The 110,890-nt window shown below is 68.3% G+C and carries 112 protein-coding genes and 1 riboswitch (1 of these 113 running past the window's edge); of the genes, 77 read left to right on the top strand and 35 right to left on the bottom strand.

The genetic code is table 11. The features are described from left to right. On the bottom strand, positions 1–73 hold the 5' end (the start) of the coding sequence (locus ACSVDD_RS17845; protein ID WP_448190724.1) for a hypothetical protein. The gene continues 158 nt to the left of window position 1, outside the view; only the first 73 of its 231 coding nucleotides appear in the window; it begins with the start codon at positions 71–73; the stop codon falls past the left edge of the window. A 259-nt stretch (positions 74–332) separates the two neighbouring features. On the opposite strand from ACSVDD_RS17845, the gene ACSVDD_RS17840 reads away from it, so the two are divergent. Beyond that, the gene (locus ACSVDD_RS17840) at positions 333–599 is read left to right on the top strand and encodes a hypothetical protein (protein ID WP_448190723.1); all 267 of its coding nucleotides are present in this window, start codon (positions 333–335) and stop codon (positions 597–599) included. On the opposite strand, the gene ACSVDD_RS17835 is transcribed toward ACSVDD_RS17840, so the two are convergent. Further along, positions 596–1,621: an alpha/beta hydrolase gene (locus ACSVDD_RS17835; protein ID WP_448190722.1), complete on the bottom strand. Its 1,026-nt coding sequence runs from the start codon at positions 1,619–1,621 to the stop codon at positions 596–598. The genes ACSVDD_RS17840 and ACSVDD_RS17835 overlap by 4 nt on opposite strands. Next, complete coding sequence (locus ACSVDD_RS17830; RefSeq protein WP_448190874.1) at positions 1,608–2,606, bottom strand: ABC transporter ATP-binding protein; 999 nt, start codon at positions 2,604–2,606, stop codon at positions 1,608–1,610. The genes ACSVDD_RS17835 and ACSVDD_RS17830 overlap by 14 nt, the downstream gene beginning before the upstream one ends. A gap of 130 nt (positions 2,607–2,736) precedes the next feature. Here ACSVDD_RS17830 and ACSVDD_RS17825 point away from each other — a divergent pair, with 130 nt between their 5' ends. Further along, the gene (locus ACSVDD_RS17825; RefSeq protein ID WP_448190721.1) at positions 2,737–2,916 is read left to right on the top strand and encodes a zinc-finger domain-containing protein; all 180 of its coding nucleotides are present in this window, start codon (positions 2,737–2,739) and stop codon (positions 2,914–2,916) included. Between the two features lie 289 nt (positions 2,917–3,205). Here ACSVDD_RS17825 and ACSVDD_RS17820 read toward each other — a convergent pair whose 3' ends face one another. Then, positions 3,206–3,703 carry a copper chaperone PCu(A)C gene (locus tag ACSVDD_RS17820; protein WP_448190720.1) on the bottom strand — a complete coding sequence of 166 codons (498 nt, stop codon included), beginning with the start codon at positions 3,701–3,703 and terminating at the stop codon, positions 3,206–3,208. A gap of 189 nt (positions 3,704–3,892) precedes the next feature. Beyond that, positions 3,893–4,306 (bottom strand): DUF2946 family protein, encoded by a 414-nt coding sequence (locus tag ACSVDD_RS17815; protein ID WP_448190719.1) that lies wholly within the window; start codon positions 4,304–4,306, stop codon positions 3,893–3,895. Between the two features lie 195 nt (positions 4,307–4,501). Here ACSVDD_RS17815 and flgB point away from each other — a divergent pair, with 195 nt between their 5' ends. The 8 genes from flgB (at position 4,502) to recA (ending at position 11,675) form a co-directional block, all read left to right on the top strand. Next, on the top strand, positions 4,502–4,906 hold the full coding sequence (gene flgB / locus ACSVDD_RS17810; RefSeq protein ID WP_448190718.1) for a flagellar basal body rod protein FlgB: 405 nt from the start codon (positions 4,502–4,504) through the stop codon (positions 4,904–4,906). A gap of 43 nt (positions 4,907–4,949) precedes the next feature. Then, a complete protein-coding gene (flgC, locus tag ACSVDD_RS17805; protein WP_448190717.1) occupies positions 4,950–5,360 on the top strand; it encodes a flagellar basal body rod protein FlgC in 411 nt (136 codons plus the stop codon). A 25-nt stretch (positions 5,361–5,385) separates the two neighbouring features. Continuing rightward, a complete protein-coding gene (gene fliE, locus ACSVDD_RS17800) occupies positions 5,386–5,691 on the top strand; it encodes a flagellar hook-basal body complex protein FliE (protein WP_448190716.1) in 306 nt (101 codons plus the stop codon). A 30-nt stretch (positions 5,692–5,721) separates the two neighbouring features. Further along, positions 5,722–5,997: a flagellar biosynthetic protein FliQ gene (locus ACSVDD_RS17795; RefSeq protein ID WP_448190715.1), complete on the top strand. Its 276-nt coding sequence runs from the start codon at positions 5,722–5,724 to the stop codon at positions 5,995–5,997. Next, on the top strand, positions 5,997–6,767 hold the full coding sequence (fliR, locus tag ACSVDD_RS17790) for a flagellar biosynthetic protein FliR (protein WP_448190714.1): 771 nt from the start codon (positions 5,997–5,999) through the stop codon (positions 6,765–6,767). Before ACSVDD_RS17795 ends, fliR begins: the two co-directional genes overlap by 1 nt. Before the next feature lie 16 nt (positions 6,768–6,783). Next, complete coding sequence (flhB, locus tag ACSVDD_RS17785; protein WP_448190713.1) at positions 6,784–7,863, top strand: flagellar biosynthesis protein FlhB; 1,080 nt, start codon at positions 6,784–6,786, stop codon at positions 7,861–7,863. Positions 7,864–7,897: 34 nt separating this feature from the next. Further along, positions 7,898–10,408, top strand: coding sequence for a hybrid sensor histidine kinase/response regulator (locus tag ACSVDD_RS17780; protein ID WP_448190712.1), 2,511 nt, complete (start codon positions 7,898–7,900; stop codon positions 10,406–10,408). Between the two features lie 184 nt (positions 10,409–10,592). Beyond that, a complete protein-coding gene (recA, locus tag ACSVDD_RS17775) occupies positions 10,593–11,675 on the top strand; it encodes a recombinase RecA (protein ID WP_448190711.1) in 1,083 nt (360 codons plus the stop codon). Between the two features lie 84 nt (positions 11,676–11,759). Here the strand turns inward: recA and ACSVDD_RS17770 are convergent, their stop codons facing one another. After that, on the bottom strand, positions 11,760–12,551 hold the full coding sequence (locus ACSVDD_RS17770) for a transporter (RefSeq protein ID WP_448190710.1): 792 nt from the start codon (positions 12,549–12,551) through the stop codon (positions 11,760–11,762). Positions 12,552–13,251: 700 nt separating this feature from the next. Between ACSVDD_RS17770 and alaS the strand changes: the two genes are divergently transcribed. After that, the gene (gene alaS / locus ACSVDD_RS17765; RefSeq protein WP_448190709.1) at positions 13,252–15,921 is read left to right on the top strand and encodes an alanine--tRNA ligase; all 2,670 of its coding nucleotides are present in this window, start codon (positions 13,252–13,254) and stop codon (positions 15,919–15,921) included. Positions 15,922–15,926: 5 nt separating this feature from the next. On the opposite strand, the gene ACSVDD_RS17760 is transcribed toward alaS, so the two are convergent. After that, on the bottom strand, positions 15,927–16,280 hold the full coding sequence (locus ACSVDD_RS17760; protein WP_448190708.1) for an Mpo1-like protein: 354 nt from the start codon (positions 16,278–16,280) through the stop codon (positions 15,927–15,929). 87 nt (positions 16,281–16,367) lie between these two features. Here ACSVDD_RS17760 and ACSVDD_RS17755 point away from each other — a divergent pair, with 87 nt between their 5' ends. Next, entirely contained in the window at positions 16,368–17,213 is an 846-nt protein-coding gene (locus ACSVDD_RS17755; protein WP_448190873.1) for an AAA family ATPase, read from the top strand. A 34-nt stretch (positions 17,214–17,247) separates the two neighbouring features. On the opposite strand, the gene ccoG is transcribed toward ACSVDD_RS17755, so the two are convergent. Together ccoG and ACSVDD_RS17745 are read right to left on the bottom strand one after the other, a co-directional pair. Then, a complete protein-coding gene (ccoG, locus tag ACSVDD_RS17750; RefSeq protein WP_448190707.1) occupies positions 17,248–18,708 on the bottom strand; it encodes a cytochrome c oxidase accessory protein CcoG in 1,461 nt (486 codons plus the stop codon). Positions 18,709–18,807: 99 nt separating this feature from the next. After that, positions 18,808–19,359: an HD domain-containing protein gene (locus tag ACSVDD_RS17745; RefSeq protein WP_448190706.1), complete on the bottom strand. Its 552-nt coding sequence runs from the start codon at positions 19,357–19,359 to the stop codon at positions 18,808–18,810. 67 nt (positions 19,360–19,426) lie between these two features. On the opposite strand from ACSVDD_RS17745, the gene ACSVDD_RS17740 reads away from it, so the two are divergent. Next, a complete protein-coding gene (locus tag ACSVDD_RS17740) occupies positions 19,427–20,617 on the top strand; it encodes a vWA domain-containing protein (RefSeq protein ID WP_448190705.1) in 1,191 nt (396 codons plus the stop codon). 307 nt (positions 20,618–20,924) lie between these two features. On the opposite strand, the gene ACSVDD_RS17735 is transcribed toward ACSVDD_RS17740, so the two are convergent. Continuing rightward, complete coding sequence (locus ACSVDD_RS17735; RefSeq protein ID WP_448190704.1) at positions 20,925–21,422, bottom strand: demethoxyubiquinone hydroxylase family protein; 498 nt, start codon at positions 21,420–21,422, stop codon at positions 20,925–20,927. 214 nt (positions 21,423–21,636) lie between these two features. On the opposite strand from ACSVDD_RS17735, the gene ACSVDD_RS17730 reads away from it, so the two are divergent. From ACSVDD_RS17730 to ACSVDD_RS17710, 5 genes are all read left to right on the top strand, one after another. After that, on the top strand, positions 21,637–23,076 hold the full coding sequence (locus tag ACSVDD_RS17730; RefSeq protein ID WP_448190703.1) for an NADP-dependent isocitrate dehydrogenase: 1,440 nt from the start codon (positions 21,637–21,639) through the stop codon (positions 23,074–23,076). Further along, positions 23,073–23,951 carry a hypothetical protein gene (locus tag ACSVDD_RS17725; RefSeq protein ID WP_448190702.1) on the top strand — a complete coding sequence of 293 codons (879 nt, stop codon included), beginning with the start codon at positions 23,073–23,075 and terminating at the stop codon, positions 23,949–23,951. Before ACSVDD_RS17730 ends, ACSVDD_RS17725 begins: the two co-directional genes overlap by 4 nt. Positions 23,952–24,035: 84 nt before the next feature. Continuing rightward, positions 24,036–24,557 carry a sigma-70 family RNA polymerase sigma factor gene (locus ACSVDD_RS17720; RefSeq protein WP_448190701.1) on the top strand — a complete coding sequence of 174 codons (522 nt, stop codon included), beginning with the start codon at positions 24,036–24,038 and terminating at the stop codon, positions 24,555–24,557. After that, positions 24,554–25,327 (top strand): anti-sigma factor family protein, encoded by a 774-nt coding sequence (locus ACSVDD_RS17715; RefSeq protein ID WP_448190700.1) that lies wholly within the window; start codon positions 24,554–24,556, stop codon positions 25,325–25,327. The genes ACSVDD_RS17720 and ACSVDD_RS17715 overlap by 4 nt, the downstream gene beginning before the upstream one ends. Before the next feature lie 177 nt (positions 25,328–25,504). Continuing rightward, a complete protein-coding gene (locus tag ACSVDD_RS17710; protein WP_448190872.1) occupies positions 25,505–25,870 on the top strand; it encodes a GcrA family cell cycle regulator in 366 nt (121 codons plus the stop codon). A gap of 71 nt (positions 25,871–25,941) precedes the next feature. Here ACSVDD_RS17710 and ACSVDD_RS17705 read toward each other — a convergent pair whose 3' ends face one another. From ACSVDD_RS17705 to ACSVDD_RS17695, 3 genes are all read right to left on the bottom strand, one after another. Beyond that, the gene (locus tag ACSVDD_RS17705; RefSeq protein WP_448190699.1) at positions 25,942–26,322 is read right to left on the bottom strand and encodes an oxidoreductase; all 381 of its coding nucleotides are present in this window, start codon (positions 26,320–26,322) and stop codon (positions 25,942–25,944) included. Between the two features lie 154 nt (positions 26,323–26,476). Beyond that, the gene (locus tag ACSVDD_RS17700; protein ID WP_448190698.1) at positions 26,477–27,700 is read right to left on the bottom strand and encodes an NADP-dependent isocitrate dehydrogenase; all 1,224 of its coding nucleotides are present in this window, start codon (positions 27,698–27,700) and stop codon (positions 26,477–26,479) included. A 195-nt stretch (positions 27,701–27,895) separates the two neighbouring features. Then, positions 27,896–28,510, bottom strand: a complete 615-nt coding sequence (locus tag ACSVDD_RS17695) for an LOG family protein (RefSeq protein ID WP_448190697.1) — start codon at positions 28,508–28,510, stop codon at positions 27,896–27,898. Positions 28,511–28,635: 125 nt separating this feature from the next. On the opposite strand from ACSVDD_RS17695, the gene ACSVDD_RS17690 reads away from it, so the two are divergent. The 5 genes from ACSVDD_RS17690 to pssA all read left to right on the top strand — a co-directional run bounded on the left by ACSVDD_RS17690 (position 28,636) and on the right by pssA (position 32,945). Continuing rightward, positions 28,636–29,115: a c-type cytochrome gene (locus ACSVDD_RS17690; protein ID WP_448190696.1), complete on the top strand. Its 480-nt coding sequence runs from the start codon at positions 28,636–28,638 to the stop codon at positions 29,113–29,115. Between the two features lie 4 nt (positions 29,116–29,119). Beyond that, a complete protein-coding gene (locus ACSVDD_RS17685) occupies positions 29,120–29,986 on the top strand; it encodes a c-type cytochrome (protein ID WP_448190695.1) in 867 nt (288 codons plus the stop codon). A 123-nt stretch (positions 29,987–30,109) separates the two neighbouring features. Beyond that, entirely contained in the window at positions 30,110–31,219 is a 1,110-nt protein-coding gene (locus tag ACSVDD_RS17680) for a LysM peptidoglycan-binding domain-containing protein (RefSeq protein ID WP_448190694.1), read from the top strand. Positions 31,220–31,365: 146 nt separating this feature from the next. Next, positions 31,366–32,061, top strand: a complete 696-nt coding sequence (locus tag ACSVDD_RS17675) for a phosphatidylserine decarboxylase (RefSeq protein ID WP_448190693.1) — start codon at positions 31,366–31,368, stop codon at positions 32,059–32,061. Further along, positions 32,061–32,945 carry a CDP-diacylglycerol--serine O-phosphatidyltransferase gene (gene pssA / locus ACSVDD_RS17670; protein ID WP_448190692.1) on the top strand — a complete coding sequence of 295 codons (885 nt, stop codon included), beginning with the start codon at positions 32,061–32,063 and terminating at the stop codon, positions 32,943–32,945. The genes ACSVDD_RS17675 and pssA overlap by 1 nt, the downstream gene beginning before the upstream one ends. A 189-nt stretch (positions 32,946–33,134) precedes the next feature. Here pssA and ACSVDD_RS17665 read toward each other — a convergent pair whose 3' ends face one another. Further along, entirely contained in the window at positions 33,135–33,449 is a 315-nt protein-coding gene (locus ACSVDD_RS17665) for an ACT-like domain-containing protein (protein WP_448190691.1), read from the bottom strand. Between the two features lie 228 nt (positions 33,450–33,677). Between ACSVDD_RS17665 and ACSVDD_RS17660 the strand changes: the two genes are divergently transcribed. The 3 genes from ACSVDD_RS17660 to ACSVDD_RS17650 all read left to right on the top strand — a co-directional run bounded on the left by ACSVDD_RS17660 (position 33,678) and on the right by ACSVDD_RS17650 (position 36,786). Further along, entirely contained in the window at positions 33,678–34,265 is a 588-nt protein-coding gene (locus ACSVDD_RS17660; RefSeq protein WP_448190690.1) for a GNAT family N-acetyltransferase, read from the top strand. 134 nt (positions 34,266–34,399) lie between these two features. After that, positions 34,400–36,544, top strand: a complete 2,145-nt coding sequence (locus tag ACSVDD_RS17655; protein WP_448190689.1) for a hybrid sensor histidine kinase/response regulator family protein — start codon at positions 34,400–34,402, stop codon at positions 36,542–36,544. 53 nt (positions 36,545–36,597) lie between these two features. After that, positions 36,598–36,786 carry a hypothetical protein gene (locus ACSVDD_RS17650; protein ID WP_448190688.1) on the top strand — a complete coding sequence of 63 codons (189 nt, stop codon included), beginning with the start codon at positions 36,598–36,600 and terminating at the stop codon, positions 36,784–36,786. A 214-nt stretch (positions 36,787–37,000) separates the two neighbouring features. Here ACSVDD_RS17650 and ACSVDD_RS17645 read toward each other — a convergent pair whose 3' ends face one another. After that, positions 37,001–37,915 (bottom strand): LysR substrate-binding domain-containing protein, encoded by a 915-nt coding sequence (locus tag ACSVDD_RS17645; protein WP_448190687.1) that lies wholly within the window; start codon positions 37,913–37,915, stop codon positions 37,001–37,003. A gap of 109 nt (positions 37,916–38,024) precedes the next feature. Between ACSVDD_RS17645 and ACSVDD_RS17640 the strand changes: the two genes are divergently transcribed. The 5 genes from ACSVDD_RS17640 (at position 38,025) to ACSVDD_RS17620 (ending at position 40,708) form a co-directional block, all read left to right on the top strand. Beyond that, positions 38,025–38,564, top strand: coding sequence for a peroxiredoxin (locus ACSVDD_RS17640; protein ID WP_448190686.1), 540 nt, complete (start codon positions 38,025–38,027; stop codon positions 38,562–38,564). Positions 38,565–38,660: 96 nt separating this feature from the next. After that, entirely contained in the window at positions 38,661–39,194 is a 534-nt protein-coding gene (gene ahpD / locus ACSVDD_RS17635; RefSeq protein ID WP_448190685.1) for an alkylhydroperoxidase, AhpD family, read from the top strand. A gap of 52 nt (positions 39,195–39,246) precedes the next feature. Then, a complete protein-coding gene (locus tag ACSVDD_RS17630) occupies positions 39,247–39,606 on the top strand; it encodes a helix-turn-helix domain-containing protein (protein ID WP_448190684.1) in 360 nt (119 codons plus the stop codon). After that, the gene (locus ACSVDD_RS17625; RefSeq protein WP_448190683.1) at positions 39,603–39,998 is read left to right on the top strand and encodes a type II toxin-antitoxin system VapC family toxin; all 396 of its coding nucleotides are present in this window, start codon (positions 39,603–39,605) and stop codon (positions 39,996–39,998) included. Before ACSVDD_RS17630 ends, ACSVDD_RS17625 begins: the two co-directional genes overlap by 4 nt. A gap of 59 nt (positions 39,999–40,057) precedes the next feature. Continuing rightward, positions 40,058–40,708 (top strand): DedA family protein, encoded by a 651-nt coding sequence (locus ACSVDD_RS17620; protein WP_448190682.1) that lies wholly within the window; start codon positions 40,058–40,060, stop codon positions 40,706–40,708. On the opposite strand, the gene ACSVDD_RS17615 is transcribed toward ACSVDD_RS17620, so the two are convergent. Then, positions 40,680–41,336 carry a LysE family translocator gene (locus ACSVDD_RS17615; protein WP_448190681.1) on the bottom strand — a complete coding sequence of 219 codons (657 nt, stop codon included), beginning with the start codon at positions 41,334–41,336 and terminating at the stop codon, positions 40,680–40,682. The two genes, ACSVDD_RS17620 and ACSVDD_RS17615, sit on opposite strands and share 29 nt — an antisense overlap. 174 nt (positions 41,337–41,510) lie before the next feature. Between ACSVDD_RS17615 and ACSVDD_RS17610 the strand changes: the two genes are divergently transcribed. The 3 genes from ACSVDD_RS17610 to trhA are packed head-to-tail and all read left to right on the top strand — an operon-like array spanning position 41,511 to position 44,652. Beyond that, complete coding sequence (locus ACSVDD_RS17610; protein ID WP_448190680.1) at positions 41,511–42,485, top strand: BMP family lipoprotein; 975 nt, start codon at positions 41,511–41,513, stop codon at positions 42,483–42,485. Then, complete coding sequence (locus tag ACSVDD_RS17605) at positions 42,482–43,972, top strand: ABC transporter ATP-binding protein (protein ID WP_448190679.1); 1,491 nt, start codon at positions 42,482–42,484, stop codon at positions 43,970–43,972. Before ACSVDD_RS17610 ends, ACSVDD_RS17605 begins: the two co-directional genes overlap by 4 nt. A 50-nt stretch (positions 43,973–44,022) precedes the next feature. Continuing rightward, positions 44,023–44,652 (top strand): PAQR family membrane homeostasis protein TrhA, encoded by a 630-nt coding sequence (gene trhA, locus ACSVDD_RS17600; RefSeq protein ID WP_448190678.1) that lies wholly within the window; start codon positions 44,023–44,025, stop codon positions 44,650–44,652. Here the strand turns inward: trhA and ACSVDD_RS17595 are convergent. Both ACSVDD_RS17595 and ACSVDD_RS17590 read right to left on the bottom strand, forming a co-directional pair. Continuing rightward, positions 44,638–45,621, bottom strand: coding sequence for an FAD:protein FMN transferase (locus tag ACSVDD_RS17595; protein ID WP_448190677.1), 984 nt, complete (start codon positions 45,619–45,621; stop codon positions 44,638–44,640). The genes trhA and ACSVDD_RS17595 overlap by 15 nt on opposite strands. Beyond that, positions 45,611–47,665, bottom strand: a complete 2,055-nt coding sequence (locus ACSVDD_RS17590; RefSeq protein WP_448190676.1) for a 4Fe-4S binding protein — start codon at positions 47,663–47,665, stop codon at positions 45,611–45,613. The genes ACSVDD_RS17595 and ACSVDD_RS17590 overlap by 11 nt, the downstream gene beginning before the upstream one ends. A 97-nt stretch (positions 47,666–47,762) precedes the next feature. Between ACSVDD_RS17590 and ACSVDD_RS17585 the strand changes: the two genes are divergently transcribed. The 12 genes from ACSVDD_RS17585 to ACSVDD_RS17530 all read left to right on the top strand — a co-directional run bounded on the left by ACSVDD_RS17585 (position 47,763) and on the right by ACSVDD_RS17530 (position 59,955). Continuing rightward, positions 47,763–48,866 carry an ABC transporter permease gene (locus ACSVDD_RS17585; protein WP_448190675.1) on the top strand — a complete coding sequence of 368 codons (1,104 nt, stop codon included), beginning with the start codon at positions 47,763–47,765 and terminating at the stop codon, positions 48,864–48,866. After that, positions 48,863–49,837, top strand: a complete 975-nt coding sequence (locus ACSVDD_RS17580; RefSeq protein ID WP_448190674.1) for an ABC transporter permease — start codon at positions 48,863–48,865, stop codon at positions 49,835–49,837. The genes ACSVDD_RS17585 and ACSVDD_RS17580 overlap by 4 nt, the downstream gene beginning before the upstream one ends. Positions 49,838–49,907: 70 nt before the next feature. Then, entirely contained in the window at positions 49,908–50,741 is an 834-nt protein-coding gene (locus ACSVDD_RS17575) for a purine-nucleoside phosphorylase (protein WP_448190673.1), read from the top strand. Further along, positions 50,738–51,553 (top strand): deoxyribose-phosphate aldolase, encoded by an 816-nt coding sequence (gene deoC, locus ACSVDD_RS17570; RefSeq protein WP_448190672.1) that lies wholly within the window; start codon positions 50,738–50,740, stop codon positions 51,551–51,553. Before ACSVDD_RS17575 ends, deoC begins: the two co-directional genes overlap by 4 nt. 6 nt (positions 51,554–51,559) lie before the next feature. Then, a complete protein-coding gene (gene deoA / locus ACSVDD_RS17565; protein ID WP_448190671.1) occupies positions 51,560–52,873 on the top strand; it encodes a thymidine phosphorylase in 1,314 nt (437 codons plus the stop codon). Positions 52,874–52,880: 7 nt separating this feature from the next. Continuing rightward, a complete protein-coding gene (locus ACSVDD_RS17560; protein ID WP_448190670.1) occupies positions 52,881–53,747 on the top strand; it encodes a DMT family transporter in 867 nt (288 codons plus the stop codon). 29 nt (positions 53,748–53,776) lie between these two features. Then, positions 53,777–53,876: riboswitch (TPP riboswitch) on the top strand. 41 nt (positions 53,877–53,917) lie between these two features. Next, entirely contained in the window at positions 53,918–55,033 is a 1,116-nt protein-coding gene (locus ACSVDD_RS17555; protein WP_448190669.1) for an ABC transporter substrate-binding protein, read from the top strand. Then, positions 55,030–55,914, top strand: coding sequence for a branched-chain amino acid ABC transporter permease (locus tag ACSVDD_RS17550; protein WP_448190668.1), 885 nt, complete (start codon positions 55,030–55,032; stop codon positions 55,912–55,914). The genes ACSVDD_RS17555 and ACSVDD_RS17550 overlap by 4 nt, the downstream gene beginning before the upstream one ends. Further along, on the top strand, positions 55,907–57,592 hold the full coding sequence (locus tag ACSVDD_RS17545; protein ID WP_448190667.1) for a branched-chain amino acid ABC transporter ATP-binding protein/permease: 1,686 nt from the start codon (positions 55,907–55,909) through the stop codon (positions 57,590–57,592). Before ACSVDD_RS17550 ends, ACSVDD_RS17545 begins: the two co-directional genes overlap by 8 nt. Continuing rightward, positions 57,589–58,317 (top strand): ABC transporter ATP-binding protein, encoded by a 729-nt coding sequence (locus ACSVDD_RS17540; protein ID WP_448190666.1) that lies wholly within the window; start codon positions 57,589–57,591, stop codon positions 58,315–58,317. The genes ACSVDD_RS17545 and ACSVDD_RS17540 overlap by 4 nt, the downstream gene beginning before the upstream one ends. Before the next feature lie 32 nt (positions 58,318–58,349). Then, a complete protein-coding gene (locus tag ACSVDD_RS17535; protein ID WP_448190665.1) occupies positions 58,350–59,534 on the top strand; it encodes a hypothetical protein in 1,185 nt (394 codons plus the stop codon). A 70-nt stretch (positions 59,535–59,604) separates the two neighbouring features. Further along, positions 59,605–59,955 (top strand): zinc ribbon domain-containing protein YjdM, encoded by a 351-nt coding sequence (locus tag ACSVDD_RS17530; protein WP_448190664.1) that lies wholly within the window; start codon positions 59,605–59,607, stop codon positions 59,953–59,955. Between the two features lie 96 nt (positions 59,956–60,051). On the opposite strand, the gene ACSVDD_RS17525 is transcribed toward ACSVDD_RS17530, so the two are convergent. From ACSVDD_RS17525 to ACSVDD_RS17515, 3 genes are all read right to left on the bottom strand, one after another. Further along, complete coding sequence (locus ACSVDD_RS17525; protein WP_448190663.1) at positions 60,052–60,456, bottom strand: four-helix bundle copper-binding protein; 405 nt, start codon at positions 60,454–60,456, stop codon at positions 60,052–60,054. A gap of 89 nt (positions 60,457–60,545) precedes the next feature. Continuing rightward, complete coding sequence (locus ACSVDD_RS17520) at positions 60,546–61,010, bottom strand: hypothetical protein (RefSeq protein ID WP_448190662.1); 465 nt, start codon at positions 61,008–61,010, stop codon at positions 60,546–60,548. An 86-nt stretch (positions 61,011–61,096) separates the two neighbouring features. Then, positions 61,097–61,939 (bottom strand): polyphosphate kinase 2 family protein, encoded by an 843-nt coding sequence (locus tag ACSVDD_RS17515; protein ID WP_448190661.1) that lies wholly within the window; start codon positions 61,937–61,939, stop codon positions 61,097–61,099. Positions 61,940–62,018: 79 nt separating this feature from the next. On the opposite strand from ACSVDD_RS17515, the gene ACSVDD_RS17510 reads away from it, so the two are divergent. Together ACSVDD_RS17510 and ACSVDD_RS17505 are read left to right on the top strand one after the other, a co-directional pair. Beyond that, on the top strand, positions 62,019–65,339 hold the full coding sequence (locus tag ACSVDD_RS17510; RefSeq protein WP_448190660.1) for a maltotransferase domain-containing protein: 3,321 nt from the start codon (positions 62,019–62,021) through the stop codon (positions 65,337–65,339). Positions 65,340–65,389: 50 nt separating this feature from the next. Then, positions 65,390–65,953 (top strand): DUF421 domain-containing protein, encoded by a 564-nt coding sequence (locus ACSVDD_RS17505; RefSeq protein WP_448190659.1) that lies wholly within the window; start codon positions 65,390–65,392, stop codon positions 65,951–65,953. Positions 65,954–65,966: 13 nt separating this feature from the next. Here the strand turns inward: ACSVDD_RS17505 and ACSVDD_RS17500 are convergent, their stop codons facing one another. The 4 genes from ACSVDD_RS17500 to ACSVDD_RS17485 all read right to left on the bottom strand — a co-directional run bounded on the left by ACSVDD_RS17500 (position 65,967) and on the right by ACSVDD_RS17485 (position 68,605). Next, on the bottom strand, positions 65,967–66,269 hold the full coding sequence (locus tag ACSVDD_RS17500) for a type II toxin-antitoxin system RelE/ParE family toxin (protein WP_448190658.1): 303 nt from the start codon (positions 66,267–66,269) through the stop codon (positions 65,967–65,969). Continuing rightward, entirely contained in the window at positions 66,269–66,469 is a 201-nt protein-coding gene (locus ACSVDD_RS17495; protein WP_510167010.1) for a hypothetical protein, read from the bottom strand. Before ACSVDD_RS17495 ends, ACSVDD_RS17500 begins: the two co-directional genes overlap by 1 nt. Positions 66,470–66,532: 63 nt before the next feature. After that, positions 66,533–67,663, bottom strand: coding sequence for a prolyl oligopeptidase family serine peptidase (locus tag ACSVDD_RS17490; RefSeq protein WP_448190656.1), 1,131 nt, complete (start codon positions 67,661–67,663; stop codon positions 66,533–66,535). A 9-nt stretch (positions 67,664–67,672) separates the two neighbouring features. Then, entirely contained in the window at positions 67,673–68,605 is a 933-nt protein-coding gene (locus ACSVDD_RS17485; RefSeq protein WP_448190655.1) for a glycosyltransferase family protein, read from the bottom strand. A 189-nt stretch (positions 68,606–68,794) separates the two neighbouring features. Here ACSVDD_RS17485 and treS point away from each other — a divergent pair, with 189 nt between their 5' ends. The 3 genes from treS to ACSVDD_RS17470 all read left to right on the top strand — a co-directional run bounded on the left by treS (position 68,795) and on the right by ACSVDD_RS17470 (position 75,883). Further along, positions 68,795–72,124, top strand: a complete 3,330-nt coding sequence (treS, locus tag ACSVDD_RS17480; protein WP_448190654.1) for a maltose alpha-D-glucosyltransferase — start codon at positions 68,795–68,797, stop codon at positions 72,122–72,124. 53 nt (positions 72,125–72,177) lie between these two features. Continuing rightward, entirely contained in the window at positions 72,178–74,433 is a 2,256-nt protein-coding gene (glgB, locus tag ACSVDD_RS17475) for a 1,4-alpha-glucan branching protein GlgB (protein WP_448190653.1), read from the top strand. Between the two features lie 157 nt (positions 74,434–74,590). Continuing rightward, the gene (locus ACSVDD_RS17470) at positions 74,591–75,883 is read left to right on the top strand and encodes a hypothetical protein (protein WP_448190652.1); all 1,293 of its coding nucleotides are present in this window, start codon (positions 74,591–74,593) and stop codon (positions 75,881–75,883) included. A gap of 35 nt (positions 75,884–75,918) precedes the next feature. Here ACSVDD_RS17470 and ACSVDD_RS17465 read toward each other — a convergent pair whose 3' ends face one another. Continuing rightward, positions 75,919–76,320 carry a hypothetical protein gene (locus tag ACSVDD_RS17465; protein WP_448190651.1) on the bottom strand — a complete coding sequence of 134 codons (402 nt, stop codon included), beginning with the start codon at positions 76,318–76,320 and terminating at the stop codon, positions 75,919–75,921. Between the two features lie 139 nt (positions 76,321–76,459). Here ACSVDD_RS17465 and ACSVDD_RS17460 point away from each other — a divergent pair, with 139 nt between their 5' ends. The 6 genes from ACSVDD_RS17460 to ACSVDD_RS17435 all read left to right on the top strand — a co-directional run bounded on the left by ACSVDD_RS17460 (position 76,460) and on the right by ACSVDD_RS17435 (position 79,640). Beyond that, the gene (locus ACSVDD_RS17460; RefSeq protein ID WP_448190650.1) at positions 76,460–76,714 is read left to right on the top strand and encodes a helix-turn-helix transcriptional regulator; all 255 of its coding nucleotides are present in this window, start codon (positions 76,460–76,462) and stop codon (positions 76,712–76,714) included. Between the two features lie 43 nt (positions 76,715–76,757). Then, positions 76,758–77,153, top strand: coding sequence for a type II toxin-antitoxin system RelE/ParE family toxin (locus ACSVDD_RS17455; protein WP_448190649.1), 396 nt, complete (start codon positions 76,758–76,760; stop codon positions 77,151–77,153). Positions 77,154–77,155: 2 nt separating this feature from the next. Further along, positions 77,156–77,473, top strand: a complete 318-nt coding sequence (locus ACSVDD_RS17450; protein WP_448190648.1) for a helix-turn-helix domain-containing transcriptional regulator — start codon at positions 77,156–77,158, stop codon at positions 77,471–77,473. A 156-nt stretch (positions 77,474–77,629) separates the two neighbouring features. Beyond that, the gene (locus ACSVDD_RS17445; protein WP_448190647.1) at positions 77,630–78,301 is read left to right on the top strand and encodes a hypothetical protein; all 672 of its coding nucleotides are present in this window, start codon (positions 77,630–77,632) and stop codon (positions 78,299–78,301) included. Between the two features lie 189 nt (positions 78,302–78,490). Beyond that, positions 78,491–78,751: a hypothetical protein gene (locus tag ACSVDD_RS17440; protein WP_448190646.1), complete on the top strand. Its 261-nt coding sequence runs from the start codon at positions 78,491–78,493 to the stop codon at positions 78,749–78,751. A 163-nt stretch (positions 78,752–78,914) separates the two neighbouring features. Beyond that, entirely contained in the window at positions 78,915–79,640 is a 726-nt protein-coding gene (locus ACSVDD_RS17435; RefSeq protein ID WP_448190645.1) for a proteasome-type protease, read from the top strand. Positions 79,641–79,655: 15 nt separating this feature from the next. On the opposite strand, the gene ACSVDD_RS17430 is transcribed toward ACSVDD_RS17435, so the two are convergent. Continuing rightward, a complete protein-coding gene (locus ACSVDD_RS17430; RefSeq protein ID WP_448190644.1) occupies positions 79,656–79,880 on the bottom strand; it encodes a hypothetical protein in 225 nt (74 codons plus the stop codon). Positions 79,881–79,993: 113 nt separating this feature from the next. Continuing rightward, positions 79,994–81,328 carry a pentapeptide repeat-containing protein gene (locus ACSVDD_RS17425; protein WP_448190643.1) on the bottom strand — a complete coding sequence of 445 codons (1,335 nt, stop codon included), beginning with the start codon at positions 81,326–81,328 and terminating at the stop codon, positions 79,994–79,996. 239 nt (positions 81,329–81,567) lie between these two features. Here ACSVDD_RS17425 and glgX point away from each other — a divergent pair, with 239 nt between their 5' ends. The 5 genes from glgX to bfr all read left to right on the top strand — a co-directional run bounded on the left by glgX (position 81,568) and on the right by bfr (position 90,743). Further along, on the top strand, positions 81,568–83,748 hold the full coding sequence (gene glgX / locus ACSVDD_RS17420; protein ID WP_448190642.1) for a glycogen debranching protein GlgX: 2,181 nt from the start codon (positions 81,568–81,570) through the stop codon (positions 83,746–83,748). Between the two features lie 56 nt (positions 83,749–83,804). Further along, positions 83,805–84,839, top strand: coding sequence for a response regulator (locus tag ACSVDD_RS17415; RefSeq protein WP_448190641.1), 1,035 nt, complete (start codon positions 83,805–83,807; stop codon positions 84,837–84,839). A 246-nt stretch (positions 84,840–85,085) separates the two neighbouring features. Next, complete coding sequence (malQ, locus tag ACSVDD_RS17410) at positions 85,086–87,287, top strand: 4-alpha-glucanotransferase (protein WP_448190640.1); 2,202 nt, start codon at positions 85,086–85,088, stop codon at positions 87,285–87,287. After that, the gene (treY, locus tag ACSVDD_RS17405; protein ID WP_448190639.1) at positions 87,284–90,187 is read left to right on the top strand and encodes a malto-oligosyltrehalose synthase; all 2,904 of its coding nucleotides are present in this window, start codon (positions 87,284–87,286) and stop codon (positions 90,185–90,187) included. The genes malQ and treY overlap by 4 nt, the downstream gene beginning before the upstream one ends. 82 nt (positions 90,188–90,269) lie before the next feature. Then, a complete protein-coding gene (gene bfr, locus ACSVDD_RS17400; protein ID WP_448190638.1) occupies positions 90,270–90,743 on the top strand; it encodes a bacterioferritin in 474 nt (157 codons plus the stop codon). A 16-nt stretch (positions 90,744–90,759) separates the two neighbouring features. Here the strand turns inward: bfr and ACSVDD_RS17395 are convergent, their stop codons facing one another. The 3 genes from ACSVDD_RS17395 to ACSVDD_RS17385 all read right to left on the bottom strand — a co-directional run bounded on the left by ACSVDD_RS17395 (position 90,760) and on the right by ACSVDD_RS17385 (position 91,955). After that, positions 90,760–90,954: a hypothetical protein gene (locus ACSVDD_RS17395; RefSeq protein ID WP_448190637.1), complete on the bottom strand. Its 195-nt coding sequence runs from the start codon at positions 90,952–90,954 to the stop codon at positions 90,760–90,762. Positions 90,955–91,086: 132 nt separating this feature from the next. After that, positions 91,087–91,365 (bottom strand): hypothetical protein, encoded by a 279-nt coding sequence (locus tag ACSVDD_RS17390; protein WP_448190636.1) that lies wholly within the window; start codon positions 91,363–91,365, stop codon positions 91,087–91,089. A gap of 68 nt (positions 91,366–91,433) precedes the next feature. Continuing rightward, the gene (locus ACSVDD_RS17385) at positions 91,434–91,955 is read right to left on the bottom strand and encodes a hypothetical protein (RefSeq protein WP_448190635.1); all 522 of its coding nucleotides are present in this window, start codon (positions 91,953–91,955) and stop codon (positions 91,434–91,436) included. A gap of 218 nt (positions 91,956–92,173) precedes the next feature. Here ACSVDD_RS17385 and ACSVDD_RS17380 point away from each other — a divergent pair, with 218 nt between their 5' ends. After that, positions 92,174–93,844, top strand: coding sequence for a putative bifunctional diguanylate cyclase/phosphodiesterase (locus ACSVDD_RS17380; protein ID WP_448190634.1), 1,671 nt, complete (start codon positions 92,174–92,176; stop codon positions 93,842–93,844). A gap of 478 nt (positions 93,845–94,322) precedes the next feature. Then, on the top strand, positions 94,323–94,592 hold the full coding sequence (locus ACSVDD_RS17375) for a hypothetical protein (protein WP_448190633.1): 270 nt from the start codon (positions 94,323–94,325) through the stop codon (positions 94,590–94,592). 30 nt (positions 94,593–94,622) lie between these two features. On the opposite strand, the gene ACSVDD_RS17370 is transcribed toward ACSVDD_RS17375, so the two are convergent. Next, on the bottom strand, positions 94,623–95,084 hold the full coding sequence (locus ACSVDD_RS17370; protein ID WP_448190632.1) for a pilus assembly protein TadG-related protein: 462 nt from the start codon (positions 95,082–95,084) through the stop codon (positions 94,623–94,625). A gap of 489 nt (positions 95,085–95,573) precedes the next feature. Between ACSVDD_RS17370 and ACSVDD_RS17365 the strand changes: the two genes are divergently transcribed. The 10 genes from ACSVDD_RS17365 to ACSVDD_RS17320 all read left to right on the top strand — a co-directional run bounded on the left by ACSVDD_RS17365 (position 95,574) and on the right by ACSVDD_RS17320 (position 105,315). Beyond that, entirely contained in the window at positions 95,574–95,753 is a 180-nt protein-coding gene (locus ACSVDD_RS17365) for a Flp family type IVb pilin (protein ID WP_448190631.1), read from the top strand. 208 nt (positions 95,754–95,961) lie between these two features. Next, positions 95,962–96,903, top strand: a complete 942-nt coding sequence (gene cpaB / locus ACSVDD_RS17360) for a Flp pilus assembly protein CpaB (RefSeq protein WP_448190630.1) — start codon at positions 95,962–95,964, stop codon at positions 96,901–96,903. A gap of 17 nt (positions 96,904–96,920) precedes the next feature. After that, complete coding sequence (locus tag ACSVDD_RS17355; protein ID WP_448190629.1) at positions 96,921–98,291, top strand: type II and III secretion system protein family protein; 1,371 nt, start codon at positions 96,921–96,923, stop codon at positions 98,289–98,291. 9 nt (positions 98,292–98,300) lie between these two features. Continuing rightward, on the top strand, positions 98,301–98,705 hold the full coding sequence (locus tag ACSVDD_RS17350; protein WP_448190628.1) for a CpaD family pilus assembly lipoprotein: 405 nt from the start codon (positions 98,301–98,303) through the stop codon (positions 98,703–98,705). Position 98,706: 1 nt separating this feature from the next. Beyond that, positions 98,707–99,933 carry a CpaE/TadZ family protein gene (locus ACSVDD_RS17345; RefSeq protein ID WP_448190627.1) on the top strand — a complete coding sequence of 409 codons (1,227 nt, stop codon included), beginning with the start codon at positions 98,707–98,709 and terminating at the stop codon, positions 99,931–99,933. Continuing rightward, complete coding sequence (locus ACSVDD_RS17340) at positions 99,933–101,825, top strand: TadA family conjugal transfer-associated ATPase (RefSeq protein WP_448190626.1); 1,893 nt, start codon at positions 99,933–99,935, stop codon at positions 101,823–101,825. Before ACSVDD_RS17345 ends, ACSVDD_RS17340 begins: the two co-directional genes overlap by 1 nt. Before the next feature lie 8 nt (positions 101,826–101,833). Continuing rightward, entirely contained in the window at positions 101,834–102,817 is a 984-nt protein-coding gene (locus tag ACSVDD_RS17335) for a type II secretion system F family protein (RefSeq protein ID WP_448190625.1), read from the top strand. Continuing rightward, positions 102,814–103,788, top strand: coding sequence for a type II secretion system F family protein (locus ACSVDD_RS17330; RefSeq protein WP_448190624.1), 975 nt, complete (start codon positions 102,814–102,816; stop codon positions 103,786–103,788). The genes ACSVDD_RS17335 and ACSVDD_RS17330 overlap by 4 nt, the downstream gene beginning before the upstream one ends. Before the next feature lie 61 nt (positions 103,789–103,849). Then, complete coding sequence (locus tag ACSVDD_RS17325) at positions 103,850–105,142, top strand: DNA polymerase III subunit epsilon (protein WP_448190623.1); 1,293 nt, start codon at positions 103,850–103,852, stop codon at positions 105,140–105,142. Between the two features lie 29 nt (positions 105,143–105,171). Further along, complete coding sequence (locus tag ACSVDD_RS17320; protein ID WP_448190622.1) at positions 105,172–105,315, top strand: hypothetical protein; 144 nt, start codon at positions 105,172–105,174, stop codon at positions 105,313–105,315. A 12-nt stretch (positions 105,316–105,327) separates the two neighbouring features. Here ACSVDD_RS17320 and ACSVDD_RS17315 read toward each other — a convergent pair whose 3' ends face one another. Further along, on the bottom strand, positions 105,328–105,792 hold the full coding sequence (locus ACSVDD_RS17315; protein ID WP_448190871.1) for a YaiI/YqxD family protein: 465 nt from the start codon (positions 105,790–105,792) through the stop codon (positions 105,328–105,330). Between the two features lie 135 nt (positions 105,793–105,927). Between ACSVDD_RS17315 and ettA the strand changes: the two genes are divergently transcribed. Then, on the top strand, positions 105,928–107,604 hold the full coding sequence (gene ettA, locus ACSVDD_RS17310) for an energy-dependent translational throttle protein EttA (protein WP_448190621.1): 1,677 nt from the start codon (positions 105,928–105,930) through the stop codon (positions 107,602–107,604). A 56-nt stretch (positions 107,605–107,660) separates the two neighbouring features. After that, the gene (gene arfB, locus ACSVDD_RS17305; protein ID WP_448190620.1) at positions 107,661–108,077 is read left to right on the top strand and encodes an alternative ribosome rescue aminoacyl-tRNA hydrolase ArfB; all 417 of its coding nucleotides are present in this window, start codon (positions 107,661–107,663) and stop codon (positions 108,075–108,077) included. A 6-nt stretch (positions 108,078–108,083) separates the two neighbouring features. On the opposite strand, the gene ACSVDD_RS17300 is transcribed toward arfB, so the two are convergent. After that, complete coding sequence (locus ACSVDD_RS17300) at positions 108,084–108,377, bottom strand: hypothetical protein (RefSeq protein ID WP_448190619.1); 294 nt, start codon at positions 108,375–108,377, stop codon at positions 108,084–108,086. 438 nt (positions 108,378–108,815) lie between these two features. On the opposite strand from ACSVDD_RS17300, the gene ACSVDD_RS17295 reads away from it, so the two are divergent. Then, the gene (locus tag ACSVDD_RS17295) at positions 108,816–109,427 is read left to right on the top strand and encodes a helix-turn-helix domain-containing protein (protein ID WP_448190618.1); all 612 of its coding nucleotides are present in this window, start codon (positions 108,816–108,818) and stop codon (positions 109,425–109,427) included. Positions 109,428–109,512: 85 nt separating this feature from the next. Here the strand turns inward: ACSVDD_RS17295 and mepK are convergent, their stop codons facing one another. Then, entirely contained in the window at positions 109,513–110,103 is a 591-nt protein-coding gene (gene mepK / locus ACSVDD_RS17290) for a peptidoglycan L,D-endopeptidase MepK (protein WP_448190617.1), read from the bottom strand. Positions 110,104–110,890: the final 787 nt, after the last annotated feature.

The following is a 110,890-nucleotide window of genomic DNA, read 5'->3' as shown; positions in this document are numbered from 1 at the left end:
GCGCGGACTGACGTTCCAGTGCGGTGAGAACCAGATCCAGCTTGCTCAGAATCTCCGACTCGCGCTCAGGCATGGGCGGCTCCTACAAAGGCATGCAAGCATAACGCGATTTGGGCCTCTGGTCCACCCGCCTGCGAAGCCAACGAATCCCTTGCGCCCACCCCGAGCATGGTTTGAGATAACCCCACAGTGTTCGCCACAGTGTTCGACCGGGGGCCGCCTCCATGCGCAAGGCACTCATACTGGCGGTTATGCTGGCCCTCGCCCTGGTGGGCGCCGGACCGGCCGCCGCCCAGACCTCACCGGCTCAAAGCGGCCGGCAAGGCGGGGTGGTGGCCTGGGGATGCGCCGTCGTGGGCACCGCCGCCCTCACCGCGGCCGTGGTGATCAACTCCCAGAGCCTCGTCAACGTCGTGTCCGGCGCCGTGGTCTCGCCGATCAATCCGGCGGTGCTGTACGGCGGCCTGACCGCCATCGTGCTCTCCAGCGTCTGCGCGCTGGGCTACCACGTCGTGCCGGTTTTCACCTCGTTCGGCGGCGCGCCGGCACCGACTGTCCCCGCGGCCACCAGCGAGCGCTACGCCGAGGCCGCCCGCTAGCCTCCCGCCGCCACCCTCTTGCCCGCGGCCATCATCTCGCGCGGCCCGCGGTCGGCGCCGCTGGCCAGCGGGATGCCGGGGGTGCGGATCCACGCGGCCACGTCGTTCGTCACCACGTCGCCCTTCAGGTCGCGCAGCAGCATGTGGTAGCCGTCCGGGTAGATCGCCACGGTATGCCGGCCGCTGTTCTCGAAGGACGCGATGGCGCGCTTCACCGGCTTGGGCGGCAGCACCTGTTCGTGGGCGCCGTACAGCACCAGCGTCGGCACCTCCAGCCGGTCGCAGGCCGCCAGCGCCTCGTCCATCAGGTCGGTCAAACCCTCCAGCGCATCGACGCGGGTGTCCTTGATGACCAGCGGGTCGCGGCCCAGCGCGCGCAGCATCTCGATGTTGTCGGAGGGCTGGATCTTCATGCCCTTGGGCGCCACCACCTTCATGCCGGGCACGAGGTTGTAGCTGACCCAGAGCGCGGCGCGCGGGAAGAAGCCCATGGTCTCGCGCCCCCAGACCGCCGGGGCGACCAGGATGGCGCCGTCCACCTTGGGCGCGCCACGGCGGGTCAGCGCGGTCAGCGCCACCGCGCCGCCCATGCTCTCGCCCATCAGGTAGACCGGCACGCCGGGGTGCTTGGCGTGCACCAGTTCGACCGCCGCGCGGGCGTCGGCGACCATGGTGTCCTTGCCGGCCCAGATGCCCGGCGCGCGGCCGGCGCCGAAGCCGCGCTGGTCGTAGGCGTAGGTGGCGATGCCCACATCGGCGAAGCGCCGGCCGGCGCTGTCGAACGCGGCGGAATAGTCGTTGAAGCCGTGCAGCGCCACCACGGCGGCGCGCACCGGCTGCTGGTCGGGCACCCACGAGCGCATGGGCAGCTCGACCCCGTCGGCGGCCACCATCGCCGTGTCGGTCAGCCGCGGCGGCATCACGGTGGTTCCCATCGGTTGATAGTTGGTGGAGCATCCCGCCACCAGTGTCACGGCAACAGCCAAACCCGCCAGACGGCTCATCCGGTCACGCAGCGCCACGGGAAACCTCCTGGCTATGGGCGCCGGCGGTGAGTTGGAGGAAGATGTCCTCCAGGTCCGACTCCTCGGTGGAAAGATCGACGATGGACAGCCCGGCCGCCTTCACCGCGGCCAGGATGGCGTCCGCCTTCAGGCGGCTCGGCTGGTAGCGCACGACCAGACGGCGCGGCTCCGGCAGTTCGGCGTGGAAGGCGGCCAGCCCCTCGGGCACCGCATCCAGGTCGCGGTCCAGCTCGAAGCTCATCGCCTTGGCGTCCACCCGGCGCAGCAACTGCGCCTTGGGCTCGCAGGCGACCACGGCGCCGTGGTTGATGATGGCGATGGTGTCGCACAGCTCCTCCGCCTCCTGGAGGTAGTGCGTGGTCAGCAGCACCGTGGTGCCGGCCTTGTTCAGGCGGCGGACGTGCTCCCACAACTGCTGGCGCAGTTCGATGTCGACTCCGGCGGTCGGCTCGTCCAGCACCAGCACCGGCGGGGTGTGCACCATGGCCTTGGCGACCATCAGGCGCCGCTTCATGCCACCCGACAGCGTGCGGGCGTAGGCGTTGGCCTTGTCGGACAGGCCCACGGCGGCCAGCAGCTCGTCGGTGCGGCGCTCGTGCTTCGGCACGCCGTAGAGGCCGGCTTGCAGTTCCAGCATCTCGCGCGGCGTGAAGAACGGGTCCATGTTGAGTTCCTGCGGAACCACGCCGATGGACGCGCGCGCCTGCCGTGGGTTGGCGTCGACGTCCGTTCCCCAGATGCTCACCGTGCCGCCGGTCTTGTTGACCAGCCCGGCCATGATGTTGATCAGCGTCGATTTGCCGGCCCCATTCGGCCCCAGCAGGCCGAACAGCGAGCCGCGCGGGATCGTCAGGTCGATGGCCTTCAGCGCCTCCTTCGGGCCGGAGCGGCCGGAGCCCTTGTAGACCTTGGTGAGTCCCCGCACCTCGACCGCGTTTGCGGGCAGAGGGATGGGGGAGACGGGGACGGCGTTCGAGACCATGGCGTCGCGTTGCACCCGCAGAAGTTCAAGACCGTTGATCGGGACGGCGCGATGGGTATGATCCCGCCGCACCCCACCGCATCTTAGCGTCGGGTTGGTCGGAAGTGTGTGTCAATAAGGGGGACGTCCCATGCAGCCCATCGAAACGATCTATGTCGAGACCGAGAAGGTCGGCTGCGACGGTGGCGGCGGCGCCCTCGGCCACCCGTTGGTCTATATCACGCTCGGCAAGGAAGGCCGTGCCGATTGCCCGTACTGTTCGCGCCGCTTCGTCCTGAAGGAAGGCGCCAAGATCTCCCACGGCCATTGACCGCTGGCCCCTGACCCTGGGGACAGTGATCCTCAGGACAGGGGCGACAGGACGGCCGGCGACCGGTTGAAGCTACGGAACCGCCCGCATGTGGCGGCGTTCCGCGATATTTCAACGGCCGTATTTCGAGAGGTCATGTTTCGGGGGCCGTGTTCGGCGCGGCCACACCTGATTCTTGCGTGCCGCATTGACGTGCCGCCGCCGGGCGACGACTGCCCCACGACTCGGCCGGCGGCGGGCCGGAGCCCTCCCCGGACGGCCACGCGCCGTCCGGGGCGTCGGTGTGCTCTCAGTGCGTCTTGTGCTGCTGCTGGTGCATGCCACCGTGCGCGCCGGGGGCGGCCCCGGGGGCGGCCATGGCGCCGGCCTCCTGCACCGGAACCTCCACGGTGACCGCGCCGGCCTTGGCGAAGGTCAGCGTCACCGGGAAGCTGGTGCCGGGCTTCAGCTGTCCGGTCAGGCCCATCAGCATGATATGGTTGCCGCCCGGACGCAGCACCTGCGGCTCGCCGGGGGCGATCTCGAAGCCCTCGACCGGGCGCATCTTCATGACGCCGTTGTCCATCAGGTGGGTGTGCAGCTCGACCTTGGCGGCGGCCGGGCTGGCGGCGGAGACGAGCCGGTCCGGCTCGTGGCCGGTGTTGACGATTTCCAGATAGCAGGCGCCGTTCGGCGCGTTCGGCGCGCTGGCGCGAGCCCACGGCGCCGAGACGGCGATGTCGCCGGCGAAAGCCGGGGCGGAGAGGGCGAGCGCGCACAGCGCCGCAAGAGTGGGCAGGACCTTCATGGCGAATTCCTAAAGCGGCTTTCCGGATGGCGTGAAGCCCCCCTCCCCAAGGGGAGAAGGGCTTGAAGCAGACTGAAGTGCCGATCGGCGCCGGTGCGGTAAGCGGCGCGCCGATCCCCATCCCGCGGAGGAAGCCACGGACGGACAAAGGCGCAGCCAGCAGCGCACCGGCGCCGCGGTGGGCAATGGTCAGGTGCGGAGTGGCGGCGCGTGGCCCGGCGGGCCGTTCCGATAGAACGGCTGCACCACATCGAAGGACACCACCGGCCGTTCGGCCGTCAGGAACGGCGGCGGCGCGATCAGCGCCACGGTGGGCGGTGGCGGCGCGACCGCGCCGGGAGCGGCGGTGCAGACCGGGCAGTGGACGTGCTTGGCGGCCGGTTGCCCCGCGGCGTTGCCAAGTCCGTCCCCAGCCGGAACCGCTTCCGGTGCGACCGAGCACATGTCCCCCGCGTCGCCCGTGCCGGTCGACGCCGCGAAGGCGTGGACCGACAGCGCGAGTTGGGCGAACAGCGCCACAATCGCCAGACACGCGGCCGACCGGCGCCAAGCCCCCTTGGGGGCGGCGTCGTGCGGGCGGGTGTGGTGAGCGGCGAGGCGCATGGGCTCTGGTCGAGCGATCGTTGGTCCACCCACAGTACCACAGCACAGCTCTAGGACAAGCCCGGCGCAGCCTGTTCGAAATTAGCGCAAATGCGGTATATTTAATCTTTATTAAGGAAGACGGCGGAGGATCGAATTGACCCGGCATACGGGCGTCCCGCGCCGGTGCGGGGCGGGAAATCTGGGCAGGACGCCATGGATCTCGGCAATCTCGGGCTGTTCAAGCTGATGTCGCGCAAGATGGGCTGGCTGACGCAGCGCCAGGAGGTGCTCGCGCAGAACATCGCCAACGCCGACACGCCGCAGTTCAAGGGCAGCGACCTCAAGCCGTTCTCCTTCCGCGACGCGCTGTCCGACAGCCGCCGCCTGACCCCGGTCTCGACCAGCGCCAGCCATCTCCAGGGCACGGTGCCGGCCGGCGGCATGGACAAGGAACAGCGGGTGCGCAACCCGTACGAAACGGCGCCGGACGGCAACAACGTCGTGCTCGAAGAGCAGATGATGAAGATGTCTACGACCGGCCTGGACTACCAGACGATGACCAACCTCTACAAGAAGCAGGTCGGCCTGCTGAAGATGGCGATCGGCCGCGGCCAGTAGGGCCTGCGGGAACGGACGCCAACAGGAAAGATGGAGGCGGCGGATGGATCTCTACAAGGCCATGTCGGTGTCGGCGGCGGGCATGAAGGCGCAGGGCACGCGCCTGAAGGTCATTTCCGAGAATCTGGCGAACGCCAACACCACGGCCGAGACGCCGGGCGACATGCCGTACCGGCGCAAGGTCGTCACCTTCCAGAACATGATGGACCATCAGGCCGGCGTGAACACGGTGCGGGTCGCCAAGGTCGATGTGGACAAGGGCGATTTCCAGCGCCGCTACGACCCCTCGCACCCCAGCGCCGACTCCGAGGGCTATGTGCTGCTGCCCAACGTCAACCCGCTGATCGAGGCCATGGACATGCGCGAGGCGCAGCGCTCCTACGAAGCCAACCTGTCGGTCATCGAGGCGTCGCGCACCATGCTGAACCGCACCGTCGAACTGCTGCGCACCTGATTAGAGAAGCTTGAGGAACACCTCCATGGTCGCCAACGTCGCCAACGCCGCCGCCGCCTACGCCACCACCGCGCTGAAGACCGCCGGCACCGGCATGGCGCCGCGCGGGGAGGGGCCGAGCTTCGGCTCGCTGCTGGAGGAGGCGGCCAAGAGCACCGTCAACACCCTGAAGCAGAGCGAAACCCTGTCGGCCAAGGCCGCGGTCGGTCAGGCGGACATCGCCGACGTGGTGCAGGCGGTGACCAACGCCGAAATGACGTTGCAGGCCGCCACGACGATCCGCGACAAGGTGATTGGCGCCTACCAGGAAATCCTGCGCATGCCGATCTGACCGCCCGACCCGACGCATCGCCGAGCCCCCATGACCGAGACGGACGTCATCGAAATCTGCCGGACCTCCATCATCACCCTGGTCATGGTGTCCGGGCCGATCCTGCTCGTCATGATGGTGATCGGCACAGTCATCTCGGTCTTCCAGGCGGTCACCCAGATCAACGAGCAGACGCTGTCCATCGTGCCCAAGGTGCTGCTGGTCTTCGGCATGCTGATCCTGCTGATGCCCTTCATGCTGGGCGAGATGTCGCGCTATTTCCAGGCCGAGATCATCGACCGGATCGTCGCCATCGGCGTCCCCTGATGGACGTTCTCCAGACTCTTCTCGGCGATCAGCTTTACGTCTGGATCATCGTCTTCATGCGGGTCGGCGCGGCGTTCATGACCATGCCGGCCTTCGGCGACTCCTTCATCTCGACGCGCACGCGCCTGATTCTGGCGGCGGCGGTGACCTTCGTCGTCTCCCCCGTGCTGCGCCAATACCTGCCGCCCGAGCCGCAGAACGTCCTGCGGCTGACCCTGCTGATCGTCGGCGAGGTCACCGTGGGCGTCTTCCTCGGCACGGTGGCGCGCCTGCTGTTCAGCGCGCTGGAGGTGGCGGGCACGGTGATCGCGTCGCAGGCCGGCCTGTCGAACGCGCAGATGTTCAACCCGGCCATGGGATCGCAGGGAACGCTGCCGGCGGCGCTGATGGGCTGGCTGGGGATGCTGCTGATCTTCCTGACCGACCTGCATCACCTGATGATCATGGCGGTGGTGGACAGCTACACGCTGTTCGTGCCGGGGGCGGCGCTGCCGGTCAACGACATGGCCGACATGATCGGCCGCTTGGTCGCCAAGAGCTTCGTCATCGGCTTGCAGATGTGCGCGCCGTTCATCGTCACCGGCATCCTGTTCGCGCTGGCGCTGGGCCTTTTGAACAAGCTGGCGCCGCAGATCCAGGTGTTCTTCATGTTCATGTCGACCCAGGTGGCGCTGGGGCTGTTCCTGTTTTCCATCACGCTGTCGGCGATGATGTTGTTCTGGTTGAGCTATTTCGAATCGACCTTCATCGAATTCCTGAACCCGGCCTGAGGACGGAGCGCAGACGATGTCCGAAGATGCCGATGACGCCTCCAAAACAGAAGAACCAACACAAAAGAAGCTCGACGACGCGCACAAGAAGGGCGACTTCGCCGTCAGCCGCGAGATCAACACGTGGCTGGCCGTGGCGGCGTCGCTGGTGATCCTGGTGGCGGTGCTGCCGGGGACGGCGATCGGCCTGCAACGGCGGCTCGCCTTCTACGTCGAGCACATCCACGAACTGCCCATGGACCGCGCCAACGTCGGCCTGATCCTGGTGCGCGTGCTGATGGACATCATGTGGGCGCTGTGGCTGCCGGTGCTGCTGCTGGGCATGGCCGGCGTGCTGGGGTCCATCGCGCAGACCGGCTGGATCGTCACGTGGGACAAGATCGTCCCCAAGTTCGACAAGATAAATCCCCTTACCGGCCTCAAGCGCGTGTTCGCCAGCGGCCAGCAGCTCGTCGAGCTGCTGAAGGGCCTTGCCAAGATGGTGGTGGTGGGCGGCGTCGCCTATCTGGCGCTCAGCCCGATGGTCACCTCGGTCGAGCACTTCACGGGCATCGACGTGATGGCGCTGCTGGCCGAGATGAAGGAGCTGACCTACCGCCTGTTCGTCGGCGTGCTGGCGGTGCTGACGCTGATCGCCGGCGGCGACGTGTTATGGCAGCGGCACAGCTACAACAAAAAGATGAAGATGACCAAGCAGGAGGTGAAGGACGAGTACAAGCAGCAGGAAGGCGACCCGATGATCAAGGCGCGGGTCCGCCAACTGCGCATGGAGCGCGTCCGCAAGCGCATGATGGCCAACGTGCCGCACGCCGACGTGGTGGTGACCAACCCGACCCACTACGCGGTGGCTCTGAAGTACGACCCCGGAAGTATGGGCGCGCCAACGCTGCTCGCCAAGGGCGTGGACCAGATCGCCCTCAAGATCCGCGAGATCGCCACGGACAAGGACATTCCCATCGTCGAAAATCCGCCCCTGGCGCGGGCGCTGTACGCCTCCGTGGAGATCGACGAGGAGATTCCGTCCGAACATTATCGTGCGGTGGCGGAACTCATAACCTATGTATTCAAGTTGAAGGGGCGTTCGATGGGGGGTTGACGGGCGCCGGGGCGAACGTTTTCGGGTGTTGCGGTTGGACGACGTATCTTCCATGGCGGATGGCTCGCTGCGCCCGCCGCACGGCCGGGCCGTCGCGGGACCGGGCTCCGCGTTGCCTGCCGTGGCCGCGCAGGTGGTCGGCGCGGCCGGGCTGGCCGCGACGGCGGTCGGGCTCGCCATCACGCACGCCCCCCTGGCCTGGGCCGGCACCGTGGCGGCGGCGGTGGCCATCGTCGTGCTGGTGGTCCGCCTGGCCCGTCTGCGCCGCCGGCTGATCCACGACGGCGCGCTGCTGACCGGGGCGCTGGAGGGGCTGTCGGCCGGCCAACTCATCACCGACGCGCCGGGCCACACGGTGTTCGTCAACGCCGCCTTCCGCGCGCTGGTCGACGCCGCCCCCGACGAAGCCCCGCTGCAAGCGCTGGAGCGCCAGCTCGGCGCCGACCCCGACAGCCTCGCCGAGTTCCTCCGCGTGCGCGAGCGCGCCCGCGCCGACGTGCCGGCGACGGCCGAGCTGACCGTGCTGCGCGCCGGCCGCGGCCGCGAATGGCGGCGCGTGCAGGCGCAGCCGATCGTCGATTTTCCCGGCGCCGTGCACTGGCGCGTCGAGGACATCACCGCCCGGCGCGAGCTGGAGCAGGTCATGCTGCGCGAGCAGGCCAAGCTCGTAGATTTCATGGACCACGCGCCGGTCGGCTTCTTCTCGGTGGACCGGGACGGCTTCTTCCTGTTCGTCAACGCCACGCTGGCGAAGTGGCTGGGCTGCACGCCGCGCGACCTCGTGGAGGCCGGGCGGACGCTGCACGAGGTGCTCGCCAACCCGCCCCGCGCCGCCAAGCCCTACGACCTGTTCGAGGGCGGCGGCGCCGAGCAGCGCGGCGAGCTGGCGATGCGCGGCCTCCAGGGCCGGCGCTTCCAGGCTTCGGCGGCGCAGACCGTGGTGGTGTCCGAGGATGGCGCCAGCGTGCACACCCGCTCGGTGGTGCGCGACCTGACGCCCGAGCGCGAGTGGCAGGAGGCGTTGCGCCTCTCCGAGCAGCGCTTCCAGCGCTTCTTCGAGGACGCCCCCATCGGCATCGCGCTGGTGGACGAGGCCGGCAAGCTGGCCGAGTGCAACCACGCCTTCCTGGCGCTGATCGGCGCCTTGAGCGGGCAGGTGATCGGCCGTCCCTTCGCCGACGTGATCGAGCCCAAGGAGCGCGGCGCGGTGGCCGAGCGCCTGACCTCGGTGCTCGGCGGCCACGACCCCGAGGCCCCGCTGGAGGTGCGGATGGCGGCCGGCCGCGACCTCGTGGTGCAGCTCTACGCGCGCCGCCTGGGCGGGGTGGGCGCCGAGGGCGGGGCGGGCCTGATCCTGCACTTCATCGACATGACGGAGCGCAAGAACCTCGAAGCGCAGTTCGCCCAGTCGCAGAAGATGCAGGCGGTCGGCCAGCTGGCCGGCGGCGTCGCGCACGACTTCAACAACCTGCTGACGGCGATGATCGGCTTCTGCGACCTGCTGCTGCTGCGCCACAAGCCCGGCGACCAGTCGTTCAGCGACATCATGCAGATCAAGCAGAACGCCAACCGCGCCGCCAACCTCGTGCGCCAATTGCTGGCCTTCTCGCGCCAGCAGACCTTGCAGCCGCGAGTGCTGAACGTCACCGACGTGCTGGCCGAGCTGTCGAACCTGCTGCGCCGCCTGATCGGCGAGAACATCGAGCTGCGCATGATGCACGGCCGTGAGCTTGGCCTGATCAAGGTCGACCAGAACCAACTGGAGCAGGTGATCATCAACCTCGTGGTCAACGCCCGCGACGCCATGTCCGGCGGTGGCCGGCTGACCGTGGTCACCTCCAACTACACCGTCAGCACGCCCGAGCGCCGCGAGCACGAGATCATCCCGCCTGGCGAGTACGTCTCCATCGAGGTGATCGACACCGGCGTCGGCATCCCGCAGGAGAACCTGCAACGCATCTTCGAGCCGTTCTTCTCGACCAAGGAGGTCGGCTCCGGCACCGGCCTCGGCCTGTCCACGGTGTACGGCATCGTGCGCCAGACCGGCGGCTTCATCTTCGTCGATTCGGCGCCGGGGGAGGGGGCGAAGTTCTCCATCCTCCTGCCGCGCCACCAGGGCGAATCGAAGCCCCCGGAGGCCGAACCGCGCGAGCGCCGCGGCAGCGACCTCACGGGGTCCGGCATCATCCTGCTGGTCGAGGACGAGGACGCCGTGCGCGTGTTCTCGGCCCGCGCCTTGCGCAACAAGGGCTATCAGGTGCTGGAGGCCAAGAACGGCGAGGCCGCCATGCAGCTCCTGACCACCGAGGCGGCCAAGGTGGACCTTTTGATCACCGACGTGGTGATGCCGCAGATGGACGGCCCGACTCTGGCGCGCCACGTGCGCAAGATGCGCCCGGACATGAAGGTCGTGTTCATTTCCGGCTACGCCGAGGACCGCTTCAAGGACGAGCTGGACGGCGGCGACAACGCTGCGCACTTCCTGCCCAAGCCCTTCTCCCTGAAGCAGCTCGCCTCCAAGGTGAAAGAAGTCATCAAGGGATAACCCTCTCCCGGGGCGGGAGAGGGGAACGCGACCCCAAGCCGCATTGACTTTACCCCCGCTTGCGACTCGGCCCGCGAAAACCAGAACATTCCATGAAAACGCGCTTGCCAACGGGAACAAAGCGCGTACAGTAAGCCCAACCCCGGCCAGATGACCGTGTTGAACTGAGAGAGGGAAACGGGCAATGTCGTCGTCCGCACAGCTCCGATTGGTGGAAAAAGACTCCATGGACAAACAGAAGGCCCTGGACGCCGCGCTGAGCCAGATCGAGCGCGCCTTCGGCAAGGGCTCGATCATGAAGCTCGGGGCGCGCGAGGCGACGGTCGAGACGGAGGTGATCTCCACCGGCTCTCTCGGCCTGGACATCGCGCTGGGCATCGGCGGCCTGCCGCGTGGCCGCATCATCGAGATCTACGGGCCGGAAAGCTCGGGCAAGACGACGCTGGCGCTGCACGCCATCGCCCAGGCCCAGAAGACCGGCGGCACCTGCGCCTTCGTGGATGCCGAGCACGCGCTGGACCCGAGCTACGCCCGCAAGCTGGGCGTCAACGTGGACGACCTGCTGATCTCGCAGCCCGACGCCGGCGAGCAGGCTTTGGAGATCGCCGACACGCTGGTGCGCTCCGGCGCCATCGACGTGCTGGTGGTCGACTCGGTGGCGGCCCTGGTGCCGCGCGCCGAGCTTGAGGGCGAGATGGGCGACAGCCACGTCGGCCTGCACGCCCGCCTGATGAGCCAGGCGTTGCGCAAGCTGACCGGCTCGATCGCCAAGTCGAAGTGCCTGGTGATCTTCATCAACCAGATCCGCCTGAAGATCGGCGTGATGTTCGGCAACCCGGAGACGACGACGGGCGGCAACGCGCTGAAGTTCTACGCCTCGGTGCGCCTCGACATCCGTCGCATTGGCGCCATCAAGGACCGCGAGTCGGTGGTCGGCAACCAGACCCGCGTCAAGGTGGTGAAGAACAAGATGGCCCCGCCGTTCCGCGTGGTCGAGTTCGACATCATGTACGGCGAGGGCGTGTCCAAGGTCGGCGAATTGATCGACCTCGGCGTTCAGGCCAACGTGGTGGAGAAGTCGGGCGCGTGGTTCAGCTACGACGGCACCCGCATCGGCCAGGGCCGCGAAAACGCCAAGACGTTCCTGCGGAACAACCCCGAGATGGCGAAATCCATCGAGGACAAGATCCGCGCCAACGCCGGTCTCGTCGCCACCGCCATGATGGGCACCCCGGAAGCCGACGCGGACGCCGCTTCGCCGGAGTGACGGCAGGCTGAAAAAAAGCTGAAAAAAGGCGCGCCTCGCAAGAGGCGCGCCTGATTTTCTCCGGATGGACGCTCGACGGAACGCTTAAAACGGCAGGATCAGGCGGCCCCAGGCGCGGGTGTCGTTGCCGCCGTAGTTGTTCTCATGCACGGTCGTGGTGAGATAGGCCTGCAGGATCAGCTTGTCGAAGTTGTAGCCGACCAGGGCACCGAGCGCGATCTGCTCCTGCTTCTTGTAGGTCGGTGTCGGCTTGCTGGTGTCGTACGACGCGAACCCCACCGGGCCGAGGTGCCATTTGCCGAAGCTCTTGGTCGCGGTCACGTCGATGTTCAGGAAGTCGGGGTTGATGGTCTTCGTCGCCTTCTTCGTGTTCATGCCGTAGATGAAGTTGGCGGTCGCGTTCCAGCCATCGGCGGTGTAGCTGAGGCCGACGCGCTGGTTGATGTCCGTCGTGTCGAAGCCCAGCCCGTTCTTCACCGGCAGATAGACGCCCAGCAGGTAGCTGGCGCCGAAGCCATTGCCCAGGTCCCACGCCAACTGGCTGGCGAAGAATGGGTTGTACATGCCGCTCTTATAGTAATTGTGGTCGATGCCGACCTCGAGTTCCGGCACCGCCGCCAGCAGTTGCAGCCGGCCGCCGAGGATCTTGGCCGGCGTGGACCAGGCCAGCACCGGAATGTTGACGCCCAGCGTGACATCGGCGTCGTTTGGCTGGGAGCGAACGCCCCAGTCGAAGGTGTCGACGAAATAGAAGCCCTCGGGCAGCGGCGCGCCGGCCGCGAGGCCGATGGTTTCGCCGGGCTGGGTCACCGACCCGGCCAGTGCCGGCGAGGCCGTGCAGATTGCGGCGGCGCACACCAAAATGGATTTACGCACCTTCGAACCAAAGAATTTCAACATTATGCGCGCCCTTTCTCTTGCCGCGGCTTCCCCTCGAATCCCGGTGGCGCGCCATCCACGATCCGAACATTCGTGCCGAGACGCAGGCGAGCAAACCGCCGGTTTGGCGCTTGGATGCGCCTGGGATTAATACGAAAGAAAAGGGTGGTGGCGGCTATAGTACTTTGTGCTGCACGCCAAACGGGCAGTTGCCATCGGGCGGATTGCTGTTGTCGCGCGCTGCGCTTTGTTTTTTCATGCTAAAGGGGTGTCTTCGGGCGTCATGCGACGAAAGTGCAATGCTGTGATTGTTGAAATATAAAGGCGCAGCCATCGTTCGTGGTTTCCATGCGAGTGTGGATTATACTGAAGAACCATAGGCTCGATTCGTCGCGCTAAATCATTGAATCATGGTGGTGTGCGGTGCGGCAAGGGGCGTATGGGCGCTATAGTGCTTTCGTGCAATTTGTACTTAAGATGCAAGCGCGTTCAATTGTGGATACCGCCACTGCGTGGTGTTCCTTCCCCCTCTCCCCCATGCAACGCATCGGCGAACAGCGTTGCACAGCGTTGCATTCCGTTTCATCCGGCGCGGCCGGCATGGCTGGCGGTGTGTGGACAGGCGCCCTAAGTCACGTTAAAAGCACCCGTTCGGCCTTTTTACGGCCCGATCCGCGCACCGGAGCCTGAAGACCCCATGCAGACCGCCAACGACATCCGCACCACGTTCCTGGACTACTTCGCCAAGCACGGCCACCAGACGGTGGAATCGTCGCCGCTGGTGCCGCGCAACGATCCGACGTTGATGTTCACCAACGCCGGCATGGTGCAGTTCAAGAACGTCTTCACGGGTGCCGAGTCCCGTCCGTACAAGCGCGCCGCCACCTCGCAGAAATGCGTGCGGGCCGGCGGCAAGCACAACGACCTGGACAACGTCGGCTACACGGCGCGCCACCACACCTTCTTCGAGATGCTCGGCAACTTCTCGTTCGGCGACTACTTCAAGCCGGACGCCATCGAGCTGGCCTGGACCCTGATCACCAAGGAGTTCGGCCTGTCCGCCGACAAGCTGATGGTCACCGTCCACACCAGCGACGAGGAGGCCGCGGCGCTGTGGCGCAAGATCGCCGGGCTGCCGGACGACAAGATCATCCGCATCCCGACCGACGACAATTTCTGGCGGATGGGCGACACCGGCCCGTGCGGCCCGTGCTCGGAGATCTTCTACGACCACGGCCCTCAGGTGCAGGGCGGCCCGCCGGGTTCGCCGGATCAGGACGGCGACCGCTTCATCGAGATCTGGAATCTCGTGTTCATGCAGTTCGAGCAGCTCGGGCCGGACAACCTCGTCCCGCTGCCGAAGCCGTCCATCGACACCGGCATGGGCCTCGAGCGCCTCGCCGCCGTCATGCAGGGCAAGCACGACAACTACGACATCGACCTGATGCGGGCGCTGATCGTCGCCTCGGCCGACGCCACCAGGACCGCGCCGGACGGCTCGCACGCCGTGTCGCACCGGGTGATCGCCGACCATCTGCGTTCCACCTCGTTCCTGATCGCCGACGGCGTGCTGCCGTCCAACGAGGGTCGCGGCTACGTGCTGCGCCGCATCATGCGCCGCGCCATGCGCCACGCGCACATGATCGGCGCCCGCGAGCCGCTGATGCACCGCCTCGTCCCGGCGCTGGTCCAGCAGATGGGCGACGCCTACCCCGAGCTGACCCGCGCCCGCGCGCTGATCGTCGAGACGCTGAAGCTGGAGGAGACCCGCTTCAAGCAGACGCTGGAGCGCGGCCTGAAGCTGCTGGAGGAGGCGGAGGAGCCGCTGCCCGCCGGCACCCCGCTGCCCGGCGACGTGGCGTTCAAGCTGTACGACACCTATGGTTTCCCGCTCGACCTGACGCAGGACGTGCTGCGCGCCAAGGGCCGCCCGGTGGACGAGGCCGGCTTCAAGGCCGCCATGGACGAGCAGCGCCGCAAGGCGCGCGAGTCCTGGGCGGGTTCGGGCGAGGCGGCGACCGAGAAGCTGTGGTTCGAGCTGCGGGACGAGTTGGGCGCAACGGAGTTCTTCGGCTACGACACCGAGGTCGCCGAGGGCAAGGTGACCGCGCTGGTCAAGGGCGACGCCCGCGTCGAGCAGGCCAATGTGGGCGACGAGGTGATGGTGATCGTCAACCAGACGCCGTTCTACGCCGAGTCGGGCGGTCAGGTCGGCGACACCGGCGTCATCTTCACCGCAGACGGGACCGAGGTGACGGTCAAGGACACGCTGAAGAAGCTGGGCGCCATCTGGGCGCACGCCGGCACGGTCACCAAGGGCGCGCTGAAGGTCGGCGACGTGGTCGAGCTGCGGGTCGATGGCGAGCGCCGCGCGGCGATCCGCGCCAACCACTCGGCCACGCACCTGCTGCACAAGGCGTTGCAGAACCGTCTGGGCGAGCATGTGACGCAGAAGGGCTCGCTGGTGGCGCCGGAGCGGCTGCGCTTCGACATCTCGCAGCCCACCGGCCTGACGGCCGAGGACATCGCCCAGGTCGAGGCCGAGGTCAACGCCCGCATCCTCGGCAACAGCGCGGTGGTCACCCGCCTGATGTCGCCGGACGAGGCGCGGGCGACCGGCGCCATGGCGCTGTTCGGCGAGAAGTACGGCGACGAGGTGCGCGTCGTCTCCATGGGCGGCCCGCACGGCGAGCTGGAGCGCGACTATTCGGTGGAGCTGTGCGGCGGCACGCACGTGCGGCGCACCGGCGACATCGGCATCTTCAAGATCGTCGCCGAGGGCGCCGTCGCCGCCGGCGTGCGCCGCATCGAGGCGCTGACCGCGCAGAACGCCGCCAACTATCTGAACGAGCGCGAGCATCTGCTGGGCGAGGCCGCTTCGGCCCTGAAGGTCCGTCCGGAGGAGGTGCCGACCCGCGTCGCCGCCCTGGTGGACGAGCGCCGCAAGATGGAGCGCGAGCTGGCCGATCTGCGCCGTCAGGTCGCCATGGGTGGCGGCGTGAAGGCGGACGGCGAGTCGGCGGCCAAGGATTTGGGCGGCGTGAAGTTCAGCGCCCGTGTTGTGGATGGTCTGCCGGCCAAGGACCTCAAGCCGATGGCCGACGAGCTGAAGAAGCAGCTTGGCTCCGGCGTGGTGGCTCTGGTGGCGACCAACGACGGCAAGGCGTCCATCGTCGTGGGCGTCACCGACGACCTGACCGGCCGCATCAGCGCGGTCGATCTGGTGCGTGTGGCGGCCGAGGCCTGCGGCGGCAAGGGCGGCGGCGGACGCCCCGACATGGCCCAGGCCGGCGGCCCCGACGCCACGCTGGCCAACGCCGCGGTGGAAGCCATCGAGAAGGCGATCACGGCGACGGTGGCGGCGTAAGAAACTCAGTTCCCTCCCCCGCCCAGCGGGGGAGGGCTAGGGTGGGGGTGCGACGCCACGCCTTGCCGCTTCATCTCGCGCCCCAGCCGCCCGCACAGCGCCAGCCCCGCCATTCGAAAATCCCCGGCGAGGGACTTCAGCGGCGCCTCGAACGTCTTCGGCCGGTTCTTCTCGACAACGAAGTGCCCGAACCACGCGAAGCCGTAGCCGGCCAGTGGTGCGGCCACCAGCAACCGCCAATCCCCGCGCACTGCCCCGGCCACCAGCAACCCAGTCGCCAATACGGTGCCGGTCACGTGCAGCGCCCGGTTCACCGGGTTGCGGTGCTCGGCGAGGTATTCCGGCCAGAACGCGCCCATGGCTGCCCTCTCCCTGCGGTTCCTCTCTTGAAAGGATAGGCGCAATCCTGGAAGGTTGCAGGCCTCATGCCAAAAGGGACGGACTCGATGCGCTTCACCGGCACCGACACCTACGTCGCCACCGAAGATCTGATGGTGGCGGTCAACGCGGCGATCACGCTGGAACGCCCGCTTCTGGTCAAGGGCGAGCCGGGCACCGGCAAGACCGTGCTGGCCCAGGAGATCGCCCGCGCGCTGAACAAGCCGCTGATCCCCTGGCACATCAAGTCCACCACCAAGGCGCAGCAGGGCCTGTACGAGTACGACGCGGTGAGCCGGCTGCGCGACAGCCAACTCGGCGAGGAGCGCGTGCACGAGATTTCCAACTACATCGTGCGCGGCAAGCTTTGGGAGGCGTTCGAGGCGCCGGCCGCCCCGGTGCTGCTGATTGACGAGATCGACAAGGCCGACATCGAGTTCCCCAACGACCTGCTGCTCGAACTCGACCGCATGGAGTTCCATGTCTACGAGACCCGGCAGACCATCAAGGCCCGGCAGCGCCCGATCATCCTCATCACGTCGAACAACGAGAAGGAACTGCCGGACGCCTTCCTGCGCCGCTGCTTCTTCCACTACATCCGCTTCCCCGACCGCGACACCATGGAGCGGATCGTCGATGTGCACTACCCGGGGCTGAAGCCGGATCTGCTGCGCGAGGCGATGACGCTGTTCTACGAGCTGCGCGAGGTGCCGGGCCTGAAGAAGAAGCCCTCCACGTCGGAGCTGCTGGACTGGATCAAGCTCCTGATGGTCGAGGACATCGATCCCGAGACCCTGCGCGCCAAGGACGCCCGCAAGATCATCCCGCCACTGTGCGGGGCGCTGCTCAAGAACGAGCAGGACGTCCACCTGCTGGAGCGGCTGGCCTTCATCGCCCGGCGCGACGGGCGGTAAGCGCGAGGGAGGTCGAGCCTCCCTCGCTTTCCCCTTACGGCGCGATGAAGACGCTCTTGTGCGTCCCGCCTTCGCCGGTCTTCTGCTCAGTGACCGAAAAGACCACGTCGGTGGAGCCGCTCTTCGCCGCGCCTTGCGGCAGCTTCACGAACACCCGGTAGGTCGCCACCGAGTCCCGCCCTGCGGTCAGCGTCAGCGCCGGACCGTGGCCGTCCAGGCTCGCCGCCGACAGCTCCGGCTTGTCGAGCCCCTGGAGCGTCAGGGTGTAGGTGCGCGGCTCGTGCGACTTGTTGAGCACCTTGATGGTGTAGGCGTTCTGCACCGACCCGTCCGACAGCGCGACGAACAGCGGCGCACGGTCGCGCAGCACGGTCAGGTCCAGCGTCGGCCGCATGGTCAGACTGACCAGCATGGCGCTGGTGACGATCAGCAGGATCAGGCCGTAGACGATGGTGCGCGGCCGGATGACGCGCGGCTTCACCACCTTCCCCTCGGCCTTCGCCACCTGATCGTTGTGGGTGTCGAACAGGACCAGATTGCCGGGGCGGCCGATCTGGGTCATCACCTCGTTGCAGGCGTCCACGCACAGGCCGCAGCCGATGCAGGAGATCTGCTGGCCTTTGCGGATGTCGGTGCCGGTCGGGCAGACGTGGACGCACAGCTTGCAGTCGATGCAGTCGCCGTAACCCTCGGCCTGCCGCTCCTCCCAGCTCTGCGACTTGCGCAGCGGGCGGCGGCCCTCGCCGCGCTGATCCTGGTAGGTGACGATGTAGGTGTCCTCGTCCACCATGGCGGACTGGAAGCTGCGCCACGGGCAGACGTAGATGCAGACCTGCTCGCGCGCCCAGCCGGCGAAGAAATAGCAGGTGAAGCTGAACAGCGCGGCGAAGCCCAGCACGGTGAACGACGCCTGCCCGGTCAGCAACTCGTGCATCAACGTCGGCGCGTCGTTGAAGTAGAACACCCAGGCACCGCCGGTGGCAATGCCGATGAGGATCCACGCGACGTGCTTGGCGGTCTTGCGCAACGCCTTGTTCAGGCTCATGGGCGCCTTGTCGAGGCGGATGCGCTCGGTGCGGCTGCCTTCGATCTTGGCCTCGACCCAGATGAACAGGTCGCTCCACACCGTCTGCCAGCAGGCGTAGCCGCACCAGATGCGGCCGAACAGCGTGGTGGCGGCGAACAGGGTGATGGCCGCCAGGATCAGCAGGCCGGTGAGGTAATAAACCTCCTGCGGCCAGATCTCGATGAAGAAGAAGTACAGCCGCCGGCCGGGCATGTCGACCAGCACCGCCTGATCGGGGATGCCCGGACCGCGGTTCCAGCGGATCCACGGCGTGATGTAGTAGATGCCCAGCAACAGCACCAGCACCGCCCATTTCAGGCGGCGGAAGGTGCCTTTGACGGCGGCCGGGTAGACCTTCGGGCGGTTGATGAACCAGTGGCGGCCGGGTTCTTCGGCGGCTGCGGTGGCGGCGGGTGTGTTCAGGGACATGGCTTCCTCGTGCCGGGGCGGCTCGACGGTGACCAGCTTTAAAGTCCTCTAATGTACGCCGTCTGTGACCAAGTCACATTGAGCTATCTCAATGGGACTTCAGGACTTTTTGCCGCGGAGCTGGTCCAGCCCTTCCCGGTGGGCGGCGTCGAACAGCGCCTCCAGCTCGGGATTGGTGCCGCGCAGGCCGGCCACCACGCGGGCCGCCCACTCGAAATACTCGACCTTGCGTTCCAGCTTCCAGTCGGCCGGGGGGCTGGTCTGCATGGAGCGCAGGTTGCTGGTCTTGTCGGCCAGCTTGACCAGCTTGGCGCGGTGCGAGGCGTGCGGCGCCGAATCGACCTGATGCTGCTTGCGCTCGTCCTTGGTCAGGCGCTTGTCGTCGGTGACCTCGGCGACGATGGAGGCGATCTCGGCGCCGAAATGCTCCTCCAACTCCTCGCGGGTGGCGTCGGTGTCCTCCAGCGTGTCGTGCAGGACAGCGGCGGCGACGGCCATCGGGTCCTCGCCGGCGGTCGCCTCGGCGACCAGACGCGCCACCTCGACGAGGTGGTTGACGTACGGCTCGCCGCGCACGCCCTTGCGGCGATGGTCGGTGTGCTTGTGGGCGGCGAAGTCGAGGGCGCGGGCGAACTGGACGAGTGCGTTCATAACCTTGTTTCGTCGGGCGTGTTTCCTGAGGAGGCGCTATAATGCCGTCCCCGCCGGGAGAACGCCATTGTTCACGAACTTCTTTTTCGAGCTGCGCCAAGCCGGCGTGCCGGTTTCGCTGAAGGAATACCTGACGCTGATGGAGGCCATGAAGCGCGGGCTGGCCGAACACCGCGTCGAGGATTTCTATTACCTCAGCCGCTCGTGTCTGGTGAAGGACGAGCGCAACCTGGACCGCTTCGACCGGGTGTTCGGCCATGTCTTCAAGGGCATCGGCGATCCCCCGCCCGAGGGCGAGGAGGTGCCGGTCGTCGACCTGCCGGAAGAATGGCTGCGCAAACTGGCCGAGCGCTTCCTGACCGATGAGGAGAAGGCCCAGGTCCAGGCGCTGGGCGGCTGGGACAAGCTGATGGAGACGCTGGCGCAACGGCTGGCCGAGCAGAAGGGGCGGCACCAGGGCGGCTCGAAGTGGATCGGCACGGCCGGCACCTCGCCCTTCGGCGCCTACGGCTACAACCCCGAGGGTGTCCGCATTGGCCAGAAGGAGTCGCGCCACCGCCGCGCCGTGAAGGTGTGGGACAAGCGCGAGTTCAAGAACCTCGACGATTCGGTCGAGCTGGGCACCCGCAACATCAAGGTGGCGCTGCGGCGGCTGCGCAAGTTCGCCCGCCAGGGCGCCGCCAGCGAGCTGGACCTGCCCGGCACCATCCGCGCCACCGCCAACAACGCCGGCTGGCTGGACCTGAAGCTGGTGCCGGAGCGGCACAACGCGGTGAAACTGCTGCTGTTCCTCGACATCGGCGGCTCGATGGACGACCACATCCGCCTGTGCGAGGAGCTGTTCTCCGCCGTGCGGACCGAGTTCAAGCACCTCGAACACTTCTATTTCCACAACTGCGTCTACGAGAGCGTGTGGAAGGACAACCAGCGCCGCACCAGCGACCGCACCGCGACCTGGGACGTGCTGCACACCTACCCGGCGGACTACAAGCTGGTCTTCGTCGGCGACGCGGCCATGAGCCCCTACGAGATCGTCTACCCCGGCGGCAGCGTCGAGCACTGGAACGAGGAGGCGGGGCAGGCGTGGATGCAGCGCATGCTGTCGGTCTACAGCAAGGCGGTCTGGCTGAACCCGGTGCCGGAGAGGTCCTGGAACTACACGGAGAGCACGCGGATCATGCAGCGCCTGATGGGCGGGCGGATGTACCCGCTGACGCTGCAGGGATTGGACACGGCCACGCGGGAGTTGATGCGGTAGGAGAAGGACTTCCGAGATGGTCGTGGAAGCTGCTTGTGTCGCGTGGCAGAGGCGGTATTCTTTTCGGCAAATTTCTCTTTCCGATATATTGCATTAGGATGGAGTATGCTTGAGAAGCTTCTCGAAGCCATCGTTGGTGCTGTTATCGAAGTGGGCGTGGAAACCGCCATCAGGGGGGTGAGTGGCGGGAACTCATCCTCCGCTGCCGGGGACGCTCCGCGAGATCCCGACGCTACAGACGACGAGAAAACACCTGCGGAATCGGTCGTTCCTAACCCTTCGTGCAAGCCGGCCGTCGAATAGCCAGTCACACCCACCGCGCCACCACCACCCCCGCCCGCGACAGGGCCACCGCAGTCGTCGCCAGCACCCGCGCCCACGGCGGCGCCTCTGGATGCAGGCCCTCCGCATCCCGCGCGTGACGCGCCTCGTCAGCCCGGCAAGCCTCCAGCATCCGCAGCAAATCTGCGTCCGGTGCCACGCTGCGGGCCAAGACGATCTGCCGCGTGTAGTGCCCGTCCACCCAGCGCTCCACCCCGGCCACCACGGCGTACAACGCCGCCGGCCCGAGCCGCGCCGGCACCCAGCCCAGCAGCCACCCGGCCAGCCGCCAGAACGGCCCCAGCCGGCTGCGTGCGCCCGGTGGCAGATACACCTCGAACAGGCGCAGATGGTCCAGTTCGATCAACCGGTGTCCGGCGGCAAAGCGCCGCACGTGGGCGTCGCGGGTACCGGCCAGCGCGCCGTCGTAGAGCCGTACCGCCACCAGTTCGCCCACATGATCGACGCGCAGTTCGCGCCGCATTCGCGCCGGCAGCGCGGTGAAGGGCAGGCGCGGCGGCTCCAGGCCGGCGACCGCGGACGGCAGGCCGTCGTAGGGAGAATCGTCGTGCGTTATGCCAGAACAATCTGGGGAAGCGACGGGGCGCCGGCAACAGCCCGGCCAACGCTGGCGCGCATCCGTTGCAAGGCTGCGGGTTTTACGGCTAGGGTTCGGCCCGCGAAGGAGAGTTATCCACATGGCGGACGCCACCCCCATCACGGTCGCGAAAGGCGACGGCATCGGTCCGGAGATCGCGGACGCGGTGCTGCACATCCTCGCCGCCGCCGGCGCGCGGCTCAAGGTCGAGGAGGTGCCGGCGGGCGAGGCCATGTACCGCAAGGGCCACGGCGGCGGCCTGGGGCCGGACGGCTGGGCCTCCATCCGCCGCACCCGCGTGTTCCTCAAGGGGCCGGTGGCCACCCCGCAGGGACCAGGCTTCAAGTCGCTGAACGTCACCGCGCGCACCGCGCTGGGGCTGTTCGCCAACGTCCGCCCGTGCGTCTCGCACCATCCCTACGTGCGCACGCGCCACCCGCGCATGGACGTGGTGATCATCCGCGAGAACGAGGAGGACCTCTACACCGGCATCGAGCATCGGCAGACCGACGACGTGATTCAGTCGGTCAAGCTGGTCTCGCAGCCCGGCTCGGAGCGCATCGTCCGCTACGCCTTCGAGTACGCCCGCGCCAACCGCCGCCGCAAGGTGACGGCCCTGGTCAAGGACAACATCATGAAGCTGACCGACGGGCTGTTCCTGCGCACCTTCCAGGAGGTCGCGGCGGAATACCCGGAGATCAAGGCCGACCATTTGATCGTCGACATCGGCGCCGCGCGCCTCGCCGACCAGCCCGAGCGCTTCGACGTGATCGTCACGCTGAACCTCTACGGCGACATCGTTTCCGACATCGCCGGGCAGATCACCGGCTCGATCGGGCTGGCGGGGTCGGCCAACATCGGCGACCGCTGCGCCATGTTCGAGGCGCTGCACGGCGCCGCTCCGATGCTGGCGGGGCAGGGGATCGCCAACCCCTCGGGCCTGCTGATGGCTGCCGTCATGATGCTGGTCCACATCGGCCAGGGCGAGGTGGCGGAGCGCGTGCACAACGCGTGGCTCCGCACCATCGAGGACGGCATCCACACCGGCGACATCCACTCGCGCGGCATGAGCCGCCTGCGCGTCGGCACGAGCGCCTTCGCCGATGCGGTGATCGAACGGCTGGGCCTTTTCCCGGCGACGCTGCCCGGCGTCGGCTACGCCATCGGCCGGCCGGCCTTCGACACCGCGCTGCGCGCCGTGGGGCGGCAACCGGCGGTTAAGGAACTGGTCGGGGTGGACGTTTTCCTGCACTGGTCGGACGGCGGGCCGGACGATCTGGCGGCGCGGGTGCAGCCGCTGGCCGGCGCGGCGCTGGAACTGGCGAGCATCTCCAACCGCAGCCAGAAGGTCTGGCCGGACGGCAACGCCGGCATCTTCTGCACCGACCACTGGCGCTGCCGCTTCGTGGTGCGCGGCCAGCCCATCGCCCATCGCGACATCGTGGCGCTGCTCGACCGTCTGGCGGTGGCGGGGCTGGACTTCATCCAGATCGAGAATTTGTGCAATTTCGACGGTAAGGCGGGGTTCTCGGCGGCATGACGGTGAAAGCGCTCCTGACCGGCCTTCTGCTGCTGTGTGCGGCCGGCACCGCCAACGCGGCATCGCCGCTCGACCGCTATCTGGCCGCGCGCGACCGCGCCATCGAAGCCCTCAACCGCGAGCCGGTGGGCAGTGACAGCGTGTCCGTCCAGGAAAAGCGTGCGCTCAGCGACCTTGAAGCGATGCTCAAGGCGATGATCGGCCCCGTGACCATGAAGGGTCTTCCCCCGGAGGGCCGGATCAACCTGGAAACGCTGCTGAAGGAGATGGGCTTCGGACGCCTGGATGGCCTCACCTACGGTGTGCCGGACGCGGAATCCGTCGTCGTGACGACGGACGGGCTTCTCGGGGCCTGGCTGAAGGGGCACAAGGACTGGGCGCCGGAAGCCCGCATGCCGCAGGACGTCAAGGGCGCGCTCCGGCGGGAGGAATTCTACACGCAGGCCATCAGCACCGACGCCGCGATCGCCCAATTCGCCGAGATCCCGGTGGTGGCGCCGAAGGCCGGTTTCGTGTTCGCCATGCTGGCCCTTCCCCGGCAGGACATCGGCCCGTGGATGCCCGACCGGATCATTCTGTCCGTCGTCCAGGGCGGCCGGGTGTTCATCATCAGCCAGCCCACCGCCGTGACCATCACCCCGATCTCGGTGTGCAGCGACATCTGGCAGGATTACCAGAAGAAGGCGAAAGCGGCCCTGGACGCTTACCGGCCGACCGAGTCGAAGAAGGACAAGGCCCTCTTCGCCAAATACACCAGGCTGGAAGCGGACGGCGACGCCGAGCACCGCCGCTGCTTCGCCGCGCACCTCAAGGAACAGAGCTATTTCCCGGCCTTGGTCCGCCAGACCCAGTCGCTGATGGACCGCTTGCCATAGCCGGGGCGACCGGCACGGAATAACCTGGGCTGGGCGGGCGTCCTCACGAAGGAGAGCAGCCCGAACCGGGCGGGGGCCGTAGCCATGCCAGCAGCCGACGAGATCGACGACCGCGCCATCGCCGCGCACGTGCCGCGCCTGCGCCGCTACGCCGCGGCGCTGGTGGGCAATCTGGCGGACGCCGACGACCTCGTGCAGGACTGCGTCGAGAAGGCGCTGGCTAACCGCCACTCGCTGCGCGACCCCAGCCGTCTGAGCGGCTGGCTCCTGTCGATCCTGCACAATCTGCACGTCAGCGGGCTGCGCTGGAAACGCCGGCGCGGGCACGAGATGCCGGTGGAGGACTTCGCCGACGACGTGGCGCTCAGCGCCCCGGCGGCCGACCGAGGGGCGGTGCGCGACGTCGTCCGCGCCTTCGCCCTGCTTTCCGAGGAGCACCGGCGCATCCTGCTCCTGACCGGGCTGGAGGGGCTGTCCTACCGCGAGGTGGCCGAGGTGCTGGAAGTGCCCATCGGCACGGTGATGTCGCGGCTGGCGCGCGCGCGAGAGCGGCTGCGCGTCCTGCTGGAGGGCGGCGAGGAGCAGGTGCTGAGGAGGATCAAATGACCGCCCCCGAGGAGGACCCCGTGACGGAGGCCGACCTGCACGCGTGGCTCGACGGCGAACTGCCCGACGAGCGGCAGGGCCTTGTGTGCCGCTATCTCGACGAGCATCCCGAAGTCGCCCGCCGCTTCGCCAGCTACCGCGAACAGCGCGCCCTGGTCGGGCGCGCCTTCGCGCCGCTCATCGACCGGCCGCTGCCCGACCGCCTGAAGCCGCCCTTCAACCGGCGCCGCGGCGCGGTGGCGTGGCCCGCGCTGGCGGTGGCGGCGTCGCTGCTGATGTTCGTCGCCGGCGGGGCGGCGGGCTGGCTGGCGCATGGCTGGGCGGTCCCCGGCGGTGCTCCGCCAACCGTCTTCGTCGCCGACGCCGTCGCCGCCTATCGGGTGTTCGTCGCCGAGGTGCGCCACCCCGTAGAGGTCGGCGCCGACCAGGAGGAGCACCTCGTCACCTGGCTCGGCAAGCGGCTCGGCAAGCCCTTGCGCGCCCCGCGGCTGGCCAGCCGCGGCTACGATCTGGTGGGCGGCCGCCTGCTGTCGGACGCCGACGGGCCGGCGGCCCAGCTCATGTACCAGGATGCGGCGGGTCGCCGCATCACGCTGTACGTCCGGCCGACCCGTGACCCGGCGGACACATCCTTCCGTTTTGCGCACGACGGCAACGTCCAAGCTTTTTATTGGCGCGACAATGGGTTAGCTTGGGCCCTAACGGGGGAGCTCGATCGGGCTACCCTTTCCGGCATCGCCGAGGACGTCTATCGGGCGCTGAACTCATAGGGCGTAGAGACTTATGCACAGAAATGTTGCTCATACCCTCTATCCCTAAAGTGCCTCATCTGGTAGGTTTGCCCTCGGCCGGCACAAAATATTGCGCCTTATGGAAAATGGCTGTCTGACGATTTGCGGATGGCCACCGGCCGGGGCATGGGGGACCGGACCATGGTGGAGATGGGGATGAGTTGGACGGACGAGCGGGTTCAGCAGCTTAAGGACCTGTGGGCGCAAGGGCGGAGCGCCAGCGAGATCGCCGACATTCTCGGCGACATCAGCCGCAACGCCGTGATCGGCAAGGCGCATCGCCTGGGGCTTTCGGGCCGGCCGTCACCCATCAAGAAGAAGCCCTCCCGCGGGGCGACGATCCTCAGCCTGACCGAGCGCATGTGCAAGTGGCCGGTGGGTGACCCCAAGCACCAGGATTTCCATTTCTGCGGCAAGACGGCGCTGAACGGGCTGCCGTACTGCGCGGAGCACGCGGCCATCGCCTATCAGCCGACTTCCAGCAAGAAGCGCGACGAGGACCGCAGCGTCGGCGCCGCCTGACGTTACGACCGACGTTTCCCCGTGCTGAACGGACAGCGGCCCCCAATGGGGGCCGCTTTTGTTTTGACTCCTCAATACTCCACGTCACCGTGCTTGAGGTTCACCAGCTTGCCCCTGGACAGGGAGATCATCAGTTGCACGATCACCTCGTGCATGATGATGGTGTGGTGGTTGTCGGTGGTCTGCATGTGCTGGCGCAACCCCTCGCGCACCTTCGCCACGCCGGTGACGTCGATCAGCACGTCCAACTGCTCGCCCAGGCGGGCCAGCTCCATGAAGTCGGTGGTGGTCGTCACCCCGCGCTTGCGCGCCAGCCGCATGCCCGGCGCCTCCGGGTCCAGGTCGGCCACGCCCATCACCTGGACGAACGGCGCGTCGAGAAGCTGTTGAAGAAGCGGGGTGCCGGTCTCGCCGGCGCCGATCACGGCAACGCAGAAGGTGCTGTTGGGCATCGTTTCCTCAGGTTTGGTTCGGTTCATTCGCATGAAAAAAGCCCGGGGCGGTTGCCCCGGGCTTTCAGGAGTCCGGGGGAACACACGCGTTCCCCCAATTTCTCCGCCGAAACGCCCCTCAAAGGAGAGGGGCCATGGTGTCGCACCCCATCGTTCAGGCGCGGGCGGCCATCTTCTTCTGCAGGTTGTCGTCCAGCTTGGCGAGGAACTGCTTGGTGGTCAGCCAGGGCTGCTCCGGGCCGATGAGGATGGCCAGGTCCTTGGTCATGTAGCCGGCCTCGACGGTCTCGACGCAGACGCGCTCCAGCGTCTGGGCGAACGCCACCACCTCGGGCGTGTTGTCGAACTTGCCGCGGTAGGCGAGGCCCTGCGTCCAGGCGTAGATCGACGCGATCGGGTTGGTCGACGTCTCCTTGCCCTTCTGGTGCTCGCGGTAGTGGCGGGTCACCGTGCCGTGCGCGGCCTCGGCCTCGACGGTCTTGCCGTCCGGCGTGACCAGCACCGACGTCATCAGGCCCAGCGAGCCGAAGCCCTGCGCCACCACGTCCGACTCCACGTCGCCGTCGTAGTTCTTGCAGGCCCAGACGAAGCCGCCTTCCCACTTCAGCGCCGAAGCGACCATGTCGTCGATCAGGCGGTGCTCGTAGACGAGCCCCTTCGCCTTGAACTTCTCCGCATAGTCGCGGTCGAAGATGGCCTGGAAGATGTCCTTGAAGCGGCCATCATAGGCCTTGAGGATGGTGTTCTTGGTCGACAGATAGACCGAGTAGTTGCGGTCCAGGCCGTACATCAGCGAGGAGTGCGCGAAGCCCTCGATCGATTCGTCGAGGTTGTACATGCCCATCGCCACGCCGGAGCTGGGATAGTCGAACACCTCGTGCTCGATCGGCTCGCCGCCGCCGGCCGGGGTCCACTTGATGGTCAGCTTGCCGGGGCCCGGCACCGTGAAGTCGGTCGCCTTGTACTGGTCGCCGAAGGCGTGGCGGCCGATGATGATCGGCTTGGTCCAGCCCGGCACGTAGCGCGGCACGTTGTTGCAGACGATCGGCTCGCGGAAGACGGTGCCGCCCAGGATGTTGCGGATGGTGCCGTTCGGCGACTTCCACATCTTCTTGAGGTTGAACTCTTTGACCCGCGCCTCGTCGGGGGTGATGGTGGCGCACTTGACGCCGACGCCGTACTGCTGGATCGCCTCGGCCGACTCGACAGTGACCTTGTCGTCGGTCTTGTCGCGGTTCTCGATCCCGAGATCATAGTACTTCAGGTCGATGTCGAGGTACGGCAGGATCAGCTTGTCCTTGATGAACTGCCAGATGATGCGGGTCATCTCGTCGCCGTCGAGCTCGACGACCGGATTGGCGACTTTGATCTTCTTCATGGGTGCGAGTTCTCCCCGGGGGGTAAGGGCGGTGTTGTCCTTGGGCGCCGAGCGCCATCCAGCGGGCGTACCCGGACCGGCCGCGCGAAGCGGCCCATCCGGCTAGGCAAAGGCATGGCAGGTCTTATATCACCGGCCCGGCGGGAAAAGGAAGGCACGGTGGCCGGTCGTGACGCGGTTCTCGCAACCCGCGTGTCACAGCCACTTGGTTTCGGCTTCCACCACCGGCTCGGGCGCGCGCGCCAGCGCCGTGAAGACCTCCTCGACGCTGCTGACCACGGTGAACAGGCTGCGGTTCGCCGGCTTGCAGAAACCGGCGCCGATCATGTGCTCGATCAGGCCGACGAGCGGCTGCCAATAGCCGTCCACGTCGACGATGACGATGGGCTTGTCGTGCAGGCGCAACTGCTTCCAGGTCAGCACCTCGAACGTCTCGTCCAGGGTGCCCATGCCGCCCGGCAGCACGACGAAGGCTTCCGAGCGGTCGACCATCATGCGCTTGCGCGTGTGCATGCTGTCGACGACGTGCAGCTCGGCCAGCCCGGTGTGCTCGACCTCCATCGCCTGGATGTGCTCGGGGATGATGCCGATCACCTCGCCGCCGTTGCCGATGGCGGCGTCGGCGACGATTCCCATCAGCCCGACCCGGCCGCCGCCGTAGACCAGCCGGATGCCGCGCTCCGCCAGCCCGGCGCCCAGCCCATGCGCCGCATTCTTGTAAGCGTCCGGTACCTGACTGGAGGAGCCGCAGTACACGCACACGGAGTTCGGGGTCATCATCCCACCCACGTCGGTCGTTGCATCGGGCATCGGTTGCATCACGATCCTGTGATTGGCGTTCGGGACGCAGGCCGTTAAACCATCAGCGGTGGAATAACAAGCCCGCCCCGGTCGTCAACCGAGGTATCCGCCGTCTTATAATGGGAGAGGACATCATGAAGCATCGCATGCTCAACGCCATCCTGGCCGCTTCGGTTTCCGCCGGCCTGTTCCTCGCCGTGGCCCCGGCCGCCTCCGCTGCCGACCCCGCCGAGCAGGTCAAGGCCCGCCAGCAGCACATGAAGAAGTTCGGCAGCAGCATGCAGACGATCGGCAAGTTCCTCAAGGGCGAAGCCGGCACCGTGGCCGACGTGCAGGCCGCCGCCGCCACCATCGACGAGGCGGCCAAGGGCGATTTCGCCGCGCTGTTCCCGCAGGGCACCGCCGCCCCGCTGGCCGACAGCGCCGCCAAGCCGGAGTTGTGGCAGAACCTTCCCAAGGCCCAGCAGCAGTGGGTGGACCTGAAGCCGGTGACGGCCAAGCTGGTCGCCGCCGCGGCCACCGGCGACAAGGCGCAGATCGCCGCCGCCCAGAAGGCCACCGGGCAGGCCTGCGGCGGCTGCCACGAGGACTTCCGCATCAAGAAGGACAAGTGAGCGGATGCGTCCCGCCGTCCTTCTCATCCTGTCGGCTTCCCTCACCGTGCCGGTATCGGCGTCGGCCGCCGACCCCGCCTCCACGGACCCGGTGCAGCGCGGCGAATACGTCTTCGCCGCGGCCGGCTGCCATGGCTGCCACACGGACGAGAAGGGCGGCGGTGCGCCGCTGGCCGGGGGGCGTCCGCTGAAGACGCCCTTCGGCACCTTCTACAGCCCCAACATCACCCCCGACCCGACGCACGGCATCGGCCGCTGGTCCGACGCCGACTTCGCCAGGGCGTTGCGCACCGGGCACGGCAAGGAGGGGGAGCCGCTGTTCCCGGCCTTCCCCTACACCTCCTACACGCGGATGAGCGACCGCGACATCGCCGACCTCAAGGCCTATCTGTTCAGCCGCCCGGCCAACCCGGCGGCCAACAAGCCGCACGACCTGTCGCCGCCCTTCGGCTGGCGCTTCCTGCTGCCGGTGTGGCAGGCGCTGTACCTGGAGGAGGGGGCGCTGAAGGACGACCCCGCCAAGCCCCCGGAGTGGAACCGTGGCCGCTACATCGTCGAGGCGCTCGGGCACTGCGGCGAGTGCCACAGCCCGCGCAACTGGATGGGCGGCATCGACGGCAGCCGCGCGCTGGCCGGCAACCCCAAGGGGCCGGACGGCGACAAGGTGCCCAGCCTGCGCCCCGACCCGAAGACCCTCGGCACGTGGTCCGTCGGCGACGTCGAGACGGTGCTGGAGACGGGCATGCTGCCCGATGGGGACGTCGTCGGCGGCGCCATGGGCGAAGTGGTGCGCAATTCCACCTCCAAGCTGACCGCTGCCGACCGCCACGCCGTCGCCGTCTACCTGAAGTCGCTGCCGCCCGCCCCATAACGTCGGTTTCGTATCCGAAATAGTTCCGCACCGGCGCATCCGGCCGTTGATCGGCGCGCGCGACTTACCGATACTCGGGAGGCGGGCGCCCCGGTCGGCTGCCCGCCAGCATACGGTGCGGCGGTGAAACAGATCCTTCTTCTCGGTGCGGCGGGAGCGGCCATTGTGGCCGCCGCGCTGACGTATGGCCTGCGCGAGCCCGTCCGCGAGGACGCGGTGGCCATCGCCCCCACAGCCATGCAGGGCGCCACCCAGCCCGCCAACCCCCCGGCCGCCAAATCCCTGGCCCCGGCGGAGGCTCCCGCCGCGGCGCCGGCCAAGCCGGTGGTTCCGCAATTCGACGTGGTCCGCGTGATGCCCGGCGGCGAGGCGGTGATCGCCGGCCGCGCGGCGCCCGGCGCGGCGGTCACCGTGTTCGACGGCAACCGGCCGCTGGGCGAGGTCACCGCCGACCGGCGCGGCGAGTGGGTGCTGCTGCCGGCCAACCCGCTGTCGCCCGGCAGCCGCGAGCTGAGCCTGACCGCGCGCCTCGGGGCTGAGTCGGTTCCGGCCGAGCGCGTCGTCGTCCTGGTGGTGCCGGATGCGCAACGCGACGTCGCCGGCCGCCCGACCGGCCAGCCGGGTGAGGCGCTGGCCGTCGCCGTGCCGCGCGAGGGCGCCGGCGTCAGCACGGTGCTCCAGGCCCCGCCGCCGTCCAGTCCCGAGCCCGCCCGCGTCGAACCGGTCAAGGCCGATCCCGTTGCCCCCGGCGGGTCATCGAGCCGCGGTCTGCCGCCGCTGCCGCCCGGCGGCGTGTCGGTGGAAACGATGGACTACGACTCGGCCGGCCGTGTCGCCATGGGCGGCCGGGCGCAGCCGGGCAGCGCGGTGCAGCTTTACCTGGACAACATCCTCGTCGGCCGCGCCGCCACCGACCCCGACGGCCACTGGCGCCTGAGCCCCGAGCGCAGCATCGATCCGGGCGTCTACGCGCTGCGCGCCGATCAGGTGGCGACCTCCGGCAAGGTGACCGCGCGCGTCGAGTTGCCGGTGCAGGTGTCGGAGATGCCGAAGGACCTGCCGAACGGCCAGTCGCTGGTGGTCCAGCCCGGCAACAGCCTGTGGCGCATCGCCCGGCGCACCTACGGCGAGGGCCTGCGCTACACGACCATTTACGAGGCCAACCGCGGCCAGATCCGCGACCCGGACATGATCTATCCGGGGCAGATCTTCGCGCTGCCGGCGGCGAAGTAAGCCACTCGCCCAGCAACAGCAAGCCTTTGGCCGTCCCATCCCCGGCCAAAAACAGGAAGCTTCGCCGCCTCCCGCTAAAATTCTGTCAAGGGCGAGGCACCCCGACTAGAATGCGCCGCTTCATGTCAGGGGGTAAGTGACCGGCGATGACCGCCATCGATACCGTACTCGTTCCGATCCACCGCGCCGGCTGGCCGTTCATCGCGATCTTCGCGGTGGTCTCGCTCATCCTGGGCTTGGTGGTGGCGACTCCGCTGGGATGGATCGGACTGATCCTCACCGCGTGGTGTGTCTATTTCTTCCGCGATCCCGAGCGCGTGACCCCGTCCCGCGACGGGCTGCTGGTCAGCCCGGCCGATGGCCGCGTCACCATGATCGTGCCGGCGGTCCCGCCGCCCGAGCTGGGCATGGGGCCGGAGCCGCGCACGCGCATCTCCATCTTCCTCAACGTCTTCAACGTGCACGTCAACCGCGTGCCGGCGGACGGCGAGGTGATCGCCGCCGAGTATCATCCCGGCGCCTTCCTCAACGCCGCCCTCGACAAGGCCAGCTCCGAGAACGAGCGGCAGGCGATCCGCCACCGTCTGCCGGACGGGCGTGAGATCGCCTATGTGCAGATCGCCGGTCTGGTGGCGCGCCGCATCATCTGCCACCTCAAGCCGGGGCAGGTGGTGAAGGCGGGCGAGCGCTTCGGCCTGATCCGCTTCGGCAGCCGCACCGACATCTACCTGCCGGACGGCGTGGTGCCGCAGGTCTGCGTCGGGCAGTTGGCGATCGGTGGCGAGACCGTGCTGGCCGACCTGCAATCCACCGAACCGCAGCGGGTCGGGGAGGTTCGCTGATGAAACGGCCGCCCGTCTTCAGGCAGGGCGTCTTCAAGCCCGGCGTGTTCCGCAAGCGGCACCCGCGCCGGCCGCACCCGCGCTTGAAGGGGCTGTCGATCAATCATCTGCTGCCCAACGTGCTGACCGTGCTGGCGCTGTGCGCCGGCCTGACGGCGATTCGCTTCGCCATCGACGGGCAGTGGCAGCCGGCGGTGGTCTCCGTGGTGACGGCGGCCATTCTCGACGCGCTGGACGGTCGCATCGCGCGGCTGCTCAACGGCCAGAGCAAGTTCGGCGCCGAGTTGGACAGCCTGTCCGACGTGGTCAGCTTCGGCGTGGCGCCGGCGCTGATGATGTATCTGTGGGCGCTGGGGTCGGCGGGCAGCTTCGGCTGGATCGCCGCGCTGGCCTATGCGGTGTGCATGGCGTTGCGGCTGGCGCGCTTCAATTCGCGTCTGGGCGTGCCCGACCTGCCGCCGTTCGCCTTCAACTACTTCACCGGCGTTCCGGCGCCGGCCGGGGCGGGGCTGGTGCTGTTGCCCATGGTCGCCGGTTTCGAGGTGGGGCCGGCCGTCGTCGCCCACCCGGCGCTGGTGGTGACGTGGACGCTGCTCATCGGCCTGCTGCTGGTCAGCACGCTGCCGACCTTTTCCGGCAAGGGCATGCGGGTGCCCACCCACTATGTGGTGCCGGCGCTGGTCGGGGTGGGCCTGCTCGCCGCCTTGCTGGTGGCTCAGCCCTGGTGGACGCTGCTCCTGCTCGGCCTCGCCTACATGGGGACGATGCCCTTCTCGGTCCGCCAGTTCCGCAAGCTGCAACGCGCCGCGGCGATCATCCAGGCGCCGGCCGGGGACGAGAGTGCCGCCGAGCCTCCCGCCGAGCAGAAGGGCGACGCGGCTTGATCCGCCAGTCCCGGCATATCTGCAGGGCGGGCAACCGTCACACGGATTTCACGGATTGAGGCACGGATTACACGGATTTTTTTTGATGCTTGCCGCGCATCGGCGTTCCCGTAAGCCGCTGCCGTGCACGAATAGAAAAATCCGTGTAATCCGTGTTCAAATCCCCAAAATCCGTGTGAAAACCGGATTTCAGCCCAGCGCTCGTTCCGTGGTCAGCACGTGGCTGACCATTGGAACCGTCCGCAGGCAGTTCGCCACGTGGTCGGATTCGGCGCGCGCCAGTCCGACCATCTCGACGCTGATATCCAGCGTCTCGCCATCGGGCAGCAACTCGCTGCGCAGCGCGGCCGGCACCAGACCGCGCTTGGCGAACAGTTCCAGCACGCGCGGCAGCGAGCCGGGATCGGCGTCGGCACGGACGGCGAAGGTCACGCAACGGCCGGGATCGGTCGCGCGGGCTTCGGCGGGGGCGGGCAGGACGGTGGAGGATTGAACGGCAGGCATGATGCTGAGCTTTCCCTAAGGAATCTTCGATGAGCGCGGACGATGGTTCCCGGCCTTCAGAGAAGGACCGGGCCGCTAATTCGAAGAATCCGGGAAAGCTGTTCGTTCATGCCCGCGAGCCTATCCGCGAACGCCGGTCCGGTCAACGGGCCCGAGTCGCCTTCGCGTCGCGCTGGTTTGTCGCGGGTGGGTGCATTACCTCCCTATGAACGCTCCCACGAGGCCCCGATGACCGCCGACATCCTGATCCGTCCCGCCGACCCCGACGACTCGCCGGCCATGGCGCCGCTGTTGGTCGAAGCCGGTGGCGGCATCTACGAGTTCCTGCTGGACGGCGTGGTGCCGGGGGCGAGCGTGGCCGACTTGCTGATGCCCGGACTGGCGGCGCGCGAGGGCTCGTTCTCGTACCGGCACTGTGCCGTCGCGGTGGACGGCCGGTCGGTGATGGGTGTGGCGCACGCCTATCCGGCGAACTGGATGAAGAGCGTCGACCGCAGCTTCCTGCCGGCCGAACGGCTGGAGCACATCCGCACCTTCGACGCGGCGCAGGACTGGGGCAGCTATTTCCTGTCGGCCCTGGCGGTCACGCGGGCGTGGCGGCGGCGCGGCGTCGCCGCCCGGTTGCTCGACTGGGTGGAGGGGCGGGCACGCACGGGCGGCTTCGACCGCATCACCCTGCACGTCTGGGCCGACAACGCGCCGGCTCGCCGGCTCTACGCCCGGCACGGCTACATCGAGGTCGAGGTGGCCGCCATCCCCTGGCACGCGCGGCTGCCGCACGAGGGCGGCAGCGTACTGCTGCGCAAGCGGCTGTGACGGCGCCGGCCTGGGCGAATGGCGTATGCCTCATCCATTTGTATGAGAAAGACCCTTTCCCATTGGCGTAATGACGGCCGACTTTGATCTGATACTGTCACCCCCTTGAACGTTATCAAGGGGTTGCCCTTCGGATGCCCGCACGCCGATCCGCCCGCGACCTCTGGATCCTGCTGCTCTTCTCCTTCATGGTGCCGCTGCTGCTCCTGGCGGTGGTGGCGTGGCGGGATTACGGCACCGGCTTCGCCAACGCGGAGCGGCATGTCGAGCGCACCAATTCGGTCGTGTACGAACATACGTTGCGTCTGTTCGAGACGTACGCCTTCGTGCTGGACGAGATCGACCAACGCATCGCCGGCCTGTCCTGGGACGAGGTCACGGCCTCTCCGGAGATCCACCGGTATTTGAAGCGGATCGAGGTTGCCTTCCCGCAGGTCGGCAGCCTGTGGCTCAGCGACGGCACCGGCACCGGGAAGGCCAGCAGTGTCGTCTACCCCATACCGCCCAACAGCATATCGGACCGCGACTACTTCGCCGCGCTGAGGGACGGGGACTCCCGTTACATCAGCGCCGCCTACCCCGGCCGCACCACCGGCAAGCCGGCGTTCAACGTGGCGCGGCGGCGCTCGACGCCGGACGGCCGATTCGACGGCAGCATCCTCGCCTCGGTGTACGTCACCGAGTTCGTCGACTTCTTCTCGCAGGTGGTAGCCACCCCCGGCGACGCCGTGTCGCTGGTGCGCGCCGACGGCACCATCCTCGCCCGCTTCCCCGAAGGTCCGTCGGGGGTCAAGCTGCGGCCTGAAAGCGGCTTCATGCGCGCCATCGCCCAAGCGCCGCAGGGTGGTCAGTTCCGCACGGTGTCGCAGGGTGATGGAGTGGAGCGGCTGTACGCCTATCGGAAGGTGGGCGTACAGCCGGTGTACGTGCTGTACGGCCGGACCACCGACTGGATTCTGACGGAATGGCGCGGGCACGTGCTGTTCTATGCGCTGTTCGCGGTGCCCTCAGCGGTGCTGCTGGCGCTGGTGTCCTGGCTGGTCGTCCGCAAGGCACGCGCCGAGCAGGCGGCGCTGGCACGCGTCGCTGCCGAGGTGGAGCGCCGCCAGCGCGCCGAGGAGATCATTCAGAAGATCCAGCGGCTGGAGATGCTGGGCCAGATCGCCGGCGGCATCGCGCACGACTTCAACAATTTGCTGATGGTCATCACCAGCAACCTCTATCTGGCGCAGTCGCGGAGCGGGCAGGGCACCCCGGCGGCGCCGTTCATCGACACCGCCATGCAGGCCGCCTACCGTGGCGGCCAGTTGACGCAGCAGCTTCTCACCTTCTCGCGCCAGCACACCGTCAAGCCGGAGGTGGTGGACGTGAACGCCACGCTGGCATCGATGATCGACGGCATGCTGAAGCGCTCGCTACGTGGCGACATCGCCGTGGAGGCGGACCTGGCGCCCGGCGTCTGGCCGATCAAGGTGGACCGCGCGCAGATGGAGCTGGCGGTGCTCAACCTCGCGGTCAACGCCCGCGACGCCATGCCGGACGGCGGCACGCTGCGGGTGAGCGCGCGCAATGCCGTGCTGGGCGGCCTGGGGGAGGGTGGTCCGGGGGATGGGGGGGAACCGGGCGGGCTGTCCGGCGAGTTCGTGGCGCTGACGCTGGCCGACAGCGGCTGCGGCATCGACAAGGACATCCAGGAGCGCGTCTTCGACCCGTTCTTCACCACCAAGGAGGTCGGCAAGGGCACCGGCCTGGGCCTCAGCCAGGTCTACGGCTTCGCCACCCAGGCCGGCGGCACGGTGGGGCTGGACAGCCGGCCGGGGCAGGGCTCCGCCGTCACGCTGTACCTGCCGCGCAGCCACGAGGGCATGGCGCAGCCCGACGCCGCCCCAGCCCAATGCCCGACGGCAGCCGGCGGGTCGATCCTGCTGGTCGAGGACAGCCCGGAGATCGGCCGCACCGCCACCACGCTGCTGGAGGGGTTCGGCTACGCCGTGGTGCACGCCGAAAACGCCGACCGCGCGCTGGAGGTGCTCGGCAAGGGGCGACGCTTCGATCTGGTGTTTTCCGACATCGTCATGCCCGGCAGCATGAACGGCCTGGACCTCGCCCGCACGGTGCGCGAGCGCTTCCCGGCGCTGCCGGTGCTGTTGACCACCGGCTATTCGAACACCGCCAACACCGCGGAGGCGGAAGGGTTTCGGCTGCTCCAGAAGCCCTACCGCCCGGAAATCCTCGCCGAGGCGGTGAGCGAGCTGCTGGGCGAGCCGGTCGAGGCGTAAAGGTCCCCTGAAGGACACACCGCGCTGCCGCGGCATGGCCGTACGGTGCCGCCATGCGCGAATACCGCTCCTTCACCACGCAACGCCTTCTGGCCGTCGACGCCCGCCTGGAAGCCATGGCCCGCACCCAGGCCGTCGTCGAGCGCCGCCTGACCGGCGAACTGCGCGTCCTCCACATGGTGCTCGGCCTGTGGGCGATGGCGCTCGCTGGTGTGGTTACCTGGGTGAATTTGCCTGGGTGACGCTGAGCCGCGAAGCTGTGGCGTTGCCGGCAACCATTTCACACGGATTTCACGGATCTTTTCACGGATTACACGGATTTCTCCATTCGTGCCCAGCAACGGCCTTCGGGATGATCCGACGCGCCGCAAGCATCAAAAAAAAATCCGTGTAATCCGTGCATAAATCCGTGAAATCCGTGTAAACCCTGCTCCCCCAACGAAGCGCCCGGCTTCCCTATTCCTCCGCCGCCGTCACACCCTCAGGCAAGTGCCGGCGCAAGTAATCGGCCAACTGCTGCAACTCCGCCCCGCGCGGGCTTCCCTTGCGCCAGACGAGGCCGACACGCCGCGCCGGCTGTGGTTCGGCGAAGGGGCGCGTCTCCACCCCCTCCGGCGCGCGCGGCCGGGCCAGCGCCGGCAGCAGCGTGACGCCGACCCGCCCCGCCACCATCTCGCACAGCGTGTTGAGCGACGTGCCGGAAAAGCCGTCACGCTCCGGCCGGCCGTTCAGCCGGCACACCGCCAGCGCCTGATCGCGGAAGCAATGGCCCTCCTCAAGCAGCAGCAGCCGTTCGCCTGCCAGATCGCCTTCCTCCAGCGCGGCGCGCGCGATGAGCGGGTGCCCGGCGGGCAGCGCCACCGCGAACGGCTCGTCGAACACCGCCGCGTGGTCCAGGCCGGGCTCGTCCACCGGCAGCGCCAGCAGCAGCGCGTCGAGCGTGCCGGCCTTCAGCGCGTCGAGCAGGCGTCCGGTCAGATCCTCGCGCAGGAAAAGCTTCAGTTCCGGGTGGTCGCGGCGCAGGGCCGGCAGCACCCGCGGCAGATAGTACGGCGCCAGTGTCGGGATCGCGCCCAGCCGCAACTCGCCGCCCAGCGGCACCCCGGCGCTGCGCGCGGCCGCCGCGAGGTCGGTCATTTCGCCCAGGATGCGGCGCGCCCGCGCCACCGCGTCGCGCCCGGCGGCTGTCAGCAGCACCCGGCGCTGCGTGCGCTCCACCAGTTGGACTCCGAGCGTGTCCTCCAACTGCTGGATCTGCGCCGACAGGCTGGGCTGGCTGACATGGCAGCGCTCGGCGGCGCGGCCGAAGTGCAGCGTGTCGGCGACGGCCACGAGGTAGCGGAGCTGGCGCAGCGTGACGGCTTCGATCATCGGTCCTTCCTATCACACCGGTCGGAAAAGACAATTGGACCGGCCGAGCTTGCGCCATCATGTTTGGACCAATTCCAAACAATAACGCAAATGCAAGGAGCAACTGGATATGCTGACCGTTGGTGACAAGTTCCCGGCTTTCGACCTCCAGGCCACGGTGTCGCTCGACCCGAACAACGCGTTCGCCCGCATCACCGACCGGTCGGACGCCGGCAAATGGAAGGTGTTCTTCTTCTGGCCGAAGGACTTCACCTTCGTCTGCCCGACCGAGATCGCCGCCTTCGGCAAGCTCAACGGCGAGTTTGCCGACCGTGACGCGGTCGTCTACGGCGGCTCGACGGACAGCGAGTTCGTCCACCACGCCTGGCGCACCCACCACGAGGACCTGAAGCACCTGCCGTTCGCCATGCTCGCCGACATCAAGCGCGAGCTGTCCACGGCGCTGGGCATCCTCGACAAGAACGAAGGCGTGTGCCTGCGCGCCACCTTCGTGGTCGATCCGGAGGGCATCATCCGCCACGTCTCCGTCTACGACCTGTCGGTCGGCCGTAACCCGCAGGAGATCCTGCGCACGCTCGACGCGCTCCAGACCGACGAGCTGTGCCCCTGCAACTGGCAGAAGGGCGAGACCACCCTCCAGGCCGCCTGACCCCCATCGGGCCGCCTGCGGAAGGACGGACGGGCGCACTGCCCCCACCCCCGCGCCCGTCCGCGCCTCCCTCACTCATTCAAGGAATTTGCCGCCATGACCCTCGACGAGCTGAAGGGCACGCTGCCCGACTACGCCAAGGACCTGAAGCTGAACCTGTCCAACGTGCTGACCTCGCCGAACCTGACGGCGCAGCAACTGTGGGGCACGGCGCTCGCGTCCGCCATCGCATCCCGCAACGACGTGCTGGTGCAGACGATCGCCGGTGAGGCGGTCAAGGCCCTGGAGCCCACCGCCTTCAACGCCGCCAAGGCGGCGGCGGCGATCATGGGCATGAACAACATCTATTACCGCTTCGTGCATCTGTCCGGGCACGCCGACTTCAAGACGCTGCCGGCGCGGCTGCGCATGAACGTCATCGGCAACCCCGGCGTGGACAAGCTGGACTTCGAGCTGTGGTCGCTTGCCGTGTCGGCTGTCAACGGCTGCGGCATGTGCATCGAGGCGCACGAGCGCGAAGTGCTGGGCAAGGGGGCGGCCAAGGAAGCCGTGCAGGACGTGATCCGCATCGCCGCCGTTCTGCACGCCGTGGCGGCCACCCTGGATGCGGAGCGGGCGCTGGCGGCGTAAGCGATATCGCGCAGGATTGATCTGCAACGCTCGGGCGTGATATATATCGCTCATGCTGATGATCACGCCCGACCAGATCCGCGCCGCGCGTGCGCTTCTCCGCCTTGAACAGCGTGAGTTGGCAGAGCGCGCCCACGTCTCCGTCGCCACCCTGCGCCGGCTGGAGGCGGCCGAAGCCGTATCCGCCGTGTCGCCGGAGACCCTCGGTCAAGTCCGGCAGGCTTTGGAAGGTGCGGGGGTGCAATTCATCTATGGCGGCGTTCGGCGACTTGGCAAGCGAAACCCCGAAGAGGCGGCAGAACGGAAACGCCGGATCCGGGAAATTGTTGACGAGTTCAACAACAAGTATCCGCCGATTAACCCGGATTTCTCGGAAGACGACCTGTACGATGAGAATGGATTGCCCGCGTGATTGTCATCGACACGTCGGCGCTGATCGCCATTCTCAAGAAAGAGCCGGGATTCGAACAGTTCGAGGATGCCATCAGCGACGCCAAGGCATGCTTTGTATGTGCGGTTAGCGTGTTGGAAGCGGCGCTGGTGATCACCGGACGTGGACCTGCGGAATTCGGGCAGGCTCTCGACACGATCCTGCGCGACATGAAAATCGAGATCGTTCCTTTCGATGCCGGCCTTACCGCCCATGCCCGCGACGCCTTCATCCGCTTCGGCAAGGGCCGGCACCCCGCCGGCTTGAACATGGGCGACTGCGCGTCCTACGCACTCGCCAAAGCAAACGACCTGCCGCTGCTGTTCAAGGGCAACGACTTCTCCCAGACCGACATCACCTCTGCTCTCGCCTGACGGAACCCGCCTCCACCCGCTTTGTTACTCCCCCGGCTGAGCGGACGGAGAGGGCGGGAATGACGGAGTGGCTGGTCGATGTGATGCACTCGATGGGGTACGTGGGGATTTTCCTGCTCCTCGTGCTGGCGCGTGTCGTGCCGCCGGTCCCCGCCGAGACCGTCATCCCGCTGGCCGGTCTGGGCGCCGCCACCGGCGAGTACAATCTGTATGCCGTCGCCATCGCCGGCGGGTTGGGCTCGTTGGTCGGCCAGCTCGTCTGGTACCTGCCGAGCCGTCTGTTGCCGCCCGACCGGCTGGAGCGTTTCCTCAAGCGCCACGGCCACTGGCTGACCATCCGGCCGAAGCAGGTCAGGCGCGCCACCGCATGGTTCGCTGCTCGTGGCGGCCTCGCCGTGCTGTTCTGCCAGCCGATCCCCGGCCTGCGCACGCTGATCTCCATTCCCGCCGGTGCCTGCCGCATGCCGGTGTGGCGCTACAGCCTCGCCTCCGGCGCAGGCTCGATCCTGTGGACGCTGGTGCTGGCGTGGACCGGCTGCATGCTCTCGACGTGGCCGCGCATCACCGACATGGTGGGCTGGTTCACCATCGGTCTGCTGGCCTTGCTGGTCGGGATCTACCTGTTCCGCCTTGCCCGTCACTTCCACGCGTTGCGCGGCGGCGCGCCATGCGAGGAGATGCTTACCACCCTGCCAACACGATGCCGGTGAACGCGGTCCCCAGCGCCCACAGCCCGAAGCACGCCAGCCCGACGCCGGTGCAGTGGTTGAGCACCGTCAACCCCTGGTCGGTGATGCGGTGGCGCACCGCCGCCACGCCGGACGACAGCGCCAGCCACCAGCTCGACGCTCCCAGGAACACCCCCAGCACCATGGTGGCAGCATCGAACTTGCCGAGGTTGGCGCCCAGCCCGAAGCCGGCGAACACCGCGATGAAGGCAAGGATCGTCGCCGGGTTGGTCAGCGTCAGCGACAGCCCGGTCATGAATCCGGCGATGGCCGTGCGGCTGTCCGGCGCCTTTGAGATTTCCTGCTCCTCGGCGGCTGGCCTCTGGCGGAAGGTGCGGATGGCGACGGCCAGCATGAAGGCCCCGCCGACGACGCGGAACCACGTCTGGTGCCCTTCCAGGAAGGACAGCGCCGCCGACACGCCGAAGGCGGCGATGGCGCCATAGATGGTGTCGGCGACCGCGGCGCCCATGCCGGTGGCGAAGCCCATAAACGGGCCGTGCTGAATGGTGCGGCGGATGCACAGCAAGCCGATGGGGCCGACCGGCGCTGCGATGGCGATGCCCAGCACGTAGCCTTGCAGCAGCACCACCAGCAGTTCCTGGACCACCAACATCCTCCCCGAGGCAGCAGGGGCCGTGCCGACGCCGCGGCGGCCATGCCTGCCCCGCGTGCATATCCGCCCGCCGAGGTCAAGTCAACCGCCGCCGCGGCCAAGCGTCCCCTGTTTTGGCGGCTCCGACGCGGGTATTCTCCTTTCGTACGAAGCGGGGAGGGGGTGGGGATGAACCGGTTCACGGTGACGCTGGCGGCGCTGCTGGCCTGGGCACCAGCCGTGGCGGCACAGGACTTCGCGCCGGCCGTCGTCTACGACATGGGCGGCAAGTTCGACAAATCCTTCAACGAAGCCGCTTACACCGGCGCCGAGCGCTTCAAGAAGGACACCGGCATCGCCTACCGCGACTTCGAAGTGACCAACGAGGTGCAGCGCGAGCAGGCGTTGCGCACCATGGCCCGGCGCGGCGCCAGCGTGGTGGTCGCCATGGGCTTCGCCCAGGCGGCGCCACTGGAAAAAGTCGCCAGGGAGTTCCCCGGCACCAAATTCTGCCTGATCGACGAGAAGCTCGACGCCCCCAACGTCCAGTCCGTCACCTTCAAGGAGGAGGAGGGCTCGTTCCTGGTCGGCATGCTGGCGGCGCAGGCGTCGAAGACGGCCAAGGTGGGCTTTATCGGCGGCATGGACGTGCCGCTGATCCGCAACTTTCTCACCGGCTACGAGCAGGGCGTGCGCCACGCCGCGCCCAACGCCGAAATCTTCGTCAACATGACCGGCACCACGCCCGCCGCCTGGAACGACCCGACGCGCGGCGCGGAGCTGGCCAAGAGCCAGTTCGGCCGCGGCGCCGACGTGGTCTATGCGGCGGCCGGTGCTACCGGCCTGGGCGTGCTGCAAGCGGCCGCCGACGCCGGCAAGCTGGGCATCGGCGTCGATTCCAACCAAAACTTCCTGCATCCCGGCCGGGTGCTGACCTCCATGGTCAAGCGCGTGGACGTATCGGTCTACACCTGCTTCAAGGACGCCCGCGAGGGCACCTGGAAGCCCGGCCACCGCGTGCTTGGCCTCAAGGAGGACGGCGTCGCCTGGGCGCTGGACGAGCACAACCGCGCCCTCATCACGCCCGCCATGCAGAAGGCCGTGGACGACGCGCGGGCGCAGATCGTCGCCGGCACGCTGACCGTGAAGCCCTACAAACCGTGACCGTCCCCGCGCTGGAGGTTCTGGGCGTCGAGAAGTGGTTCGGCGCCAACCACGCCAACCGTGCCGTGTCGTTCGCCGTGGCGAAGGGGACGATCCACGGCATCGTCGGCGAGAACGGCGCCGGCAAGTCCACCATCATGAACATCGTCTACGGCACGCTCGCCGCCGATGCCGGCACGGTGCTGGTGGACGGCCGCGAGGCCCGTATCTCCAGCCCGCGCGACGCCATCGCGCTCGGCATCGGCATGGTGCACCAGCATTTCATGCTGGTGGAGACCTTCACCGCGCTGGAGAACGTCCTGCTCGGCTTCGAGGGCGGGCCGACCCTGGCGCCGGGCCTCGCCCGCGCCCGCGCCGAGCTGGAGCGTCTGGCCCGCGACTACGCGCTGGAGGTGGACCTCGACCGCCCGGTGGGCGACTTGGCCGTCGGCGCCCAGCAGCGTGTCGAGATCTTGAAGGCGCTGCACCATGGCGCGGACCTGCTGATCCTCGACGAGCCGACCGGCGTGCTGACGCCGCAGGAGACGGCGCACCTCTTCCGCATCCTTCGCGCGCTCAAGGCGCAGGGCAAGACCGTCATCATCATCACCCACAAGCTGCGCGAGATCGTCGAACTGACCGACGCCGTCACGGTGATGCGCCGCGGTCAGGTGGTGGCGACGCTGCCCACCGCCCGCACCGACGCGGCGGCCTTGGCCGAGCTGATGGTCGGCCGCCCGGTGCTGCTGCGCGTGGACAAGACGCCGGCCACGCCCGGCGCTCCGGTGCTGGAGGTGACGGACCTGCGTGTCGCCGAGCGCGTCAACGGTGTGGATTTCACCGTACGGTCCGGCGAGATCGTCGGTATTGCCGGCGTCTCCGGCAACGGCCAGTCGGAGTTGCTGGAGGCATTGGCCGGCATGCGCCCGGCGGCATCCGGCACCGTCCGACTGCACGGCCACGGCATGGGCCATGTGCCGGAGGACCGGCAGAAAATCGGTCTCGTCACCGGCTTCGCGGCGTTCGAGAACGCCGTCCTCGGCCGCCAGACCGACCCGGCTCTCTCCCGCGGCGGCCTGCTGTTCGACTGGAGCGCGGCGCGCGCGCGTTGTGCCCAGGCCATGGACGCCTACGACATCCGCCCCGCCGACCCGGACCTGCGCACCTCCGGCTTTTCCGGCGGCAACCAGCAAAAGCTGGTGCTGGCCCGCGAGATCGAGGGCAATCCCGACCTGCTTCTGGTCGGCCAGCCGACCCGCGGCGTGGACATCGGCGCCATCGAGTTCATCCACCGCCGCCTCGTGGCGCTGCGCGATTCCGGCACGGCGATCCTGCTGGTGTCGGCCGAGCTGGACGAGATCCGCGGGCTCGCCGACCGCATCCTGGTGATGTTCGCCGGCCGCATCGTCGGCGAGGTCTCCCCCGACACCGACGAGCGGACGCTGGGCCTGATGATGGCGGGCGTGGACCCGAAAGGCGAATCGCCGCTCACCCAACGGTCGGCTTGACCGCCGCATCGCCCGCGACAGCTTCCCTAGCGGGTAAGCTGGAGGCGTGTATGCGGACGCTGCGGGAACGGCGGGTGGACTTGACCATCCAGACCAGCGGATTGGCGGCCAGCGTGGTCGCCGGAGCCATCCTGATGGCGTGGACGATCCAGTCCGGCAACGCGACCGCCTCGGTGGCCGCCGCGGTCTACGGGGCATCATTGGTAGCGATGTTCGCCTGCTCGACGCTCTACGCCGCCACCCAGGCGCCGCGGCGCAAGGCGGTGCTGCGTGTCTTCGACCATTCCGCCATCTTCCTGCTTATCGCCGGAACCTACACGCCGTTCTGCGCGCTGGTGGTCGGTGGCTGGCGCGGCTTCGGGCTGCTGGCCGGGGTGTGGATGGTGGCGGCGCTGGGCATCCTGCTCAAGGTGCTGTTCCGCCACCGGCCGGAGAGCGTAACCGTGGTCCTCTACGTGGCGCTGGGCTGGGCCGGCATTGTCCAGATCGACGCGGTGATCGAGCGTCTGCCGGCAGACGCGCTGGCGCTGCTGGCGGCGGGCGGTGTGATCTACACCGCCGGGGTGCCGGTGCACCTGCGCGACTCCATTCCCTACAACCAGGCGATCTGGCACGCCTGCGTGCTGGTCGCCGCAGCCTGCCACTACGCCGCCGTCGTGCTGGCGCTAGCTGCGGCTTAACTGGGTGACGTGGCCATCCGCCGCGACCAGCCAAGCCTCCCGCCCGCCACCGTCCCTCAGGATGTCGGCGGCGTGCGCCGGCTCGGCAACGCACAAGGCGGTGGACAGGGCGTCGGCCGCGGTGGCGGTGTCGGCCAGCACGCTGACGCCGGCCCAGCGCCGCGCCGGCAGCCCGGTCGCCGGGTCGAACAGATGGTGGAAGCGCCCCAGCCGGTCGAACACCGTGCCGTAGCCGCCGGAACTGGCGACCGCCCGACCGCTCATTTCCAGCGTGCGCAGCAGGCCCTCGGGCCGGTTGGGATCGCCGATGCCGACGCGCCACGGCAGCCCGTCGCCGCGCGGGCCGAGCGCGCGCGTCTCCCCCAGATCGAGCAGGACGTTCCGAATGCCGGCGGCGCTCAAGCGGTCGGCGACGCGGTCGGTGATGAAGCCCTGGGCGATGCCGTTCAGCGTCACCGCCATGCCCGGCCGGTCGAACGCGATCCCATCCGCACCGGTGCGCACACCGCGCCCGTCCACCAGCGCCCGCGCCGCGGCAACCGCGTCCGGCGCTGGGCCGTCCGGGTCGGCGTCTGGCTTTGCGAAGTGGTGCGCGAACAGCTCCCACAACGGCTGCACGGTGACGTCGAAGGCGCCGCCGCTGAGGTCGTGGACGCGCCGCGCCTCGTCCAGCAGCGCCACCAGTTCCGCAGGCGGTGCCGACAGACGGCCGGCACGGTTCAGCCGGGACAGGGCGGAATCGCGCCGGTACAGGCTGAACACGCGCTCCAGCCGCGCCACCTCGTCCACGCACGCGGTGATCAGCGCTTCGGCTTCGGCGCGGTCGGGGTGGTGCAGCGTGATGCTGGCCTCGGCGCCCAACGCCTGCCCGCGCCAGCGCACCGTTTCGAACGCAACAGCCGAGCCGGGGACCAGCGCGGCGGCCCCGGCAATGGCGATGAAGCGGCGGCGCGTCAGCTCAATCCGCATGGCATGTCTCCCGCGCGGCCCGCTTCGTGGACAGCACCAGCGGCACGCAGCGCGCGGCGTCCTGATGGATCGCCACGCAGTCCAGGCATTGGAAACACTCGTGATAGCGGATCGCCCCGTCCTTGCGGATGGCGCCGTAGCGGCACTTGCGGCGGCAGAGCTGGCACGGCGTGCCGCACTCCGTCCGCCGCGCGATCCAGTCGAAGCGGCGCAGCCGGCCGAGCAGCGCCAGCGCCGCGCCCAACGGGCAGACGAAGCGGCAATACCCCTTGAACACGACCGTGCTCGCCAGCACCGCCAGCACGGCATAGACGACGAACGGCCACTCGCGCCGGAAACCCAGGGTGATGGCGGTCTTGAACGGCTCGGCCTCGGCCAGCGTCTCGGCCAGTCCGGTCGACAGCGCCGTGCCGCCGACCAGCACGGCGAGCACGCCGTACTTCACGTTTTCCAGCCACGCCGGCACGGCGATCTGCCGCGCGCCCAGCCGCGCCGCAACGTCGGCGGCGAACTCCTGCAACGCGCCGAACGGGCACAGCCAGCCGCAGAACGTGCCGCGCCCCCACACCGCCAGCGCCCCCAGCGCGAACCCCCAGACGACCAGCGTCGGCGGGTCGTACAGGAAGAAGCTGAGGTCCATCCCCGTGCCCGCCGCCTTCACCAGCGCCAGCACGTTGACGATGCTGAGCTGCGCCTGCGCCACCCAGCCGACGAACACCAGCGTGTAGGCGAGGTACAGCCGCCGCACCCAGGCAAAAACCCGCGGATTCCGGGTCAGCACCGCCGGCCGCGCCAGCAGCACCGCCAGCAGCGCCAGCCCGGCGCCGAGCACGCCCAGTTCCCCCGCACGCGCCGTCCAGGACGCCCGCCATGATGGCGCCCCCTCGGCGTCCTCCCGTTCGAAGAAGCGCTCGGGCAGGCGGTAGTCGGTGGGGAAGTCGCGGCTTTCCGTTTCCGGCCGGAACGAGCCGCGCTGGCGCGTCACCCGCAGCGACAGCGTCCAGGGCGACGCCGGGTCGAAACCGGTGCGCCCATCGACGCGGAACAGCTTCGCCTCGCCAAAGCCCGGCACGCCGGGCAGAAACTCCAGCTCGGCGTCGGCGTCGCGGATCGGGATGGGCAGGTTGCCCTGACGCAGCGCCAGCCGGTCGGGCACGGTGCCGCGCACGAAATCCTCGCCGGTGAACGACCAGCGGCCGGAGGACATCACGATCACCGCGTGCTCCCACGGCTCCAGCCGCGCCATGACCCGCCGCCAGCCCTCTTCGCCGAGCAACGCGATCCCCACCGTCGGCACGGTCAGCAGGCCGAACCGCAGATCCGCGACGGGCTCGTCGGGCTTCGCCGTCGCCTCGCTGTCCAGGCCGGCGAAGCGGGTCCCGGCGAAGGCCGCCTCGACCTCGCGCCCGGTCAGGCGCAGGTGGCCGAGATGGGCGTCCCACGGCGCCGAGTCGCGCACATCCGCGCGCACGCGCGCCGCCTCGGCCGGCGCCACGCCCGCCAGCTTGGCGCGCGCCACCTTCAGCGACGCCGCCAGGATCGTCACGTTGGCGATGCGGACCGAGGCGGTGGCCTTGGTGATGCCGTCGAGGGTGACCGCCGTGCTGTTGGAGCGGTCGCCGCCGCCGTAGACGCTGCTGACCTTGATGTTCTGGCGGATCGACAGGCCGCGGTACTGGCGCAGGAAATCGACGAACGGCTCGACGCCCAGACCGTCCACGAACACCGGCTCGTTCTGCTCCAGCACCTCCACGTCGAGGAAGCCGCCGTCCTTGTCCATGGCGACCAGCAGGTCGATCGGCGTGCCGGTGAAGCCGGGGATGCGGACCAGATCGTTGGTTTCGAAGATGTAGCCGGCCAGCGCGCCGTCGCGCAGCAGCGGCCACGCCGGCAGATCGGCCTCTTTCGCCCCCAGCGTCACCCCCGCCGGCAGCAGGCGGCGCAAGCCGTCCTCGCTCAGCACGGCGGCGCGTGCGTCGGCGAGTGCGACGATCAGCAGCAACAGGGTCAAAAAGGCGCGCAGCATCGCCCCAGTATCGCCCATGCGCCACCGTACGGGTATTCGCCGATGGTAGCAGGCCGCTTGCGTTGTGCACCGTGGCGAGGCACCTTCGACCCGCGTTCGGTGCGGGATTCAGGCTATGGCGGGCAATGCGCGGGGGAGCGGCTTACGGCCGCCCGGCACGGTGCCGGGCTGGGTCGGGCATGCCCTGCTGCCGGCGCTCAACGTGGCGGCGGCGCTGGCGCTGTCGGGACTGGTGGTCGCCGGGATCGGCGAGAACCCGCTGGCCGCGCTGAAGGTGCTTGTCTATGGCGCTTTCGGCTATCCCGAGGCGGTCGGCTTCACGCTGTACTACGCGACCAGCTTCATGTTCACCGGGTTGGCGGTGGCGGTCGCCTTCCACGCCGGGCTGTTCAACATCGGCGGCGAGGGGCAGGCAACGATGGGCGGCCTGGGCGCCGGGCTGGTCGGCTTGGGCCTGACCGGCTGGCCGTGGCCGGTGGCGGCGCTGCTCGGCGTGGCCGCCTCGGCGCTGTTCGGCGCCGCCTGGGCCTTTCTCCCCGGCTGGCTGCAAGCCAGGCGCGGCAGCCACATCGTCATCACCACCATCATGTTCAACATCATCGCGGCGTCGCTGATGACGTGGCTGATGGTCGACGTGCTGATCAAGCCCGGCCAGCAAAGCCCGGAGTCGCGCGAGTTCGCGCCCGAGACATGGCTGCCCGCCATGGATCTGGTCGCCGGCTGGCTGGGTATCACGCTGCCGGCCTCGCCGCTGAACCTGTCCTTCGTCTGGGCGCTGGCGTGCTGCGCCCTGGTCTACGGCTTCGTCTGGCACACGCGCTGGGGCTTCGAGCTGCGCACGGTCGGCCAGAACGAGCGCGCCGCGGTCTACGCCGGCATCCGCCCGGCGCGGGTGGTGGTGCTGGCGATGCTGGTGTCCGGCGCGCTGGCGGGGTTCGTCGGCCTCAACGAGATCCTGGGGGTGCAGCACCGGCTGCTCTTGAACTTCACCGGCGGGGTGGGCTTCGTCGGCATCGCCGTGGCGCTGATGGGGCGCAACCACCCCGTGGGCATCGTCCTGGCGGCGCTGCTGTTCGGCGCGCTGTATCAGGGCGGGTCGGAGCTGTCGTTCGAGTTCCAGACCATCACGCGTGAGCTGGTGGTGGTCATCCAGGGCCTGATTATCCTGTTCGCCGGAGCCCTGGAGAACCTGTTCCGCCGTGCGGGGGTCACGGGATGAGCGAGGCGTTCACCATCCTGCTGCTGCTGGCCGACGCCACCATCCGGGTGGCGACTCCGCTGGTGCTCGCCGCCTTCGCCGGTCTGTACTGCGAGCGCGCGGGGGTGGTGGACATCGGCCTGGAGGGCAAGATGCTGGCCGGCGCCTTCACCGCCGCCGCGGTCGCTTGGGCCACCGGCAGCCCCTGGCTGGGCCTGCTCGCCGCGATGGCGGTCGGGGTGGCGCTGGCGCTGGTGCACGGCTTCGCCTGCGTGACGCACGCCGGCAATCAGGTCGTGTCCGGCATGGCGATCAACATCCTCGTGGCCGGGCTGGCGCCGACCCTGGCCTTCGCGTGGTTCCAGCAGGGCGGCCAGACGCCGCTGCTGCCGGCCTCGGCGCGGCTGCCGCAGATCCACCTGCCGGGCGTCGAAACCTTGAAGCCGATCCCGATCCTCGGGCCGGTGTACGATGTGGTGCTCGACGACACCAACGTGCTGATCTGGCTGACCGCCGCGGTGGTTGGCGTGACCGCCTGGATGCTCCACCGCACGAGCTTCGGGCTGCGGCTGCGCGCCGTGGGCGAGAACCCCGCGGCGGTGGACAGCGCCGGCCTGTCGGTGGCGGGCCTGCGCTACCGCGCGCTTCTGGTGACCGGGGCGCTGACCGGGGCGGCGGGGGCGTATCTGTCCACCGCGCACGGTGCTGGATTCGTGCGTGACATGACGGCGGGGAAGGGCTACCTCGCACTCGCCGCGCTGGTCTTCGGCAAGTGGCGGCCGTGGCCGACGCTGGCGGCGTGCCTGCTGTTCGCCTTCACCGACGCGGTGCAGGTGCGCCTGCAAGGCGTGGCGCTGCCCGGCATCGGCACGGTGCCGGTGCAGTTCATCCAGATGCTGCCCTACGCGCTGACGGTGCTGCTGCTGGCCGGTTTCGTCGGCCGGGCGGTGGCGCCAAAGGCCAGTGGCGTCGCTTATGTGAAGGAGCGCTGATGACCCCGCAGAACCCAAGGGCCGCCGCGTCCGTTCACGCTGCACCGGCCCCGACAATGGACGCCCGCGCATGACCGCCGCCAAGGCCGCCGCCGAGATCCTGGCCCGCGCCCCCGGCGTGCGCCCGCGTCTGGGCATCGTTCTGGGTTCCGGCCTGGGCGGCATCGCCGACCGGGTGGAGGGCGCCGTCGCCATCCCCTACGCCGAATTGCCCGGCTTCCCGGTGCCGGCGGTCGAGGGCCACGCCGGGCGCCTCGTGCTGGGCCGGCTGGGCGGCTATCCGGTCGCCGTCATGCAAGGCCGCGTGCACGCCTACGAAGGCACCGGCTTCGCCGCGCTGAAGACCGCCATCCGGGCGCTGAAGCTCGCCGGCTGCGACACGCTGGTGCTGACCTGCGCCGCCGGCTCACTGCGCACGGAGGTCGGGCCGGGCCGGCTGATGCTGATTTCCGACCACATCAACATGCTGGGCAGCAACCCGCTGGTCGGCCCCAACGACGAGTCGTTCGGTCCGCGCTTCCCCAGCCTCACCGACGCCTGGGACCCCGCTCTGCGGACCCTGATGCGCGCAAAGGCCGCGGATCTCGGAATCGACTTGGCGGAAGGCGTGTACGCCGCGTGGCTCGGCCCCAGTTTCGAGACGCCGGCCGAGGTGCGCATGTTGAAGCTGCTGGGGGCGGACGCCGTGGGCATGTCCACGGTTCCCGAATGCATCGTGGCGCGGCACTGCGGCCTGCGGGTCGCCGGGGTGGCGGTGATCACCAACCTCGGCGTCGGCTTGAGCGACGAGCCGGTGGACCACGATCACACCTTGCGCAATGCTGCCGCGGCGGCGACCGACCTGGAGCGGCTGCTGACCGGATTTCTTGAGGGATGGACCGTAGGGGACGAGGCCCAGCCATGAAACTGCTCGCCGAACTGCAACTCGCCGTCGATGCCGCCAAGGACGTCAAATCCACTCCCGCGATGGCGCGGCGGGCGGTGGCGCTCCTCGACCTCACCAGCCTCAACGACGACGACACGGAAAAGAGTGTCCTCGCGCTGTGCAAGCGCGCGGTCACGCCGGTCGGCCCGGTGGCCGCGGTGTGCGTCTGGCCGCACTTCGTCAAGCCGGCGCGCAAGGCGCTGAAGGGCAGCGGGGTGAAGATCGCCACCGTCGTCAACTTCCCGGCCGGCGAGGCCGACGCCGCCACGGTCGCCGCCGACACCCAGGCCGCGTGCAAGGCCGGGGCCGACGAGATCGACGTGGTTCTGCCCTACCGCGCCTTCATCGAGGGCGCGCGCACGCTGCCGCTCAAAGTGCTGCACGCCTGCCGCGAGGCGTGCGGCGAGGGCGTCACCATGAAGGTGATCCTGGAATCCGGCGCCTTCCCCGACCCCGACCTGTTGGCCTGGGCTGGGCGCGACGCCATCGCCGCCGGGGCGGATTTCCTCAAGACCTCCACCGGCAAGACCACGCCGGCCGCGACGCTGGAGGCGGCGGCGCTGCTGCTGCACACCTCCGGGCAGGCCGGGCACCGGGTGGGTGTCAAGGTGGCGGGCGGTGTGCGCGACGCGGCCTGCGCCGCCGCCTACCTGCACCTCGCCGACGCGCTGATGGGCAAGGGCTGGGCCAAGCCGAAGAATTTCCGTTTCGGCGCCTCGGGCCTGCTCGACTCGCTGCTGGCCGAGCTGGGCGAGGCACCCGCCGACAAGGCTACGGTCGAGGGGTACTGAGCGTCGATGCTCCCGCAGGAGATCATTCGCAAGAAGCGGGACGGCCAGCCGCTCACCGCCGGGGAGATCGGCGCCTTCGTGCAGGGCATCACCGACGGTTCGGTCACCGAAGGGCAGGCCGCCGCCTTCGCCATGGCGGTGTTCTTCCGCGGTATGGACCTGGGCGAGCGGGTGGCGCTGACCCGCGCCATGACGCGGTCCGGCCGGGTGCTGGACTGGAAGCCGCTCGGGCTGCCCGGCCCGGTGCTGGACAAGCACTCCACCGGCGGCGTCGGCGACAAGGTCAGCCTGATCCTGGCGCCGGTCGTGGCGGTGTGCGGCGGCTTCGTGCCGATGGTTTCCGGGCGCGGCCTTGGCCACACCGGCGGCACGCTGGACAAGTGCGAGAGCATCCCCGGCTACACGGCCAAACCCGACGTGGCGACGCTGCAACGCGTGGTTCGGGAGGTCGGCTGCGCCATCGTCGGCGCCACCGACGACGTGGCCCCGGCCGACCGCCGGCTCTATTCGGTGCGCGACGTGACGGCGACGGTGGAATCGCTCGACCTCATCACCGCGTCGATCCTGTCCAAGAAATTGGCCGCCGGGCTGGATGGCTTGGTCATGGACGTGAAATTCGGCTCGGGCGCCTTCATGACCACGCTGGACGCCGCCGAGGCCCTGGGCGAGAGCATCGTCACCGTGGCGACCGGCGCCGAGTTGGTGGCCCGCGCGCTGCTGACCGACATGAACCAGGTGCTCGGCCGCACCGCCGGCAACGCGCTGGAGGTGCGCGAATCGCTGGCCTTCCTGCGCGGCGAGCCCACCGACCCGCGGCTCTATGACGTGACGGCGGAGCTGACGGCGGAGCTGCTGGTCGTGGGCGAGCTGGCGACGGACGTGGCCGATGGCCGCCGCCGTTTTGACGCGGCGATCCGCAGCGGTGCCGCCGCCGAGCGCTTCGCCCGCATGGTGCGGACGCTGGGCGGCCCCGCCGATCTGCTGGAGGCGCCGGACAAGCACCTCGCGTCCGCCCCCGTGCGGCTGGCGGTGCACGCGCCGCGCTCCGGCGTGGTGGCGGCCATCGACACGCGCGCGGTCGGCATCGCCGTGGTGGCGCTCGGCGGCGGGCGCGCCAAGGTGACCGATCTGGTGGACCCGGCGGTCGGCCTGGACGCCGTCGCCGGCCTCGGCGAGGTGGTGGATTCGCAGCGCCCGCTGGCCGTCGTGCACGCCCGCAGCACCGCCGACGCGGAGCGCGCCGCCGCCGCGCTGCTGGAGGCTTTCACCATCGCCGACACCGCCCCGGAGCCCGGCCCGCTGGTGGCCATGAGGATCTGACGACGGTATGAACTTCAACCTCCGCGGTATCGCACTCATCGTCACCGCGTTCGCGTTGTTCTCCGTCGTTGACAGCCTGATGAAGCATCTCACCGGCACCTACCCGCTGGTGCAGGCGATGTTCTTCAACGCGTGCTTCTCGCTGATCCCCATCGCCGGCTTCGCGCTGGCGCGCGGCGGGCCGCGGATGCTGGCGACGCGGCGGCCGAGCCTCCAGCTCGTGCGCGGGCTGACCGGCTCCGCCGCCGGACTGGGGGCGTTCTTCGCCTTCCAGCGCATGCCCTTGGCCGACGTCTACGCCATCCTGTTCTCCTCGCCCCTCATCATCACCGCGTTGTCCGGGCCGCTGCTGGGCGAGCGGGTCGGGTCGCGGCGCTGGGCGGCGGTGCTGCTCGGCTTCACCGGCGTGCTGGTCATGCTGCGCCCCACGCAAGCGGTGGTGAACGTCGGCGCGCTGGGCGCCCTGGTCAGCGCGGTGTGCTTCGCGCTGTCGGCGCTGATCGTCCGCCGGCTGGGCACCGCGGAGACCGCACCCTCCTGGCCGTTCTACGGCAACCTGCTCACCGCGACGATGCTGGCGCCCTGGCAGCCCACCGTCTGGGTGACGCCCCGGCTCGCCGACCTGCCGCTGATGGCGGCGACCGGGCTGATCGGCGGCACGGCGCTGCTCTGCCTGCTCTCGGCCTTCCGCATGGCGCCGGGGGCGGTGGTGGCGCCGTTCCAGTACACGCAGATGCTCTGGGGCGTGCTGTACGGCGCGGTCATCTTCGGCGACGCGCCGGACCCGTCGCTGGCGCTCGGCGCCGGTATCGTCATCGCCAGCGGCCTGTACGTGCTGCGCGCCGAGACCCGCGCCAGAAAGAGGCAAGCTTGACAAGGCGGTCGGGCTTGCCGATTCTCGCGCTCGTACGGCTGGGGTGCCTGTCCGTCGGGACAGGCTGAGAAACTACCCATCGAACCTGATCTGGGTCATGCCAGCGAAGGGAGCCGACCGTCCGAGGCCCGCCCTCGTACGGCGTTTCCCCGCCGGCGAGGAGGACATCCATGCGGCGGTTTGCGATTCCCATCCTGTCGATTCTGCTGGCGCCCCCCGCGCTCGCCGATTCCCTGAACGTGCCGGTGCTGGTCCCCCTGACCGGTTTCCTGTCGCTGGAGGGCACCAGCCAGCGCAACGGCGCGCTGCTGGCGCTCAAGGAGGCCCCCGCCGGCCTGCCCGTGACGTCCGAGGTGGTCGACACCGGCACCTCCCCCGAAGCCGCGGTGACCGCGCTGGAGCGCGCCGCCGGCAAGCCGGTGACGGCGGTGGTGGCCTCCATGCTCGGCACGCAGATGCTGGCGATGCTGCCGCTGGCGAAGGATTACAAGCTGCCGCTGGTCACCGTGTCGGGCACCGCGGCGATCACCGAGCAGGGCAACCCCTGGGTCTTCCGCTTCTTCCCCGGCGACGCCGTGACCAAGGCGGCGCACGCCCGCTATGTGGTGGAGGAACTGGGCAAGAAGCGCCCCGCGGTGATCTACCAGACCACGGCCTACGGTCAGGGCGGCAAGGCGCATCTGCTGGAGCGCTTCAAGGCGCTGGGCGCCACCCCGGTGTTCGAGGAGGGGGTGGACACCTCGGCCAAGGACCTGCTGCCGGTGATCGCCAAGGCGCTGGCCGCCAACCCCGACGTGCTGGTGCTGCACCTGCACTCCGCGCCCACCGCGCTGTTCATCCGCCAGGCGGCGGCGCACGGCGTGACCATCCCCATCGTCGCCGGCTCCGCCATGCACCAGCCGAGCACCGCGGCGCTGCTGGAGCCCGCCGAGCTGAAAGGCGTGTGCGCCGAAACCGCGGCTTCGCCGGTGTCCGGCGGTTCTCCCGAAGTGGAGGCGTTCACCGCCGCCTACCGCCGCGCCTTCAACGCCGAGCCGGACGCCTTCGCGCTCGGCCAGTACGACGGCGTCAAGATGGTGCTGGACGCGGCGGCCAAAGGCGCGCGGACGCCGGAGCAGGTGCGCGACGCGCTGTCCAAGGGCGCGTACAAGGGCCTCGCCATGACGTACGCCTCGGACGGCAAGGGCAACATGGCGCACTCCGCGGTCATCGTCTGCTACGACGGCGCGTCGCGTGTGCCGAAGCTCGTCAAGCGCTACGACAACGTGACGGGCGTGGTGAAGTGACGGTCCTGCAACTCCTCGTCAACGGCGTGGCGCTCGGCGCCGCCTACGCGCTGGTGGCGTTGGGGTTCGTGCTGGTGCTGAACGCCACGGGGGCGGTCAACTTCGCGCACGGCGATCTGGTCATGGCCGGCGGCATGCTGGCCGTGGCGCTGGCCCCGCATCTCGCCTCCCTTTGGCCGGCGCCGGGCTTGGCGCTGCTGCCGCTGGTGCTGGTGCTGATGGCCGCCCTGGGCCTCCTGGTGTCGCTGCTCGCCTATCTGCCGCTGCGCGGCCGGCCGCCGGTGTCGGTGTTCATCAGCACCATCGCGGTCGGCATCATCCTGCAAAACGGCGCCAACGCGCTGTTCGGCGGCGAGCCGCGCGCCGCCCCGCCGCTGCTGTCGGGCGGCACGGTCGCTCTCGGTGGGTTGGTGGTGTCCGTGCAGTCGCTCGCCATCGTCGCCGTCGCGGCGCTGCTCATCGGCGCCCAGCAGTGGGTGTTCGCCCGCACGCAGTTCGGCCGCCGCCTGCGCGCCACGGCACAAGACCCGGAGATGGCGCGCGCCTGTGGCATCCCCGTCACCGCCATGATCCTGGCGACCTTCGCGCTGGGCACGGCGTACGCCGGGGCGGCGGGGCTGCTGCTTGCCAACCAGTTCTTCGTGACGCCCAGTGCCGGCGGCGACCTGATCCTCAAGGCGTACATCGCCGTGACCATCGGCGGCTGGGGCTCGGTGCCCGGCGCGGTGGTGGGGGCGCTGCTGATCGCGCTGTTCGAGGTCGGCGTGTCGTCCGTGCTGTCCTACCCGGTGGCGCTGGGAGCGCTGTACGCGACGCTGCTGCTCATCCTGGTCGCCCGCCCGCAGGGCCTGTTCGGCGAGGCGGCCCGGCGCCGTGCGTAACGCGCTGGCACTCGCCGCCCTGGCGCTGCTGGTGTACGCGTTGCTGTACGCCTCCCCTTATGGCCTGCGCGTGCTGACCGTGGCGGGGGTGTACGCGTTGGCGGCGATCGGCTTCCAGGTGGTGTTCGGGCTGTCCGGCGCCCTGTCGCTGGCGCACGGCGCCTTCTTCGGGGTGGGGGCGTACGCCACGGGCATTCTCGGCAGCCAGTTGGGCTGGAGCTTCCCGGCGACGTTCCCGGTGTCACTGGCGCTGCCGGTGCTGCTGGCGCTGCTGGTCGGGCTGCCGGTGCTGCGGCTGGAATCGCACTACTTTGCGTTGGCGACGCTGGGCATCGCTCAGGTGGTCCTGCTGCTGGCGATCAACGCGCCGGACATCACCGGCGGAGCGAACGGCTTGCCCGGCGTACCGGGCGTCGCGGCGTTCGGCATGGACGTGCCGCGCGGCCTGCCGCTGGCCGCCGTGGTGTGGGGTTTCGTGACCCTGGGCGGACTGCTGGCGTGGCGGCTGGCGCGCGGGCGCTGGGGCCGGGCGCTGATTCTGCTGCGCGACGACCCGCTGGCCGCGGCGACGCTCGGCCTCGACGTTGGGCGGCTGCGCATGCAGGCGTTCGCGTTCAGCGCGCTCTACGCCGGAGCCGCCGGGGCATTGTCGGTGCACACGCAGCGCGTCGTCTCGCCGGAGGTGCTGGAATTCCCCGTCATGGTGTCGATCCTGACGATATCCGTGGTCGGCGGCCGCGGCCGGGTGGCCGGCGCGGTGCTCGGCGCCTTGCTGCTGATCCACCTGCCGGAATGGTTCCGTTTTCTGGAACGCAGCTACCTGATCCTCTATGGCGCCGCCCTGTTGGCCGCCATCATCCTGGCGCCGCACGGGTTGACCGGCCTGCTCGACCGCCTGCTGCCCGCCAAGCCCCGGTCCCTGCCTCCGCCGGCACCGCTGCCGGCACGCCCCGTCACGCATGGTCCGGTGCTGCGCGTCGAGGGACTGGAGAAGGCGTTCGGCGGCGTGCGGGCGGTGGACGGCGTGTCGTTCACGCTGGAGTCCGCCCGCATCACCGGCCTGATCGGCCCCAACGGCTCCGGCAAGACGACGCTGATCAACCTCGTGAGCGGTCTGGAGCGCCCCGACGCCGGCCGCATCGATCTTCTGGGGCATCCACTGGCCGGCGCCCGTCCCGACCGCATCGCGCGGGCCGGCGTTGCGCGCACCTTCCAGTCCGCCGGCTTGCCGGAGGAGTCGGCCGTCCTCGAAGCGGTCGCCGCCGCCCGGCTGGAGCGCGATTCCTCGGCAACCGCGGCCGAGGCCCACGCCCTGTCCGTGCTGGCCCGTCTGGACGTGGCGAACAAGGCGCAGGACCGTTGCGGCGGTCTTCCAGCCGGCCTGCGCCGCCGCGTCGAACTGGCCCGCGCGCTCGCCCGCCAACCCCTGGTGCTGCTGCTCGACGAGCCCGCCGCCGGGCTGACCGACGCCGAAAAGGCGGAACTGGCCGGCCACCTGCGCGCCGTGGCGGGGGAGGGCGTCGCCGTGCTGGTGGTCGAGCACGACATGGGCTTCCTGCTGCCGCTGGCCGACCGCGTGCTGGGGCTCGACCAGGGGCGGGTGCTGTACGACGGCGACCCGGCCGGCGTGCCGCACGACCCCGCGGTGGTCGCCGCCTATCTTGGTTCACCCGCATGACCGACCTTCTGCGCATCGACGCTCTGTCCGCTGGTTACGGCGGCTCCACGGCGTTGCACGGCGTCACCCTGACGCTGGCCCCCGGAGAGGCCGTGGCGCTGCTGGGCGCCAACGGGGCCGGCAAATCGACGCTGCTCAAGGCGGTGCTCGGCCTCGTGCCGTCCACCGGGCGGGTGACCTTCGACGGCGTGGACCTGACCGGCCTGCCGCCCGAGCGGCGCGTGCGCCTCGGCCTGGGCTATGTGCCGGAGGGCCGGCGCGTCTTCCCCGGCATGAGCGTGCGCGACAATCTGGAAGTCGCCAGCTTCGCCCCTGCCGCCCCGCGCCGCGCGGCGCTGGAGCGCGTCTTCACCCTGTTCCCGCAACTCCGCGCCAAGTCGGCCGAGCGGGCGTGGCGGTTGTCCGGCGGGCAGCAGCAGATGCTCGCCATCGGCCGGGCATTGATGGGCGCGCCGCGCCTGCTGCTGCTGGACGAGCCGTCGCTCGGCCTGTCGCCCAAGCTGGCCGGCGACATGTTCGCCGCCGTGCGCGCCATCGCGGAGGCCGGCACCGCAATCCTGATCGCCGAGCAGAGCACCGCCCGCGCGCTCGCCGTTGGCCGGCGGGCGGTGCTGCTGCGCCTCGGTTCCGTCCTGTTCGAGGGGCCGGCCGACACCTTGCCGCCGGATGCGCTCCGCGCCGCTTTTCTGGGCGATCCCCTTGCCGATGGCGGAGCGGGCCGATAGGGTCCGCGGCGCCTTTCCCACGGACTTGCCCGATGACCGTCAAAGCCCCGATCCTCGCCCTGCTGGCCGGCCTGCTGTCGTCCACGGCCTTCGCCAAGGAGACGCCCCGCGCACCGCTGCCGGCGCGCAAGCCGGCCCCGGCCGCCGAGGCTCCTGCCCCCGCGCCCGCACCTGCACCCACACCCGCTCCGGCGCCGGGCGAGCCGCCCAAGGCCACCGAGCAGTCCGCCGCCGCGCTAGCGCCGCAGGGGGAGTGGCGTGTCGGCCCGGTCAACGCTCTGGACGGCAAGTTCGCTTATTGTGTGGCGGAGAACCACTTCGTCAGCGGCCACGGCCTGATCATCGCCCGCAACCCGCCGGGCGAGCTGAACATCGTCGTCGCCATCCCCGGTGCCCAGTTGCCCAAGAATCAGCGCTGGGAGGTCAAGGTGCAGGTGGACGACACGCCGGCCCGCGACCGCACCGCGGTGGCGATGCAGTCGGACTTGCTGGTGGTCCCGCAGGGCAAGGACGACGAGCTGTACACGCAGCTCCAGCGCGGCCGGCAACTCGTCGTGCAGTCGGCGACGGACCGCGTCGCCTTTCAACTGAAGGGCACCGGCAAGGCGCTGATCGACCTCAAGGCCTGCGCCGAGAAGGCCAGACCCGCCGAGCCGCCCGCCGCCAAGCCGGCCCCCCAAGCCGACAAGGGCCCGGACAAGGGGGGCCCGGACAAGGGGGGGCCGGACAAGGGGCCGGGCAAGACGCCGTTCCCCGACGCGCTGGGCGAGATCCTGGCCCAGGCCGGCCTGCGCGAGGTCGAGCCGGTCAGCTTCGCCGATTTGCCTGAGGACAAGCGCCCGGCCGACTTCGCATGGCGCGCCGGCCGCGTCTTCGGCGGCGTGCGCGAGCGCATCGTCGGCGACGACGCCACGCTGGTCGGGTTGACCAACGAGTATGTGGACACACTGAAGGCCAAGTGCCCCGGCACGGCCAACGCCACGCTGACCGCGGCGGAAAAGTTCGATGGCGTCGAGATCCGCACCGGCGCCGTGGACTGCCAGTCCAAGGACGAGACGGTGCACGTGGCGCTGACCTTCTACCTGACCGGCTCGCGGCTGTTCACCACCTTCTTCCACGAGGGCGCGGCATCCGACGCCTCGGTGGCCGACAAGGCGCGCGACAACATCACCGCGGTGATCCGCCGATTGGCGGGGACACCGGCCAAGCAGCCGTAGGGCTCAAGCTTTTGATTTTTAATCAATACGTCCGTGCACTAGGATGCCCTCCCAAGCGACGAGGAAAACGATGAGCGATGAATTGAAGTGCCCTCAGTGCAACTCCGAACACGTCTATCAGGATGGCAGTCTGTGGATTTGCCCCGAGTGTGCCCATGAATGGAACCCCGAGGCCGCCGGTGACTCCGGTGCGGAAGCGTCGCAGGAGATCCGGGATGCCAACGGAAACGTGCTCGCCGATGGCGACACTGTCTCCGTGATCAAGGATCTGAAGGTCAAGGGTTCGTCCCTGGTTGTCAAAGGCGGGACCAAGGTGAAGAACATCCGCCTGACGGATGGGGCCGACGGGCACAACATCGCCTGCAAGATCGATGGCATCGGCGCGATGAATTTGAAGTCTGAGTTCGTGAAGAAGGCCTGACGGCGGCCGTATAAGGAAGAGAGTTGAAACACCAAGGGCGCCAGGAAGTCCCTTCCTGGCGCCCTTGGTGTTTCCTGATTTTTCATGACCCGCTGCTCAGTGGTGCATGCCCTGGAGGGCTTTCCGGCACGCCTCCTCGCAGCTTCGGCAGGCTTCGGCGCAGATGCGGCAGTGGTCGTGCATCTTGGCGTGGCGCTCGCATTCCTCCGCACACAGGCGGCAGGCGGTGGCGCAGGCCTCGACCATCGCCCGGATCACCGCTTCGTTGGACCCGCTCCGCCGGGTGGCGACGGCGCCGGTCGCCGCGCAGACATCGGCGCAGTCCATATTCAGCCGAATGCACTGCACCAGTTCGGCGACCATGTCCTCGCCCAGGCAGGCGTCGGCGCAGGTGGTGCAGGTCTGCGCGCAGTCGTAGCATTCCTCGATGCAGCGGATGAGCGCGTCGTTGGTCTTGCCCTGGACGTGCGGATGCGTGCTGATCATTTCGCGGGCGTGCATGGCGGACCTCCGATGTTGGGATGACGGGCGGCCGTGGGGGGCGTCCTGTAGCCGATCAACAGCGGTGGTGTGGGATGGTTCTGGATGGATTAATCCGCGGACAAATTCCTGTTGATCAAAGGTACTTTCCCGCCACCTGCCGTGACAACACCCACCATGCCGCCCACATTAAGGAAAAATGCGAATATGGAATAACCGTAGTTTCCCTTGTTGAATTGATAGAGATCGTCGACAAAGATATTTCCGGCAACGACAATGAGCGCTGCGGAAAAAAGTATTCCAAACCACGAAATTTCAGCTTTCGCCGGAGGTGCAATCCGCAGAACGCCGTCGAATATTTTTGCCACGGCAACATGGGAAAGGACCAGGGCTGCGGGCGTAAGAAAAATGAACGCGGCAACGATCAAAATATTTACGATCGGCTGAGGTGAATTCGGAGCGCTGCCCGCCATCGTGCCGATATACACCAGCATGATGAGCGAAAGTGGCAGCAGAATGAGGTTCAGCTTGAAGAAGCCTCTGCCAATCACGGCCAGCGGGACGGTGTGGATCACGCGTTGTCCATTCTGCGCCAAGAACAATGGCTCACTCGCCACCCTCCGGACACGATAGCCCGACCCACGATCTCAGAGAAGCGCCCTCACACGTCCACCGTCACCCCCAGCACCTCCGCCGCCGCCTTCACCATCGCCGCGTCCACCGGCGGCGGGGCCACGTTCACTCCCTTCGCCAGCGCGTCGGTGACCAGTTCCAGCACCCGTGTCCGCGCGTACCATTTCGAGTTCCCGGCCACCGCGTTCCACGGCGCGTTGTCCGTCGAGGTCTCGTCGAACATGTCCTCCACCGCTTCCTCGTAGTCGTCCCACTTCGTGCGGTTGCGCAGATCCTCCTCGGTCAGCTTCCAGCGCTTGTAGGGGTTGGTCAGGCGTTCCTGGAAGCGCCTCAGCTGCTCGTCCTTGCTGATGTGCAGGAACAGCTTGACGATGCGGGCGCCGTCGTCGGTCAGCATCTTCTCGAACTCGCGGATCTCGCCGTAGGCGCGCTTCCACTGCTCCTTGGAGGCGAAGCCCTCCACCCGTTCGACCAGCACGCGGCCGTACCAGGAGCGGTCGAAGATGGCGATGCCGCCCGGCGTCGGCAGCCGCTTCCAGAAGCGGTACAGATAATGCCGGCCCTGCTCGTCCGGCCGGGGCGCCGAGATCGGCCAGACGTGGAAGCCGCGGGGGTCCAGCGGTTCGGTCAGGCGGCGGATGGCGCCGCCCTTGCCGCCGGCGTCCCAGCCCTCGAACACGATGATGGCGCGGCGCTTCTCGTGCCAGTAGGTCTGCTGGATGCGCAGCAGCTCCTTCTGCAGCTTGGACAGGCGCTTCTCGTAGGCCTCCTTGTCCTCCAGATGCGCCGCCTTCATGTCGAGCTTCGACAGGCGGATTTTTCCATTTTTGTTCAGGCCGTTCTTGGTCAGGCCTTTCTCGTCCTTGGGCATGGCACCCGCCTCCTTATCCAACCGGGAACTTCTCCGTGGTGCCGGGGTTGAGCGCGGCAACACCGCACCGAGGGAAACCATGGTCACCGCCGGACCGCGCATCTACAACCTGTTTCCGACGCTGATCGGTCCCCTGCGCGAATGGGCAGGGCATTTGCCGCGCATCGAGGGCATGGGGTTCGACTGGGTCTACCTGAACCCGATCCATTACCCCGGCTTCTCCGGCAGCCTCTACGCGGTCAAGGACCCGTACCGCCTGCACGACCTGATCCAGGGCGGATCGCCCGAGTCCCCCGACGACCTCGTGCGCGGTTTCGTCGCGGACGCACGGCGGCACGGGCTGTCGGTGATGCTCGATCTGGTGGTCAACCACACCGCCAAGGACGCGCTGCTGGTGGACTCGCATCCCGACTGGTACCGCCGCCAGTCTGACGGCGCGATCATCAGCCCGCGCGCCGTCGATCCCGTCGACCCGTCGCTGGTCACCGTGTGGGGCGATCTGGCCGAACTGGACTACGGCAACGCGCAAGCCCGCGCCGGCCTGATCGAGCACTGGAGCCACTATCTCCGCCACACCACCGCCCTCGGCATCAAGGGCTTCCGCTGCGACGCCGCCTATCAGATCCCCGCCGAGGTGTGGCGGCCGCTGATCGCCGCCGCCCGCGACGTGAACCCGGAGGTGATGTTCTTCGCCGAGACGCTCGGCTGCACGGTGGAGCAGGTGCGCGACCTGTGCGGCGCCGGCTTCGACTTCCTGTACAACTCGGCCAAGTGGTGGGACTTCAAGGCGGACTGGCTCTTGGAGCAGTACGAGATCTACCGCCGCATCGCCCCGACCATCGCCTTCCCGGAGAGCCACGACACCGACCGCCTCGCCGCCGAGGTCGGCAGCCAGGACACCGAGCGCCTCGCCCGGCACCTGAAGATGCACTACCTGTTCGCGGCGTGCTTCTCGACCGGCGTGATGATGCCGGTCGGCTACGAGTACGGCTTCACCCGCAAGCTCGACGTGGTCAAGACCCGCCCCGAGGATTGGGAGGAGCCCAAGCTCGACCTCACCGGCTTCATCGGCGCGGTCAACACCATGAAGCGCGACACGCCGGCCCTCAACGTCGAGGGGCCGCAGTGGCGCGCGACGGCGCCGCACAACCCGGTGGTCGGGCTGGTGCGTACGGTGAACGGCAGCGCCGAGGGCTGCTCGGTGGTGCTGCTCAACCCCGACGAGGCCAGCGCCCACACCATCGACCCCGGCCCGGTGCTGGCCGCCACCGGCGGCGTGTTCGGCGGCTTCGACGACGTGACGCCGGAGGCCCAGCCCAAACCCTTCGAGCCCGGCGACGGCCTAACGCTCAACCCGCTGGAACTGCGTGTCTTCCGCGGCCGGGCCGAGCAGGTGCGGCCCATCGTCGTGCGCGGCCACGACCCCGACGCCATCGCGCAACAGCGCATGGACGAACTGGCGGCACGCCGCGTCACCATCGAGGCCGTCTACCCGGAAATCGACAGCGGCCGCTTCCCGGTCCGCCGCGTGGCTGGCGACGTGATGGACGTGTGGGCGGACATCTACACCGACGGCACCTTCGTGCTGAGCGCGAGCGTGCTCTACAAGGCGGTGGACGAGCCGGACTGGCGCGCCGCCCCCATGCGCTTCGTCGACAACGACCGTTGGGTCGGCCACGTGCCGCTCACCCGCAACACGCGCTACATCTACACCATCGAGGCGTGGCGCGACGTGTGGGAGAGCTGGCGCGCCGACTTCGTGAAGAAACACGACGCCGGCCTCGACGTCTCGCTGGAACTGGCCGAAGGCCGCCGCTTCGTCGAGCAATCCGCCTCCATCGCCCACGACGAGGGCCGGTCGATGCTCCAGCAGGTCATCGACCGCATGAACGGCCTGCACGGCGACGAGCTGATCCACTACGCGCTGTCCGATGGCCCGCGCCACACCATGCACCACTTCGGCGAGCGCCAGTACCTGTCGCGCTACGGCTGCGACCTGGAGGTGTGGGTGGACCGCACCGCCGCACGGTACTCCGCGTGGTTCGAGATCTTCCCGCGCTCCGCCTCGCCGGACCCGAGCCGGCCGGGCACCTTCGACGACGTGGTGGACCTGCTGCCCTTCGTGCGCGACATGGGCTTCGACGTCCTGTACTTCCCGCCCATTCACCCCATCGGCCGCAGCTTCCGCAAGGGCCGCAACAACACGCTGGGCGCCGGCCCCGACGACCCCGGCGTGCCCTACGCCATCGGCGGCGAGGAGGGCGGGCACGACGCCATCGACCCGATGATCGGCGATTTCGACAGCTTCCGCCGATTGGTCGCCGAAGCCCACCACCACGGCCTGGAGATCGCGCTGGACTTTGCCGTGCAGTGCTCGCCGGACCATCCCTGGGTCAAGCAGCACCCGCACTGGTATTACTGGCGCCCGGACGGCACCATCCGCTACGCCGAGAACCCGCCCAAGAAGTACCAGGACATCGTCAACATCAGCTTCTACCGCGGCGCCTACCCCGACCTGTGGTACGCGCTGCGCGACGTGGTGCTGTTCTGGTGCGAGCAGGGGGTGCGCATCTTCCGCGTGGACAACCCGCACACCAAGCCCTTCCCGTTCTGGGAGTGGATGATCCACGAGGTGCGCGACCGCCACCCCGGCGCCATCTTCCTGGCCGAGGCGTTCACCCGCCCGAAGCTGATGCGCCGCCTCGCCAAGATCGGCTTCCAGCAGTCCTACAGCTACTTCACCTGGCGCAACACCAAGCCGGAGCTGACCGAGTACCTGACCGAGCTGACCCAGGGCGAGTCCAAGGAGTACATGCTGCCGAACTTCTTCGCCAACACGCCGGACATCCTGCCGCCCATCCTGGTGCACGGCGGTAGAGCGGCGCACATGATGCGCGCGGTGCTGGCGGCGACCTTGTCCCCCAGCTACGGCCTCTACGGCCCCTACCTCGTCTGCGAGGCGGACCCGTTCCCTGGCAAGGAGGAATACAACCACTCGGAAAAGTACGAGATCCGCCACTGGACCTACGACGCGCCGGGCAACATCGTCGACTACGTGACGCGCCTCAACCGCATCCGCCGCGAGAACCCGGCGCTGCACGAGTTCACCAATCTGCGCTTCCACAACGCCTACGACGACAATGTGCTGCTGTACGGCAAGATGACGAAGGCGAAGGACAACGCGATCCTGATCGCCGTCAACGTCGATCCGCACGCCGGCCACGGCGGCACCATCGAGGTCCCCTTGTGGGAACTGGGCCTGCCCGACGGCGCCCATGTGGAGGTGGAGGATCTGTTCACCGGCCAGCGCTTCCGCTGGATCGGCAAGTTCCAGCACGTCTGGCTCGATCCGCAGCAGAACCCGGCGGCGATCTGGCGGCTCAGCCCGCCGGGGGCATAGGCACGCCGTGCGTTCACCGGCCGGGGGAGACGTGGAAGGCGGGGGACGGCATGGATGAGGCAGCGCGGCTGCTGCTCGGCAGCGGCCTGGAGTCGAAGGACATCAACGTCCTGCAAATGATCCTGCGGGCGGTGATCGTCTATCTGGTCACGGTGCTCATGGTCCGCCTGGGCAAGAAGCGGTTCATGGGCAAGACCTCGGCGTTCGACGTGATCCTCGGCATCATGCTGGGGTCTATCGTCAGCCGCGCGGTCACCGGCAACGCGCCGATGCTGCCGGCGCTGGCGTCGTCCGGGATGCTGGTGGCGCTGCATTGGATGGTTTCGGCGGCCGCTCTGCGCTGGCACGGCTTCGGCCGGCTCTTCAAGGGTGGCACGCGCGTCCTCATCCGCAACGGGGCCGTCGACGATGCGCAGATGCGCGCCGCCCACCTGACCGCCCACGACCTGGAGGAGGATCTGCGCCGTCACGGTGTGGGGAGTACCGGGCAAGTCGCCGAAGGCCGGCTGGAGCGCAACGGCGACATCAGCCTCATCCGCGCCAAGCCGGAGCCGAAGATCCTGGAGATCCGCGTGGCCGAGGGCGTGCAGATTGTGCGGGTGGAACTGGGGTAGGGGCGGGGAGCCGTCAGAGCGGTCGCTGGTAAAGTCTGCGGATGCGCAGAACCTGCACATTGCCGGCCGTTCGATTGTCGTGCGTGTCGGGCGTGACTCGGTAAATGATGCGGTGGCCTTCGACCGGCCTCTCCCGCGTCCCCATCCGACGTCCGTGCGGCCAGCTCACCGGGCGCTCCTTCAGATCCTCAATGGCGTCGAGAATGCGCCCGACGACAGCATTGGCCCTTTCCCCGGCTCCCGGTTGGGAATACCAGGCGCGGACCCGTTCGAGGTCTTGCGCAGCAGCCCACGTAAAAGCGACCGTGCGTATCATCAACGGGATAAGCGCGGAGTCGATTCAGGTGTGGGGGTGGGATGCTCGTCCGGCGTGTCCCAGGATGCGACCCAGTCCTTGATTTGGTCGAACGGGATCAATTGCCCGGCGTCGGCCTGCGCAAGTCCCTCGTCGATGGCTTCGAGGTCATCGTCCTCGGGGTGACGCTTTACCAGTCCCATGTCGTCGTCCTGCAACACGCTCAACGCACGCTTTCAAGATATGACGATGCACGGGGCACAGCAATGCCCCCGATGCTCCATCTAATCCTCCGACACCCGGTCATCCAGCATGTAGACCCGGCACCGATGCTTGGTCGCCTTCTCACACAAATCCAGCGCGTCGCTGGAGGCTTCCTGTTCGGTGCGGCGGCCGGTGCGCCAGCCGAAGCCGCCGGCCGGCGACACCGCGAACGCCTTGTGCCCCGGCGCCGACAGGAACTTGGCGAAGGCGTCGAGCCCGCGTTCGTTGAGGGCCGGCGGCGGCTTGGCGACGACCTTGATCAGTTCCATGGGCTTGGCGCGCGGGGCGAGGCCGTGCGCCGTCAGGAACCGGTCCACATAGGGCGTCCACACCGGGATTCCGGCCGAGGAAAACAGCGAATGCCCGTCCTCGCCGAACGGGGGCGCCGCCACCATGGTGGCGTTGCCGCCGGCCCCGTTGAAAGCCGAGGCCAACTGCCGCGCCACCGCCGGCCCGAAATAGTGGTCGTTCTCGGCGTAGACCCACAGCATCGGCACCCGCGAGCGTTTGCCGAAGGTGCGGAACGCATCCACCAGCCGGTCCTCGGCGCAGACGACGCCGTCGCTGGGCGAGCCGCGCCCGCCGGCAAAGCTGATCCCCGCGACCAGACCCGGCGGCGGGTCGGCGGTCAGCGCCACCGTTGCGAAGCCGCCGGCCGACACGCCGACGCTGATGATGCGCCGCGCGTCCACATAGGGCTTCTGCGCCATGGCGCGGATCGCCCCGCGGATGTCGTCGGCGCTGCGCTTGCCCGACGTCAGATAATCGGGCGACTTGCACGGGCCGTTGCTTTCGGCGAACTCGGCCTCGGACATGCCGTAGCCGCGCCGCATCAGGATCAGCGCCGCCCAGCCTCGCCGGGCGAATTCCTGCGCCTGAGGCACGTAGCCGTTGGGCGTCCGCTCGCGGCGTTCCTCGGGCTTGCGCGGGCTGCCGTGGTTGATCACCGCCAGCGGAAAGGGACCCGGCCCCTCCGGCCGCACCACCAGCGCTTCCAGCACCGTCTTCTCGTCACCAAAGGTTCCCGGCACGGTGACGGCGAGGCGCAACGGTTCCTGCACCAGCCCTGCGGCGACGGCGGGCACGGCAACCCCGCCACACGAAAGGGCGCCGCTCAGCAGAAGGAGAACGGCCAGGAAGCGCAGGCGCATCGGTGATCCTTACGGTTGGAGGGCCGGCTGGTTTTCCTTCACCCACGCCGGATAGCGCAGGCTCAGCATATGTTCGCGGTCCTGCATGTCCAGCACGGCGCGGGTCACGCTCGGGTCGGCGCGCATCTTGTCCTCGCCGGCCATGTGCACGACGCCCAGGCGGCGGTTCGGCAGGAAGTATTCGACCAGCTCGCGCGTCTCGGCGTCGAAGCGCCACGGGCCTATGTAGTTGCACCATTCCGGCAGCAGCTCGATGGGGTGGCCGTCGAGGTAGATCGCACCGGCCATCGCCAACTGGTCCGAGGTGAAGATCCGCCCCTTCTTCAGCACCCGCGCCTGCCACGCCTGGAACGACGCCCAGTGCGGCGCGTCGGCGCGCAGCGCGTACGCCCCGGCGTTCAGCGTCGGCCGGGTGGCGAGCGCCCGGCATTCGGCCGTGGACAGCCCCGACCGGCTGGCGTTCTTGTAGAGGATTGAGCGCACCCGCGCGAGCGGCCCGAACAGCCACTTCAGCTTCAGTTCCGTCTCGGCGAAGCGGCCGAACTGCGCGACGATGGTGAAGCGGCCCTTCAGCGCGCCACGGTGCAGCAGCTCGATGGCCTCGAAATCCTGCACCCAGGCGTCGGCGTCGATCCAGATCACCGTCTCGTAGCCGGGGAAGTACGTCGGCAGGTGCAGCTTGGCGAGGTTGGCCTTCAGGTGCACGCGCCCGCGCAGCCGGTGCGCCGGCAGATCCACCGGCCAGGGAGGCGACACCACGTTCACCCCCTCGGCGCGGAAGCGGGCGATCTGCTCTTCGGTGAGGCCGGCGTCGATGACGCCCACCGGGCAGTCGGCGGGGTTCGGCTTCAGCGCGCGGATCGAGTCGATCAGTTCGCGGATCAGGGGCTCGTAGCGGGCGTCGCCGCCGGTGACGACGATGAAGGAACCGGGCGCGGCCATGGCGGGGGAAAACACGTAAGGGAAGGGCGCCGGCAGGGTGCGCCGGGGCGCGCGGCCAAGTCAAGGTTGCTCAAGCCGGCCGAACGCGCCGGCCTCATCCGATCGACACCGTGCAACCTTACGGCGTCCGTTGTGTTTCCCCCTGGACTCCCACAAGCAACTCCCACAAACCCGGATTGCGGCGACGCCATGATCGATCGGCAGGACCCCCTTTGGTACAAGGACGCCGTCATCTACCAACTGCACATCAAGGCTTTCTTCGATTCCAACAACGACGGGATCGGTGATTTCGCGGGCTTGGCGCAGAAGCTGGACTACATCCAGGATCTGGGCGTCACCACGCTGTGGATTCTGCCGTTCTACCCCTCGCCGCTGCGTGACGACGGTTACGACATCGCGGACTACCGCGAGGTCAACCCCTCCTACGGCAACATGCAGGACTTCCGGCGTTTTCTGCGCGAATGCCACGACCGGGGCTTGCGCGTCATCACCGAGCTGGTCATCAACCACACCTCCGACCAGCACCCGTGGTTCCAGCGCGCCCGCACCGCCAAGCCCGGCTCGAACCACCGCAACTACTATGTCTGGTCCGACACCGACCAGAAGTACCAGGGCACCCGCATCATCTTCTGCGACACCGAGAAGTCCAACTGGACCTGGGACCCGGTGGCGCAGGCCTATTACTGGCACCGCTTCTACTCGCACCAGCCCGACCTGAACTTCGAGAACCCCAGGGTGATTCGCGAGGTGCTGAACGCCATGCGCTATTGGCTGGACATGGGCGTGGACGGCCTGCGCCTCGACGCCATCCCCTACCTGCGCGAGCGCGAGGGCACCAACAACGAGAACCTCCCCGAAACCCACGAGGTCCTGAAGATCATCCGCGCCGAGGTGGACAAGCACTACACCGACCGCATGCTGCTGGCCGAGGCCAACCAGTGGCCGGAGGACGTGCTGCCCTATTTCGGCGACCCGGCGAAGGGCGGCGACGAGTGCCACATGGCCTTCCACTTCCCGGTGATGCCGCGCATGTACATGGCGCTGGCCATGGAGGACCGGCACCCCATCGCCGACATCATGCGCCAGACGCCGGATATCCCGGAGACCAGCCAGTGGGCCATCTTCCTGCGCAACCATGATGAGCTGACGCTGGAGATGGTCACCAACGACGAGCGCGACTATCTCTGGAACTTCTACGCCACCGACCGCCGCATGCGGATCAACCTGGGGATTCGCCGCCGTCTCGCTCCGCTGCTGGAGAACGACCGCCGCAAGATCGAGCTGCTGAACAGCCTGCTGATGTCCATGCCCGGCACGCCGGTGGTCTATTACGGCGACGAGATCGGCATGGGCGACAACATCTACCTGGGCGACCGCGACGGCGTGCGCACGCCCATGCAGTGGTCGCCCGACCGCAACGGCGGCTTCTCGCGCGCCGACCCGGCGCGGCTCTATCTGCCGGCCATCCAGGACCCGATCTACGGCTTCCAGGCGGTGAACGTCGAGGCGCAGGCGCGCAACCCCTCGTCGCTGCTGAACTGGACCAAGCGCCTGATCGCCGTGCGCCAGCAGCACAAGGCCTTCGGCCGCGGCCAGTTCCGGCTGCTCTACCCCGGCAACCGCAAGGTCCTGGCGTACTTGCGCACCTTCGAGGACGGCGAGCGCGAGGAGATCGTGCTGTGCGTCGCCAACCTGTCGCGCTCGGCCCAGGCGGTGGAGCTGGACCTCAAGCCGTGGAAGGGCCGCATCCCGGTCGAGATGCTGGGCCGCACCGTCTTCCCGCCCATCGGCGACCTGACCTATCTGCTGACCCTGCCGGCCTACGGCTTCTACTGGTTCGCGCTGGCCGCCGAGGCCGAGCTGCCGGCGTGGCACGAGACGCTGCCCGATCCGATCCCCGACCTTGTCACGCTGGTGGTGCGCGAGGGGTGGTCGGCGCCGGCCTTCGGCCGCTCCAGACAGGAAATGGAAGACGCCGTGCTGCCCGCCTTCCTGCCCGGCCAGCGCTGGTTCGCCGCCAAGGACCAGGCCATCACCAGCACCCGCATGGCCAGTTTCGGCCAACTGCCCGATCCCAATGGCGGCGACGGCTATCTGATGGGGCACGTCACGGTGTCCGTCTCCGGTGACGGCGGACCGCAGCACTACCTCCTGCCGCTCGGTATGAGCTGGGAGCCGGACGCCGCCTCGGTCGGCTGGTATCTGCTGCCCTTCACGCTCGCCAAGGTCCGCCGCGGGCCGCAGCCCGGCGCCCTCTACGACGCGGCGGCGGAGGAGGGGTTCATCTTGGCGCTGATCCGCGCGCTGCGCGAGGGGAAGGAGATCGCCTCCCCCCACGGCCGCCTGCGCTTCGAGCCGACCTCGCGCCTGGACTCCCTCGAACTGCCGGACCCGCCTGTGGTGCGCCGCGTTGGCGTCGAGCAGAGCAACACCTCGGTCCTGATCGGCGATCAGGTCATCGTCAAGCTGCTGCGCCGGCTCTCCCCCGGCGTCCACCCGGAGCTGGAGGTCGGCCGCTTCCTCACCGAAGTGGCCGGCTTCGCCAACACGCCGCCGCACCTGGGTGCGGTCGAGCACATCGCCGAGGACGGCACGCCGACGACGCTGGTCGTGGTGCAGGGCTTCGTGCGCAACCAGGGCGACGGCTGGGCCACCACCATCGCCTACCTGGAGCGCGAGTTGGACGAGTTGCGCGTCAACGCCCCCCAAGCCCCTGGCGAGTCCGCCGATGGCGAGCCCTTCGCCGTCTACCGGCAATGGGCGGCGGCGCTCGGCCAGCGCACCGCCGAGATGCACCTCGCCTTCGCCACATCGGGCGGCGGCCCGGATTTCGAGCCGGAGCCGGTAACCCACGACGATCTGCGCTCCTGGGCCGACCGCGCTCGCCGGCAGGCGGAGAGCGCCTTCGCCTGCCTGACCGCGTCCCTGGAGCACCTGTCCGGCGACGCCCGCGCCGAGGTGGAAGGCCTCCTCTCCCGCCGCCGCGAAATCCTCGACCGCCTGGACGAGGCCGTCGCCCGCCCCGTCGAGACGGTGAAGACCCGCGTTCATGGCGACTATCACCTGGGGCAGGTGTTGCAGGCGCAGAACGACTACTACATCATCGACTTCGAGGGCGAACCGGCCCGCCCGCTGGCCGAGCGGCGTTCCAAGCGCTCGCCGCTGATCGACGTGGCGGGGATGCTGCGCTCGTTCGACTACGCGGCGTGGGCGGCGATCTTCCGCCTGGAGGCCCTGGCGACCGAGACCGCCGCGCCCGCCCGCCTGTCCGAGGCTGTGCGCGACTGGCAGGCGCGCACGATCTCCGCCTTCCTGGGTTCCTACCGCGAGGCGGCGCGCGGCAGCGTGGTGTGGCCGGCCGACGAGTCGGCGGCGCGGCGTCTTCTGGCGCTGTTCCTGCTGGAAAAGGCGCTCTACGAGATCGCCTACGAGGCGTCCAACCGCCCCGCATGGCTGTCCATCCCGGTAAAGGGCGTCCTGGGCATCCTCGACGGCGCCATCCTGCCGCAGTGGGATTGACGCGGTGTCCGCGTTGAGCGACCAAGAAGGCTAAGACGAGGAAGGGACCACCGATGCCCCCAGCAATGTCCGGCGAGACCAGCACCCGGCTCAAGGCCGACCCCAAGAAGGCGGCGCTGCTCCGAGGCGGCATCGAGGCGATCGTCCACGCCGACCACGGCGACCCGTTCGCCATCCTGGGCCAGCACCAGGACGGCCCGGACGCCCCGGTCGAGGTGCGCGCCTTTTTCCCCGGTGCCCTGCGCGCCTGGGTCATCGACAGCGCCACCGGCGAGCCCGCCGCGGAGATGCACCGCCTGCACGACGCCGGCTTCCTCGCCGCGGTGATGCCGGATCGCCGCCAGCGCTTCCGCTACCGCCTGCGCGTCGAGTTCCCGCTGGCGACGATGGAGTTCGAGGACGCCTACCGCTTCGGCCCGATCCTGGGCGAGCTTGACCTGCACCTGATCGCCGAGGGCAACCACCTGCGCGCCTACGAGCGCCTGGGCGCCCACGCCCGCGAGATCGACGACGTGTCCGGCGTCGCCTTCGCCGTCTGGGCGCCCAACGCCCGCCGGGTCAGCGTGGTCGGCGACTTCTGCGAGTGGGACGGCCGCCGCCTGCCCATGCGCAAGCGGGTCGAGGCCGGTTTGTGGGAGATCTTCGTCCCCCACGCCGCCCCCGGTGACCGCTATAAGTTCGAGATCAAGGGCGCCGACGGCACCCTGCTGCCGCTGAAGGCCGACCCCTACGCCTTCGAGGCGGAGCTGCGCCCGGCCACCGCCTCGGTGGTGCACGGCGTGCAGCCCTACGGCTGGCAGGACCACGCCTGGATGCACGACCGCGCCCGCGCCCAGGACCGCGAGGCGCCCATGAGCGTCTACGAAGTGCACCTGGGCTCCTGGGCGCGGGTGCCGGAGGAGGACAACCGCTTCCTCACCTACGACGAGCTGGCCGCGCGCCTGATCCCCTATGTCAAGGACCTCGGCTTCACCCACATCGAGCTGCTGCCGATCACCGAGCACCCGTTCGACGGCTCCTGGGGCTACCAGCCCATCGGCCTGTACGCGCCGACCAAGCGGCACGGCGGCCCGGAGGATTTCAAGCGCTTCGTCGACGCCTGCCACCGCGAGGGCATTGGCGTCATCCTCGACTGGGTGCCGGGGCACTTCCCCACCGACCAGCACGGCTTGGCCGAGTTCGACGGCACGCACCTGTACGAGCATTCCGACCCGCGCCAGGGCTTCCACCAGGATTGGAACACGCTGATCTACAATTTCGGCCGGCGCGAGGTGTCGAACTTCCTCCTCGGCAACGCGCTGTTCTGGCTGGAGCAGTACCACCTCGACGGCCTGCGGGTGGATGCGGTGGCGTCGATGCTGTACCTCGACTACAGCCGCAAGGCGGGGGAGTGGATTCCCAACGCCTTCGGCGGCCGCGAGAACCTGGAGGCCATCGCCTTCCTCAAGCGCATGAACGAGCTGGCCTTCGGCCGCCACGACGGCGCCACCACCATCGCCGAGGAGTCCACCGCCTGGCCCAGCGTGTCGCGGCCGACCTACCTGGGCGGCCTGGGCTTTGGCTACAAGTGGAACATGGGGTGGATGCACGACACGCTCGACTACATGCAGAAGGACCCGATCCACCGCCGCTACCACCACCACGGCCTGACCTTCGGGTTGCTGTACGCCTTCTCCGAGAACTTCGTCCTGCCGCTGAGCCACGACGAGGTGGTGCACGGCAAGGGCTCGCTGATCAACAAGATGTCCGGCGACGTCTGGCAGAAATTCGCCAACCTGCGCGCCTACTTCGCCTTCATGTGGACGCATCCCGGCAAGAAGCTGCTGTTCATGGGCGGCGAGTTCGCGCAGTGGCGCGAGTGGAACGACGCCCACAGCCTGGACTGGCATCTTCTGGAGGAGCCGCTGCACCGCGGCGTTCACGCGCTGATCCGCGACCTCAACAGCCTGTACCGCGACGAGCCGGCGCTGCACCAGCTCGACACCGACCCGGCCGGCTTCGAGTGGATCGAGGCCAACGACTCGGACAACAGCATCCTGACCTTCCTGCGCCGGGGGCGCGAGCCTGAGCACGTGTTCGTGGTGGTGTGCAACTTCACCCCGGTCCCGCGCGAGGGCTACCGTGTGGGCGTGCCGTTCGCGGGGCGCTATGCGACGCGGCTGAACACGGACGAGGGGCAGTATGGCGGGGGCGGGGTCGGGCCGGGGGAGGGCGTCGACGCGGAGGAGGTGTCGTGGCATGGGCGGCCGTATTCGCTGAACCTGACGCTGCCGCCGCTGGGGACGGTAGTGCTGGAGCGGGTGGGGTGAAAACATAGATATCTATTGCGCTTTCAGAGAAGGGCGTGGTTTGCCATTGATCTGGCGTGCCACTGTTTCGTCGTAACGATTGGAAAATGAAGGCTATGGTTCTGTAGTGGTGTTGGGGTGAGGTGTATTTCATCATTTTTTGCAAGGGCTTTGGTTTATGAGCGATGGCGGCGATAATAATCCTGATGACGGCAGGGATAATTTCTCACCGAAGGTGAAAGATGTTCTGGCAAAAAAATCTGGATACATCTGCTCCTTTCCTGGGTGCCATAGGTTAACAGTTGGTCCGTCGGCGGATCGATCATCTGGTGTTAGTATGGTTGGGGTCGCCGCACACATTACGGCTGCGGCAAAAACTGGACCTCGATACGACAAGGACATGCTGCCGGAGGAGCGTGCGAGTGAAGGGAACGGCATATGGATGTGCCAGACGCACGGAAAGTTAATTGACGACAACGAGAGTAAACATACGGTTGTAGCCCTTAGGCGCTGGAAGAAGCAGCACGAAGATTGGGTTTTTTCGCGGGTTTCTGCTGGAGAGCGCAGAATTAGGTCGGGTTTGGCGGAAATTAAATTATCAGAGATTGGCATTTTCTCCGAGAATGAGAAAGTGGTGCTGGGGAGGCATAATATCGTATTCGGGCGTTCAGATTCTGGGAAAACAACTTTTTGTCAGGCCATTGCTGCGCTTTCTGGTGGAGCGCACTATAATTGGTTTTCGGAGCGGTTCGGCTTCTGCCGTGGATCTAGCGGAAGCCCAATAATTGAAGCCGGTGTTATTGCGAGTGGAATGTACCATTCCGTTAAATTGAGCCAGCAGACTTTAGATTTAAAGGGAAGCAAGGCGAAATTTCGCAATAGGCTGCACATTGAGGTTAATGGTGGTGTATATGTAGATTGGCCGCGTCAAATGTTCAAGGTGTTACATTTTGACGGTCAGTTATATTATAGGAGGGGTGGTCTCAAGGACACGTTTCGTGAAGCAATTAGATATCTATCATCAATTTTTCAGATTACGGAAGATGTGATGTGGGACTCTCTTCGAGAAGAGTTGTTTTCCACATCCGCATTTGGATATAAATTCAGGCGGGTTGGGAAATATTCCGTTAATATACTCGTTCCTGATGGGCGATCATTCTTTCTGCCTGTGGAGAATTTAAGTCACACGGAGAAAACATTTGCATTAATTGATATAGCTATAAAATTCGTCACTTCACTAAAAAGCGATACGCCTTGGCTTGTTATATTTGATACTGGATTCTTTGCGCGCCTAGATTCGACCAACAAAACGTTGCTATTTAATAAAATTATGTCAATGGAAGATGACGCCATGCAAAGCATATTTTGCGTTAATGATGAGTACGGCGCGGATATGCTTAAAGACTATAAATCTGATTTGTGGTTCAGTGCGTCGAAATTGGGTGCGCTTAATGTGCACGCTTTTCTTTGAGGAGCGGGTATTTTCTGTGTGAATAATGTTACTATTCAGGACGGTGCGAAATCGGCAAGATATTTTAAATCATCAGTAATAATTTCTAATAACATTTCGTCGTGAGGGCGCTCCAAGCGACTGCGGATGCACAGAGCCTTGACGGCAAGGCCCGGAAGGGTGGTGGGGCGGGTGGCAAGCAGGCGCTCGGCGGCTTGATCGCAGCGGATTTCGGCGGCGATCAGGTGCGAATCGTCTGCGTCCGGGTCGGGATCGAGATTGTAGGCTTTGGCCAGGGACTCGGTGATGCGCAACTCGGTGGCCCAGGCTTCGTAGAGGGGCAGGGTGGGGTCTGCCGGAGTGGCGGGCAGCGGTGGGGCCGCGAGGGCCGTGGTGCTGGCAGTCAGCAATGACCGGCGCGGTAAAGGCAAAGTCCGTGTATCTTGGGAATCAGCCATGATCCAAGCTCCTCAGAAGCTGGGTTGTGGTCAGGCCGGGCGGGGTGCTCCAACACCGCGCTCGGCCGCATTGGCTCTATGCTGAACCTTTGGTATTTTGGGTTAACTCGCCCGCAAGTTCAAACAAAAAGTTATACCATTGGAAAAAGACAACATCTCTCCGGCGCAATGCCGTGGCGCACGGGGCATGCTCGGGTGGAACCAAGGCGATCTTGGCGAGGCCGCCAACGTGTCGCGGCAGACGATCCTCGATTTCGAACGCGGGGCGCGGACGCCCTATCCGAACAACCTGCTCGCCATTCGCCGCGCGCTCGAAGAGGCGGGGATCGAGTTCATCCCGGAAAATGGCGGCGGGCCGGGGGTGCGGCTGAAGAGGGCGGGGGCAGCACCTTGACGGGCGGGGCGCCGCCATCTATGTTAGTAACGAATAGGTTACCATGACAAAGGTCGGAGAGTACCTGTACGAGGACGGCGGCAGCCCGTACCAGATCTGGTTCGACAGTCTGACGGCAGAGGCTGCGGTGCAGGTGTCTAAGGCGAAGACCAAGATGTCCCTTGGTCAGTATGGAAATATAAAGCCGCTCGACGAAGGCATTCACGAATACCGGATCGATCATGGGCCAGGGTATCGGATCTATCTGGCGTGGGACGGCGACCAGTTGATCATTCTTCTGGGCGGCGGCGACAAGGGCACCCAGAGTAAGGATATTGCGGAAGCGAAACGTCTTTGGGCGGAATACAAGCGCCGGAAGGCCGAGAGGGCGAAAGGGGCGAGAGACGCCGACCGGCAGAAATCCAAGCCCGTCAGCAAGGGTCCCAAGAGGAGAAAGTAGCCATGGCTCTAACGCGCGACTTTCGAGAGACGGTCAAGGCTCGCGCCGACCGAGACCCCGAGTTCCGTCAGGCCTTGCTCCGCGAGGCCGTTGACAGCCTGCTCGGCGGTGAGGTTGCGGTCGGTCAGGCCATGCTGCGCGACTACATCAATGCCACCATCGGTTTCGAAACGTTGGCCGACGAAGTGAACGTCAACGCCAAGAGCTTGCACCGCATGCTCGGGCCGAAGGGGAATCCGCAGGCGAAGACGCTGTTCCCCGTGCTCGCTCACTTGCAGCAGCGGGAGAAGGTCCGGCTGCATATGGCTTCGGCGGCCTGATCCGTTTTCCAGCGAGCGCGTTGCCCTCAACCTCCCCAGGCTGCGCCTGGGTCCCCTCCCTCTCCCACAGTGAGTGGAAGAGGGCGCGGCGCCTTGACAACCCATGCGCTCTCATGATAGGACAAAAATCCGTCACATAAGACAAAGAGCCCAGCCATGACCACGACCGGCGGTCCGACCAAGATCGATTTCAACGAGCACAGGGACAAGGAAGCGCTCCGCCTCGGCGTGGAGGTGCCCGAAGACGAGTTGCTGCCCGCGTGGCTGAAGGAGCCGCCGGTGCCGAAGTCCGGGTCTCTGGTGCCGAACTCGCGCTTCCCCGAGGAGGCGTGGGTGCACGCCGCCTTCATGCTGGCGCGCGGCAGTTCCTTCCTCCAGGTGGCGCGCTCGCTGGGGTGCAGCCGCACCACGCTGTGGCGGGCGTACTACGGCTCCATCGACTTCCGCACCCGCATCTGGTGGGAGCGCAAGATCCTCGAACGCGAGGCGCGGGCGCAACTGGGCTCGCTGACGGATATGGTGTCCATGCAGATCCGCCACGCCGTCTCCAACGGCGACATGGCGACGGTGCGCTGGCTGGCCGACCGGCTGGACGTCTTCCAGGCGCGCGGCGGCGCCCGTCCGCTGCCCGACCACCCGGAGCAGGACCGCGAGACGCCCATGGAGCCCGTGCTCGGCGAACTCCCCGCCCCGGCGCCCGACGAGCCGCCGGTGGCGCTCATCGCCCATCTGCCGGAGGCGGAGGGGCTGAAGGGCCAGTTCCCCTGGACCTCGACCGGCACCATCGAACAGCCCGATTTCATCTACGCCGGCGGCCGGCGCCCCTGACCCGGAACCGGGAGGGACGAATGGAACAGGGTGCGTACACTGTTCCAAACTGTTCCAAACTGTTCCAAACTGTTCCAAGCGCCACGCCGCTTCTCCTGCCCGGAGATTTTCTGCCGGGACGTAATTCCGCTCTCGCTGTTGTGGGGCTGCCTGTCCAGGCGATCCAATTCAACACGAGGAGGACCCCAGATGAACAACGATCAGAACCGGAATCAACAGGGCAACCAGGGCAAGCAGAGCAGCCAGCAAGCCCAGCAGAACGACCCGAACCGGTCGCAGCAAGGCCAGCAGGGGGGCCAGCAAGGCCAGCAGGGGCAGAACACCGACCAGCAGCGCAAGCAGCAGGCCCAGCAGGGCGAGCACAACCGTGGCCAGCAGGCGGGCCAGGGCGATCAGAATCGCGGTCAGCAGGGTCAGAACCTCAACCGCGATCAGGACAAGAACCGTTAGCGGCTTCGGCGCCGGCGGTTGAGACGGGGGGCGGTCCGCTGGCCGCCCCTTTCGCGTTCGCCTCGAAGGACGGGCGCGCCGCCGAAGGTGCCCTGTCCCGATGCGCCGGGCGATCCCATCTCTTGTTCCGCCGGCTTTGGACCGGCGGCGGAGGGGGTGCGCGATGACCTACTGCGTGGGGCTTTGCCTGGAGGATGGGTTGGTGCTGCTGTCCGACACGCGGACCAACGCCGGCGTCGACCACATCGCGAGCTTTTCCAAGATGCACGTGATCGAGGTGCCCGACGAGCGGGTCCTGGTCATCATGTCGGCGGGAAACCTGGCGATCTCGCAGTCGGTGATCGCCTTCGCGCAGAACGGCGTCGAGGTGGACGGCGTGGTCCAGACCCTCCACGCCGTGCCCAGCATGTTCGCCGCTGCCCAACTGATCGGCGCCGCCATCCGCAAGGTGCACGCCCTGGACGGCAAGGCGCTGGACCAGCACCATGTCCCCTTCGACGTGTCGCTGCTGCTGGGCGGGCAGATCAAGGGGGACGAGGCGCGCCTCTTCCAGATCTACCCGGCCGGCAACTTCATCGAGGCCACCTGCGACACCCCCTACTTCCAGGTGGGCGAGCACAAGTACGGCAAGCCCATCCTCGACCGCGTCGTCCACCACGACACCGATCTGGCGGCCGGGGTGAAGCTCGTGCTGCTGTCGATGGATTCGACCCTGCGCAGCAACCTGACGGTCGGCCTGCCCATCGACCTGCTGGTCTATCGGCGCGACGCGCTGCGCGTCGATCTCCGCCGCCGCATCACCGAGTCCGACCCGTACTTCCGCAACATCTGCGAACGCTGGTCGGTGGCCCTGCGCGACGCCTACCGGGCGCTCCCCGATCTGGAGTGACCGGGGAGGACCCCGTCAATCGAAGACCGGGACGTGCTCCATGCCCGTGGCGCTCAAACCGTCGTCGTCGGTCTTGCGCTCCTCGACCCGCGGCGGGGAGGCCGCTTTCACGGCCGGGCTGGCGGCCATGGCGGGCGCCAGGGGATGCGGCGGGGCGCCGCGGTGCAAGGTGATGCCGAGGGCGAGGCTGGCGGCCGCCAACGCGGCGGCGCCCAGGGCGAGGTGGCGGTTCATCGTCATGGCGGGACTCCCTCCAGTGCTGCGGTACGTCGGCGGCTGCCGACGCGTGCAGACTGGCGGGCGCTGGCCTGCGCGGCTGTGAGGCGGGCCACATTTCGCGGGTGGGGGAGGGATTACAGCCCGACGGCGCCGCGCAGGTCGGTGCCGTTCATCCGGGCGCCGGTCAACTCGGCGTCGGTGAGGGTGGCGTTCATCAGGTTGGCGCCGCTCAGACGGGCACCGCTGAGGTCGGCGCCCTCCAGATCGGCGCCTGCCATCTTGGCCTTGCTGAGGTCGGCGGTCACCAGGATCGCCTTGCGCATGCGGGTGCGCGACAGGTCGGACGGCCACAGATGGCCGCCGGTGATGACCAGCGGGCCGAGGCGGGCGCTGGACAGGTCGGCCTCGTCCAGCGCGGCGCGGTGCAGGTTGACGCCGCGCAGATCGGCCTCCAGCAGCAGCGAGCCGCGCAGATCGGCCAGCGACAGGTCGGCGGTGACCAGCGAGGCTCCGGTCAGCTTGGCGGCGCGGATCTTCGCGGTGCGCAGCACCGCCGCCGACAGGTTGACCCCCGACAGGTCGAGCCCGGACAGGTCGCGGCCCGACAGGTCGGCCCGCTTGCCGGTCTTGCCGTTGCTGAACACCCAGGAATCGTGCTGCTCCAGGATGTCGGCCAGCTCGTCGCCGAACAGCGCGCGGGCATCGGCCAGACGGGCGCCGGTCAGCCGCGCGGTGGTCAGGTCGACGTCGTCGGTCAGGGCGCCCAGCATGTTGGCGCCCTCCAGCCTGGTGTGGCGCATCACCGTACGGCTGAGGTTGGCGCCTTCCAGCTTGGCGCCGCTCAAATTGGCCTCGGACAGATCGGCGCCTTCCATGTCGCAGCCGGTCAGGTCGGCGTTGCGCATGTCGGCGCGCATCAGCTTGCTGCCGCGCAGGCAGGTGTCCCGCAGGTCGGTCTGAAGGATGAAGCTGTCGGAGATCTTCGCCTGACTGAGGTCGGAGCGCGCCAGCACCGCGCCCGACAGGTCGGACGTGGATGAGATCTGCACCATCGGCCGCAGGTCGCCGCCGGCACCGTTCATCAGCATGCCGTTGCGCAGATCGGCCTGCATCAGGTTGCAGCCCGCCATCATGGCGCCGCGCAGCACCACGCCGCGCATGTCGGCGCGGCGGAAGTTGGCGCGCACCATCTGCGCCCGGCGCAGGTCGCTGCCGAACAGCGAGGCGCCCTCCAGGTCGGTGCCGTTCAGCCGCGTCCCCACCATCCGCGAGCCGGTGAGGTCCGCCCCGGTCAGCATCCGCCCCGACAGGTCGAGGCCGGACAGGTCGCACAGCTTCAGCATCGCCCGCGCTCCGCCGGGCCGCGAGCGGGTGAACGCCTCGTGCCGGGCCAGCACGGTGTTCAGCTGCTCCTGGGTCAGGCGGATGCGGATTGCAGCCGGAGCTTTGGAGTCGGCGACCTGTTCCATCGGGGTGGGCCTCGCTAAAGGATGATGCGAATGCCTGTCGAATATTGGTAACTGGGGCGGGGGCGGCGCGAGTCGAGGGAAGGGGCTAGCTCTTTAGCGTCATACCTATTTCGTCAGCGGTGCCCCGCGCGGTCCTTGACGCTCACGGCGTGCCTCTCCTTTATTGCAGGCGGGGGATGCGCGATTGGTGCAGGGTCCCGCCGTTTTTCGCAGCCCGCCTTTTTCGGAGCCCATCCCCGATGTCCCTCAACGGGTCCGAGCGCACCACCGTCTGGCCCGGCAAGCCCTACCCGCTGGGCGCCACGTGGGACGGCTTCGGCGTCAACTTCGCGCTGTTCACGGCCAACGCCGAGAAGGTCGAGCTGTGCCTGTTCGACAAGACCGGGCAGCGCGAGGTCGAGCGCATCGCGCTGCCCGAGCACACCGACGAGGTCTGGCACGGCTATCTGCCCGAAGCGCGGCCGGGGCAGCTCTACGGCTACCGGGTGCACGGGCCGTACGACCCGGCCAACGGGCATCGCTTCAACGCCAACAAGCTGCTGCTCGACCCCTACGCCAAGGCGCTGTTCGGCGGCATCCGCTGGTCGGACGCGCATTACGGCTACCGCCTGGGCTCGACGCGCGAGGATCTGTCCTTCGACCGGCGCGACAACGCCCGCAGCATGGCCAAGTGCCGGGTGGTCGACCCCGCCTTCACCTGGGGCATCGACCGCCGGCCCGAGGTGCCGTGGAGCGACACGGTGATTTACGAGGCGCACGCCCGCGGCTTCACCATGCGCCACCCCGACGTGCCGAAGCCGTTGCGCGGCACCTTCGCCGGCCTGTCGTCGCCGGCCGTGGTCGATTACCTGAAGGCGCTGGGCATCACCGCGATCGAGCTGCTGCCGGTGCACGCCTTCACCGACGACCGTTATCTGACGGTGCAGGGGCTGCACAATTACTGGGGCTACAACTCCATCGGCTTCTTTGCGCCCGAGCCGCGCTACATGACGACTGGCGTGCTGTCGGAGTTCAAGACCATGGTCGCCCGCCTGCACGAGGCGGGGATCGAGGTCATCCTCGACGTGGTCTACAACCACACCGGCGAGGGCAACCACCTCGGCCCGACGCTGAGCTTCCGCGGCATCGACAACGCGTCCTATTACCGGCTGATGCCGGGCGACAAGCGCTACTACATCGACGACACCGGCACCGGCAACACGCTGAACTTCACCCACCCGCGCGTCCTGCAAATGGTCATGGACAGCCTGCGGTACTGGGTGACGGAGATGCATGTGGACGGCTTCCGCTTCGACCTCGCCCCCGTGCTGGGGCGCGAGGCGTACGGGTTCGACCCGGCGGGCGGCTTCCTCGACGCCGTGCGGCAGGACCCGGTGCTGGCCGGTGTCAAGCTGATCGCCGAACCGTGGGACGTCGGCCCCGGCGGCTATCAGGTCGGCAACTTCCCGCCGGGCTGGGCGGAGTGGAACGACCGCTACCGCGACACCGTGCGCCGCTACTGGCGCAGCGACGAGGGCATGCTGCCGGAACTGGCCGGCCGCATCGCCGGCTCGTCCGACCTGTTCGAGAAGCGCGGGCGCAAGGCGTGGTCGTCGGTGAACTTCATCACTGCGCACGATGGCTTCACGCTGGAGGACACGGTCTCCTACGCCGAGAAGCACAATCTGGCCAACGGCGAGGGCAACCGCGACGGACACTCGGCCAACCACTCGGCCAATTACGGGGTGGAGGGGCCGACCGACGATCCGGGCATCCGCGAAATCCGCGAGCGCCAGAAGCGCAACCTGCTGGCAACCCTGTTCTTGTCTCAGGGCACGCCGATGATGCTGGCCGGCGACGAGGTCGGGCACAGCCAACTCGGCAACAACAACGCCTACTGCCAGGACAACGAGCTGACGTGGCTCGACTGGACCCGTATGGGCGGGGCCGGGCCCGAAACGACGTCTACTGCCATGCTGGCCTTCACCCGGCGCCTGATCGCGCTGCGTAAAGCGCACCCCGTGCTGCGCCGGCCGGTGTTCCTGCACGGGCGCGTCGCCTCGGCCAACGGGGTCAAGGACATCACGTGGTACGCCCCGCAGGGCAACGAGAAGACCGCCGAGCAATGGCGCAACACGCACGCGCGCTGCATCGGCCTGCTGCTGAACGGCCATGCCGGCGAGTACCTGCGTGCGGACGGCACGGCGTCCGACGACGGCGTGTTGCTGATCGTGCTGAACGCCCACGTCGACACCGTGCCGGTGACGCTGCCCGAGGTGCCGGGCGGGCGGGGCTGGCGTTGCGTGCTCGACACACGGGTGGCCGATGGCGAGGGCGACGGGCGCATGGTGCTGCCGGGCAAGCCGTTCCCGGTGGACGGGCGCACGTCGCTGGTCTTCGTGCTGGTGGAATCGCCGGACCGCGGCGACGTTGCGCGGTAGCCGCCACGCAGGATTGTGCTAAGGTCGGTCTGGCAAATCCGCGGCTCAGGCCCTCCATGCCCGACTATGATTTCTCGCTCGTCGATGCGGCGATCATCGACACCCAGTCCAACAGCCTGCGGCTGATGCGGGACGTGCTCGGGCGGCTGGGCATCAAGCGGGTCGAGACCTGTTCGAACTTCAAGGACGCCGCCGGCAGGCTTGCCGGCGCCACTCCCGACCTGCTGCTCATCGACGCCGACGGCGAGGAGGCCGAGGCGGAGGCGTTCAAGCTGGTCCGCGCCATCCGCAACGACGTGAACACGCCAAACCCCTTCGCCGGTCTGATCGTCACCACGTGGCAACCGACGCCGGTGCTGCTGATGCGGATGACCAATTCCGGCGCCGACGATTTGCTGGCCAAGCCGGTGTCGCCCAAGCAGGTGCTGGATCGCATTGTCACGCTGATGAAGGACCGCCGCGGCTTCGTGGTCACCGCCGACTACACAGGGCCGGACCGCCGCAAGTCGCCGCGCGGGGGCGCGCAGATCCCGTTGCTGGACGTGCCCAACACGCTGAAGCTCAAGGCCACCGGCAAGTGGGCCGGAACCAACATCCGCCAGCTGATGATCCAGGCGATCCGGCAGGTGAGCGAGCAGAAGGTGCTGCGCTCCGCCGTGCAGGCCGCCTTCCTGGTGGAGTTCGCCCGTATTGGCCTGCTCAAGGACCCGCCCGAACGCATGGCGATCGAGCATCTGGTCCGTGTCCCCGCCGTGCTGGACGAACTGGTCCGCCGCCTGCCCGACGACAAGGACACGACGGCCGCCAAGACCGCGGCCCGTGCGCTGCGTCAACTGGTGGAACTGGTGCGCGCCAAGGCCGAGGCCGGCGCAGGCGACGGTGGCGGGGTGACGCACGCCGTCACCCTGTCGCACGAGCTGTTGCAGGCATCGGATCCCAACCGCCCGCTGGAGTCCATGGTCCGCGAGGTGGAAGCGGCGGTGACCGGCTACCGCAACCGGCTGGAGCAGATGGCCCAGGCCAAGGCCGCCGAAGCCGCAAAGGCGGCCGAGGCCGCCGCGGAAGGTGGCGCGGAGGCGAAGGCGTCGTAGGAACGGTTCAGGCGGCCGCCGGCGGGCTTACGCCTTCCGATACCGGGGACACCTGGATCATCCACCGCCGGCTTCCTGTTGTGATGCGTGCCCGCACACGCCACCGCAATCACAGCCTTTTATGCCGCAGAAGTTTAAAGGTTCGAGGCTGGACGGAGAGGCGCGGACGCGCGATCCTCGCGCCGGGTGGCTGTGTTTCTGCGCGCCGACTCTCCTCGGGGAGAGGGCAGGGAGAGAGAAGAGCGAATGAGCGATCTGGACCGGTTGGCCGAGCGCGTCGGCGTCGAGCCCTTCTATCACGACATCTGGGGCAACCGGCGTGACACCTCCCGCGAGACGCAGGTGGCGCTGATCTCGGCCATGGGGTTGCCGGTCGGCTCCGACGCGGAGATTGCCCAGAGCCTGCGCACCGTCGAGGAGCGCGTCTGGCGGCGCATGCTGCCGCCGGTGCTGGTGTTGGACGAGGGCGCGGACCTCGCTGTGCCGGTCAGCGCGCCGGCCGGGCTGGACGACGCCACGCTGGTCTGGACGCTGGCCGAAGAGGGCGGGGCGGAGCACCGCGAGAAAACCGGCTTCGGCACCCTACCGGTGACCGAAACCGCCACGCTGGACGGGCTGGCGTTCGAGCGGCGCACGCTCGCGGTGCCGCGTCCGCTGGCGCTTGGCTACCACACGCTGACGGTCGAGGTGCGGCCGCGCGGGCTGGGCGGGACGCTGTCGGGCACCGTCACGCTGATCGTGGCGCCGAAGCGTTGCGTGCTGCCGCAGGACGTGGTGCCCGGCGGGCGCACCTGGGGCATCGGCGTGCAGGTCTATTCGCTGAAGGGCGCCGATGATTGGGGCGTCGGCGATTTTGGTGACCTTGCGCGCTTCGCCGAGACGGCGGGGAGCCTTGGGGCCGGACTGGTGGGCCTCAACCCGCTGCACGCTCTGTTCCCGGCCGACGCCAACCACTACGGCCCGTATTCACCGTCCAACCGCACCTTTCTGAATGTCTTCTACATCGACGTGGAGGCGGTGCCGGACCTCGCCGATGCGCCGGCCGCCCGCGATGCCATCGCCCAGGAGGCGTTTCAGCGCGACCTCGCCGCCGCGCGGGCCTCGGAGCTGGTGGACTATCCGGCGGTGGCGCGGCTCAAGATGCCGGTGCTGGAGAGTCTGCACGCCGCCTTTCGCGCCACGCACCTGAAGGAGGGCGACGTCAGCCCGCGCGGGCAGGCGTTCCGCGCCTTTCAACGCACCATGGGGCCGGCGCTGCATCGCCACGCGACGTTCGACGCGCTGCACGAGCATTTCTACCGCGCCGATCTCAGCCGCTGGCAGTGGCAGACCTGGCCCGAGGAGTTCCGCTCGCCCGACAACGCCGCCGTCGAGGCGTTCGCGCACGATCACGCCGAGCGCGTGGAGTTCTTCGAGTACCTGCAATGGGAGGCCGACCGCCAGTTGGAGCAGGCGGCGGTGCGCGGCAAGAAGGCCGGCCTTGCCATCGGCTTCTACCGCGACCTTGCGGTCGCCGGGCATCCGGGCGGTTCGTCGGCCTGGGCCAATCCGACGGTGCTGGTTCAGGGCGCCAACGTCGGAGCGCCGCCGGACCAGTTCAACATGAAGGGGCAGAACTGGGGCTTGGCGCCGTTCTCGCCGGTGGCGCTGCGCGAGGCGGCGTACGAACCTTTCATCCGCATGGTGCGCGCCAACATGCGCCACGCCGGGGCGTTGCGCATCGACCACGTGATGGCTTTGAAGCACCTGTTCTGGATTCCCTCCAACGGCGGCGATGGTGCTTACGTGCAGTACCCGTTCGGCGATCTGGTGCGGATCATCGCGCTGGAATCGCGCCGCCAGGGATGCATCGTCATCGGCGAGGATCTCGGCACCGTGCCGGAGGGTTTCCGCCCGACGATGCAGGAAGCCGGTGTCCTCAGTTACCGCGTGCTGTACTTCGAGCGTGCGGCGGACGGCGGGTTCCTGCCGCCGGCGGCGTACCCGGCGGATGCCATGGTGACCATCACCACGCACGACCTCGCCACCTTGAAGGGCTTCTGGACCGGTCATGACCTGGAGTGGCGCCAGCGCCTCGACCTTTACCCGAGCAGGGAAGCGCTGGACAAGGACGCCTGGGACCGCGGCGTCGACCGCTGGCGCCTGTTGCAGGCGCTGTCACGCGAAGGGGTGAAGCCCGCCTCCTACCCGTCCGACGATGGAAACCAGCCCTACAGCCGGGAACTGGTGGAAGCGGTCCACCGTTATCTCGCCACCACAGCGGGACGAATCGTCATGGTCCAGATCGAAGACGCGCTTGGCGAAGTCGAGCAGCCGAACCTGCCCGGCACCATCGACCAGCACCCTAATTGGCGTCGGCGTCTGGGCATGAACGTCGAGGACATCGCCCGTGACGACGGCGTGCGGGCGCTAGCCGCCACGGTGGCCGCCGCACGCAATTCGACATGACGGGGGCGTCCGCCGTCCCCCGCGCCACCATCCGCCTGCAATTCAGCAAGGACTTCACCTTCGATCAGGCGGCGGAGTTGGTGTCCTATGTCGCGGGGCTCGGCGTCAGCCACGTCTACGCCTCGCCGTTCCTCAAGGCGCGCGCCGGCTCGACGCACGGCTACGACATCACAGACCACGCCCAGTTCAACCCGGAGATCGGCGACGCGGCGTCCTTCGACCGCTTCGTGGAGGCGCTGCACGAACACGGTATCGGCCTGATCCTCGACTTCGTCCCCAACCACATGGGCGTGGGCGCCAGCGACAATCCCTGGTGGCTCGACGTGCTGGAATGGGGGCCGGCTTCGCCCTTCGCGCCGTTCTTCGACATCGACTGGACGTCATCGGAGCCGGCGCTGCACGGCAAGGTGCTGCTGCCCTTCCTGGGCGACCATTACGGCGCGGTGCTGGAGCGCGGCGAGCTTCAGTTGAAATTCGATGCCGAGCGCGGCTCGTTCAGCGTCTGGTACTGGTCGCATCGCTTTCCGGTCGCGGTGCGCAACTACCCGCGCCTGCTGAAGGCGGCGCGCGACTTACTGGTGGACGAGGGGGTGGCGCTGGACGCGCTGATCGCCGCCTTCGCCGGCCTGGGCAGCACGCCCAAGTCGGTGCAGCGCCAAGCGACTGTCCACCGCGAGGCGGAGGAGTTGCGCGCCCAGCTCGCCGCCACCGTTGCCGCCCACCTTGGCATCGCCTCCGCCATCGACCAGGCGGTGATTCGCATCAACGGCACGCCCGGTAAGCCCGACAGCTTCCACGACCTGCACCGCCTGCTGGAAGAGCAGCACTACCGCGTCGCCTTCTGGCGGGTGGCGGCCGACGAGATCAACTACCGCCGCTTCTTCGACATCAACGATCTGGCCGGCCTGCGCATCGACCGGCCGGAGCTGTTCGAGTTGGCGCACCAGCTCGTGTTCCGTCTGATTGGCGAGGGCAAGCTTCAGGGCATCCGCCTGGATCACATCGACGGGCTGTACGACCCGGTGGCCTACTGCGAGCGCTTGCAGGATCGCGCGGCGTACCTGACGCTGAACTCTGGCGCCTCGGCGCTCGATCCGCCGGGGCTGCGCTTGAAACAGCCGTTCTACGTGGTGGTGGAGAAGATCCTGGCGCATCACGAGAGCCTGCGCGAGGACTGGCCGGTCGCCGGCACCACCGGCTACGAGTTCATGGTGCTGGTCGGCGGCCTGTTCGTCGACGCTGCCGCCGAAGAGGCGATGACCAGGACCTACCACACCTTCATCCGCCGCGAGGTGGACTTCGACAAGCTGGTCATCGAGACCAAGCGCAAGGTGATGCTGTCCAGCCTGTCGAGCGAACTGCACGTGCTCGCCTCGCAGATCCACCGGCTGGCGCAGGAGAGCTGGAACACCCGCGACTTCACCTTCACCGGCATCCGCCGCGCGCTGGTCGACGTGGCGGCGTGTTTGCCGGTCTACCGCACCTATGTGACTGCCGAGCGGGTGGACGAGGAGGACCGCAAGTACCTGGACTGGGCGGTGGCCCGCGCCCGCAAGCTGGCCGGCGCCGCTGACGCCTCGGTGTACGACTTCCTGCACGGCGTGCTGACCACCGATCTGGCGCGCGAGCACGAGGGGACAGGGCGGGGCCGGCACGGCTACCGGCCGGCCGATGTGGTCGCCATCGCCATGAAGTTCCAGCAGTTCACCGGCCCGGTGATGGCGAAGTCGCTGGAGGACACGGTGTTCTACCGCTACTTCCGGCTGGTGGCGCTCAACGAGGTGGGCGGCGAGCCGAGCCGCTTCGGCACCAGCGTGTCGGCCTTCCACCATGTGAACCAGGAGCGCCTCAAGCGCTTCCCCTTCAACCTGCTGGCCACCGCCACGCACGACCACAAGCGTGGCGAGGACACCCGCGCCCGCATCAGCGTGCTGTCCGAGATGCCGGAGGTGTGGGAACAGCGCGCGCGGCGCTGGCACCGCATGAACCGCTTCAAGAAGCGCGAGATCGAGGGACTCGCCGCCCCCGGCCGCAACGACGAATACCTGCTTTACCAGATGCTGGTCGGCGCGTGGCCGCTCGATCTCCACTGGCCATCGGGCGAAGGGCTCAAGGAGTTCGGCGCGCGCATCGCGGCTTACATGGTCAAGGCGGTGCGCGAGGCCAAGGTGCGCTCGTCCTGGGCCGTACCCAACGCCGACTACGAGGACGCGCTGCAACGCTTCGTCCAGGGAGTGCTCGACCCGGAGCGCAGCGCCACCTTCCTGGCCGAACTGCTGGATCTGTTGGAAGCCGTGGCGCCGGTGGGAGCGCTCAACGGCCTGTCGCAAACGCTGCTGAAGCTGACGGCGCCGGGCGTGCCCGACATTTATCAGGGCACCGACTTCTGGGACCTCAGCCTCGTCGATCCCGACAACCGCCGCCCGGTCGACTACGCCGCCCGCCGCCGCGCGCTGGAGTCGCTGGACGAAACGCCTGATCTGGACCGGTTGGTCGAGGAGTGGCGGGACGGCCGGATCAAGCAGTTCGTCGTTGCCCGCACGCTGGGCCTGCGCAAGCGCGAGCCGGCGCTGTTCGCCACCGGCGACTACCGCCCGGTGGAGGCGGTGGGCGAGCACGCCGAGCGGGTCGTCGCCTTCCTGCGCCACTCCGGCGATGGCTTCGCGCTGGTGGTGGCGCCGCGTCTGGCGCTGCCGCTGATGCAAGGGATGCAATCGCCGCTGCCGCCGGCCGAAGCGTGGGGCGACACGGTGCTGATGCTGCCCGAACTGCCGGAAGGAGTGGCGCCGACTGACATCTTCACCGGGCGGACGCTCGGCCTGCCATCGGACGCGCGGCTGCCGCTGGCCGACCTGCTGGACCGCTTTCCGCTGGCGCTGCTGCACGCCGGCTCGCCCTGACCGCCGATGCTTTTTGTCGGGGGCGGCTTGACCTGAACCGCGCTGATCTAAATTGAAGTCGCAGGCTTGCAGGGAGGCTTAAATGAAGGGCGATCCGACAGTCATCCGGCACCTCAACACCATCCTGACGAATGAATTGACCGCAGTTAACCAGTACTTCCTGCATGCGCGCATGCTGAAGAACTGGGGGCTTAAGCGCATCGCCCACAAAGTCTACGAAGAGTCCATCGGCGAGATGAAGCACGCCGACAAGCTGATCGAACGCGTTCTGTTCCTCGAGGGGCTGCCGAACCTCCAGGACCTGCACAAGCTGAAGATCGGCGAAGACCTCGTCGAGATGCTCACCGCCGACCTGGGCCTCGAGTCCGGCAACCGCGGCGACCTCCAGGGCGCCATCACCGACTGCGAGAACGTGAAGGATTTCCAGAGCCGCGAGATCCTGGTGAGCATCCTCGACGACACCGAGGAGCACATCGACTGGCTGGAAACCCAACTCGACCTCATCCAGCGCATCGGCCTTCAAGCCTACCAGCAGGAACAGCTGTACGGCGACTGAGCCTCACATATGACCGTTAGAGCTTTACCGATGGCCGCTCCCGCGACAGGGGCGGCTGGCGGGTGGTGCGATTCGCCTTCTCGGCGCAGGCGTAATGCCAGGCGTGGCCGTCCGGGTCGCCGGCCCAACGCGGCTGGCCGGGCAGAATCAGGTCGCCGCAATGGCGGCAGTGCGGCCGCGGCGACGAGGTGAGGATGTCGTGTTGGGCCATGGAACGGACGGCTTTCCGCAATGGGGAGCACGGCCGCGCCCTCGCGACCGGGTGAATCTGCCGCTGATACGCCTTCCGCCATAGAACGCGCAACGGCGCATACGGGGATATGCGCCCTTCCGCGTTCGGGCATCACCACGCCCGGCGGTACGGGTCCCAGCGCTGCTCCCGCCAGGGATCGCGCGGCTGGTAGAACCGCGGTGCGTATTCCCATTGCCGGCGCTCCTCGCGGCGCTGCTCGATCTCGCGCCCGAGCCGGACGCAGGCCCGGCGGTTGCCCCAGTCGCACGCCTCCCGCAGCTCGCGCATGTGGGAGTGGCCGCCGCCCCAATCGTCGTGGGCGCTCGCAAGGCCGGGGGTGAGGGCGGTGAACAGGATGGCCGCCGCCGCAGCCAGCAACCGGGTGTGCATCGAATGGCTCCAGAGATGGGATTCACTGGATGAACGATGCCGGTGGCGTCGCTATTCCATGCCCTGGATCAAACCGAGACGTTGCTGACCAGCGATTCCCGCGGGCCGGAGCCGGCGCGGCGGTAGGCGCTGATGGCCGCCCGCCAGGGTTCGATGTGCAGGCCGTTGCCCATCGCCTCCTGGGCGATGCTCTGCGTCAGGAAGCCGGTGCTCGGGCTGGCCGCGGCGGTCGATGACGGAGCGGGCGGCGGTGGCGGCGGCGGGCCATCGGGCCGGAAACCGCCGCCGACGCGAGCCTCGTCCGTCGCACCGGAAGGCTGGCCGAGCGGGCGGCTGCGGACCTCGTCGCCGGCCGGGCCGCGATTGCGCCGGATCTCGTACTCGGGCGCTTGGGTCGTCGTCTCGCTGGCAGCGTCGGCCGACGAATCGCCGTCGCGTTTCGGGCGGCGCTGCTTTTCGTCGGGAATCGGCTGGATTGGCCGAACCGCGATCGCATCCGACGCCAGCATCTGGCGCAGCTTCGCCGTCCCCGACGGGGCGGGAGCCCGAATGTATGTGGACGGGGATGCGATGGCGGCGATGCTGGTCACGGCGATAAAGGTCACAGGTTGCGTTGGGACAAGCGTACGCGCACAGGGTTCCCGAAATGTTAATTTCCGCGGCCTCCCTTTGATTCGTGCACGCATGTTCCGGTATGCCGTGGGGGTTCGGTTAAGCCACTTTAAACAAAGCGCGTTTAGCGTGGCCCCGCGCAGAAGGCTGTCCGGCGGGCTGCGAGGCGGTATCCCGGACGGTGGGGGCAGTGAGCATGAGTCGAGTGCCCGACGATCTCTCCATCATGGCCGCCGCGGTCGCGGCCGCCGGCGACGTCGGCTATTGCTGGGACTTCACCGCCGACACCCTCACCTGGGCGGGCGATGTGGAGCGGCTGTTCGGTGTCGAGCCGGTGGTCGGCGGCGAGGAGCTGCGCCACCGTATCTGCCAGGAGGATCGCCTCCGCCGCCGCCACGCGCTGTCCCGGCACATCGACATGGACTCCCCCTTCGACGTCGATTACCGGCTGCGGCTGGCCGATGGCGTCCAGCACTGGGTGCACGACCGCGGCCGGGTGGAGCGCGCGCCGGACGGCTCACCGTTGCGGCTCTACGGCATGCTGCGCGTCATCGACCGCCGTAAGGCCTACGAGGTCGAACTGGAGCAGCAGGCGCACTTCGACCCGATGACCGGGCTGGTCAACCGCAACCGCCTGCGCGACTCGCTGCATCAGGCGCTGGTCTCCGCCGGCCGGTTCGAGCGCTCGGCCGTCTACCTCGCGGTGGGCATCGACAAGCTGGGGCTGGTCAACGACGCCATGGGCCACGCCGCCGCCGACGCGGTGGTCGGCGAAGTGGCGCGCCGTCTGGCGGCGGCCGTGCGGCCGGGCGACACGGTCGGCCGCGTCGGCGGCGACATCTTCGGCGTGGTTCTGCCGCACTGCCCGGAGCAGCACATGGCCGCGGTGGCCGAGAAGCTGCTGGCCGCCGTGCGCGGCGAGCCCATCGCCTCACCGGCCGGACCGATCCTCGCCACGGTTTCCATTGGCGGCATCCTCGCCGGCCACGAGGCGGGCGGCGTCGAGGAGGTGATGACCCGCGCCGACACCGCGCTGCACGAGGCCAAGCGCCAGGGCCGCGACTGTTTCTGGCCGCACCACGCCACCAGCGTGCAACAGACCGCGCTGCGCGCCAGCCTCGCCATCGGCCAGCGGGTCAAGGCGGCGCTGAAGAGCGACGACTTGCGCTTCGCCTTCCAGCCGGTCGTCGATTCGCGCGGCGACGTGGACTTCTTCGAGTGCCTGCTGCGCATTCCCGACGGTCCCGACTCGGTGCTGCCGGCCGGCGCCTTCATGCCGGCGGTCGAGCGCCTGGGCATGGCGCGGCGCATCGATCACCACACGCTGGGCATGGCGGTGCGCGAACTGCGCGAGCACCCGGAGGTGCAGCTGGCGGTCAACGTATCGGCCGAAACCACCGGCGACCGCACGTGGCTCGGCGCCTTGCAGGGCATGATGGCCGACCGGCCGGAGATCGCCAGCCGCCTGATCGTCGAGATCACCGAGACCGCGGTGATCGAGGACCTGGACGAGGCCACGCGCTTCGTGGCGGCGGTGCGCAACCTGGGCTGCCGGGTGGCGCTCGATGACTTCGGCGCCGGCTACATTTCCTATCAGCACCTGCGGGCGCTGCCGGTGGACATCGTCAAGATCGACGGCGCCTTCGTGCGCGAGATGCACGACAGCCCCGACGCGCTGCTGTTCATCCGCACCCTGGTCGGGCTGGCCCGCGGCTTCGGCCTGACCACCGTCGCGGAGTGCGTCGAGGACGCCGCCCAGGCCGTGACGCTGCGGCGCGAGGGCGTGCGGCTCCTGCAAGGCTACCATTTCGGCCGGCCCAGTCTGGAACGCCCGTGGCTCACCCTGGCGGGCGTGGCGGCCGATTAGAACCGCTTGTCCGGCGGCGTCGGATGCAACCGATGTAACGCTATGAAACGCTGTGAAACGCGATTCGATGCAGTGTTGCATCCGTTCGGCGCCGGATGAGACGGAGTGAGACGCTATGAGACACCTTTTTGTGGAGTGTCTCATCCGTTGCTGGTGCTTTCGGGACGGTCTGAATCTCCCTCATGTCGTCATCCTCGCGCAGGCGGGGATCCAGGGCTTCGCGATGAATTGGCTGAATTGGCCTGGATCCCCGCCTGCGCGGGGATGACGGAAAGAAGGGAGTGTTCAGTCCGTTCAGAACACCGCCTTCGCCATCGTGCCGGCACACCTCGCCCGATGAGGACTTTCATCCTACAGCAAGGGCGCCGGCAAGAGCAAGTGTGCCGTTCGGGATGCAACCATTCCCTACGCGCGCCTGTTGAACCGAATCACCGTGCTGCCGTTCGGGTGGCGCGTTGCGGCAACAGGGAGTGGATCGATGCGCACATCGTTCATCGGGGTGGTTTCCACGGTTGCACTGCTGCTGGCCGGCTGCTCGCAGACCGGCCAGCGGCAGAGCGGCACCAGTGCCGGAACCGCGGCACCCACCGGCTCGGCCTATGACCGCTCCAGTGGCCCGGTGACCGGATCGACCGCCGGCACCACCAGCGGCGTCACCACCGGGACGGCCGGCACCGGTGGCCGCATGGGCAACCGCACGGACGTCGACAACACCCCCGAGAACACGCGCGCCACCCCGCGCCCCTGACGGAAAAAGCTGACGGAGAAAACCTGGGGATCAAAGGGCGCGGCGAATCACCGTCGCGTCGCCGGTGCGGCTGGCGCGGCGCACCACGGAGCGCGCCTCCAGCGTGAAGTCGGTCAGGCCCAACAGCTTGAACAGGCCGGAATGCACCGTCGCGGTGCCGCGCACCATCAGCGTGCCGTCGCTGGGGTTGTCGGCAATTGCCAGCGGCGCCGGGTCGGCGCCGAGGAAGCCGGCGGGGAAAGCCGTCTCGAAGAACTTGCGGATGTGGCCGTCGCGCTGGTTGTCGAACAGGACACGGCCGCCGGCCAGCGCCGCCTCGTCCACCGCCCGCGCCAGACGGGCCTGCACCACGTAGCCGCGCGCCATGTCGAGGCCGTAGCCGACACCCCCCAGCAAAGGCAGCAGCATCAGCAGCAGCGCCGCGATGCCGGCCCGGCGCGCCAGCGAGGGGCGGGCCGGCTGCCCGAGAGGGCATGGGTAGTACATGCTCATCGTTGCTCTCTCAGTCACGGTTGCGAGACGAAACCCTTCGGCGCCGCAGTTCTGCGTCGTCCTACTCGGGGCGACTTGCGTATTACGTTAAAGCGAAAGTCATGGCCCGTTCAAGGCTAATAATATGACTTTCTATTACTACTGGAGTGCTGTGAAGCTGCCCGTATTTTTCGTCGGCATTGTCGCGAAAATGCTTCGAAATTCGAACTATTCCGGTTGCAAAATCCGGCAGGTTTGCCGCCGTTGTTCCTGAAAATTCCCTGCATGATGAAGTCAATATGTGAAAAACTTGCTAATGCTGTTGGTGGCAAATAGGAGGCAAAAAGGTGATCAATATCAGTTTACTTGCAATTTTTTAATTTTGTTGGGCCGTATTGGCGGCTTTAACTTTTTGTTAACAGTTTGGGTGTTTGATTGGGTTGTCGCCGATGGTCTTGAACGCTCGCAAGAACCGGCAAGGATACAACAATCGCCCCAATGGAGGTTCCTATGCTTTCCACGATGCGCTCGCTGCTGAAGGATGAGTCCGGCGCCACCGCCATCGAATACGCACTGCTCGTCGCCGGTGTCGGCGTCACCCTGATCGCCGCCTTCTCCGGCGTGACCGACTCGATCAAGAGCGTGCTGACCTCCGTCAAGTCGACTCTGACGACGGCTGCTGGCGGCTGACGGCTGCCGCTGGTGTTGCGATAAGGCAAGGCCATTGGGTCGGCATCCGGGAGCAGCGGGCGCGTGAAGGCGTCGCTACTCCCGGTAAGGCCCGGCGGGCCGGGGTGCTTCGGTTATCCGGCGGCTTCCGCCGCTCCAGCGTGCGTAACGCCGCGAGCCCCCGCGCTCGGCGGCGAATTTTTGCGTTTCGGGGTGAGGAGAGGACGTCATGTCGGCCCGCAAGATCATCCTCCTCGTGCTCGCTTTGGGGATCGCCGGACTGACGGTCCAGTTGACGCGCATGCTGGTCGGCCAGCCGGCCCCGGCGCCCACGGCCGCCGCACCGGCGGCGCCGAAGGCCTTGCGTGTTCTGGTGGCGGCGGGCGACGTGCCGGCCGGCACGCTGGTGCAGCCGTCGCACCTGCGCTGGCGCGCGTGGCCGGAGGAAGACGGCGTGGCGAAGACCTACATGGTCGAAGGCCAGCGCACCGTCGAGGAATTCAACGGCGCCGTCATGCGCCAGGGCATGCGGGCCGGTGAGCCGGTGGTCGAGGGGCGTCTGGTGAAGCCGGGCGACCGCGGCTTTCTCGCCGCCGTGCTGACGCCGGGCAACCGGGCGGTGACGGTGGCCATCAACGGCGTCAGCGGCATCGCCGGCTTCATCTTCCCCGGCGACCGGGTCGACCTGATCCTGACGCAGCTGATCAAGGAAGGCCCGCAGCAGGAGCGCGAGCGCCGCGCCAGCGAGACGGTGCTGAGCGACGTGCGCGTGCTGGCGCTCGACCAGCGCCTCAACGACCAGAAGGGCGAGGCCAAGCCGGCGCAGCTCGCCACGCTGGAGGTGACGCCGCGTCAGGCCGAGGCGGTGTCGCTGGCCGTCGAGATGGGGCGGCTGTCGCTGTCGCTGCGCAGCCTGGGCGTGCCCGACGCCGACCGCATGCAGATGGCCGCGGCCGAGGGGCTGATGATCACCGCGTCCGACGCGGTGGTGCAGCCGGCGCACACCATCACCTGGGACCGCGACCTCAGCCTCGCGGTGTCCGGCGGCATCTCGGCCCCGGTCGCAGCGCCATTGGTCCCAGAAAGTTCGCCGAGCGAAAGTGGCGGCGGAGTGGTAAAGGTGCAGGTGATCCGTGGGTCCTCGTCCGCGGAAGTCACCTTCTCGCGATAATTCCGGTGGCAACCCCTATGATGCGTCGTGTCCTGTCCTTTCTGCTGGTGCTGAGCGTCTTCTGGTCCATGCCCGCGCTGGCGCAGGACGCGTCGCCGCTGCGACTCGAGCAGGACAAGGGGCAGATGGTGAAGCTGCCGCAGCCCGCTTCCAGCGTCCTCATCGCCAATCCCGACATCGCCGATCTGCAGGTGATGTCGCCGACCATGGTCTACATCTTCGGCAAGAAGCCGGGCGAGACGTCGCTGATCGCCGTCAACGGCAAGGAGCAGGTGCTCGTCAACCGCCGCGTCACCATCACCCAGAACCTCAGCGGCCTGGAGCGCGCGTTGCGCGAGCGCCTTCCCAACCGGCAGGTCCGCATCACCTCATCGGAGGGGGCGCTGGTGCTTTCCGGCAATGTCGGCAGCGCCGCCGAAGCGGAGGACGCCCGCCGCCTCGCCCAGCGCTATGCCGGCGGCGAGGCCGGCGAGGTGCTCAACCGCCTCACCGTCACCGGCGGCACCCAGGTCATGCTGCGCGTGCGCGTCTCCGAGGTCTCCCGCACCATTCGCGAGGATCTCGGCTTCAACTGGGAGGTCTTCGGGGCGCTGGGCGGCGGCGCCGCGCTGGGCTTCACCTCGGGCCTGACGGACATCGTCCTCAACGCGGCCGGCGGCGCTCCGCAGCGCACCGCCGGCATGATGAACGCCACCGCCGCGCACCACGGCAAGCGCTGGGACATCAACGGCTTGGTCGACGCGCTGGCGCGCGACGGGCTGATCACCGTGCTGGCTGAACCCAATCTGGTCGCCACCTCGGGCGAGACCGCCAGCTTCCTGGCCGGCGGCGAGTTCCCCGTCCCGGTGCCGCAGGATCGCGACCGCGTCACCATCGATTACAAGCAGTTCGGCGTCTCGTTGGCCTTCACCCCCACCGTGCTGTCGGGGGATCGCATCAGCATGCGCGTGCGGCCCGAGGTCAGCGAACTGGACTTTTCCAACGCCATCACCCTCGATTCTTTCCGCGTCCCGGCGCTGCGCACGCGGCGCGCCGAGACGTCGGTGGAACTGGGCAGCGGGCAGAGCTTCGCCATCGCCGGGATGATGCAGAACAGCCTGGACGAATCGATCGACAAGTTTCCCTTCGTCGGTGACGTGCCGGTGTTGGGGGCGCTGTTCCGCTCCAGCCGGTTCCAGCGCAACGAGACCGAACTGGTGATCATCGTCACCCCCTATCTCGTGCACCCGGTTGCCAACCCGTCGCAGGTCGCCGCGCCGACCGATGCGATCTCGCCGACCAAATTCATCGACCGGGTGTTCTTCGGCAAGCTGACCCAGCCCGGCACCGGCCCCCGCCCCCCGGCACGGCCCAGTCTTGCCGGGCCGGCCGGCTTCATCGTGGAGTGAGGTTAAGCCATGCGGGCGCTTCCGATCCTTGCCGCCGCGCTGGCCCTGGCCGGCTGTTCCGCCAACCCCACCGTGCCGGCCGAGTGGCCGGTGAGCGTGGTTCCCGCCGCCGGGCAGCCGGAGCGGCTGGTCGCGGTGCCGCCGGAGTGTGGCCCGGCACCGGCGACGGTGTCGAAGCTGTGGGGCACGGCGTGGCACAACCCGGACATCGGCCTGGGGTGCTCGCAGGCGCGCAATCTGGCGGTTCAGGCCGAGGAGCCGCGCGACCTGCTGGCCGGGCGGGTCCTCGGTGCGCCGGACGCCGAGCGCGAGGCGAAGGCCATCGAGCGCTACCACAAGGGCGAGGAGAAGGACCTGATGCGTTCTGGCACCCATTCCAGCTTCGGCGCGGGCGGCGGGGCGGGGGGCAAGTGAGATGGCCGGCGTCGTGACGCTGTTCAAAGGGTCCCCGGACGCGCCCATGCACGAGGCGTTCATGGCCTTCGTCTCCGACGAGGAGTCCTATCAGGTCGCCCGCGCCGTGGCCGGCGAGATGGGCTGGTCCGGGGCGGTGGTCCAGCGCGGCGGGGCCGGCGACGTGCTGGAGATGCTGGGCGGCGGCGTTGCGGCGCCGAAGGTGCTGGTGGTCGATCTGGACGGCACCGCCAATCCGTTCGCCACGGTGGCGCGGCTGGCGTCCCTGGCTGGGGCGGACACCCGCCTGATCGGTCTGGGCACCGCCAACGATGTGGACCTCTATCGCGATCTGCTGTCGGCGGGGGCGGCCGACTATCTGGTCAAGCCGCTGACGCCGGAAGCGCTGCATCAGGTCATCCGCTCCGCCAGTCAGGCGCCGCGCCGCACGCAGCAGACCCAGGCCGAGCCGGGCCGCCTCGTGGTGGTGATCGGCGTGCGCGGCGGTGTGGGCGCCAGCACCGTGGCGGTCAACACCGCATGGCTGGCGGCGCACGAGTTCAAGCGCAAGACGGCGCTGCTCGACCTCGACCTGCATTTCGGCACGGACACGCTGGCGCTCGATCTGGAGCCGGGGCGCGGTCTGCGCGAGGCGCTGGAGACGCCGAACCGGCTGGACAGCCTGCTGATCGCCAGTTCCATGGTGAGCGAGAGCGACCGGCTGTCCGTGCTGGGCGCCGAGGAGCCGGTGGAGGAAAGCGTCGCCTTCGGCCCGACCGCCGTCGGCGCCTTGCTGGAGGAACTGCGCGGCACCCACGAACTGGTCGTCGTCGATCTGCCGCGCCATTTGCTGCCGGCCAACCGGCCGGTGCTGGGCTCGGCGGAGCAGGTGGTGCTGGTTTCCGACCTGTCGCTGGCGGGCATCCGCGACACCGCGCGGCTGGCGGCGGCGATCAAGGTGCTGGGCGGCCCGGCCTGCGTCGTGGTGGCGAGCCGGGCGGGGGGCGGGCGCAAGCCGCAGGTCGACCGCGCCGACTTCGAGCGCGGCATCCAGGGCAAGATCGCCTTCATGATCCCCGACGACGAGAAGACGCTGGGCACCGCTGCCAACCAGGGTAAGGCGGCGGCCGCGATGGCGCCGGGCTCGGCGGTGGTCAAGGCGTTGCGCGAGCTGACCTCGCAGATGGCCGGCGCCCAGGCGCCCGCGAAGAAGGGCCTGATGGCCTGGTTCAAACGGGACGGTGAGTGATGATCGGCTTTCGGGGAGGCAGCGGTGGCCTGCCGCCCGATGGGTCGGGTGGCGGGTCGGGTGGCGGTCCCGGCGACGGCGGCAAGGGCCTGACGGCCCTGCGCGAGCGCTATCTGCCGGAACTGGCGAAGCGCCTCGACCCGGCGCAGTCCGCGTCCATGCCGCGCGGCGAGATCGCGCGCGAGGTGAAGGCCGGTCTGGTCGAGCTGCTGAACCGCGACCGTGTCCAGCTCAACCTCCTCGACCAGCGCGATCTGGTGACGGTGTGCATCAACGGCCTGCTCGCCATGCGGCCGGTCAACCACACCGAGGTGCTGGCCGCCGTGCGCTCGGTGGTCGTGCCCATGCCGTTGCGCCGCGGCGAGGAGGTGGAGGCACCGCCGCCCCCTGCACCGATGGCCGTCGAGTCGGAGCCGCCCCCCGCGCCGGAGCCGGAACCGCCGATGCCGCCGTCGCCCGCCGTCACCGGCGGGCAGCCGGAACTGGCCGCGGTGCTGCGGGCGGTGGGGGTGAAGCCCGGTGGGGCGGGGCCTTTCGGCTCGTCGCCGCTGTTCCCGCCGGAAGCGGAGGACCCGCCGGAGCCCGAGCCCGAAACGCCCGCGGACACCCCCGTGGCCCGCATGGCCTCATCCAACCGGGCCACCGTGGATCAGGCGAAGAACCGCATCCAGCCGGTGCTGCTGGGCCGCATCGACACCTCGGCGGCGGCGGGCATGAGCCGGTCGGAGCTGTCGCGCGACGTCGGCGACATCGTGCACGACCTGCTGATTGAACAGCGCCTCCAGCTCAACCTGACCGAACGGCAGGAACTGGTCGAGCGCATGCTCGACGACATGCTGGGCCTGGGGCCGCTGGAGCCGCTGCTGGCCGACGAGGCGATCACCGACATCATGGTGAACGGCCCCAAACAGGTCTACATCGAGCGCAAGGGCAAGCTGCAACAGACCGACGTGCAGTTCCGCGACAACGCCCACGTCATGGCGATCGCCACCCGCATCGTCACCGCCATCGGCCGGCGCATCGACGAAAGCTCGCCCTTGTGCGACGCGCGCCTTGCCGACGGCAGCCGCGTCAACATCATCATCCCGCCGCTGGCCATCGACGGCCCCAGCATCTCGATCCGCAAGTTCTCCAAGAAGAAGATCACGCTGGACATCATGGCGCGGCAGGAGAACGTCTCGCCCGCCATGTGCACGGTGATGAAGATCGCCGCGCGCTGCCGGCTCAACATCCTGATTTCCGGCGGCACGGGATCGGGCAAGACGACGCTCTTGAACGCCATGTCGCAGCTCATCGACCACGCCGAGCGCATCGTCACCATCGAGGACGCCGCCGAGCTGCAATTGCAGCAGCCGCACGTGGTGCGTCTGGAAACCCGCCCGCCCAACCTAGAGGGGCACGGCGAGATCAGCATGCGCGATCTGGTGAAGAACGCGCTGCGCATGCGCCCCGACCGCATCATCCTCGGCGAGGTGCGCGGGTCGGAGGCGGTGGACATGCTTCAGGCGATGAACACCGGTCACGACGGCTCGCTCGGCACCATCCACGCCAACCGCCCGCGCGAAGCGGTGACGCGCCTGGAGAACATGTTCGGCATGGCCGGCCTGAACATGCCGACCAAGGCGGTGCGCACGCAGATCGCCTCGGCGCTCGACCTCATCGTGCAGGTGAGCCGCATGCGCGACGGCGTGCGCCGCGTCACCTACATCTCCGAGGTGGTCGGCATGGAGGGCGACGTCATCACCATGCAGGACCTCTTCACCTTCGACTTCAAGGGCGAGCGCCCGGACGGACGCCTGATGGGCGAGTTCAAATCCACCGGAATCCGCCCGCATTTCCTGTCCAAGGCCGCGTATTTCGGCCTCGACAAGGCTTTGCTGGAGGCCATGTGATGGGGGGCGTGCCGCTTCTTGCGTGGCTGGTCGGCGGCGGGGTCTTCCTGACGATCCTGCTGATCGGGCTGGCGTTCTCCGGCGACGGCGACCGCGACCTCAAGCGGCGGCTGGCGCGCATCGGCGCCGGAGCGGAGGGTGCGCGGCGCGCCGGCAGCGGCAAGGCCGCGGCGTCGCTGCGCATCGACCGGCAGGACAGCGGCTTTCCGCTGCTCGACCGCCTGATCAAGGCCATCGTCCCCAACCCCGAACGCATCCGCGAGCGTCTGGCCCGCACCGGCCGGCGCATCCCGCTGGGCGAGTACCTGATGGCCAACGCCATCGTCGCCGGGATCGTCTGGGTGGTGCTGGGCATGGTGATGCGCCTGCCCATGCCGCTGCCGCTGGCCGGCGCGGTCATCGTCGGCGTCGGGCTGCCGCACGTGGCGATCAAGATCATGGGCGACCGCCGGGTGGCGCAGTTCATCGCCCAGTTCCCCGACGCCATCGACCTGATCTGCCGCGGCCTGCGCTCCGGCCTGCCGGTCACCGAGTCGATCAACGCCGTGGCGCGCGAGTTGCCGGACCCGCTGGGGATGGAGTTCCGCAAGGTCACCGACAGCGTGCGCGTCGGCCAGTCGCTGGACGCCGCCCTGTGGGACGTGGCGCGCCGCATCGACACCCCGGAGTTCCGCTTCCTGGTCATCGCCATGGCGATCCAGCGCGAGACCGGCGGCAACCTCGCCGAAACGCTGGGCAATCTGGCGGACCTGCTGCGCAAGCGGCGCCAGATGAAGCTGAAGATCAGCGCGCTGTCGTCGGAGGCGCGGGCCAGCGCCTACATCGTCGGCTCGCTGCCGTTCCTGATGTACTTCGCCATGAGCATCATCAATCCCGGCTACACGGAGGTCTTCTTCACCGATCCCCGCGGGATCATGATGGGCGGGGTGGCGGTGGCCCTGCTGGTGGTCGGCGCGCTGGTGATGTTCAAGATGGTGAACTTCGACACATGAGCCTCGACGCGCTCATACCCGGCGTGAGCCCGGCCGACCTCGCCGCCTGGATCTCCGGTGCGGCGGCGTTCGTCGTCGTGCTGCTGGTGTGGAGCGCCTTCGTCGAGCGCGATCCGCTGAGTGCGCGCCTCAAGGCGCTGGAGGGCCGGCGGGCCGCGCTGAAGGGCGACCTTGCCCGCACCGTGCGCCGCACCGAGCGGTCGACCGGCCGCATCGGCCTGATGCAGGGCGTGGTCGAGCGCTTCAAGCTCTACGGCAGCACCACCGCCGCCAAGGCGGCCGGCAAGCTGGCGCTGGCCGGCTTCCGCTCCAAGGATTCGCTGACCGTCTACCTGTTCGCCAAGGCCATCCTGCCGTTCGTCGGGCTGGGTGCGGCGGTGACGCTGATCTACGGCACGAAGACGCTGCCCTTGCAGGACACCCAGGCGGCCGGCGCCTGCATCGTGGCGGGATTGCTGGGCTCGCTGCTGCCGGACTTCTACGTGAACAACGTCGCGCAGAAGCGCCAGTTGGCGATCCGCCGCGCGCTGCCCGACGCCTACGACCTGCTGGTGATCTGCGCCGAGGCCGGGCTGAGCCTGGATTCCTCGTTTGAGCGCGTGGCGCGCGAGTTGGGCGAGGGCTGCCCGGAGCTGGGCGAGGAGATTGGCCTGACGTCCATCGAGCTGGGCTTCCTGCCCGACCGCGCCAAGGCGTTGCAGGGCCTCGCCGACCGCGTGCCGTTGCCGGGCGTGCGGGCGCTGGTCACCACGCTGGCGCAGACCGAGCGCTACGGCACCCCGCTGGCCCAGGCGCTGCGCGTGCTGGCGTCGGAGATGCGCACCGAGCGCATGCTGAAGGCCGAGGAGAAGGCGGCCCGCCTGCCGGCCATCATGACCATACCGCTGATGCTGTGCATTCTGCCGCCGCTGTTCATCGTGCTGGTCGGCCCGGCCATCCTCAAGAGCATCGACCAGTTCTCGAAAATGTAGCTCCCTTTCGGCTCGGGCCGCGGGGCGCTACAGTCGGCGCTTCGGGGAATCGGGGGCGGGAATGGGCGGCACGTGGCGTGCGGTGATCCTGGGGCTGGCGGTGGCGGGCATGGCGCTCGTCTACCTCGCCAACGAACTGGTGCAGCGCGCCGGCGAGGATCGCGGCGCCTTCGCCGTCGCCCTGGCGGTCGCCGGAATCGGCGTGCTGGCGCTGTGGTGGGTGTTCTCGCGGCTCGTCCGTCATTTCCGCGACCTGGAGCGGCTGGGCACCGACCTCGCGGCCCTGCGCCACCGCAGCGAACTGTCCGGCGATTGGGAGGCGCGCAGCGACGAGCTGGGCCAGTTGGCCACGGCGCTCGCCGAACTGCTGCGGCGTGAGCGCCGCACCGGTGGAGGGGGCGGTGGCCGGCTGGGCGCCGTCGCCGCCGCGCTGGAGGAACCGTTGCTGGTGCTGGGCGACACCGGGCGGATCGCACTGCTCAACCCGGCCGCCGTGCGGCTGTTCGGCGGCGGTGTGGCGGTGGGCATGAACGTCTACGACATCCTCGACCGGCCGGACCTGTTCCGCGCCATCGAGCGCGCGCGCGGCGCCGGCCAGCCGGTGTCGGCGGTGCTGCGCGGCCCCGGCGGGACGGATCTGCCGGTGCAGGTGGCTGATTTCGGCTTGCAGGCGGGGGTGGCGCTGGTCTTTCCGGCGCAGCCGCCGGCAGAGCCGCTGCTGCCGGCCCGTCCCGCGGAGGCCGATGCCGCGGCGTCGGGGGTGGGCGAGGAGCCGCTGGCGGCGCTGTCGATGACGGCGCTGTGGGTCGCCACGGCCGAGGGACGCGTGATCAGCGTCGGCACCGTGCGGCTGTCGGGCGCGCGAATCTTCCGCACCGTCTCGCTGGACGTGCCGGTCAACCCCGGCGAGCCGGTGCCGGCGGCAACCCTGGCCGCGTACGGGATCACCGCCCAGGAGATGGCCGGCGCGCGGCCCTTCGCCGCCGCGTGGCCGACGATCGCCGGAGCGTTGCGCGAGTGCGTGGTGGTCGGAGCCGATGTGGACGCGGCGCTCGCCGCGTTGCGCGCCGAGGTGGAGCGCGCCGGCTTGCCGCCGCTGGAGGAGCCGCCGACGCTCGACCTTCGCCGCGTCGCCGCGGCGCTCGACCCGGCCTGCGCGGGTAAGGATCTGGCGGGATTGGCGGCGTGGTTCGGCGTCGTTCACCACGCCGGCCCGGCTGGCGGGCCGCACGCGCTGCTCACCGCGGAACTGGCTTCCGCGCTGATCCGGCGCCTGGACGAGCGCGGGGTTGCGACGTTGGGGGAGGCGATGGCGTTGGCCGGCGGCACGGCAGCGGCGCTGCCGCCGGGGTAGGGGAGGGACCGATGAACTCGTGTCGGGACTTGAACGAACAGCGCAAGCGCTTCATGGCGATGCTTCAGGAAGCCGAAGCCGAAGGAGAGCGCAACGGATTTGTTCGCATAGATGCCCTGGCGGAAGAATTGGACGCCGTCATCGCCGAAACCACAAGGGCAGCGCCTCTGTAAACATCCGCAGCGTCACCCCCACTTCGGCCGCTTCCCCCGCTTCAGCGCCTGCACCGCCTCGTCGAGCGCTTGCAGGAACTGGGACTTGTCGCGCTGGTTCATCGGCGCGTTGCCGCCCGACACCTCGCCCAGGGCGCGCAGGTCGGCCATCAGCGCCCGGCTCGCCAGCGCCGCACCGATGGAGGCGTTGGTGAAGGGGCGCCCGGTCGGGCCGATCACCACCGCGCCGTTCTTCAGCGCCCGGTCGGCCAGCGGGATGTCGGACGTCACCACCACGTCGTTGGCTTGCGCCCGCTCGGCGATCCAGTTGTCGGCGGCGTCGAACTCCGCGCCGACCACCACCAACTCGGCGATGCAGTCGTTGGGTAGGCGCAACGGGCTGTTGCTGACCAGCCAGACCTTCGATCCGGTGCGGCCGGCGACCTTGAAGATTTCGGCCTTGACCGGGCAGGCATCCGCATCGACGTAGATGTTCAGCACCGCAAATCGTCCTTCGCTGTGACCCAGGATGGGTTCCCAAGGGTGGGCATCATGCGCTAAAACCTGGGCCGGATCGATTCGGCGCCGTGTGCGGCGCTTTGTTTTTTCTCGTACGACAGGTCGGAGAGACGCATGGCGTCCTATCAATACGTCTATGTCATGAAGGGCCTTGGCAAGGTCTATCCCGGCGGCAAGAAGGTGCTGGACAACATCTGGCTGAGCTTCCTGCCGGGCGTCAAGATCGGCGTGCTGGGCGTCAACGGCGCCGGTAAGTCGACCCTGATGAAGATCATGGCTGGCTACGACAAGGACTTCTCCGGCGAGGCCTGGGCGGCGCAGGGCGCCAAGGTCGGCTACCTGTCGCAGGAGCCGCAACTCGATCCCACCAAGACGGTCCAGGAGAACATCCTGGAAGCGCTGGCCGATACCAAGGGGCTGCTCGACCGCTTCAATCAGGTGTCGGAGGCGATGGCCGACCCCGACGCCGATTTCGACTCGCTGCTGGCCGAGCAGGCCGAGTTGCAGGAGAAGATCGACCACGCCGACGCCTGGGACCTCGACCGCACGGTCGAGATCGCCATGGACGCGCTGCGCTGCCCGCCGGGCGACGCCGACGTGACCAAGCTGTCGGGCGGTGAGAAGCGCCGCGTGGCGCTGTGCAAGCTGCTGCTGGAAAAGCCCGACCTGCTGCTGCTGGACGAGCCGACCAACCACCTCGACGCCGAGTCGGTGGCGTGGCTGGAGCGCCACTTGCAGGAGTACAAGGGTACCGTCGTGCTGGTCACCCACGACCGCTACTTCCTCGACAACGTGACCGGCTGGATTCTGGAGCTGGACCGCGGCACCGGCATTCCGTGGGAGGGCAACTACTCCTCCTGGCTGGAGCAGAAGCAGAAGCGCCTGGAGCAGGAAGGCCGCCAGGAAGACGCCCGGCAGAAGCAGCTGGCGACCGAACTGGAGTGGATTCGCCAGAGCCCGCGCGCCCGTCAGGCCAAGTCGAAGGCCCGCATCTCCGCGTACGAAACGATGCTGGCCGAGAGCGGCAAGGAGCAGACCGGCGAGACCAAGATCGTCATCCCGGTGCCGCCGCGCCTGGGCAACGTGGTCATCGAGGCGGACAACATCGCCAAGGGCTTCGGCGACCGGCTGCTGATCGACGGCCTGTCGTTCCGCCTGCCGCCCGGCGGCATCGTCGGCGTCATCGGCCCGAACGGCGCCGGCAAGACCACGCTGTTCCGCATGATCACCGGGCAGGAGGGGCCGGACGCCGGCACCTTCCGCGTCGGCGACACGGTCAAGCTCGGCTACGTCGACCAGAGCCGCGACACGCTCAACCCGAACAAGAACGTCTGGGAGGAGATCTCCGACGGGCTCGACATCGTCGAGCTGGGCAAGCGCTCCATGCCGAGCCGCGCCTACGTGTCGTCCTTCAACTTCCGCGGTTCCGACCAGCAGAAGAAGGTCGGCCAGCTGTCGGGCGGTGAGCGCAACCGCGTGCACCTCGCCAAGATGCTGAAGTCCGGCGCCAACGTGCTGCTGCTCGACGAACCGACCAACGATCTGGACGTCGATACGCTGCGGGCGCTGGAAGAGGCGCTGGAAAGCTTCGCCGGCTGCGCCGTGGTGATCAGCCACGATCGCTGGTTCCTCGACCGCATCGCCACGCACATCCTCGCCTTCGAGGGCGACAGCCATGTGGAGTGGTTCGAGGGCAACTTCCAGGACTACGAGGCCGACAAGAAGCGCCGCCTCGGCGACGACGCGGTCGAGCCGCACCGCATCAAGTACAAGCCGCTGGTGCGGGCTTAAGCGTTCATATCGGGGGGCTTCGGCCCCCCGAACCATTTGGGGGCAGGGCAGGGGCCATGATCCGCGTCACCCACCGCATCTCGTTGGACGAGAGCGAACTGCACGAGGACTTCGTGCGCGCCTCCGGCCCCGGCGGGCAGCACGTCAACAAGACGTCCTCGGCCGTGCAGTTGCGGTTCGACGTGCGGAACTCGCCCAACCTGCCGGACGATGTGCGGGCACGGCTGGAGCGGCTGGCGGGAAGCCGCCTGACCCTGGACGGCGTGCTGATCATCGTTGCCGACGGGTACCGCTCGCAGCTTCGCAACCGCGAGGACGCGCTGGAGCGCCTCATCGATCTGATCCGCGAAGCCGCCGTGCCGCCGAAGCCGCGCCGCCCCACCAAGCCGACGTTCGGCTCGAAGCAGCGGCGGCTGGAGGGCAAGGCGAAACGCGCCGACGTCAAGAAGATGCGCGGCAAGCCGGTGGATTGACCGGCTCTACAAACTCGTCGCCCCGGCCGGCGGCTTGTTCGGATCGGGCGGGGTGGCCGGCGGTGCCGGGCGGGTGCGGTCCAGGCGGCGGATGATGATGTCGCCCTCCGGCGTCACCTCCGGCGCGGCGTAGGTGGGGAACTGGCGGATCCAGCCCTCCAGCGCCTTCAGCAGCAGATCGAAGCCCTGCTTGGCCTGCTCCGTCGGCGTGGCGGGTGGTGCGTCCCTGGGCGGGTCGGCGGCGAACGCCGGAGCGATCAGCACCACGGCCGCGGTGAGCGGGACAAAAATCCTGCGCATGGTTTTGCCTCCCGCACTGTCATGTATACAGCTTTTGGTTAGCAGACTGGATTTCTCATGACGATGCGATAGAGAAGTCCTGCTGTTGAAGGGCCTAAATTATCACAAAGCAAACTATAGCCATTGTTGACCTTGGTCAATCGGTGATTGGTCGCAAAGAGGGTGTTAACCAAGGCCTGCTTTGTCTCGGTGATGCGGCGATTTGGCGGAATGGGGTAGAGAGGTCGGGTGAACCGCTGCATCTGCGAGTATGCGTTTGGTCATATCAAGTTGATGTGGGGCGAGGACTTCGCTCGATGAAGACGTCGCTGGGTGTGTAAGGGGTGTAGATTAGAACATTCAAAGATTTCCCTTGATCGCGAATAGGGGGCGTGGCAAGAATTACCCGCATTTCAAAAAGTGGAGCTCGTTCAGGGCGAAACGTGAGGGTGCCGACCGATGACCGAAAAAAACACACGCAAGAGAGGCAGGCGGGGTTCGCCCGAGTCATGGTCGGTCGACGCGCACGTCGGGCAGCGGGTGCGGATGCGCCGGACGCTGCTGGGATACAGCCAGGAACGGCTGGGTGAGGCCATCGGCCTGACGTTCCAGCAGGTTCAGAAATACGAGCGCGGTTCGAACCGCATCTCCGCGGGCACCCTCTATCGGTTGAGCCAGGTGCTCGACGTGCCGGTGAGCTTCTTCTTCGACAGCTACGACGACCCGCATGCCAAGCCGCGCTCCAGCCGGTCCGAGGCGCGCCCGGATGGCGAGGGCGACGGTGTGATCAGCCGGCGCGAGGCGCGGATGCTGCGCCTGTGGCGGGCGGCGACGCCGGCCGTCGCCGACGAAATGCTGGCTCTGCTGTCGGCGCTGTCGCCGAACGTCCGTGATGCGCGCGAAGGTGGCGAGGAGGAGCCGGTTCAGACCGATGAAGCGGCTCCGACGGAAACCGCGCCCATGCGCATCGTGGATCGCGGCGAGTCCGTGGCGACGCGGCGCAACCGGCGCCGACACGGCGCGGTGTGGGACCCCGCCGACATTTACCGGAACAACAAAACCGAAGCGTAATGGCGGGGGTGCAGGATTGGGGAGATGGCTGGAGCGTCAGGCTCCGCCTCGACCCGGCCGGCGCTTTTGCTTTGCCGGGCCGGACTTACCAGTGCCGGACCGGGCCAACGTCCATGTGCACGAAGTTGGAGCGCGGGTAATAGCCCACACCGCCGGCCTGCAACGCCATCGCCTGCTGGGCGATGCCCTTCAGGTTGCGGTCGGGCAGCATCACGTCCACCGCCATGCCGCGGGTGTGGTAGCTCTCCTTGGCGACGCCGCGGTGGCGGCGGCGTGACAGCGCGTTGGTCTTGCGCGAGCGATAGCCGCAGACGACCTCGTAGGCCTCCGTCGAGTCGAGCTGCTGGCGCACTTGCCACAGCACGTCGAACAGGCGCGGATCGGTGCGGCAGACCTGATGGGCGCGGTGGTCGCGCAGCAGAACGTCGAGCTTGCGCAGCGCCTCGGGCCGGTAGGCGCCGTTCGCCCAGTACACGTCGTCGAAATGCTCGCCGGTGTTGATGTTGTGCAGCGCCAGCCGCCGCGCCGAGGTGCCGAGCAGCGTCGTCGCGGCCTGGGCCGTCGCCGGGGAGAGGAGCGGGGGAACCGTCGCCGCCGCCAGAGCGGCCAGACCGAACGTCAGAAAGCCTCGGCGCCCAAGCACGGGGGCGGAATCGTTCTCGTCTCCAGAGTGCATACCACCCTCATCAATACTTAGGCGAACAAAAGACTTCGAAACGATGGCAAGCCTCGGCGAATCAACGCTCGTGGCCCACGAATGCCGAACCGGCTTCGGCCAAAATTTTGTGGCCTTCCGGATGGCCTATCCGTATAAGCGAGGGCTTGATTGTTATCAACCAGATTTTGACCAATTCAGCTAGTACCGCCTAGGTCGGGTGTCATAGCGGTTGAGCATGCAAGTCCAAACGGCGGATTCGACGCGCGTTGGATCGCGCTGCGCGCCGTGCCGGTATAGGATGGTTGGACGAATGGCCGCACGGCGGCTTGGACGAGGGCGACGGGTATGACGGCATCGAGGGGTTTTTCCGGGGTTCGGGTGCGCGCGGTGGGGCTGCTGGCCGCGGCCGTCCTGGTTCCGATGCTGTTCGCCACCGGCCCGACTCGTGCCCAGACGGCTCCCCCTCAAGCTCCCGCCGTCCCCGCGCCCGTCGCCCAGATACCCGCCGACCTGCCGTTTCGCGACACGTTGAGCGCCTGGGCCGACCGTCTGGATCAGAAGGCCGCCGAACTCGAAGCGCAGCCGGTGCTGCCGGCCACGCGGATCGGCGACGGCTCGACGCTCAAGAAGAACGCGCGCGGCGAACGGGTCGAGCGGCTGGCGCAACGCCTGTTCGAGCTGGGCTTCCTGCCGGCCGAGCGGCGCGGCGCCGTCTTCGATGACACCGTCGACGCCGCGGTGCGCGCCTTCCAGTTGGCGCAGCGGCTGCGGGACGACGGTCTGGTCGGCGGCGCCACGCGCGTGG

It is taken from the genome of Azospirillum terrae (assembly GCF_053470425.1).
This window is presented reverse-complemented; position numbering and strand designations above follow the sequence as displayed.

Coding starts and splice junctions, on each gene's coding strand:
- ACSVDD_RS17325 (WP_448190623.1), top strand. CDS start 103,850: ATGGGCGGCACGTGGCGTGCGGTGATCCTGGGGCTGGCGGTGGCGGGC.
- ACSVDD_RS17395 (WP_448190637.1), bottom strand. CDS start 90,954: ATGGCCCAACACGACATCCTCACCTCGTCGCCGCGGCCGCACTGCCGC.
- ACSVDD_RS17715 (WP_448190700.1), top strand. CDS start 24,554: ATGACCGCCCCCGAGGAGGACCCCGTGACGGAGGCCGACCTGCACGCG.
- ACSVDD_RS17685 (WP_448190695.1), top strand. CDS start 29,120: ATGCGTCCCGCCGTCCTTCTCATCCTGTCGGCTTCCCTCACCGTGCCG.
- ahpD (WP_448190685.1), top strand. CDS start 38,661: ATGACCCTCGACGAGCTGAAGGGCACGCTGCCCGACTACGCCAAGGAC.
- alaS (WP_448190709.1), top strand. CDS start 13,252: ATGCAGACCGCCAACGACATCCGCACCACGTTCCTGGACTACTTCGCC.
- ACSVDD_RS17825 (WP_448190721.1), top strand. CDS start 2,737: ATGCAGCCCATCGAAACGATCTATGTCGAGACCGAGAAGGTCGGCTGC.
- ACSVDD_RS17470 (WP_448190652.1), top strand. CDS start 74,591: ATGAGCGATGGCGGCGATAATAATCCTGATGACGGCAGGGATAATTTC.
- ACSVDD_RS17665 (WP_448190691.1), bottom strand. CDS start 33,449: ATGCCTGCCGTTCAATCCTCCACCGTCCTGCCCGCCCCCGCCGAAGCC.
- ettA (WP_448190621.1), top strand. CDS start 105,928: ATGGCGTCCTATCAATACGTCTATGTCATGAAGGGCCTTGGCAAGGTC.
- ACSVDD_RS17465 (WP_448190651.1), bottom strand. CDS start 76,320: ATGGCTGATTCCCAAGATACACGGACTTTGCCTTTACCGCGCCGGTCA.
- ACSVDD_RS17620 (WP_448190682.1), top strand. CDS start 40,058: ATGACGGAGTGGCTGGTCGATGTGATGCACTCGATGGGGTACGTGGGG.
- ACSVDD_RS17830 (WP_448190874.1), bottom strand. CDS start 2,606: ATGGTCTCGAACGCCGTCCCCGTCTCCCCCATCCCTCTGCCCGCAAAC.
- ACSVDD_RS17300 (WP_448190619.1), bottom strand. CDS start 108,377: ATGCGCAGGATTTTTGTCCCGCTCACCGCGGCCGTGGTGCTGATCGCT.
- ACSVDD_RS17515 (WP_448190661.1), bottom strand. CDS start 61,939: ATGCCCAAGGACGAGAAAGGCCTGACCAAGAACGGCCTGAACAAAAAT.
- ACSVDD_RS17530 (WP_448190664.1), top strand. CDS start 59,605: ATGAGCGATGAATTGAAGTGCCCTCAGTGCAACTCCGAACACGTCTAT.
- flgB (WP_448190718.1), top strand. CDS start 4,502: ATGGATCTCGGCAATCTCGGGCTGTTCAAGCTGATGTCGCGCAAGATG.
- ACSVDD_RS17330 (WP_448190624.1), top strand. CDS start 102,814: ATGAGCCTCGACGCGCTCATACCCGGCGTGAGCCCGGCCGACCTCGCC.
- ACSVDD_RS17425 (WP_448190643.1), bottom strand. CDS start 81,328: ATGGAACAGGTCGCCGACTCCAAAGCTCCGGCTGCAATCCGCATCCGC.
- ACSVDD_RS17585 (WP_448190675.1), top strand. CDS start 47,763: ATGGCGGGCAATGCGCGGGGGAGCGGCTTACGGCCGCCCGGCACGGTG.
- ACSVDD_RS17660 (WP_448190690.1), top strand. CDS start 33,678: ATGACCGCCGACATCCTGATCCGTCCCGCCGACCCCGACGACTCGCCG.
- glgX (WP_448190642.1), top strand. CDS start 81,568: ATGTCCCTCAACGGGTCCGAGCGCACCACCGTCTGGCCCGGCAAGCCC.
- bfr (WP_448190638.1), top strand. CDS start 90,270: ATGAAGGGCGATCCGACAGTCATCCGGCACCTCAACACCATCCTGACG.
- ACSVDD_RS17820 (WP_448190720.1), bottom strand. CDS start 3,703: ATGAAGGTCCTGCCCACTCTTGCGGCGCTGTGCGCGCTCGCCCTCTCC.
- ACSVDD_RS17345 (WP_448190627.1), top strand. CDS start 98,707: ATGGCCGGCGTCGTGACGCTGTTCAAAGGGTCCCCGGACGCGCCCATG.
- ACSVDD_RS17295 (WP_448190618.1), top strand. CDS start 108,816: ATGACCGAAAAAAACACACGCAAGAGAGGCAGGCGGGGTTCGCCCGAG.
- ACSVDD_RS17575 (WP_448190673.1), top strand. CDS start 49,908: ATGACCGCCGCCAAGGCCGCCGCCGAGATCCTGGCCCGCGCCCCCGGC.
- deoC (WP_448190672.1), top strand. CDS start 50,738: ATGAAACTGCTCGCCGAACTGCAACTCGCCGTCGATGCCGCCAAGGAC.
- arfB (WP_448190620.1), top strand. CDS start 107,661: ATGATCCGCGTCACCCACCGCATCTCGTTGGACGAGAGCGAACTGCAC.
- deoA (WP_448190671.1), top strand. CDS start 51,560: ATGCTCCCGCAGGAGATCATTCGCAAGAAGCGGGACGGCCAGCCGCTC.
- fliR (WP_448190714.1), top strand. CDS start 5,997: ATGGACGTTCTCCAGACTCTTCTCGGCGATCAGCTTTACGTCTGGATC.
- ACSVDD_RS17485 (WP_448190655.1), bottom strand. CDS start 68,605: ATGGCCGCGCCCGGTTCCTTCATCGTCGTCACCGGCGGCGACGCCCGC.
- ACSVDD_RS17755 (WP_448190873.1), top strand. CDS start 16,368: ATGCGCTTCACCGGCACCGACACCTACGTCGCCACCGAAGATCTGATG.
- ACSVDD_RS17540 (WP_448190666.1), top strand. CDS start 57,589: ATGACCGACCTTCTGCGCATCGACGCTCTGTCCGCTGGTTACGGCGGC.
- recA (WP_448190711.1), top strand. CDS start 10,593: ATGTCGTCGTCCGCACAGCTCCGATTGGTGGAAAAAGACTCCATGGAC.
- ACSVDD_RS17450 (WP_448190648.1), top strand. CDS start 77,156: ATGGCTCTAACGCGCGACTTTCGAGAGACGGTCAAGGCTCGCGCCGAC.
- flhB (WP_448190713.1), top strand. CDS start 6,784: ATGTCCGAAGATGCCGATGACGCCTCCAAAACAGAAGAACCAACACAA.
- ACSVDD_RS17580 (WP_448190674.1), top strand. CDS start 48,863: ATGAGCGAGGCGTTCACCATCCTGCTGCTGCTGGCCGACGCCACCATC.
- ACSVDD_RS17490 (WP_448190656.1), bottom strand. CDS start 67,663: ATGCGCCTGCGCTTCCTGGCCGTTCTCCTTCTGCTGAGCGGCGCCCTT.
- ACSVDD_RS17745 (WP_448190706.1), bottom strand. CDS start 19,359: ATGAACGCACTCGTCCAGTTCGCCCGCGCCCTCGACTTCGCCGCCCAC.
- ACSVDD_RS17380 (WP_448190634.1), top strand. CDS start 92,174: ATGAGTCGAGTGCCCGACGATCTCTCCATCATGGCCGCCGCGGTCGCG.
- ACSVDD_RS17730 (WP_448190703.1), top strand. CDS start 21,637: ATGGCGGACGCCACCCCCATCACGGTCGCGAAAGGCGACGGCATCGGT.
- ACSVDD_RS17455 (WP_448190649.1), top strand. CDS start 76,758: ATGACAAAGGTCGGAGAGTACCTGTACGAGGACGGCGGCAGCCCGTAC.
- ACSVDD_RS17700 (WP_448190698.1), bottom strand. CDS start 27,700: ATGAAGAAGATCAAAGTCGCCAATCCGGTCGTCGAGCTCGACGGCGAC.
- ACSVDD_RS17340 (WP_448190626.1), top strand. CDS start 99,933: ATGATCGGCTTTCGGGGAGGCAGCGGTGGCCTGCCGCCCGATGGGTCG.
- ACSVDD_RS17630 (WP_448190684.1), top strand. CDS start 39,247: ATGCTGATGATCACGCCCGACCAGATCCGCGCCGCGCGTGCGCTTCTC.
- ACSVDD_RS17440 (WP_448190646.1), top strand. CDS start 78,491: ATGAACAACGATCAGAACCGGAATCAACAGGGCAACCAGGGCAAGCAG.
- ACSVDD_RS17510 (WP_448190660.1), top strand. CDS start 62,019: ATGGTCACCGCCGGACCGCGCATCTACAACCTGTTTCCGACGCTGATC.
- ACSVDD_RS17350 (WP_448190628.1), top strand. CDS start 98,301: ATGCGGGCGCTTCCGATCCTTGCCGCCGCGCTGGCCCTGGCCGGCTGT.
- ACSVDD_RS17650 (WP_448190688.1), top strand. CDS start 36,598: ATGCGCGAATACCGCTCCTTCACCACGCAACGCCTTCTGGCCGTCGAC.
- ACSVDD_RS17560 (WP_448190670.1), top strand. CDS start 52,881: ATGAACTTCAACCTCCGCGGTATCGCACTCATCGTCACCGCGTTCGCG.
- ACSVDD_RS17370 (WP_448190632.1), bottom strand. CDS start 95,084: ATGAGCATGTACTACCCATGCCCTCTCGGGCAGCCGGCCCGCCCCTCG.
- ACSVDD_RS17365 (WP_448190631.1), top strand. CDS start 95,574: ATGCTTTCCACGATGCGCTCGCTGCTGAAGGATGAGTCCGGCGCCACC.
- ACSVDD_RS17710 (WP_448190872.1), top strand. CDS start 25,505: ATGAGTTGGACGGACGAGCGGGTTCAGCAGCTTAAGGACCTGTGGGCG.
- pssA (WP_448190692.1), top strand. CDS start 32,061: ATGAAACGGCCGCCCGTCTTCAGGCAGGGCGTCTTCAAGCCCGGCGTG.
- ACSVDD_RS17725 (WP_448190702.1), top strand. CDS start 23,073: ATGACGGTGAAAGCGCTCCTGACCGGCCTTCTGCTGCTGTGTGCGGCC.
- ACSVDD_RS17795 (WP_448190715.1), top strand. CDS start 5,722: ATGACCGAGACGGACGTCATCGAAATCTGCCGGACCTCCATCATCACC.
- ACSVDD_RS17645 (WP_448190687.1), bottom strand. CDS start 37,915: ATGATCGAAGCCGTCACGCTGCGCCAGCTCCGCTACCTCGTGGCCGTC.
- ACSVDD_RS17640 (WP_448190686.1), top strand. CDS start 38,025: ATGCTGACCGTTGGTGACAAGTTCCCGGCTTTCGACCTCCAGGCCACG.
- ACSVDD_RS17390 (WP_448190636.1), bottom strand. CDS start 91,365: ATGCACACCCGGTTGCTGGCTGCGGCGGCGGCCATCCTGTTCACCGCC.
- mepK (WP_448190617.1), bottom strand. CDS start 110,103: ATGCACTCTGGAGACGAGAACGATTCCGCCCCCGTGCTTGGGCGCCGA.
- ACSVDD_RS17555 (WP_448190669.1), top strand. CDS start 53,918: ATGCGGCGGTTTGCGATTCCCATCCTGTCGATTCTGCTGGCGCCCCCC.
- ACSVDD_RS17595 (WP_448190677.1), bottom strand. CDS start 45,621: ATGCGGATTGAGCTGACGCGCCGCCGCTTCATCGCCATTGCCGGGGCC.
- malQ (WP_448190640.1), top strand. CDS start 85,086: ATGAGCGATCTGGACCGGTTGGCCGAGCGCGTCGGCGTCGAGCCCTTC.
- ccoG (WP_448190707.1), bottom strand. CDS start 18,708: ATGTCCCTGAACACACCCGCCGCCACCGCAGCCGCCGAAGAACCCGGC.
- cpaB (WP_448190630.1), top strand. CDS start 95,962: ATGTCGGCCCGCAAGATCATCCTCCTCGTGCTCGCTTTGGGGATCGCC.
- ACSVDD_RS17735 (WP_448190704.1), bottom strand. CDS start 21,422: ATGCGGCGCGAACTGCGCGTCGATCATGTGGGCGAACTGGTGGCGGTA.
- fliE (WP_448190716.1), top strand. CDS start 5,386: ATGGTCGCCAACGTCGCCAACGCCGCCGCCGCCTACGCCACCACCGCG.
- ACSVDD_RS17705 (WP_448190699.1), bottom strand. CDS start 26,322: ATGCCCAACAGCACCTTCTGCGTTGCCGTGATCGGCGCCGGCGAGACC.
- ACSVDD_RS17430 (WP_448190644.1), bottom strand. CDS start 79,880: ATGACGATGAACCGCCACCTCGCCCTGGGCGCCGCCGCGTTGGCGGCC.
- ACSVDD_RS17435 (WP_448190645.1), top strand. CDS start 78,915: ATGACCTACTGCGTGGGGCTTTGCCTGGAGGATGGGTTGGTGCTGCTG.
- ACSVDD_RS17815 (WP_448190719.1), bottom strand. CDS start 4,306: ATGCGCCTCGCCGCTCACCACACCCGCCCGCACGACGCCGCCCCCAAG.
- treS (WP_448190654.1), top strand. CDS start 68,795: ATGATCGATCGGCAGGACCCCCTTTGGTACAAGGACGCCGTCATCTAC.
- treY (WP_448190639.1), top strand. CDS start 87,284: ATGACGGGGGCGTCCGCCGTCCCCCGCGCCACCATCCGCCTGCAATTC.
- ACSVDD_RS17690 (WP_448190696.1), top strand. CDS start 28,636: ATGAAGCATCGCATGCTCAACGCCATCCTGGCCGCTTCGGTTTCCGCC.
- ACSVDD_RS17610 (WP_448190680.1), top strand. CDS start 41,511: ATGAACCGGTTCACGGTGACGCTGGCGGCGCTGCTGGCCTGGGCACCA.
- flgC (WP_448190717.1), top strand. CDS start 4,950: ATGGATCTCTACAAGGCCATGTCGGTGTCGGCGGCGGGCATGAAGGCG.
- ACSVDD_RS17355 (WP_448190629.1), top strand. CDS start 96,921: ATGATGCGTCGTGTCCTGTCCTTTCTGCTGGTGCTGAGCGTCTTCTGG.
- ACSVDD_RS17720 (WP_448190701.1), top strand. CDS start 24,036: ATGCCAGCAGCCGACGAGATCGACGACCGCGCCATCGCCGCGCACGTG.
- ACSVDD_RS17525 (WP_448190663.1), bottom strand. CDS start 60,456: ATGCACGCCCGCGAAATGATCAGCACGCATCCGCACGTCCAGGGCAAG.
- ACSVDD_RS17695 (WP_448190697.1), bottom strand. CDS start 28,510: ATGCCCGATGCAACGACCGACGTGGGTGGGATGATGACCCCGAACTCC.
- ACSVDD_RS17500 (WP_448190658.1), bottom strand. CDS start 66,269: ATGATACGCACGGTCGCTTTTACGTGGGCTGCTGCGCAAGACCTCGAA.
- trhA (WP_448190678.1), top strand. CDS start 44,023: ATGCGGACGCTGCGGGAACGGCGGGTGGACTTGACCATCCAGACCAGC.
- ACSVDD_RS17445 (WP_448190647.1), top strand. CDS start 77,630: ATGACCACGACCGGCGGTCCGACCAAGATCGATTTCAACGAGCACAGG.
- ACSVDD_RS17375 (WP_448190633.1), top strand. CDS start 94,323: ATGCGCACATCGTTCATCGGGGTGGTTTCCACGGTTGCACTGCTGCTG.
- ACSVDD_RS17760 (WP_448190708.1), bottom strand. CDS start 16,280: ATGGGCGCGTTCTGGCCGGAATACCTCGCCGAGCACCGCAACCCGGTG.
- ACSVDD_RS17535 (WP_448190665.1), top strand. CDS start 58,350: ATGACCGTCAAAGCCCCGATCCTCGCCCTGCTGGCCGGCCTGCTGTCG.
- ACSVDD_RS17655 (WP_448190689.1), top strand. CDS start 34,400: ATGCCCGCACGCCGATCCGCCCGCGACCTCTGGATCCTGCTGCTCTTC.
- glgB (WP_448190653.1), top strand. CDS start 72,178: ATGCCCCCAGCAATGTCCGGCGAGACCAGCACCCGGCTCAAGGCCGAC.
- ACSVDD_RS17590 (WP_448190676.1), bottom strand. CDS start 47,665: ATGGGCGATACTGGGGCGATGCTGCGCGCCTTTTTGACCCTGTTGCTG.
- ACSVDD_RS17505 (WP_448190659.1), top strand. CDS start 65,390: ATGGATGAGGCAGCGCGGCTGCTGCTCGGCAGCGGCCTGGAGTCGAAG.
- ACSVDD_RS17415 (WP_448190641.1), top strand. CDS start 83,805: ATGCCCGACTATGATTTCTCGCTCGTCGATGCGGCGATCATCGACACC.
- ACSVDD_RS17675 (WP_448190693.1), top strand. CDS start 31,366: ATGACCGCCATCGATACCGTACTCGTTCCGATCCACCGCGCCGGCTGG.